Raw genomic sequence first — 111,261 nt, forward strand, 5'->3', positions numbered from 1 at the left:
GGCGGCGCTCGCCGGGGGCGGGCAGGCCGGGCAGGATCCCGGCGATCACCGTACTGCTGAGGCCCGCCGCGAGCAGGGTGCGGATGCCGTGGACGGTGCGGACGTCGTGCTCGCCGTACTCGCGGTAGCCGCTGGGGCGGCGTTCGGGGCTGAGCAGGCCCTGCTCCTCGTAGTAGCGCAGCGCACGGGTGCTCACCCCGGTCCGCCGGGCCAGTTCCCCGATCCGCACCACGGCCCCCTCGGCACCCGTTCCCACGCTTGACCCTCACGTCGACGTGAAGGTCTAGCTTAACCGCCGTGACAGACTTCCGATCTTCCGCAACCAGCCCTTCCCGCACCCCCGTTACCGTGCTCGGCCTCGGTCCGATGGGCCGCGCGCTGGCCTCCGCGCTGCTTACGGCCGGCCACCCGGTCACGGTCTGGAACCGTACCCCCGGCCGGGACACCGACCTGCTGGCCGGGGGCGCCGAAGCCGCCGCGAGCGCCGCCGGGGCTGCGACCACGAGCACCCTCACGCTCCTCTGCGTCCGCGACCACGACGCCGCCCGGGCCGTCCTCGACGCCGCCGGCGAGGCCCTGCGGGGCCGGACCGTGGTCAACACCACCTCCGTCGCCCCCGGCCGGGCCCGGGAGACCGCTGCCTGGGCCGCCGCCCAGGGCATCCGGCTGCTCAACGCCGCGATCCTCACCCCCACCCCGACCATCGGGCAGCCGGGCGGTGTGATCGTCTGCTCCGGCGAGGAGGAGCCGTTCCACGCGCACCGCCCCGCGCTGGCCGCCCTCGCCGGCACCGTCACCCACCTGGGCGCCGACCCCGGCCGGGCGGCGGCGTACGACGCGGCGCTGCTGGACTTCTTCTGGACCACCGCGCACGGCTACCTGCACGCCCTCGCCCTGGCCCGCGCCGAGGGCATCACCGCCGCCGAACTCGCCCCGTACGCCCACGGGTTGCCGCGCATCCTGCCGACCCTCATCGACGGCTGGGCCCGCCGCGCCGACGAGGGCCGCCACCCCGGCGACCACAGCAGCGTCGCCTCCGCCGCAGCCGGCCTCGCCCACGTCGCCGGCACCGCCCGCGCCCTCGGCCTGGACACCGCCGTCCTGGACGCCGCCCTCGCCGTCACCGAGCGGGCCCTCGCCGCCGGGCGCGGCCCGGAAGGCGTCTCGGCCCTGATCGAGGTGCTGGGCGCCTGACGGCCTACTGCGCCAGGTAGCCCCCGTCGACCGGGAGGACGGCGCCGGTGATGAAGGAGGCGTCGTCGGAGGCCAGGAACACGACGGCGGCGGCCACTTCGGCGGGCTCGCCGAGGCGGCCCATCGGGTGGAGCCGCTCGATCGCCGCAAGGTACTCGGAACCGCCCGGCTCGCCCCGGAGGCGGCGGACGCGCTCGGTGGTGATGGTGCCGGGGGCGACGGCGTTGACCCGGATGCCGCGGTCGGCCCACTCGACGGCAAGGTGCTTGGTGAGGCCGGAGGCGACGAACTTGGCGGGCCCGTAGACGGCCTGGCCGCGCTGGCCGGCCTCGCCGGAGATGGAGGAGACGCAGACGATCGCGCCGCCCCGGCCCCGCGGGGCCGCCATCGCCTCGATCGCGTACTTGCAGGTGAGGAACATGCCGCGGCCGTCGACGGCCATCACCTGGTCCCAGTCCTCGGCGCTCGCCTCGGTGATCTCCATCAGCGGCAGCACGCCCGCGTTGGCCACCAGGACGTCGAGGCGGCCGTGCCGGTCGACGGCGGCGGCGATCATCCGGCGGGCGTCGTCGTCGCGGGAGACGTCGCCGACCACCGTGCCGACGGCCTGCGGGAGTTGCTCCGCCAGCCTGCGCAGGCCGTCGGCGTCGATGTCGGTGGCGACGACCGACGCGCCCTCCCGGGCGAAGCGCTCGGCCACCGCGCGGCCGATGCCGCTGGCCGCGCCCGTCACCACGCACACCTTGCCGGCCAGCCGGCCACCTCCCGGGAGTCCGTCACCAGGGGATCCGTCACGCGGTTCGCCGCTCACCTCGGTCATGGCACCGGACTCTACCGACCTGCCGTCAGAAACCGTGGTGCGCAACGGTTCACCGGCCGACGGAAGTGGCGGGGACGCCACCTCCGGACGGGCCCTACCCGAGGATGCGCCGCTCGTACGCCTGGGCCACGGCGGCGGCCCGGTCGGCCGCGCCCAGCTTGGCGTAGATGTGCGTGAGGTGGGTCTTCACGGTCGCCTCGCTGATGAACAGCACCCGGGCGATCTCCCGGTTCGAGGTGCCCTTGGCCACCAGGGCCAGCACCTCGCGCTCGCGCGTCGACAGCGGTGCCTCCTCCGGCCCCTCTCCGCGCGGGCCGTCCTCCCCCTGGGCCGCCCCGCCGCGGGCCGCCGGGGTGCGCACCGCGGCGACCAGCCGGGAGGCGACCGCCGGGGAGAGCACGGTGCGCCCCTCGGCCGCGGCGCGCACCGCGGTGAACAGCTCGTCGCGCGGCGCGTCCTTCAGCAGGTAGCCGGTGGCGCCGGCCTCGATGGCGGGGAGGGTGTCGGCGTCCGTGTCGTACGTGGTGAGGACGAGGACGCGGGCCCGCGCACCCCGGTCCGTGAGGGCGGTGATGGCCTCGACCCCGCCGCCGCCCGGCATCCGCAGGTCCATCAGGACGACGTCGGGGTCGAGCGCGGCGACGCGGGCCACGGCCTCGGGGCCGCTCGACGCCTCGCCCAGTACGCGGAACCCGGGGTCGGCGGCGAACATGCCGCGCAGGCCGTCGCGCACGACGGGGTGGTCGTCGACGAGGAGCAGGGTGATCACGTCAGCGCTCATGGGGCACCAACGGTACGCGAGCCGAGACCGCCGTCCCGAAGCCGGGTTCGGACTCGACGGTGACCGTGCCGGCGATGCGCTCGGCCCGGGCCCGCATGCCGGACAGGCCGAAGCCGCCGGTGCCGGCGCGGGCGGAGGCGGTGGGCAGGGCGAGCGGGTCGAAGCCCCGGCCGTCGTCCCGCACGTCGAGGACGACCTCGTCGTCGATGAAGGAGAGGGTGAGCCCGAGACGGGTGGCCTGCGCGTGCCGGGCGGCGTTGGCGAGCGCCTCCTGGCCGATCCGCAGCAGGGTGGCGGCGATCTCGCCGTGCAGTTCCTCCACCGTGCCGGTGACGGTGAACTCGGCCTGCACCCCCGTCCGTTCGCGCCACTCGGCGACCGTCTTGCGCAGCGCCCCCGGCAGCGTGTCGTGCTCCAGCGCCGCCGGCGAGAGGTTGCGGACGGAGCGGCGGGCCTCGCCGAGGCTGTGCCGGGCGAGGTCGGCGGCGCGGTCGAGGTGGCCGCGGGCGGCGGCCGGGTCGGGGGCGGTGGCACCGGCCTGGAGCTGGGTGACGATGCCCGCCAGCCCCTGCGCGATCGTGTCGTGGATCTCGGCCGCCATCCGGGTGCGCTCGTCGGCGACCCCGGCCTCCCTGGCCTGGACGAGCAGTTGGGCGTGCAGGGCGGCGTTCTCCGCCAGCGCCTGCTGGAGCGCGGCGTTGGCCCGGGCCAGTTCCTCGATGGCGGCGGCCTGGACGCGGGCCCGTTCGGCCTCCTGGGCGGCGACCCGGCTGAGCACGACCAGCAGCACGAGGTGCACGGTGAGCAGCCCGCCGAAGACGACCATCCCCGTCGTGCCGCGCGGCGGGAACCCGCCGGACTGGGAACCCGCCAGGGTCACCGCGGTGGCGACCATGCCGGGCCAGCGCAGGCGCCGCGGAAGGAGCCGCTCCGCGTCGTAGTAGCCGGCGGTCGCGTAGGTGGCGAAGAACGGGTTCAGCCAGGTCAGCGCGAAGGCCAGCGCCCAGCGGACCGCGTAGTACACGGTGCTCCGGGCGGACGGGCCGGGGCGCTCGCGGGCCGCCGCGAGCCACCACAGTTGCAGCACGACGGCCGCGGTGGCGAGCGCCCCGACGGCCGCCCACCGGGGCCCGTCCATCCCGATCAGCCGGGAGGTGGCCGCCGAGAACAGCAGGCCCGCGCCGAGCAGGGCGAACGAGCCCCAGCGGTGGAACACCGCCCACCGCCGCTCGACGGCGGTGCCGGCCCTCGCGGCGTTCTCGGCCCCCGTCCGCGCCACGTCGATCCCGCCCCGGTCGCTGCCGGGCGCACCACCCCCGACGGCGATCCCGCCGGGCCCGCCCCTGTCGGCCGCGTCCCCGCCGGCCCCCCCGTACGCAATGGTCACCCGCCCAGTCTGCACGAGGCCGATCACCACGGGGTCACTCCCACCGGAACCAGCGGGCGGCCGCCGCCAGCAGCGCCACCACCCAGACCGCGAGCACGCCCAGGTGCCCGAAGCCCGGCCAGGACCCCGCCGACGCCTCGCCGAACGCCTCGGCGGCGGCGCCGAACGGCGTCCAGCCGACCACCCGGGCGAGCGCGTCCGGCATCGCCTGCACCGGCACCCAGGTGCCCACGCAGAACATCATCGGGAAGTAGACCGCGGTGCCGACCCCGTTGGCGATCTTCGAGGTCCGGGAGAGCGCGGAGATCACCGCGCCGAGGGCCAGCGCGCCGAGAGCGGCGAGCACCAGGGCGAGCAGGTAGCCGAGCGGCTGCCGCGGCAGCGCCACGTCGAAGACGATCCGGCCCACCGCCAGCGACAGCGCGGCCGACACCAGCGCGGCCGCGCCGTGCAGGACGATCTGCGCGCCGAGCAGCGCGGCCGGGCGGACCGGGGTGGTCGACATCCGGCGCAGGATGCCGCGCTCCCGGTAACCGGTGATCACCGGTGGCATGGCCGCCACGGCGGCTGTGAGCAGCGCGATGAGCACGGACACCTGCCCGTAGGCGTCGACCGTCCTGATGCCGCCGAGCGACTCCTTGACCTCGCGGAAGGCGGGGATCGAACCGAGGATCACGAGCAGCAGGGTGGGGAAGACCAGGATCCAGAAGACACCGGCCGGCTCCCGCAGGAAGAGCCGGGCCTCGGCGGCGAGGACCGCGGCGGCCGGCCCGCGCCGACGGGCGGTCCGGGCGGCCGACCCGGACGGCCCGGACGACCGGGATGTGGACGACGTGGACGGCGTGGACGGCGTGCGGGCGGCGGTCATGACTCGGCTCCGGTCAGGTCGATGAACGCGTCCTCCAGGGTGGCGTCGGTGACGCGCAGTTCATGGGCGGTGATGCGGTTGCGGGCGAGCAGGGTGAGGACGGCGTCGACGGTCTCGTCGGTCCCGGCCAGCGTGAGCCGGCCCTCCTCGGACACGACGGAGACGAGCCCGGGCAGCGCGGCGAGGTCGGCCTCGGCCGGCGGCGCCGAGGGCCGGAAGGAGACGACCCTGGCCCCGGCGGAGCGGCCGATCAGCCCGGCCGGGGTGTCCAGCGCGACGATCCGCCCCTGGTCCACGACGGCGATGCGGTCGCAGAGGCGCTGCGCCTCCTCCATGAAGTGGGTGACCAGCAGGACGGTGACCCCGCCCTCCCGGACCGACTCGACCAGCTCCCAGGTGGCGCGCCGGGCCTGCGGGTCGAGCCCGGTGGTCAGCTCGTCCAGGACGACCACGCGCGGCCGGCCGATCAGCGCCAGCGCGATGAACAGCCGCTGCTTCTGCCCGCCACTGAGGTCCGCGAACCGGGTGGACAGCCGGGAGGTGAGGTTCAGCCGCCCGGCCAGCGACCGCCAGTCGGCGGGGTCGGGGTAGCAGGCGGCGTACAGCTCCAGTGCCTCGCGGACGGTCAGCTTGGGCTGGAGCTCGCTCTCCTGGAGCTGGACGCCGAGGACCCGGGTGGTCGCCGCGCGGTCGGCACGCGGGTCGAGCCCGGCCACGCGCACGGTGCCGCCGTCGGGAACCCGCAGCCCGGCCACGCACTCGACCACGGTGGTCTTGCCGGCACCGTTGGGGCCGAGCAGTCCGAAGATCTCGCCCTCGGCGACGGAGAAGGAGACGCCGTCGACCACCGTGCGCCCCGCGTAGGACTTCTGAAGGCCGGTCACCTCGATGACGGGGCCCGAGGCGGGCGGCTCTGGACTGCCGGAAGGTTTCATGGGTCCAGCTTCGCGAGCGGCCGGGACGGGCGGCATCCGCCGATCCGCTCGGCCCGGGGCGCCCGTATCAACCGATCGGTTGATACGGGCGCCGGGGGGGTGCCCCTCGGCACCCCCCGGCGGCGCTCAGCCGACCGTCAGGACGATCTTGCCCCGCAGGTGTCCGCGCTCGCTCTCCTGCTGCGCCTCCGCCGCCTCCGCCAGCGGGAACACCCGGTGCAGCGGGAGCCGAAGGGTGCCCTCCTCGTGCAGTGCGAGGGCGCCGGCCAGCGCCGGACCGTGGTAGTGGACGGTCTCGGCGCCGCCGGTGAACCGCACCCCGTGCGCGGCCGCCCCCTCCCAGTCGGCGATGGTCAGCACGTGCTCGGCGCCGCCGGCCAGCTCGATCGAGAACGGCAGCACGTCGCCCTGGCCTGCCGCGTCCAGGACCTTGTCCACACCCTCCGGGGCGGCGGCCCGCACCCGCTCGGCCAGCCCGTCCCCGTACGCCACCGGGACCGCGCCCAGCTCGCGCAGGTGCGCGTGGTTGGCCTCGCTCGCGGTGCCGATCACCCGGATCCCGCGCGAGCGGGCGAACTGCAGCAGCAGCGTGCCGACGCCACCGGCCGCGCCGTGCACCAGCAGCGTCTGGCCGTTCCCGACGCCCAGCAGGTCCAGCACGCGCCAGGCCGTCTCGGCGGCGGCCGGGATCGCCGCCGCCTCCTCCCAGCCCAGCGTGGCCGGCTTGCGGACCAGCTTGCCCGCCTCCACCAGCGCGTGTTCGGCGTACCCGCCGCTGTGGACCAGGCCGAACACCTCGTCGCCGGGCCGCCACTCGGTCACGCCCTCGCCGACCTCCTCCACCACGCCCGCCACCTCGGAGCCGGTGACGTACGGGAGCGTCAGCGGGAACAGCTCGGTCAGCGCGCCGTTGCGCAGCTTGTGGTCGAGCGGGTTGACGCCCGCGGTGCGGACGGCGACCCGCACCTGGCCTGGGCCGGGGGCGGGCAGGTCGATCTCGATCGGGTGCAGGACGTCCGCGCCGCCGTACGCGGAGAAGCCGATGGCCTTGGTCATGGGTGTTCCACCGTTCCTGGTGTCTCGGGGGTTCGTCGTGGTGACGGTTCCAGCCTGGTGCGCCGGCGGGTGGCCGACGGCCCGCCGTTCGGCCGGTTCGGCCTGGCCGTTCGGCCAGGCCGGACGCCGGCGGGCCGGGCTACGCTCGACGGCATGGTGGAAGACGTGCACGACAGCGGGGAGCCGGCCGGGGCCCGGTCGTGGGAGCGGCCCGACGGCGCGCTGGCGCGGGCCGTCGAGGTGCTGCGCACACCCCGGCCGGCCCTGTTGCCACGGCTCTCCGAGATCCTCGCCGACCTCGTCCCGCACACCGTGCTCGCCCAGCTCAGCGGCGTCTGCACGTACTCCCCCACCAACGCCTACGGCGCCGCCGACCTGGCCGGGCGGATCACCACCCTGGAGCTGGCCCAGCTGGCGGAGGCGGTTCGGCCCGGCCGGCCGTGGCAGGGCGAGGCGGTCCTGGCGGGCCGCCCCCGGCCCGCCGTCGCGGTCGCCGCGGCACCGGCCGGCACCAACGGCGCACTGCTCGTCCTCGTCCGGGCGGGCGCCGGGCCGCTGCCCGGGCAGGCGCTCGCCGTCCTCCAGCAGGTGTGGGAGCTGGTCACCACCCACTCCCACCACCGCGCCACGGACGCCGCCCCCGTCCACGCGGCCGCCTCCCGCGCCTCGGCCGGCGCCCGGGCCCGGGCGATCGCCGAACTGAGCGGCGCCCATGCCTCGGCCCTCACCGCGATCCTCGCACCGCTGCGCTCGGCCGCCCTGGACGACGCCACGGCCCGCCGCAGCGCCACCGAACTCGCCGTCGACGCCCTGGTCGGCCTGCGCGCGGGCGCCGACCTCGACCGCGAGCTGAGCGAGGAGCCGGCCGCCACCGCCTTCGCCCGGCTCGCCGACGAGCTGCGCCCGCTGCTCCGTCACAGCCCCGTCCGGCTCGACCTGCTGCCGCCCGCCGCGGGCGACCGCTCCGTCCCAGCCGACACCGCGCACACCGCCCGGGCCGCCGTCCGCTCCACCGTGATCGCCATGCTGGAGCAGGACAACCTGACCCGCCTGCACGTGAGTTGGCAGTTCGTGGCGGATTCCGTCCGGGCCGTGGTCCGCGACGACGGCCCCGGCCTGCTGGCCGCCGACGCACTCACCGTCCACCGCACCACCGACCGGATCGCCGCCCTGTCCGGCCGGCTGACCGTCGACGCCGTCCCCGGCTGGGGCACCACCGTCACCGTCGACCTCCCGCTGACCATGCCCCCGGCCGTGCCCGTCGTCTCGGACCCCCTGGAAGGCCTCCAGCCGAGGGAACTGGAGGTCCTCGACCAGCTCGCCCGGGGCCGCCGCAACCGGGAGATCGCCCTGGCCCTGCACATCAGCGAGTCCACGGTGAAGTTCCATGTGGCCAACATCCTGGCCAAGTTGGGCGTCACCTCCCGCGGCGAGGCCGCCGCCCTCGCCCACCGCGCGGGCATGCCCACCTCGACGGCGCTGTACGCGGCGTCGTAGGGTCCCGCGCGGCGGGGCGGGTCCGAACGGGGCTGCGCTCCCGGTCGGCGCGTCCGGGGCACACCGGCTGGCGGCGTGGCCGACGGCGTTCCGGGTTCGACAGCGCCGACCGCCGCCTGGTACGGCAGCGGGCTCTAGTAGTAGTGCCGCAGCTCCGGCCAGAGGGCGGACCACGGCCTGGTGGTGCCGGTGCACAGCAGGACGGGGGCGTGCTGCTCCTGGTTGGGCACGCCGTGGCCGTTGTCGACGCGGGCGACCACCCGGCAGCCCGTGAAGTACTGCTCCACGCGCGGGTACCCGTCCGGATGGAGCAGCAGGACCGGGCCGTCGGAGGTGTCCGGCGGCGGGCCCCAGTCGGCGAGGCTCATGTGCCCGGAGTAGGGGGCCGGCAGTCCGTGGCGCGGGCCGTACCGGGCCAGCGCGCCCGCCTCGCCATAGTTCGAGGTGAAGATCACCGCCCGGCCCCGCCGGTCGGCCGGAATCGCGGACCAGCCGTCGGCGGCGGCCTCGGCCAGTTCGGGCCAGCCGATCTGCTCGCCCTGCTCCGGGTAGATCCCGTTCACCACCGGGACCAGGCGGGCCGGCAGCACCGGCAGGGTGATCACGACGTTCACCGCGGCCGCGAACGCCAGCCAGGCCGCGAACCGCACCCGGCCGCGGCGCGGCCGCGCCGCCACCCGCTGCGCCAGCGGCTCGCAGCCCGCCGCGGCCAGCACCAGCAGCAGCGGGAACGCGTAGTACGGCTTGCCGCCGCCGGCGATCACCGCGACGCAGATCACCGGGTAGGCGACGGCGAAGGCCCTGGCCCAGCACACTGCCGGGTCCCGGAGCAGCCGCCGGATCCCCGCCACCCAGACCGGCACCAGAACCGGGGACAGGTAGAGGATCTGCATCGGCACGAACATCAGTCGGTTGTGGGTGCCGTCCTTGTCGCTGATCCCGCCGGCCACGGTCAGCTCGGGCCAGCCGTGCGCGGCCTGCCACCACAGGTTGGGCAGCGCGACGACCAGCGCGACCGCCAGGCCGGCCACCGGCCACCAACTCCGCAGCACGCGCCGGGGCCCGACCGCGAGCACGGCGGGGACGAGGGCGGCGGCGAGCAGCAGGACGAGGTCCTTGTTGAGCAGCGCGAGGCCGGTGACCGTGCCGAGCGCCACCCACCAGCGGCCGTCGCCGGTCCGCAACCGTGCGGGAGCACTACGACCCGCACGCAGTGGAGACGCCGTGGCAGCGGCGGTTCGTGGGGCGGTTCGGCTAACGGTCCGGCGCCACCGGGCCTGGTCTAACCGCCCGCACCCGTCGCCGCGGCCAGGATGTGCTCGGGGCCGACCAGGGTGGCCCACCAGGCGGACATGTCGTCCTCGGGGTCGTCGGGCCGCGGGGTGCGCCAGCTCGTCGCGGCGTGGAGGACCGCGTGCTCGCCGGGTTGGAAGGAGGGGAGGGTCCAGGACAGGCCGCGGTGGCCGTCCAGGTATTCGACGCCCCAGGTGAGGCGGGGCGAGCGGCGGTAGACGTCGTCGAGGTCGGCGGCCCAGCGGCGGGGCATGGAGCGGCCGTCCTCCGCGCTCGTGCAGATCTGCTCCTCGTCCGGACCGGCCAGGGTGAGGACGGTGCCGGCGTTCTCCAGGGTGACGGCGGCCACGGCCTGCGCGCCGTCGTAGCCGCTCTCCACGTCCGCCGGCACGGCGCGGAAGGCCGCCGAGAGCTCGACGCAGCGCAGCACGGTGCGCGCGCACACCTGCCAGACGGCGCCCCAGCAGGCGTCGACCGGGACGGTGAAGTCGGTGGCGGACGCCTCGAACGGGCAGAGCAGCAGCTCCAGTTCGACGGAGTCGCACTCCCAGCGGTGGATCAGGGCGCCGCCGGGCAGCCGATGGACGCGGGTCGGCTGCCGCGGCACCGGCCGGCGGTCGACGACCGCGCCGAACTCCAGTACGCCCAACGGGGTGCCGATGTCGGGAGCGGCGGGCAGGAACGGCCCCGGAAGGCGGGGAACGGAGGGCAGCAGACCGGGCATGCCCGCAGCCTACGCACACCGCCGGGCAGGGACCTCGGCACCCGCCCTGCACAGGAAGTCGGACCGGCCGACTTCCTGTGCAGGGCGGCGCGGGCCGCCGGTACGGACGTCGGCGGCTCAGAGGCCCGGCAGTTCGCGCAGCGTCCGCAGGGGCGAGAAGTAGACCGGCACCCAGACGAGGGCGAGGCCCACGGCGCCCGCCCAGAGGGCGGCACGGGTGGAGAACAGCTCGCCGAGCAGGCCGGCCAGTGCCGCCCCGGCCGCGAGGGAGCCGGTGAGGACGAAGCGCATCGTGGCGTTCATCCGGCCGAGCAGCCGGTCGGGGGTGACGCTCTGGCGGTAGCTGACCTTGAGGACGTTGTCGATGCCGACCTTGAAGGTGGTGGCCAGCCAGCCGCCGGCGGCGAGCCAGAGCGCCGGGCCCCGGTCGACCAGCGCCACCGCGACACCGAGCGGTGCGACCGCCAGACCCATCGACCAGAGCACCCGCCCGGCGCCGAGGCGGCGGGCCAGGTGGCGGGCCGACAGCGAGCCGAGGAAGACACCGATCCCGCCGGCGGCGAAGAACAGGCCGATCGCGGCGTCGGGGAGCCGGAGCTCACGGACGAACAGGACGGGGAGCACGGTCTGGCAGAGCTGGATGGACAGGTTGGTGCAGCCACCCGCCAGGGCGACGGCCCGCAGCGAGGGGTGGCCGAAGACGAAGCGCAGGCCCTCCCGGATCTCCCGGGCCAGCCGCCGGCGGTCCGCCCCCACGGGCGCCGGCTGCGGCTGCGGCTCCGGCCGGCGGAGCCGCAGCAGGCAGACCGCCGACCAGAGGTAGCTGACGGCGTCGACGGCGAGCGCGAGGGGCGCGGAGACCAGTGCCACCAGGAAGCCGCCCGCACCCCGGCCCCCGACCTGGGTCGCGGCGTCGACCGTCACCAGGTACGCGTTGGCCCGGGCGAGTTGGTCCCGGCCGACCAGGTCCGGCAGGTGACTCAGCGCGGCGACCTCGAAGAAGACGGTGGCCGCACCCGTCAGCAGGGCGACGAGGCAGAGCTGCTGGATGGTGAGTGCGCCGAACGCCCAGGCGGCCGGCACCGACGCGAGCAGCACCACCCGGACGAGGTCGGCGGCCACCATCACGGGCCGCTTGCGCAGCCGGTCGACCCAGGCCCCGGCGGGCAGGCCGATCAGCACGAACGCCAGTGTGCCCAGCATCGCCAGCAGGCCGACCTGCCCCGCGGAGCTGTCCAGCGCCAGCACGGCGACCAGCGGGAGCGCGAGCTGGCCGACCGCGCTGCCGAGTCTGCTCACCCCCGTCGCGCCGAGCAGCAGTCGGAAGTCGGGATCCCGGAGAAGCGGACGGCTGGTCGCGGGCCGGTCCGCGGGCGGCCGGGTCGCGCCGGAGTGAGTCGTGTCGGAGTGAGTCGTGTCGGAGTGAGTCGTGTCGGGGCGAGTCGTGTCGGGGCGGGTCGTGGTCATGCGGCGAGCCTCGCGCCGTACCCGGACCCCGGACCATGAATTTAGGCTGAGCTAAAGGCAAGAGGCCGAGCGAGTGACGGGGATGCGCCGTGCTGGAGTTGGAGTTCACCGCCCGCGACCTGGCGCGGACCAGGTTCGCCCTGTCCCCGCTCTGGGAGGTCGTGGCGAGCGTCCGGATCCTCAGGAACCCGGACGAGCACCCTCTGTACCGGCCGTGGAGCGAGCAGGTACGCCCGCGACTGGCCGCCGCCGGGCTGGACTGGGGCCTGCTCGCCGACCTCGTCCCCGACCCGCCCCGGGCGATCCCGATCTTCATCGCTCCCCCGCCGACGACTCCGCTGTCCGACCTGACGGTTGAGCTGGCCGCACTCCGGGCGACCCCGGCGGAGCGGGTCCGCGCCGGCCTCGGCGGGAAGCGGGCGCCACGGTCCGCGCGGATCGACGCACTGCTCGCCGACCCGCACGGCGGCCTGGCGGAGCTCGCCGAAATCGTCGAGGCCTACTGGGAGATCGCGCTCGCGCCGTACTGGCCGCGGATGCGCTCGCTGCTGGAGGGCGACGTGCTCCACCGGGCCAGGCTGCTGGCCGAGGGCGGCGCCGACCGGCTGCTCAACGACCTCGACCCGGCCGTCGCGTGGGACAGCGAAACGTTGCGCATCCGGCACCGCTCCCCCGGCGGCTCCCTCCGGCTCGGCGGGCACGGCCTGCTGCTCGTGCCGTCGGTGTTCGCCTGGCCCCGCGTCTTCTCCGTCACCGCGCCCGCCTGGCAGCCCACCCTGCGGTACCCGCCGCGCGGCATCGCCACCCTGTGGGAACGGCGCACGACGGTGGCCCGGCCCCTCGCCGCGGTGCTCGGCCGGACCAGGGCGCACCTGCTCGCCGAGCTCGGCCTCCCCGCCTCCACCACCGACCTGGCCCGGCGCACCGGCATCACCCCGGGCGGCGTCTCCCAGCACCTGACCGCCCTGCGCGCCGCCGGACTGGTCGACGCCCACCGCGCCGGCCGGTACGTGCTGTACACCCGCACCGAGGCCGCCGAGGTGCTGCTCACGGCTGCGGAACGGGGCGGACGGGAGGAGTGAGGGGGAGACCCGCGCGAGCGGACCGCCGTGGACCTACAGACCGTCGTCCGAGGACCGGCCGACGCTGCGGTGCTCCTGCTTCTGGTAGCGCCGCAGCATCCTGCCCGCGCCGACGGTCAGCTGGGCCACCACACGCGCCCAGCGGGGCCCGCCGCGGTCCGCCCAGACCACGCAGACGCAACCGCCGACGACGGCCGCCAGGATGCCGACCAGGACCAGTCCCACCATGTTTCCCACCCCTGCCTCACAGTTGGTGCCGGCGATCCTCCCGACCGAAGGGCAGGGCCGGATTTCGAGCAGCATACGCACCTTCTCGCCCGACCGCCGCGCCACCACGGCGGGAGCCACCCGCGGAGCAGGAAGTCGACGGGGCCGACTTCCTGTGCGCGGTCAGGGGGCTGGAGTGGTGGGGGCTGCTATGGCCGGGGGCGGCTGCGGAAGTTTGGCGGGGTGGGTGGGGCAGACCCAGGCGGTGAGAGCAAGGAGGAGGGTGACGGGAAGGAAGGTGAGGGCGTAGACCCTGGCCGCAGAGGGGCGTTCAGGCGGCATGGGCGGCGGGGAGGTCGAGTTCGGCCCAGACGGTCTTGGCATTGGGGTGGCGGGACTCGGTACCCCAACGGTCGGCGAGGGCGTCGATCAGGACGAGGCCGCGTCCGGACTGGGAGTCGGGCGCGCAGGCAACGGGAAGAACAGGGCGCCGGTCGCCCCGGCAGTCGGACACCTCGATGCGGAGCACGTGGGGGTCGGCGGAGAGGGCGAGGGCGAGCTCGAAGCGTCGGCCCGGGACGCGGCCGTGGGTGGAGGCGTTGGCAGCGAGCTCGGCGATGATCAGCAGGGCGGAGTGGAACGGCTCCTCGGCAAGGGAGTTGATGCGCCAGGCGGTCAGTTGCTGCCGCGCGATCCGGCGGCCGATCGCGGCGCCCTTGGGGGTGGGCGTGAGAAGGGTCGCGAGACGGCGCGGGGCCGCGGTGTCTACGGGAATTTCGGACTTCATGGGCCATAGCGTGCAGGGCCGGGCGTACCCTGACCATGCATCAGGCGGACACGGGGAGTGTTTGTCCGGGTGCATACCGTGGCCCGTTCGGGCTGTTGGGCGTGACCTGAAATCAGGGGTGGTCGCAATGGGTGACGTACGGGGTGGCGGAGAAAGCGGCGAGGCCAGGCCGGAGTTGGCGGAGGACCTCGCGGAGGTGTCCGACTTCTTCCGCGCCCTCGGCAAGCAAATCAAGCTGCTGCGCGAGCGTGCGGGGATGACGCAGAAGGAGCTGGGCCACCACGTCGGCTACACCGAGGCCATGATCGGCTCGGTGGAACGGGGAAAGCGCACGCCGCAGCCGGAGCTGCTGGACGCGGCGGACAAACTCCTCAACGCCGGTGGGCTGCTGAGCATCGCGAAGGACGATGTGCAGCGGGCAAAGGCGAAGGCCCGGGTGCGGCACCCGGCGTGGTTCCGGGACTTCGCAGGGCTGGAGGCGGAGGCGGTCGAGCTCCACGAGTACAGCTCGCTGGTAATCCCTGGTCTCTTGCAGACCGAGGAACATGCGCGGGCACTGTACGGAATGCGTCAGCCTCTGCTCTCGGAGGAGGTGATCGAGATCCGGGTGGCCGCCCGAATGGCGCGCCAGGAGGTTCTGACGCGATGGCCGAGAGCGATCTTCAGCTGGGTAATCGACGAAAGCGTGCTCCACCGACCGCTTGGGGGCTGGGATGTGCATACGGGCCAGCTACGACACCTGCTGACCGTGGGACGGGCGCGTGGCATGACCCTTCAGGTAATGCCACTTGAGAGGTTCGAGCACCCAGGACTGGGTGGCCCGTTCACCTTGATCACGCCCAAAGGCCGAGCCCAGAACGGGTATGTGGAGGCCCAGCAGAGCAGCAGACTGATCACGGATCAGGAGGAAGTCCGTATCATGAGCGCGCGATACGGCACCCTCAGGGCGCAGGCGCATACTCCACAGGAGTCCCTGTCCCCGATCGAGAAGATGCTGGGAGAACGATGAGCACGAAGATGGCATGGTTCAAGAGCAGCTACAGCGGCAACGAGGGCGGCGCGTGCGTCGAGGTCGCCTGGCGCAAGAGCAGCTACAGCAGCAACGAAGGCGGCCAGTGCATCGAGATCGCCGAGGCGACCGAGGCCGTCCACGTCCGTGACTCCAAGGACAAGACCGGCCCGCAGCTCGCCTTCGAGCCGGCTGCCTGGCAGGCGTTCGTGGAGTTCGCCGCCTCCCTCTGACGCACCACCTTCCGCCTCGGCCGTCCACCACCCGGTGGGCGGCCGGCGGTGTATTGGGCCCCCGATGGGGCCACCGCCCCTGAGTTGAAGGCGTGTCGCATACTGGCCGGATGGACAGCACCTCCATCCGGGACTCCTACGACGCGGTCGCGGACGTGTACGCGCAGGGCTTCACTGCGGATCTGGCCTCCAAGCCGCTGGACCGCGCCATGCTGGCGGCCTTGGCCGAGCAGGTCCCGAAGGAGGGCCCTGTTGCCGACGTGGGATGTGGACCTGCCCAGGTGGCGTGCTTCCTGGCCGATCTCGGAGTTCCGGTCCTGGGCTTTGACGTGTCACCCGGCATGGTGGAAGTGGCCCGGGCACGGAGGCCCGGCCTGGATGCGCGGGTCGGATCGATGCTCGATCTTCCCCTGGGCGACGGAGAACTTGCCGGTGTCGTGGCGTTCTACTCGCTGATCCATCTCCAGGTCGAGGAGCGACAGCCGGCCTATGAGGAGTTCGCCCGGGTCCTGCGGCCGGGAGGCCTTGTCCTCGCCGCCTTCCACGCGGGCCAGGAGGTTCGGCGCCTGGACTCCTGGCTTGACCGTCCGGTCTCGCTCGACTTCTTCGCCCTGCGCCCCGAAGAGGTGGCCGCAGGCCTTGCTGCTGCCGGATTCGCCGTAGAGGCAACGCTGATGCGCGGGCCGTATCCGGGGGAGGCGGACACCGAGCGCGCGTATCTGCTGGCCCGCAGGCTGGGATGACCTCCGTGTTCACGGATCCGGCGCAGGCCCTGCCCCTGCCTGCCGCGTCCGCCGCCTGTCCGCGTCACCGCTAAATCAGGAGCGGCGAAGCCCTCGCCCTGCTACGGTCGCCTCGTCCGTGCTGGACCAGGATGCCGAGAGAGACGGGGAAGGTGAGATTGTGGCCGCGGTGATGACCGCTGCGCCTGTGCTGCGCAGCGCCCGGATGCCCGTCCTCATCTCCCGGGCCCTGGTCTGACCGTACTTTCCGCGTTGCGCCGGGGCCCTTCATCCAAGGGTTCACCATGTCCTCGACTTCTTCCTGGCTCACCCGTACCGAGACCCCCTCGGACGTCCCGACCGTCCAGGCCCTGACCCTCGCCGCCTTCGGCCGGGCGCACGAGGCCGACCTCCTCGCCGCGTTGCGCGCCGACGCGGGCTGGATCGGCGGCCTCTCCTTCGTCGCCACGCCGGCCGCCGACCCGACCGGCACGCCCGTCGCCCACGTCGTCCTCTCCCGGGCGTTCATCGGCGACGTCCCCGCTCTCGCCATGGGACCGGTCTCCGTGCACCCGGACCACCAGCGTTCGGGCGCGGGCTCTGCCACCGTCCTCGCCGCGCTCGATGCCGCCCGCGCGGCGGGTGAGCGCTTCGTGTTCCTGCTCGGGCACCCGACGTACTACCCGCGGTTCGGCTTCGTCCGCGCCTCCGCGCACGGCATGGAGCTCACCATGGACGTGCCCGACGAGGCGTGGATGGCGCTCAGCCTGAACGAGGGCGACCCGCTGCCGTCCGGCACCGCCCGCTGGGCGGCGGCGTTCGGCATGTAAGCGCGGAGGCAGTGGAACTGACGCAACGTCACCGATGACGGGGTCGCAGCCGCCCGGCTGCTGCCCCGTCGATGGGGCCGTCACGGCACGGGATCACGGCGTCGCCGACGGGCCGGTGCGGACGACGGCCTGGTCGCCGTGGGGGCCGAAGAGGTGCAGGATCTCCACCGCGTCCGCGCCGGCGGGGCCGAACCAGTGCGGTTCGCCGGTGTCGAACTCGGCCACCTCGCCCGGACGGAGGGTGACCTCGCGCCCGCCGAGGATGAGCCGGAGTTCACCGGCGAGCACGTAGAGCCATTCGTAGCCGGCGTGGGTCACCAGCTCCGGTTCACGGTGCCCGAGCACCTGCTTGAAGACCTGGACCCGGCCGGGGTACTGGGTCAGGGGCACCAGGACGCTGCCGCGCTTCCTGCGCTGCGGCTTCAGGTGGACGCGCGGGTCGCCCGTGGCGGGCGCCGCCACCAGCTGGTCCAGTGCGACGCGGTGGGTCCGCGCGAGCGGGATGAGCAGGTCGAGCGTCGGGCGCCGTTTGCCGGACTCCAGGCGCGACAGCGTGCTCACGGAGATCCCGCTCTCCTCCGCGAGCGCTTCGAGGGTGAGGCCGCGGTCGCGCCGCAGGGCCCGCAGCCGCGGCCCGATGCTGTCGAGGATCTCCGCGACCCCGTCGTCCGGACCGTGCGAGGCGTGCAAGGTCTGCGAGGCGTGCGAGGCGTCCGGCACGTGCGAGGCGTCCACCGGGTCCGTACGGTCCACGCGGTTCATCCGGTCCTCCGCTTCATCCGGTCCATGCGGTTCATGGGGACCATTTTGCAGTCTTCGCAAAGACCCTGGGCCGGCACCGGCCCCCGGTCCGAGCATGGGGCCGCAAGCGATGCCGAACGGAAGGTGGGCCCGTGACCACAGCAGTTCTGGCTGCTCAACCCGCATTGAGCACCCGCCGGCGGTGGACGGTCCTGGCCGTCTGCGCGCTGAGCATGTTCCTCGTGGGCCTGGACACCACGATCGTCAACGTCGGCCTGCCCGAGATCGGACGCGGCCTGGGCGTGGACACCCGCAGCCTGGAGTGGGTCGTCGACTCCTACACCGTGGTCCTGGCCAGTCTCCTGATCGCCTCCGGCGCCCTCGCGGACCGCTTCGGACGCCGTCGCGTGTTCCGCACCGGGCTGGTCGTCTTCGGCCTCTCCTCGCTCGCCTGCGCGGTGGCCCCGTCGCTGGGGTTCCTCGTCGCCGCGCGGGCCGTCCAGGGGGTCGGGGCCTCGATGCTGAGCCCGGTGGCCCTGGCGATCGTGGTGAACGCGATGCCCGACCCGCAGGAGCGGGCCCGGGCGATCGGTGTCTGGGCGTCGGTCTTCGGGCTCAGCATGGCGGCGGGCCCGGTCACCGGCGGGGCGCTGATCGCGGCGTTCGGCTGGCGATCGGTGTTCTGGATCAACGCACCGGTCGTCATCGGCGCCCTCGTCCTGGTCACGGTGTTCGTGCCGGAGTCCCGCGGGCAGCGCGCCAGGCCGCTCGACCTGCCCGGCCAGCTGCTCCTCACCGTGGCCCTGTGCGCCTCGGTCGCCGTTCTCATCGAGGGCCCGCGGATCGGCTGGACGTCGCCCCTGGCGCTGGCCGGCTACGCCCTGGTCGTGGCTGCGGCGGCCGGGTTCGCCCGGGTCGAGCTGCGCAGCAGCGATCCCTTGATGGACCTCGGGCTCTTCCGGCGGGCGCCGTTCGCCACCGCCGTCCTGGGCGCCGTGGCCGTGTTCGTCGCGCTGAACACGAGCCTGCTGCTCAACACGCTCTACCTCCAGCACGCCCGGGGCTGGACGCCGCTGGCGACCGGGGCGGCCACTCTGCCGCTGGCGCTCGGGGCCGCCCTGTGCGCGCCCTGGTCCGGCGCCCTGGTGGGGCGTCTCGGACCGCGACGTCCGCTCCTCCTTGCGGGCGGGTTCACCGCCGCCGGCGGCCTCTGCCTGGTGGATCTCGGCCGGGACACCAGCGTCCTGCTGCTCCTGCTCGCCTACCTGCTGCTCGGGATCGGCTTCGGCTTTGCCAACGCGCCGATCACCAACACCGCGGTCGCCGGCCTGCCGCCGTCCCGGGCCGGCGTGGCCGGGGCCATCACCTCGACCGCGCGCCAGGTCGGCTCGGCGGTCGGCATCGCCGTCGCCGGGGGGCTGGTGGCCGGCGTCGGCCCCGACGGACTCGCCGGTGCGTCGCGCCCCGGCTGGCTGCTCGTGACAGCCTGCGGACTGTTCCTCTTCGCGGTGGCGCGGTCCTCGGAGCCGGGCCCCCGCCCGTCCGCCGACCGGTAGCCGCCGGCCACCCCCCGGGGACCGCACCACACGGCCACATGCCACACGCCATACCGGCCTCGCCACCGGCTCGGGGAAAGCGAAAGGGGCGGAAGTCGAAACGACTTCCGCCCCTACGCGTTGGAGCGCCGGGCCCGAATTGAACGAACCCCTCCCACTGAAAGTGGGCGTGCTACCGCTGCACCACCGACGCCTGACAGTCCGGGGCTCGATCACTTTCGCGATCTCGTCCCGCTGACGTGGAAGAACTTATCAGCGGATGACCGTGAGGTGAAATCGGCCCTGCCGGCGGGGCCGCACCCGGCCCGGGACCGGCCCCGCACCTCAGGCGGCGGCGGCCTCCGCGGCGGTGCGGGCGGAGTCGGGCAGGACACGGATCTCACCGGGCAGGCCCGCCGCCGCGAGGGCGTCGGCCACGGCCTGGCTCCGGGTGGGGAGTGTGGGCGTCATACCGGCATCCTCTCCTGCCCGTTCGCCGTCGCGCGGCCGACGGCGCTCAGCACGGCCCGTACGCCGGCGGTGAGGACGGAGGAGTCCCGCCCGACGCCCCAGACCACCTCTCCCCCGACCCGCGCCTCGACGTACGCGACGGCGTCGCTGTCGGGGCCGGTGCGGACGGCGTGCTCGGTGAAGCCGAGGATGTCGACGGCGGTTCCGCCGGCGCGCAGGGCGGCGGTGACGGCGTCCAGCGGGCCGTTGCCCTCGCCCCGGTGCGGGCCGACCTCGGCCCAGTGCCGGCCGCCCTCCTCCCCGGTGCGCCACGCGACCTGCACCACGGCGTCCAGGTAGGTGGCGCGGAACAGCGCGTACAGCTCCTCGGCGGTCACCTCGCGCCCGCTGTCGTCGGCCGACTCCTGCACCACCCGGGAGAACTCGATCTGGAGGCGGCGCGGCAGGTCGAGCCCGTGCCCGGTCTGCAGCAGGTAGGCGATGCCGCCCTTGCCGGACTGGCTGTTCACCCGGATCACGGCCTCGTAGTCGCGCCCCAGGTCGGCCGGGTCGATCGGCAGGTAGGGGACGGCCCACGGCGCCTGCGCCGCCGGCACGCCCAGGTCGGCCGCCGTCTTGGCGTGGTGGGCGAACCCCTTCTTGATGGCGTCCTGGTGGGTGCCGGAGAAGGCGGTGTGGACGAGGTCGCCGACGTAGGGGTGGCGCTCGTGGACGGGGAGGCGGTTGCAGTGCTCGACGGTCCGGCGGATCTCGTCGATGTCGGAGAAGTCGATCATCGGGTCGACGCCCTGGGTGTGCAGGTTGAGGGCCAGCGTCACCAGGTCGACGTTGCCGGTCCGCTCGCCGTTGCCGAACAGGCAGCCCTCGACCCGCTGGGCGCCGGCCAGGACGGCGAGTTCGGCGCAGGCGACGCCGGTGCCGCGGTCGTTGTGCGGGTGGACGGAGAGGATCACCGCCTCGCGCCGGTCGAGGTGGCGGTGCATGTACTCGATCTGGTCGGCGTAGACGTTGGGGGTGGCGATCTCGACGGTGGCGGGCAGGTTGTGGATGACCGGGCGGTCGGGGCTCGCGTCCCAGAGCGCGGTGATGCCGTTGCAGACGTCCAGGACGAAGTCCGGCTCGGTCAGGTTGAACACCTCGGGCGAGAACTCGAAGCGCAGGCCGGGGCGGTCGCCGGCCCGCCGGGCCATGTGCCCGGCGGCGGCGGTGACCAGGGCCCGGACCTCGTCCCGGTCGCGGCCGAGGACGACGTCGCGCCAGGCCGGGGCGGTGGCGGTGTAGAGGTGGACGACGACCTTGGGCAGGCCTTCGACGGATGCGAAGGTGCGGTCGATCAGGTCCTCGCGGGCGGCGGTGAAGACGACGACGGTGACGTCCTCGGGGACGGCGCCGGGGGTGGTGGCCAGCCGGCGGACGAAGTCGAAGTCGGTGCGGCTGGCGGAGGGGTAGCCGACCTCGATCTCCTTGAAGCCCATGGCCAGGAAGAGGTCGAACATCCGCTGCTTGCGCGCCGGGTCCATCGGCTCGGCCAGCGCCTGGTTGCCGTCGCGCAGGTCGACGGGGACCCAGAGCGGGGCCTGCGCGATCCGGCGCGAGGGCCAGTCCCGCGGCTCGCCGGCGGGCAGTCGGACGCGCTCGTGGGCGGGCCGGTAGCGGTGGTGCGGCATGGCGCTGCCGCGCTGCGGGTTCCAGGCGGGCGCGGCGGCCGGGACGGGGCCGGCGGGGGTGCGGAGCGTGGGAAATCGCACGGTGAAGGTCCTTCGCGAGCGGTCGGTACCGGAGGACGAACCGGCAGCACGGCACCCCGCAGCGGGGTGCCGGTCCGGTCAGACCCCGCTGCGGCCACCAAGAAGGAGACTCCACGGCTTCATGCCGGGTACGGTAGCCGCCAACCAACTCCTCAGACAACCTGTCAGGTGAACGCGATGTCCTCGCTCGGCGACCCCCTCCGTCCCTCTCCCCTGGTCGACCAGGCCGCCCGGCGGATCGCCGAGCAGATCGCCGCCGGGCAGTGGCCGGTCGGCGGCAGACTGCCGGGCGAGGTGACGCTGGCCCGGGAGTTGGGCGTCGGCCGGTCGACGGTCCGGGAGGCACTGCGCGCGCTGGCGGGGGCCGGGATGGTGCGCAGCCGCCAGGGCGCGGGCGTCTTCGTGACGGCGGACCGGCCGGGCGGGGACTGGTCGGCACGGCTGCGCAGGGCGGAGCTGGCGCACGTGTACGAGGTCCGGACGATGGTCGAGGTGCAGGCGGCGCGGCTGGCCGCCGTCCGGCGCGGCGAGGCCGACCTGGCCGCGCTGGACCGGGCGCTGACCGCCCGCCGGGAGGCCGGCGGGGCGGCGGACGCGGTCTTCGTGGACGCCGACATCGCGCTGCACAGTGCGGTGGTGGCGGCCGCCGGCAACCCCGTGCTGTCCGACCTCTTCGCGGAGTTCGTCCCGGTCCTGAGGGAGCACCTGGTCCATCTGGTGGCCCTGCTGGAGCTGCGCAAGGGCGACCCGGGGCACGGCTACGCGGCGCACGCGGAGCTGGTGGAGGCGGTCCGCCGGGGCGATGCGGAGGGCGCCGGGCGGGTGCTGGCGGACGAACTGGAATCGACCCGGGCACGGTTGCTCGCGGGCTGAGCGGCACCGGCACACACTTCTCACACGATCCCCCCGGACACCCCCGGGGTGCCCCGCCAGCCACCCCCCATCTGCCCTGATAAGGCGTCATTGCAGGTCATCCCGTACGACAACGGCCCTTCGCCCACCAATCATGAACCCGCGAATGACATTGTGTTAAGGCTGTGTGTGCATCCGGTCCAGACAGCGAACGGATTTTCACTCCTATTACACGGTATGACTAGTATCGCCTCGTCAAAAGCCCGTGCCCGGACGGTCCGGCCCACCAGGCCGACCGCCTTCCCCTAGGAGTCAGCTCTGCGCGCGCGTGCGAATCGGCGGCCCCCGACGCCGAAGACCCCCCGCAGGCGGCCACGCCTGTCACTGCGAACGGCACTGCTCGTCCTGGCCGTCGTCCCCAGTGTCGCCCTCGCGGTCCTCTGGGCGGTCACCAGCGGCCAGACCTTCGCGGACTTCAACCGCCAGGCCGACCAGGGCCTGCTGGCCCAGAAGGCCGGGCAGCCGTCCAACATCGTCTACTACAACCTCCAGGAGGAGCGCCGGCTCAGCGCCGAGTCGCTCGCCCGGCCCGGCAGCGTCGCCGAGGCACTGCGCCGTCAGCGCCAGGCCACCGACGACGCCGTGCGCCAGTTCCAGGCCCTCTCCGGCGAGACCGCCGGCAACGCGCCCGCCGAGGTGCGCAGCGCGGTCGCCGAGGCACGGCAGGCCCTGGGCAGACTGGCCGAGCAGCGGTCCGCCGTCGACCGCGGCGCCGTCGACCAGCAGGCCGTCTTCACCTACTACACCGACCTGATCGCCGTCGACCTGCGACTGTTCACCGCACTCAGCCACGTGGACAACGGCGAGGTCACCTGGATCTCCAAGACCCTGGTGAACGCCTTCTGGGCCAAGGAGATGCTGGCCCGCGAGGACGCCGTCCTGGCCCGCGGCTGGCCGTCCGGGAAGCTTGCCACCGGCGACTTCCAGCAGGTCCAGCAGGCCATCGGCGCCCAGGACCACCTCTTCACCGTCCAGGTCGTCCCCTACCTCCCGGCCGACGAGGCCGCGGCCTGGCAGGACCTGATGACCAGCCCGGCGTGGCAGGCCAAGTCCGCCGTCGAGCAGTCGCTGACCAGACCCCTCACCGCGGACGCCGGCGGCGCCGTCAGGCTGCCGGCCGCCCAGGAGCAGTGGCGGCAGGCCGTCGACCAGCTCAACCCGCAGCTGGTGAAGGTCATCGAGACCCGGACCAGCGGCATCGTCGAGGTCGGCAAGGCCTCGTTCCTCTCGCTGCTCACCACCTTCGCGCTGACCACCGTGATCGGCCTGATCGCGGTCGTCGCCGTGATCGTCACCAGCTGGCGGCTCACCCGCTCGCTGCGCCGCCGGATCAAGGAACTGCACACCCAGGCGCAGGAGCTGGAGCGCACCCTGCCCGAGGTCGTCGAGCGCCTCGCCCAGGGCGAGCAGGTCGACGTCGAGGCCGAGACCCGGGCGGTCACCGCGGGCGACCACGGCAACGGCACCGACGAACTGGCCCGCCTCGGCCAGGCGCTCAACCTGGCCCGCGCCTCCGCACTGGCGACCTCCGTCCGGCAGGCCGAGCAGCACCGCGGCTTCGAGCGGCTGCTCCAGCGCATCGCCCGCCGCACCCAGCTGCTGATCGGCCAGCAGCTGAAGAAGCTGGACGAGCTGGAGCGCAAGCACGAGGACCCGGAGGTGCTGGAGGGCCTGTTCGACCTCGACCACCTCACCGCCCGCCTGCGCCGCTACGAGGAGAGCCTGGTCATCCTGGCCGGCGGCCAGCCGCAGCGGCGCTGGCGCAAGCCCGTCCCGCTGCTGGACGTGCTCCGCTCCGCCCAGGGCGAGGTGCAGGACTACCGGCGGATCATGCTGGACGTCGAGGGCCACCCGTGGCTCTCCGAGCGGGCCGTCGGCCCGGTCGCGCACGTGCTCGCCGAGCTGATGGAGAACGCCGCGAGCTTCTCCAAGCCGCCGACACCGGTCGAGGTGCGGGCCGCCATGGTCGGCCGCGGGCTGGCGGTCGAGATCGAGGACCGCGGGCTCGGCATGGACCCGGCCCAGTACGACGCCGCCAACGAGCTGATGAGCCGTCCGCCCCGGACGGACGTGCTGGCCCGGGCGGACGACATCCGCCTCGGCTTCTACGTGGTCTCCCGGCTGGCCGCCAACACCGGCCTGCGGATCGAGTTCCGGCCGTCGGCCTTCGGCGGGACGCGGGTCGTCGTGCTCGTCCCCGCCGAGCTGGTCATCGACGGCGACGCGGGCCTTCCGGACGCGACCCCGGCCACGCCGGTCCCGCTCACCCGGCGCCCCCGCAGGACGGTGCCCGCCGTGACGCCCGCCCCGGAGGCGGAGGACGGCGACGCGGCGCCCGGACCGGCCGGCGCCGAGCCGCCGGAGATCCTGTTGGTCCCGCCGGCCGCGGGGGCGGCGCCGGTCGAGGCGTTCGCCCACGTCGAGTACGTCCAGCCGCTGGAGCAGCCGGCGGAGTCCGCGCAGCCGGTCGAGCACGGCTCCCCGGCGGACGGCACGGCGTTCGGCACGGCGTACGCCGCCGGGTACGGCGACCGGCCCGCGTACGACACCCCGCCCGACGGGACCCCGGCGTCCGACCCGGCCGGGCCCGCCCCGGCCCCCGGGTACGACAACCCCGCCTACCCGGACATCGCGTACGCCAAGGTGACCCCCGCCGAGGCCCCGTACGCGGACGAGCAGTACCGGCCGGCCGACCACTACCGGCTCGCCGAGCGGCGGGAGCGGCGCGAGTACACGTCCTCGGTGCCGCTCAGCGAACCCGGCGGCGGGCAGCCGCCGCTGCCGCAGCGGATCCGCCAGGCCAGCCTGGCCGCCGAGCTGCGCCTCCCGCCGGCCCGGACCGGGCACACGCCCGGCCCGGACGGCCCCGCCCCGGCGGGTGACGCCTCCACCGGGCGCCAGCCCGGCGCGGCCGGCCCGTTCCAGCGCCCGGTACGGCGGTCGGGGGCGGCGATCGGCGCCTTCCAGCGGCAGTCCCGCGCGGCGCGCGGCCACGGCCGCGGTCACGACTCCGGCGAGCACCACCTCCCCGACCGGACCACGGACCGGGCGCCCGGCCTCCTCCCCGACCGGACCGCCGACCACGGAACCCACCCGGCTCCCCCCACCGGCCCCACCGAACCCGCCGGGCCCCCGACCCCCGCGCCCGCCCCCTCCCCCTGGGCACCCCCCGTCGCGGACCCCCGAACCACAAGGACGGATGAGCAGCCATGAACCGTACGATCGCCACCCACCAGGACCTGGACTGGCTGCTCGACGGACTCGTCGACTCGGTGCCCGGGACCAGGAACGCCGTCCTGCTCTCCGACGACGGCCTGGTCGTCAGCCACTCCCGCTCCATCGAGCGCGCCGACGCCGAACGCCTGGCCGCCGTCGCCACCGGCCAGCAGAGCCTGGCCCGCGGCGTCGGCCAGCTCTTCGACGGCGGCGCGGTGCACCAGGTCATCGTCGAGCTGTCCGAGGTCTGGCTGTTCATCATCGCCGCCGCCCAGGGCACCCACCTGGCCGTGGTCGCCTCCCAGGAGGTGGACGCCGAGGTGATGTCGGTGGCCATGCACACCCTGGTGCAGCAGGTCGGCCAGAAGCTGACCACCCCGGTCCGTGGCGAGTTCGACGCCTTCGCGGCCAGGAACCGGGGTTGATGCCCCGGTGACCCCGCACTGGAGCGAGCTGCCCGACGAGGACGACGGCTCGGACTCGATGGTGCGCCCGTACACCATCACCCGGGGCCGCACCGCGCCCGAGCGCGACGACCTCACCCTGATCACGGTGCTCACCACCGTCGAGGACGAGGCCCGCGCGGCCCTGGCCCGGGGCTCCCGTTCCGGCTCGCGCGGGCTCCAGCCCGAGCACCGGATGATCCTGGACCGGTGCCGGCGCCCGGCCGCCGTCGCCGAGGTGGCGGCCGGTCTGGACCTGCCGGTCTCGGTCACCAAGATCCTCCTGGGCGACCTGGTCTCCCAGGGCCTGCTGCTGGCCCGCGCCCCGCTCTCGGTGGCCCGGGCCGGCGGGGGCGCGGACCTCGGTCTGCTCACGGCCGTACGCGAAGGACTCCGGAGACTCTGAACCATGGCACCGACCGCACCCCTGCCCCCCTCCACCCCCCCCCGGCACCGCCGACAGGGCCGGCACCACCGGCGCGGCCGACGCCCCCGCCGCCGTGAAGATCCTCATCGCGGGCGGCTTCGGCGTCGGCAAGACCACGCTGGTCGGCTCGGTCAGCGAGATCGCGCCGCTGCGCACCGAGGAGTACCTCACCCGCGCCAGCGTCGGCGTGGACGACCTCACCGGCGTCGACAGCAAGGACACCACCACCGTCGCCCTGGACTTCGGCCGGATCACCGTCAGCCCCGAGCTGGTGGTCTACCTGTTCGGCACACCCGGCCAGGAACGCTTCTGGTTCATGTGGAACGACCTGGTGAACGGCGCGCTCGGCGGGATCGTCATCGCCGACACCCGCCGGCTGGAGACCAGCTTCGCCTCGATCGACTTCTTCGAGAGCCGGGGCATCCCGTTCGTGGTCGCGATCAACTGCTTCCACGGTCGGAACACGCGCACGCCGGACGAGATCCGGGCCGCCCTGGACCTCGACCCGCAGGTGCCGATGCTCCTCGGCGACGTGCGCGACCGCACCTACGGACGGGACCTCCTGCTGGCCCTCGTCGACCACCTGATGGACCTCGCCGCCGTCCCGCCGGCGCCCGTCGGCTGAGCCCCGCCCTCCCACTGCCCTGTTTGGAGAACCGTCATGACCCCACCCCTGCGCGTCCTGGTCCACGGCGGCGGGATCGGCGGCCTGACCCTGGCCACCGCCCTCGCCCGGCGGGGCCACCAGGTCGACGTCGCCGAGCTGCGCGACGAGCTGGAGGTACTCGGCGTCGGCATCATCCAGCCGTCCAACGCCCTCCACGTGATGCGCGAGATCGGCGTGCTGGACGCCTGCCTGGCCGCCGGCTTCGAGTGGGAGGTGCTGACCGTCTGCGACCCGGCGGGCGCCACCCTCGCCAGGATCCCGCAGCCCCGGATGGGCGACGCGCCCTCCAACAACGGCATCCCGCGCCCCGCCCTGGCCGGGGTGCTCTCCGCCGCCGCCACCGAGGCCGGCGCGTCGCTCCGCTTCTCCGCCACGATCACCGGACTCGACGACGACGGCGAGGGCGTGGACGTCACCCTCTCCGACGGTCACCGCGGCCGCTACGACCTGGTGGTCGGCTTCGACGGCATCGGCTCGCCGCTGCGCAGGCGGCTGTACGGCGACACGTACACGCCCGAGTACACCGGCTTCGCCAACTGGCGGGTCACGCTGCCGCGCCTGCCCGAGGTGCAGGGCGTGGTGATGTCCGCCGGCAACCTCAAGGCCAAGGCGCTGCTCACCCCGATCACCGACGAACTCATGTACCTGGGCTCGGTGTTCGCCGAGGCCGAGGGCTTCCGCCCGGACCGGGAGCACGCCCACGAGCAGCTCGCCGAGCGGCTCGCCGGCTTCGGCGGCCCGATCGCCGAGGCGCTGGCGCAGGTCACCGACCCGTCCGCGGTGGTCTACTCGCGGATCTCCCAGGTCACGGTGGAGGAACCCTGGCACGTCGGCCGGGTGGTGCTGGCCGGCGACGCCGCGCACGCCTCCACCCCGCACCTGGCCCAGGGCGCGGCGATGGCGGTCGAGGACGCGCTCGTCCTCGCCCGGTCGCTGGACGACGCCGAGGACGTCGCCACCGCGCTGGCCGCCTGGGAGGAGCGCCGCCGGCCGCGCGCGATGTGGGTGCAGGCGCTGTCCCGCGCCGTCCTCAAGCAGGAGACCGGCACCCCGACCACCCCGGAGGAGGACGAGCTGCTGAAGGTCGGCATCCCGGGCGCCGCGCATGTCCTGGTCCAGCCGTACTGACGCCGCGCCGCCGCGCCGCCGTCACCCCGACGGCCCTGTGCGGGCTTGTGCCCGCGCAGGGCCGCGGACAGACTTGACGACCGTCCGACACGTAGCGTGGCCGGCTTGAGGGGTACGGGATGTCGTCGCTGTTCCGCATGCTCGATCTGCACGAGGCCGTGGAACGGGCCCGCCGGCGGCCGGACGGACGCCTCTTCGTCTCCGACTACAACGGCGGCCACCCCTACGTCGCCGACTACCTCGGCGACCTCGCCCACACCCCGCCCTACTGCCTCGGCGACGTCACCCGCTACTCCGCGATCGACGAGGACCACGCGCTGCGCGCCAAGATCGCCCTGCTCCACGAGAGTTACGACGACGAGCCCTGCTCGCCCGGCCAGGTCGTCCCGGCCGGCGGCTCCAGCAGCCTGATCGGCACCTTCTGCACCTGGCTCAGGCTGGCCGGCCACACCCGGGTCCACTACCTCCCGCCCCTCTACTACAAGTTCGCCTACTTCTTCCGGCAGTTCGGCATCGACCCGGTCGCCGTCGCCGAGGACCACGCCCACGAGGCCGGGTTCGAGCCGGCCCTGCCCGACGAGCGGACCGTCCTGCTGCTCACCGACCCCGTCTGGTACACCGGGCGGCGTGTCCCCGCCGAGGTCCTCGAACGGATCGCCGACTGGCAACTCGCCACCGGCTCACTCGTGTTCGTGGACGGCACCTTCCAGTACCTGCGCTGGGACGGCGGCCGGCGCGAGGAGTCCGCCGTCCTGCCCCGCGGCCTCACCGTGCGGATGGTCTGCCCCACCAAGTACCTGTCCATCCACGGCTACCGCTGCGCCCACCTGCTGGTCCCCGAGCCGCTGCGCGAACCGCTCGCCGAACTCCACCTCAACCTGCACGGCGACGTCACCGTGGCCGACCGCCTCTTCGCCCACCGCGCCGCCGACCTGATGCGCGCCGAGGGCAACCACCAGCTGGTCGGCCACATCCGCGCCAACCACCAACGCCTGTCGTCCGGCACGGCATTGACCGCCCAGGCCGCCATCGAGACCGGTTACTTCCTGTTCGCCCGCCCCAGCGCCCCCGCCGACCGCCTGCTCGCCCTGGACGGCCGCTACTTCGAACTCCCCGGCCACCCCGGCTTCGTCCGCATCAACCTGCTCAACGAGGCCGCGCTGGACGGGCTGGAGGCACTCGCGATGTCGTGACGGCGCTGCCAGACCGCCGCCGAGACCCGCGCCAGCAGCCGGGCCGCCGGGTCCGCCTCGTCCTCGCCCGAGGCCAGCGGACCGGTGTAGCAGACCGCCAGCAGGTACGGCGGGCAGTCCTCGGGGCGGACCAGGCCGACGCTGTGCCGCACCCCGGGGAACCAGCCGTTCTTGAAGGCGATCCGGGTACCCGGCGGCAGCCCCGCCGCCAGGTCCACCCGGAAGGCGTTGCGCTCCAGCAGGGCCAGCAGCTCCGGCTCGTCCGCGAGGGACTGGAGGAGGCGGACCAGATCGAGGGCGCTCACCCGGTTGTGCACGCCCGCGTCGCGCGCCGCGTAGTCCTCGATCCCGCGCGGGCTGGCGCTGCGGGTCGCGCCCGCCCGCCGCCAGACGTCGGCCACCGCCTCGTGCCCGGCCCGCGCGAGGCAGAGGTTGGTCGCGAGGTTGGAGGAGTGCGTGATCATCCGCTCGGCGAGGGTGCGCAGCGGGGCCGTGCCGCCGAGCAGCGCCCAGGGCTGCGGGTCGCTGTCCCAGCCGGGGTCGTTGCCGAACTCCCCTCCCGCCACCGACGCGAACCGGTTCACCACCGGCACCTCGGCGTCGAGATCCGCCCCGCTCCGGTACAGCGCCGCGAGCACGGCCACCTTCATCGTGCTCGCCGCGTCGTGCAGTTCGTCGCCGGCCCGGACGAGGACGGGCTCGCCGCCCCAGGGCGCCACCACCACGGAAACCATGCCCGCCCACGTTCCCGGGCGGAGCTCCGGGCAAACCCCGCGCCGCCCGCCGCCCCCTGTCCGGCTCCGGCGGCCGCGACCGGCTGAGGCCGGGCCGAGGCCGGAACGGTCAGACCCGCCCCAGGCGGGAGACCGGGAGGGCGTCCGGGGCCAGTGGCCGGAGGTCGGCCGGGGCGGCGAGTGCGGCGAGGTAGTCGGCGCGGGGTGTGGGGACGGCGCCGAGGGTGCGGACGTGCGGGGTGTCCCACTGGGCGTCGAGGAGGCGGCCGCCCGCGTCGGCGAAGCGGGCGGCGAGGTCGGCGACGGCGACGCGGGCGGCGTCCGACCGGCGGTGGAACATCGAGTCGAGGCTGAGGACGGGCCCCGCGGTGACCCCGAAGACCCCTCCGATCAGCTCCTCGCCGTCCCAGACCTCGGCGCTGTGCGCCGCGCCGCGGTCGTGCAGCTGGAGCAGGGTGGCGCGTAACCCCTCGGTGAGCCAAGGCGGTTGGCGGCCCTCGGCGCAGGCGGCGAGGACCCGTGGGAAGGCCCGGTCGGCGCTGGTCCACCACGGCAGGCCGTTGCGCAGCCGCCGGGCGAGCCGGCTCCCGATGCGCACCCCGCCCGGGGCGATCACCGGGCGCGGGTCCGGGGACCACCAGGCCAGGGCGTAGGGGTCGTCGTCGACGGCGGCGGCCCCCGGGAGCAGCGCCACCGCGCCCGAGGCCACCGTCTCCTCGAACCGGGCCTCGTTGAAGGCGCTCGCGTAGTCGTCGGCGGCGGGCATCGGGAACAGCCCGCGCCGGTACGCGGCCAGCAGCACGTCCGCCGCGAGCCCGCCCCCGAACGCCACCGGCCCGTCCCCCGGCGCCCGTGCCACGTCCAGCCCGTCGAACATCCCGGCCGTCCCGTTCACCGTCGCAACACCCCCACGGGCGGGGCCAGGAATCCCTCCGCCGTCAGCTGCTCCAGGTAGTGGTCCAGCAGCCCGTCGTCGACCGCCGGAAGGTCGATCCCGCTGCCCACCAGGGCCTGTTCGGTGTTGGCGCGGTCGAAGAGCGGGAACGTCGGGCGGAAGTACATCTCGCTGATGGAGAGTTCCGTCCCCGGGCTGCGGTCGACGAAGAGGGGGACGAACGGGGTCATCGGATGGGTGGGGTGGCCGGCGGCGAAGCGGATGAGGTCCTGGACCCAGGCGGCGTAGGGGACTTCGTCCACCGGGTGGCCCCGGGCGCGCAGGCGGGCGGCGAGGTCGGCGAGGACGCCGGGGCGGGGTGAGGTGACGTGGTAGACCTCGCCGTTGGCGGGGGCGCGGGCGGCGATGTGGGCGACAGCCTGGCTGAAGCGGTCGGCCGGGACGAAGTCGAGCAGCAGCCGGACGTCGGGGCAACTTCCGCTGTCCGCCATGTACTTGATCAGCGCGCAGATCTCGGTTCCGGTGTTCATCACCCCGGTGGCGAGGTCGCCGGTGACGTCGTTGGTGCGCAGCACGGTGACCGGCAGGCCGGCCGCGGCCGCGTTGTGCAGCAGCTGTTCGGCGACCCACTTGCTCTCGACGTAGCCGACCGCGAGCTTCTCCGGGTACGCGAGCGGCATCCGCTCGGTGACCTCGGCGACGCCGGCCGGGCCGAAGCCGGCCAGGACGGCGAGGGTGGAGAGGTAGTGCACCGGGACGCCGCGGGAGTGCCCGGCCAGCCGGACGATCTCGCGGGTGCCGCCGACGTTGGCGGCGCGCAGCTGGTGGTAGGGGTAGATGAAGTTGACCTGTCCGCCGAGGTGGTGGATGGCGTCCAGGCTGTCGGCCAGTTCCTCGAACCGGTGCTGCGTCAGGCCGAGCAGGGGTTCGGTGAGGTCGCCGACCAGCGGGACGACCCGGGCGTCGGCCAGGTCGTGCCGGAGGAACCGCTGTTGCGCGGCGCGGATGCGTTCGAGGGCGTGCTCCTCGTCGGGGGCGCGGACCAGGCAGTGGATGCGGGCGCCGGTGGTGCGCAGCAGGGTGTTCAGCAGGTGGGCGCCGCAGAAGCCGGTGGCGCCGGTGAGCAGGATCTCGGCGGGTTCGGCGCGGCAGGGCGCGGGGCGCCAGGACTGCCTGACGGGGGTGCCGGGTTCGGCTTCGGCGGCCCAGTCGACGGTGGTCTCGCCGAGGCCGTTCCAGGCGGAGCGCGCCGTCCGGGTGGCGACGGCGAAGGCGCGCAGGGTGGAGTCGCGCAGCAGCGACCGGGTGAGGAAGCGGATCCGGGTGACGTCGATGCCGAACATGATCCGGGCCCGGGCGAGCATCTCCATGGCGAGCAGGGAGTTGCCGCCGAGTTCGAAGAAGTCGTCGGAGGGTCCGACCGTGTCGACGCCGAGCAGCTGGGACCAGAGCTGGGCGATGCCGGCCTCGATCGCGCTCCCGTTGCCGTCGGGGCGCGCGGCCCCGTCGGCGCGCGCGATCTCGTCCGTCCGCCCGTTCTCGTCCTTGCTCTCGGGCTCCTCCGCCTGCCCGTCGTCCCGTCCTCCGCCGGCCCGCCGCTGGAGCTGTGGCGCGGTGTGCGGCAGCCGGCGCCGGTCGATCTTGCCGTGGGAGGTGAGCGGCATGCGGTCGAGCAGCACGAACTCGGCCGGGACCATGAAGTCCGGCAGCCGTTCGGCCAGGTAGGCCCGGATCTGCGGACGCCGGGCGCCGGCGCCGGAGTCGGCGCGCCCGGTCAGCGTGTAGTAGGCGGTGAGGACGCGCGTCCCGTCGTCGCTGCCGTCGGCGGCGACGCAGGCCTGCCGGACGTCGGGGTGGGCGGCGAGCACCGATTCGACCTCGGCGGGGTCGACGCGGTAGCCGCGGACCTTCACCTGGTCGTCGAAGCGGCCGAGGATCTCCAGGTTGCCGTCGGCCCGCCAGCGCCCGGCGTCGCCGGTGCGGTACATGCGTTCCCCGGGGACGGCCGCGTACGGGTCGGGAAGGAACGTTTCCGCGGTCAGGCCGGGCTGTCGCCAGTAGCCGCGGGCCAGGCCGGGGCCGCCGAGGTAGATCTCGCCCTTCTCCCCCGGCCGCACCGGGGAGAGCCGCGCGTCCAGCACGTGCACCCGCACACCCGGCAGCGGCCGCCCGATCGGCACCGGGGCCGCCGCACCGCCGGCCGCCGGCCCGTGCGCGGCGCGCCCGTGCGCACCGCCGGCCAGCACCTCCGGCGTGACCTCGCAGAGCGTGGACGTGACCGCCGCCTCGGTCACCCCGTACGCGTTCACCAGCCGGACGCCGGGCAGCCGGGCCAGGCAGGTGCGGCAGTCGTCGGCGTGCACGGTGTCCCCGCCCACCACGACCAGCCGCAGGCCCGCGGGGGCCGGACCGCCCTCGGGGAGCAGGGCCAGCACGTGGTGCCAGTAGGCGGGCGTGAGGTCGGTGACGGTGAGCCCCAGGTCGTGCATCCGGTGCACCAGCTCGGTGGGCGCCCAGGTCCGCGCCCCGCCGAGAACGAGGGTGGCGCCGCTGACCAGGGTGGCGAGCACCTGCTCCAGCGCGGTGTCGAAGCCGAGGGCGGCCAGTTGCAGCACCCGGTCCTGCGGGGTCAGCCCGTAGGCGCGGACGACGCGGTCCAGGGTGAAGCGGAGGGAACGGTGGGTGACGGGCACACCCTTGGGCGTACCGGTGGTGCCGGAGGTGTAGATCAGGTACGCGAGGTCGTCCGGCGCGGCGGCGTCCGGCTCCGGGCCCCCCTCCCAGGTCTCCGCCCCCGCGTCCGCGTCCAGCACCGCGGCTCCCGCGAAGCGCCGCCCGCACCCCGCCACCACCACCGCGGCACGGCAGTCCTCGACGAGCTGCGTGAGCCGCCGCTCCGGGTGGGCAGGGTCCAGCGGGAGGAAGGCCCCGCCGGCCTTGAGCACGCCGAGCCAGGCCGTCACGAGGCCGGTCCCGCGCTCCAGGCAGACGGGCACCACCCGGTCCGGCCCGACGCCCCGGGCCCGCAGCGCGGCGGCCAGCCGGTCGCTGCGCCGGTCCAGTTCGCGGTAGCTCAGTTCGCCGTCCTCGGCGAGCACGGCGAGGGCGTCCGGATCGTGGGCGGCGCGCGCCCGGAAGAGCCCGTGCACGGTGTCCGCGGACCCGGCGGCGGACGGCGTACGGCCCGCGGCCATGTCTCGTCCGGCACCCCGGCCGTGCGACGGCCCGAGCCCGAGCCCGAGCCCGTCCCACCGCCACTCGCGTTCCACGTAGGCCCGGCAGGCCGCCCGGCCGTCCGGGCCGAACACCGTCCGCCAACCACTCGGGACGGTGAAGTCACCTGGCCAGATCGCATACCGACCGTCTTCGTTGCGCAACACGGCGTGACGACCGGAGTTCACTTCCGCCCGTGCGCCCTGTGCGCTGTCTGCTGCATCATCCACCGGCTTGACCTCGTGCTGTGGCGGCAGAATGCTGGGAGGTGCGACATTTCCGACTATACGCACTCACGGCTCATTTCGAACGTCCGGTCCCGACCCGACGGGCGGACGCAGCCCCTGCCCCGAAGGGCGACTCCCGGAAGACCCGTCCTCACCCGAACTCCCCCGCCCGACCGGCGGAGTGATGTCGTGGAGGAGGTAGCCTCGTTGACTCGCCGGCGACAACACCTGATGGCCTGTTACCTGGTGTGGATGGTGCTGTTCACCTGCATCTACTACATCTACCCGACGCAGCGGATCATCTGGTGGACAGGCATCGGCCTCGGCGGCGTCGCCGCCATCGTGGTCGGCGTCCGCCTCAACCGCCCCTCCCACGCGCTCTTCTGGTACCTGCTGGCACTCGCCAACCTCAGCTTCACCGCCGGCGAGGTCGTCCAGGTCATCCAGCTGGAGTTCCTGCACCTGGGAAGCCCCTTCCCCTCAGTGGCCGACGGCTTCTACCTCGCCGAGTACCTGCTGTACGCGGCCGGCGTCCTGGGCTTCATCCGCTGGCGGACGGCCCATCAGGACCGGGCCAGCCTGCTGGACGCGCTCATCCTCACCATGGGCCTCGCCCTGCTCGCCTGGATCTACCTGATCCTCCCGTACGCCCGGAACCCCGACCTCAGCTGGTTCCAGAAGGCCGTCTCGATGGCCTACCCGCTGGGCGACGTGATCGTCCTCTTCCTGCTGCTGCGCCTGCTCGTCCCACGCGGCGGGAGCAGCCGGGCACTCCAGCTGCTCACGGTCGGCACCGTCGGCCTGCTGATCTCCGACATCCTGTACGGGCTGATCCAGCTGCACGGCGACTGGCACATCGGCACCCCGGTCGACCTGGGATGGGCCGCCTTCTACACCGCCTGGGGCGCGGCCGCACTGCACCCCTCCATGGTCGAGCTGACCAGACCGGTGCCCTCGCAGGAGGCCGACCTCGGCCGCGGCCGGCTGGCCCTGCTCACCGCGGCCTCGCTGATCGCGCCGACCATCCTGATCGTCGAGTCCGTCAACGGCAACACCAACAACGCCGGGGTGATCGGCGCCTTCTCCGCCCTGCTCTTCCTGCTCGTCCTCGCCCGCCTCGCCATCGTGGTCGGCGCCCGCCGGCAGGCCCTGGGCCGGGAACGGGCGCTGCGCGAGGCCGGCGCCTCACTGACCGCGGCCGTCACCGTCGAGGAGGTCGCCGACGCCGTCCAGGCCGCCGCCTCCACCCTGATGCCGGCCGAGCCCGGCCACGTCGCGCTGCTCGCGGTCACCGAGGCCGGCGTCCTGCACGTCCGGCACGCCGAGCGCGGACCGGCCCAGCACGCCCTGGGCGAGGGCCCCGGCTCGGACGAGGTGCTCGCCCTGGCGGCCGTCCGCGAGACCCGGTTACTCCCCATCGAGGACATCGGCAGCGACCTGGCCCTCCGCTTCGACGGCATGCCCTCCGCCCTGCTCTGCCCGCTGACCCTCGCCGAACGCCCCTCCGGCGACCCGCTGATCGGCGCACTCATCGTCACCGGAACCGAACAGGAGCTGACCAGCCTCTGGAGCTCGCTGGAGATCCTCGCCGCCCAGGCCGCACTGGCCGTCGAACGCGTGATGCTGAGCCAGGAGATCAACCGCCGCAACAGCGAGGTCTACTTCCGCACCCTGGTACAGAACGCCAGCGACGTCATCCTGATCCTCAACGCCGACGACGGCGTCCGCTACGCCTCCTCCTCCGCCCAACGCGTCCTCGGCTACCCCAGCCTGGACGGCACCCTGATCACCGACCTCGTCCCGCCCGAGGACAGCCGCGCCGTCGGCAGCGCACTGGCCCGGATGCGCGGCCTGGACGGCGGCGGCGGGCGGGCGGGCGACGGCCGCGAACCGCAACGCGAACACTGGCGCCTGCTGCGCCACGACCGCACGCCGATCGAGGCCGAGGTCCGCTGCAACGACCTGCGCGGCGACCCGACGGTGGGTGGCCTGGTGCTCACCCTGCGCGACGTCACCGAACAGCGCCAGATGGAGCGCGAGCTCACCCACCGCGCCTTCCACGACTCGCTCACCGGCCTGGCCAACCGCGTCCTCTTCCAGGACCGCGTGGGCCACGCGCTCTCGCGCGGCGAGCGCAGCGGTGCCATCACCGGGGTGCTCTTCATCGACCTGGACGACTTCAAGGTGGTCAACGACACCCAGGGGCACGCGGTCGGCGACGAGCTGCTGGTCGCCGTCTCGCTCCGGGTCTCCACCGCGCTGCGCACCTCCGACACGGCGGCCCGGCTCGGCGGCGACGAGTTCGCCGTCCTGGTGGAGGACGCGTTGCGCCCGGCCGACGTCGGCGCCACGGCGGACGCGGTGCTGTCCGCCTTCGCGGAGCCGTTCAAGCTGAGCGCGGGTGCCGTCCGGGTCACGGCCAGCATCGGCGTCGCCACCACCGAGGACAGCGTGGACGCGACCGAGCTGCTCAGCCACGCCGACCTGGCCCTGTACTCGGCGAAGTCGGCCGGCAAGCGGCAGTGGTGCCACTACCAGCCCGCGCTCCAGGCCGGGCTGGTGGAGCGGCACGAACTGAACGAGAACCTGGACACCGCGATCGCCGAGTCCGCGTTCAAGCTGTACTACCAGCCGATCGTCGACCTGCAGACCGGCGAGCTGGTCGCCTTCGAGGCACTGGTCCGCTGGCCGCACGACCGGCGCGGCATGGTGCTGCCCGACGACTTCATCGCACTCGCCGAGGAGAGCGGCCAGATCGTGCCGCTCGGCGCGTGGGTCCTGGAACGGGCCGCCCAGGAGGTGGCCGGCTGGCACCGGCTCAGCGGCAGCCGGCGCAGCGCCCGCGGCCTGCCGCCCCTGCGGGTCAACGTCAACGTCTCGGCCCGGCAGTTCCGCGACGCCGGCTTCGTGGACGTGGTGCGCGGCGCCGTCCGGACCTCCGGGATCACCCCGCAGGCGCTCGTCCTGGAACTGACCGAGTCCGTGCTGATGCGCCGCGACGAACGCGTCCACACCGACATGCGCACCCTGACCGGGCTGGGCGTCGGCATCGCCATCGACGACTTCGGGACGGGCTACTCCTCCCTCTCCTACCTGCGCGAGTTCCCGATCTCCATCCTGAAGATCGACAAGTCCTTCATCGACGGCCTCGGCCTCTCCCAGCAGCAGTACGCCCTGGTCGAGGGCATCACCCGGATCGCCGACACCCTCGGTGTCCAGGTCATCGCCGAGGGCATCGAGAACACCGAGCAGCGCGACCTGCTCGCCGCCATGGGCTGCCCGCTCGGCCAGGGCTACCTCTTCGCCCGCCCCCTCACCGCCGACCAGGCCCGCACCTTCATCGAGGAGTACGCCGACCTCAGCGACGCCCGCCCCCCGGCCTGACCGGGCGGCGACGGCCCGAGGACCGCCCTAGGCCGCCGACCGGCCGTCCTCCGGTTCGCCGTCACCGGGCCGGCCGCCGTGCGGGGAGAAGACGAACGAGGAGGCGTCGCCGTCCAGGTCGATGGTCAGCGACGCGTCCAGCGCCTTCGCCAGCCGGGTGAGCAAAGGCAGGGTCGGCAGGGAGTCGCCACCCTCGATGGTGGAGATCTGCGGCTGCGTCATACCGGCCCGCCGTGCCAGCTCAGCCTGCGACAGGCCGAGCAGGGTACGGCGGTCGTGGACGGCCTGCCCCAGCGCGAACGCATGTCCCGCCTCGACGTAGGCGGCGGACTCCTCGACCTGTTCGCCCAGGAGCCTCCTGGTCCGGCGGGTCTTCCAGTGCGCGTGGTTCACGGGCTCTCCTCCTTGCTCCGGTCATAGGCATGCTCGGCCGGGCCGTGGGCCGCCTCGCACTCTCGCTGCACCTGCTGGGCGCGGTCGACCTCTGCCGTCTCGCGTTGCCGCGTCTTGCGGAACACCGTCAGCAACACGATGCGCCGACCCGGCGCCAGCCAGTAGGTGATCCGCACGGCGCTGCCATCCATGACGAAGCGCAGCTCGCGCACCTTACCGCCGAGATGCCGCGAGTAGGGCTCCGCCAGTGTCGTCGGCCGGCTTGCGAGCATGTCAACCGCACGCTCGACCTTGTCGTACCGGGCATCCGGAAGAAGCTCCAGCCATTGCCGGACCTCGGGCTCGATCTCGATCTGCCATGGGTGGCCCACAGGGGCGACTATACAGAAATCCATATACCCGGCGCGGCCCTGTGAGCCGTTCCCCGGCTACCCCGCCGGGTGCGGGTGTCCGAGGTGGGGGAAGGTCGGGAGGAGGTCGGTGTGCGGGGGGATGTGGTCGCTGATGATCTTGCCGCCGGAGACCATGGCGAGGCGGGCGGAGGTCACGTCGTCGCTGAGGGTGCGGCCGTTGGGGTAGGCGGCGGGGCGGGAGCGGTCGTAGCGCAGGACGTCGGGCAGGACGAGCTTCAGCGTCTCGGTCGCCGCCTCGGTGGTGTAGTCCCCGGTGTGCTGGAGGACGGCCGTCCAGGCCTCGCGGTACGTCGCCCAGTCGTCGGCCGGCTCGCCCGTGTTGTAGGCGTCCTTGACCTCCTCCGCGTTGAAGTACGCGGTCAGCGAGGGGTGCGCGCCCCGGTCGACGGAGATCAGCTGCCCGTCCAGGTGGAGGCTGACCCGGGCCCAGACACCGATCACCGGGTCCGGGCCCAGCTCGGCGTCCGGGACTTCGAGGGCGATGCCGAAGACGTTGGCCTCGGCCATGGCGTCCTTGCCGGTCCAGGTGAAGTTGTTGACGATCCCTTCGAGGTCGGCGAAGAAGGGGTCGCTGCGCAGGCCCACGGAGAGCTTGTAGCCACCCACCTCCACCACGTCCGGCGCGTAGCCGAAGGCGACCGGCACGTTGGCGAACAGCACGTCGCCGCCCGCCTCGTGCCTCCGGGCCGCCTCCCCGGTGGCGCGGTGGACGGTGACGGTCTGGCCGCCGGTGCCGGGGCCGGAGAAGGTGAACGAGTAGGCGACGTCCGCCCGGTCGTCACCGTCGTTGTCGATGTTGATCCGGTAGACGGCGTCCGGGTGGAACTCGGCGGCCCGGGTCGGCGCGTACGGGTTCACGTTCATGATGAGGACGGTCCGGCCCGAGGCGTCCGAGCCCGGGAAGGCGAACAGGTCGGTGAGGTCGAGCCGGGCGTCGCCGCGCGGCGAGCGGAGGTTCGGACCACTGAGGTGGTGGGACATGGCGCTGCGCTACCTCGTCTCTGTGCATCCCCCTGGTTGTCGGCTCCGTGGTACCAGTGGGACCCGTGGCACGGGGGGAAGCCACCCGTGCCGGGGGCCGCCGTCCGCCGATCGGCCGACGGCCGACTGCACCGGGCGGTCAGGGTCGCCGCGGGCGCGGACGGACGCCGCAACGTCAACGCTGTTGTCATAGCCTTCGATGCCCTAGGCTGCCCGCCATGACGGAACGCGTGGTCCCCGAACCGCAGCGGCGGCGCAGACGGCCGACCAAGCAGGGCACGGTCCTGTCCGAACAGGTCATCGTCGAGACGGCCCTGCGGCTGATCGGCCAGCACGGCGCGGCCGCGCTGACCGTCCGCCGCCTCGGCGCCGCCCTGGGGGCCGACCCGAGCGCCGTCTACCGGTACTTCCACAACACCGACGACCTGATGCTCGCCGTCGCCGACGAACTCATCGGCCGCGCCCAGCACGGCCTGCGACTCAGCGGTGACTGGCGCGCCGACCTGCGCGAGATCGGCATGCGCATCCACACCGCCTACCAGGCACACCCCCAGGCCGCCCAGCTCGCCGCCCACCGCACCACCGGGCGGGACAACGAGACGCAGGCCGTCGAGACGATCCTCGGCGTCCTGCGCTCCGCGGGCTTCCCCGACCCGGAGGCCGTCCGGATCTACCACGCCTTCGTCGACCAGGCGCTCGCCTTCGCCGCCCAGGACGCCGCCGCCCTCGCCCTGCCCGCCCCCGCCCGCGCCGCCGACCTCGCCGTCTGGCGCCTGCGCTACGCGCGCCTCGGCCCCGACACCCACCCCCACATCGCCGCCACCGCCGACCTCCTCGTCTCCGACATGGACCGCAGCGGCTACCCGTTCGCCCTCGACCTCCTCCTGGAGGCCGCCGCCACCCGCCTGGCGGCGCACCACACCGGCTGACCGCGCCGCCCCTCCCTGCCCGAGGAGAACGAAGGACGGCGCGCTGTGCGAGGCCCTCTCAGCACTGGACGGCGCGGCCCTCGGGATCGATCCGCACCTGATCCACCGCCAACGCGTCCCCGCGCCGGACGGCGGCCTGATGGGTGCCGGCCATGTCGGCCGGGACGGTGACGGCGTATACGGTCCGAAGCACCCCGCCCACTGTCACCGCCAACGCCTTTCGCACCGGGAAGTCCTGCTGTTGGCAGGAGATCCTCTCAACGGTCTCGGCGCTGGCGAGGAGCAGAATGTTCCACCCCTCCCAGGTGTCGCTCTTGGCCAGCCGGTAGCTCAGGATGACGCCGACGCCGGGCGTGGGCCTGCTCTTGATGTCCGTGGCCTTGGCACACTGGGTCAACACGCCTCCCACCTGGGGAGCCTGGGCCGCGCAGATGTCACCACTGCTCTCCGCCTGCCAGACCAGGGAAGGAGGCCAGTTCACGCCGAAGTTCGCCACGGCCGTCCGGCCGCCGGCCGGCGCCCTGCCGTCCCTCGCGGCCTGCTCCAGCACGACTCGCTTGGCCGGCTCCGGGAACTCCGGCCCCAGTGCAACCGCCTCGGCGGCCGCGGGACCGGGCGTGCCCGCCCTGCCCGCCGTCCCGCCCGGCGCGGACCCGCACGCGGCGGCACCGACCAGCAGGGCGGCAACCGCGGTGCAAGCCACTGCCCGTCGGCTTGTGCGATGGCGCATCCGTTCTCCCCTGTCTCTGTCGTGCCGCCGCGTTCGCGGCACGGCTACTTGGCCGGACCTGCGTTGTTGTTGAGGATCACCGCCGGCCTGTGATCGTAGGCCGCCGGTGCCCAGTTGTGAATGTCGTACGTCCCCCACTCGGCACTCGTCGTGCTTCCGTCCGTATGGACGAAGACGGCCATGTACCTGGTGGCCGTACCCACGGGGGACAACCCGTACGCCTGGCCGGCCTTGACCTTCACCGTCGGCAGCGTGACCGAGTCCTGCTTCGCGTCCGTGACGGCATCGGAGTTCTGCCAGGAGAGCTCACCGTTCAACGAGACGGCCACCTCGACCTCGCCGTCGGCCAGGAACGGCAGGGAGGCCGACACCGATGTCTTGACCGAGACGCTGCCCCCGATCTTCGCGGCCAGCTGTGTGGTCAGCTGCCTGGTGTGGATCGTGGTCGTGGTCCGACTCACCTCCCCGTCCTGGTCCGAGATGTTGAAGTCGTCGGAGATGTCTTTGTTCAGCCAGGTGTTCTGGGAGACCTCGTAGACCGTGACATGGTTGACGTCGTACCCACCGCTCGGCATGGACTTCTCCGCGTTCTTCGGCAGATCGGTCACCACCTTGCAGCCGGCGCAGGTCTTGGCGGTCGTCGTGGGAACCTTCTTCTTGGGCGGCCCCGGGATGAATGTGCCCTTGTAGACCGTGCCCTCCGACGGGTCGTCCGGGTCCACCGGCCCCGTGGTCGCGAAGCGGACGGGGTTGTCCGGGCCGCTGCCGGTGCCGCCGATCACGGTGCCGACGCCGCAGATGTCGGCCCGGCAGAGGCCGGACGGGTCGCTCCCGTTGACCGGGTCGTTGTCGCTGTAGGCGTAGCCGTTCCATTGCTGGGGGCTGCCGTTGACGGTGACCGGGTCGTCGCTGAGGAAGCGGCCGGTTGCCGGGTCGTAGACGCGGGCGCCGAGGGTGGTGAGGCCGGTGGTGGCGTCCTGGAGACCGCCGACGAAGCCCTTGGTGCCGGCCCAGGCGGAGGCGGACGGCTGGGGGCCGCGCGCGTTGCCGAAGGGGTCGGTGAGGCGCCGGGTAACGGTCATCGCGGCGTCGGAGCCGATCTGGACACCGTTGGTGCCGTGCGGGTCCGCCGCCTGGTAGAGCACGGTGGAGCCGCCGACGGCGTTGCTGACCCTGGTGTAGGTGAGGCCGCCGGAGGCCGGGACCGAGCGGACGCCGGCGGTGGTGTGGGCGGCCATGTCAAGGGTCACCTCGTCGGTGGGCAGGCTCAGGGTGGTCCTGCCGGGATTGCGGCGGATCAGCGGGTTGCCGTCCGCGTCGTCCAGGTAGCTGGTCGTGCCGGGCCCGCCGGTCTTCGCGTAGGACGCGAGGCGGTCCTCGCTGTTCCAGGTCAGCGTCGCCGTACCGGAGTTGTCGGAGACGGCGGTGGTGTTGCCGTTGGCGTCGTACTGGTACCCGGTGGTCCGGGTGCCGGACGGCGCGACCGTGATCGAGCTCTGCAGCGCGTGCGGGCCGCCCTTGCCATTGCCGGTGTTGGTGGTCCGGGCGGCGCCGAAGGTCTGCGTGGTGGTGACGTCCTTGGCGGTGTCGCCGGTGATGTCGTGCTGGACCAGGCCGGTGCGGTTGCCGGTGGCGTCGTGGCTGTAGGTGTTCCAGTACGGTGCCGGGCCGCCGACCGTGCGGCTGCCGGGGCCGGTGACGGCGGGGCCGTTCGCGTTGGTGCAGCCGCCGGTGGCGGGGACGGTGGTGGAACTGCCGGTGCCGTGAACGGCGCCGGAGGAGTCGGTCCAGTCGGCGGTGGTGTAGGTGGTGCCGGTGTCGGTCCAGGCGTTGGTCAGCCGGCCGAGGTGGTCGTAGGTGTAGCACTGCAGGTCCCGGTCGCGGGCGTCCTGCAGGTCGGTGGCGGAGGTGATCCGCCCGGAGGGGGTGTAGGTGTAGGTCGTCTGGTCCGCGGAGACGGTGCCGTTCTGACGGTCCAGGAAGGAGTTGACGACGCGTCCGGTGGCCCAGTCGTACTGCTGGGTGGAGACCACCTGGCTGCCGTAGTCGCCCACGGTGGTGCGGGTGACCCGGCCGAGCGCGTCGTAGTCCCGCTTCGCCACGATCTGCTGGGAGTTGTTGCTGTCGACGGTGGTCGGCAGGCCGGTGTCGGTGTACTCACAACCCCACCTGGAGCGACTACCAGATCACCCACCGCGGCACGCTCAACTCCGGCCAGGCCGTCGACCAGATCATCGCCCACAACACCAAGGACGCCGACCTCAGGAAGAAACTCTTCCTGGTCACCAACGACGGCACCGGGCGCTACGACGCCCTCACCTCCGGCAGCATCCGGCGCCCGGGCTCCTGCGAGACCACTGACACCTCGGCGCCCTGCACCGGCTACAACACCCAGGACTGGGGCAACGTCTCCCAGGTCATGGCCATCGGCACGCCCGAGGGCGAATCCCTCAAGGTCCAGGGAGACCTCACGGTCACCAACACCCGCACCTCGCTGCTCACCGTCGAGAACGGCAGGCTCTACCTGTTCGTCCACGGCGGCACCGACAACGTCGACTCGCCCGCCTACCAGATCCCGACCACGGACGGCGGCACCTGGGACCACTACGATCTCATCAACCCCGGACCCGCCAACGGCCTCACCACAGTCTCAGCGACCGAGAGCAGGAACCAGGCCACCGTCTGGGCCCGCCACCGCACCAACGGGAACGTCTACACCTACCCCGTCACCTGGAAGAACGGGGCCCCCGACTACAGCGCCCTCACCGCGCCCGGCTCGGGCACCCCGATCCTCACCGGCGCCGGCCTGACCGCCACCAGCCACCCCCGAATCGGCGCCGGGGACCTCAACAACGACGGCTACGCCGACCTCTGGGTGATCGACGGCAGCAACGCTATCGCGGTCTTCCCCGGCACGAGCAGCAACGGCACCAAGGGAAAGGTCGACGGCTTCGGCCAGTTGAGCATGGTCGGCTACGCCGATGCCGCCGCCTCCCTCCATCCCGCCCTGGTGTCCTGGCAGTGCGCCGATGCCGAGGGCGGCCCCCGCGAGGGTGCGCCGCTGACCATCTACGGCTGCTGGAACACTCCCAACCAGCGCTTCAACCTCGGCGTCGACGGCACCGTTCGCGTCGGCAGCTACTGCGTCTCCACCGCCGCCGACGGCACCTGGAACGGCGCGGCGATCGTCCTGGCCCGCTGCGAGAACAAGCCGACCCAGAAGTGGACCTTGCGTCCGGACGGCCGCCTCGTCAACCGGGGCACCGTCACCGGGGGCGACCTCGACACCGGCCGGTGCCTGGAACTGAACGCCTGGGCCACCGGCCAGGGCACTCGCCCCGACATCTGGGACTGCTCTACTGTCCAGGCCAACCAGCAGTGGGCCGTCCAGCCGGAGCGCACGCCGTGACGCCGCGCGACTGAGCCGAACCCGGAGGAACATCCCCCGGCCACGAGGGCTCGTCCGCCGCCTGCGACCAGGTGGAGGACGGGCCCTCCTCGTGGATCAGACCGCGGCTGCCGGGGCCGTGGTGCTGCCGGCGGTGCTGCCGAGGGTGTGTTCGGCCTTGGCGACGGCGGCGCGGTAGTAGACGGAGGCCAGTTGGGACGAGTCGTCGTCGCGCTGGAAGAAGCCGTAGGCCATGGCGGTGGGGCCGAATCGCTCGATGCCCAGGTAGCCGTTGAGCACGACGCCGGCGAGGTTGCCGTCGAGGCGGACGGCGGGGGCGTCGTGGCGGTCGCCGAGGGTGATGGGGGTGACCTGGAAGGTCACGGCGGAGCCGGTGCCGTCGGTGAAGGTGAGGCTGTGGCAGTTCGCGAACGCGTCGGTGACGGTGGCGAAGTCGGCGGTGAGCTTGGCGGAGTCCTCGGCCGTGAGCGACTCGGTCACCATGGGGTTGCCGTCGGGCCCGTCGAACTCGGCTTCCTGGTGCGGGTTTTGTGGCGAGGCCCCGGTGTCCTGCCGGTTCAGCAGGGCGCGCAGCGCGTCACAGCCGGCCACCGGGGAGGCGCCGTCGCTCGGTGATGCGCTCGCCTCGGACGGGATCTCGGTGAAGTCCGGGCCGAGTTCGGCGGCGGTGAGCAGGGCCGCCTTCAGCTGTTCCGACGTGGGCAGTTGCTCGGCCGGGGCCGCCTGGAGGGTGATGGACGCCGACCGGGCGGAGCCCGTGACACTGCCGGCCGCACCGAGCGTGACGGCGGTGGCCACGGCCGCGGCGGCGAGGGCGAGGAGAGGCCGCGAGTGGGACATGCGGGCCCCCGATCAGGAGTCGGACAGGGACAGGCACCCAGTGTCGCACCGGGGCCGCCGCACCGCCCGCCCGAAGCGCAGGGCCGCAGCTCAGGACGGGTCGGGGAGCTCCGCGAGGGTCCCGGTGAGCCACTCCACCCAGAACGACTCCAGACCGATCCCGGCCCGCAGGACGGCGTGCTGGAGCCGGTTCTCGCCGGCCGACCCCTCGGGCGGGAAGTCCCGCCGCTCGATCTCCTCGTAGTCGGCCAACTGGGCGCGGTGGAGCGCGAGATGGCGGTTCAGCTCGGCCTCCAGACCGGCCGTGCCGACCACCGCCGCCGCGCGCAGGCGCAGCAGCAGCGGCTCACGGACGACCTTCGGATCGTCCCCGGCGGCCGTCCACCGTTCGAGCTCGGCGCGGCCGTCGGGCAGGACCTCGTACTCCTTCTTCTGGCCGCGCACCGGTCCGGTCTGCGGGAGCGCCCGGATCTGGCCGGAGGCCTCCAAGCGGCCGAGTTCGCGGTAGATCTGCTGGTGGGTGGCGGACCAGAAGAAGCCGATCGACTTGTCGAACCGCCGGGTCAGCTCCAGCCCCGAGGAAGGCTTCTCCAGCAGGGCGGTGAGGATGGCGTGCGGCAGTGACATGGGCCGATCCTAGGGCGTGGCGCCGGAGGCCGGATCTGGCGCCGGAGGCAGGCCCTGGCACCAGAGGCAGGATCTGGCACCGGAGCGCGGCGGAAAGTAGTCCACAAAAAGGTAATCCAGTTTGGAACATTTGCATGCGCCGGAAAGTTGGACCGGTCATGACTCAGCGACCAGCGCCCCGCCCCCTCTCCGACCAGGCCCTCTCGGACCTGCTCGGCGCCCGGCAGTTCGGCACCCTCGCCTCCGTCAAGCGCAGCGGCCACCCGCACCTGACCACCATGCTGTACCGGTGGGACCCCGCCGGGCGCGTGGTGCGGTTCTCCACCACCGCCGACCGCCTCAAGGTGGGCCACCTGCGGCGCGACCCGCGGGCGGCCCTGCACGTCCAGGGACCGGACGCGTTCTCCTTCGCCGTCGCGGAGGGCGAGACGGAGGTCTCGGAGGCGACGGCCGTCCCGGGCGACGCGGTCGGGCAGGAGCTGCTGGCGATGCTCCCGGCGGAGTTCCGGCCGGCGGACCCGCGGGAGTTCCTGGCCGAGCAGGTCGCCGAACGGCGGGTGGTGGTCCGGCTGCGGGTGCAGCGGCTGTACGGAACGGCGCTGGACGTCAGCGGCTGAGGGCGGGCAGACCGGCGGCGCCGCCCTCCCTCCCGGTTGGGAGCGGGGGGCGGCGCCGGTGCGGGAAGCCCCGCAGGTCAGAGCGTGGCGGCCAGCTCGGTGCCCTGCTTGATGGCGCGCTTGGCGTCGAGTTCGGCGGCCACGTCGGCGCCACCGATCAGGTGCGGGGTGAGGCCGAGTTCGCGCAGGGCGGCGTCGAGGTCGCGACGCGGCTCCTGGCCGGTGCAGAGGACGACGGTGTCGACGGGCAGGAGCTGCCGTTCGCCGTCCACGACGAGGTGCAGGCCGGCGTCGTCGATCAGCTCGTAGCTCACGCCGGCGACCATGGTGACGCCGCGGTGCTTGAGCTCGGTGCGGTGGATCCAGCCGGTGGTCTTGCCGAGACCGGCGCCGACCTTGGTGGTCTTGCGCTGGAGCAGGTGGACGCTGCGCGGGGGCTCGGGCCGCTCGGGGCGGGTGAGGCCGCCGCGCTCGCGGTACTCGGGGTCGATGCCCCACTTGCGGTGGAAGACGGGCGGGTTGAGGCTCGCGGCGTCGCCCTGGTCGGTGAGGTACTCGGCGACGTCGAAGCCGATGCCGCCGGCGCCGAGGATGGCGACGCGCTTGCCGACGTCGGCGCCGTCACGCAGCACGTCCAGGTAGCCGACCACGCTGGGGTGGTCGACTCCCGGCAGGTCGGCGGGGATCCGCGGGGTGACGCCGGTGGCGAGGACGATCTCGTCGAAGCCCCCGGCGGCCAGCTGCTCCGCGTCCACCAGGGTACCGAGCCGCAGCTCGACGGCCAACTCGGCCAGCCGGGTGCGGTAGTAGCGCAGGGTCTCGTCGAACTCCTCCTTGCCGGGGATGCGCCGGGCGATGTTCAGCTGCCCGCCGACGGTGTCGGCCGCGTCGAACAGGGTGACGGCGTGGCCGCGTTCGGCGGCCGAGACGGCGAACGCGAGACCGGCCGGCCCGGCGCCGACGACGCCGATCCGCTTGCGCGTCCTGGTGGGGGCGAGGACGAGTTCGGTCTCGTGGCAGGCGCGCGGGTTGACCAGGCAGGAGGTGATCTGCCCGCTGAAGGTGTGGTCCAGGCAGGCCTGGTTGCAGCCGATGCAGGTGTTGATGGAGGCGGCGCGGCCCTCCTGCGCCTTGGCGACGAAGTCGGCGTCGGCGAGCAGCGGGCGGGCCAGCGAGACCAGGTCGGCGCAGCCCTCGGCGAGCACCTGCTCGGCGATCTCGGGGGTGTTGATGCGGTTGACGGCGACCAGCGGCACGCCGACCGATCCCATCACCTTCTTGGTCACCCACGCGTAGGCGCCGCGCGGCACGGAGGTGGCGATGGTGGGGATGCGGGCCTCGTGCCACCCGATGCCGGTGTTGATGATGGTGGCGCCGGCCGCCTCGACGGCCTGGGCGAGCTGCACGACCTCGGCGAGGGTGGAGCCGCCGGGAACGAGGTCGAGCATGGAGAGGCGGTAGATCAGCACGAAGTCGGGGCCGACCCGCTCGCGGACCCGGCGGACGATCTCGACCGGGAACCGCATCCGGTTCTCGTAGGAGCCGCCCCACTCGTCCTCGCGGTGGTTGGTGGCGGAGGCGGTGAACTCGTTGATCAGGTAGCCCTCGGAGCCCATGATCTCGACACCGTCGTACCCGGCCCGCTGGGCGAGGGCCGCGCAGCGGGCGAAGTCCTCGACGGTCTGCTCGACCTGCTCGGCGGTGAGCGCGTTCGGCACGAACGGGCTGATCGGGGCCTGGAGGGCGCTGGGGGCGACCAGCTCGGGGTGGTAGGCGTAGCGGCCGAAGTGCAGGATCTGCATCGCGATCCGGCCGCCGGCCGCGTGGACGGCGTCGGTGACGACGCGGTGCCGGTCGGCCTCCTCCTCGGTGACGAGCATGGCGCCACCGCCCCAGGGGCGGCCGGCCTCGTTGGGGGCGATGCCGCCGGTGACGATCAGGCCCACGCCCCCGCGGGCGCGCTCGGCGTAGAAGGCGGCCATCCGGTCGAAGCCGCCGGGCGCCTCCTCCAGCCCGACGTGCATCGACCCCATGATCACGCGGTTGGGGAGGGTCGTGAAGCCGAGGTCGAGCGGGCTCAGCAGGTGGGGGTAGGGCGGCTGGACGGCGGTGCTCATCGGCGTCTCCTGGGCAACGGGGGCGGCTGTTTGTTACCAGACGGTAGGGGATGCCTCGGCACCTATGCAACAAGTTGCATAACCGGGATCACCCCCCATCGGCGGTGAATGTCATTGACTAGCCGTCAGGTCACTGCGGAACGCGCGTATGGTCGTTGCGCGACGCGGGGTTCACAGCGGACCCCCGGAGAGGGGGCGGCAGTGCGGGGTGGCTCGATAGCCGTGGTCGGCGGAAGCATCGCGGGGTGCGCGTTCGCGCGGGCCGCCACGCGGGGCGGGGCGGAACAGGTGGTGGTCCTCGAACGCAGCCCCGGCCGGCTGGAGGACCGGGGAGTGGGCCTCTGCGTCCTCGACCCCCGGTACGACGAGCTGGTCCGGGCCGGCCACCTGGACGACGGGATCCGGCACCACCGGCTCACCCACCGCCACTGGCTCACCCGCGAGGGCGCGGGCAGCGGGGGCGGGGGCGGCACGGGCGGTCCGCGTGGGCGGCTGCTCTGGGCGCAGGAGATGCCGTTCCACTCCTACCACTGGGGCGTGCTCTGGCAGGCGCTGCGCGAGCGCACCCCGGACAGCGTGTCCTTCCGCCTCGGCGAGGCGGTCACCGCGGTGGGCGGCGGTGCGGACGGCGGGGACGCCACGGACGGCGGGCCCGGCACGGGCGGGCACGGTGACCGCGGGCGGGCCTGGATCGAGAGCGCGGGCGGCGGGCGGGAGACGTACGACCTGGTGATCGGCGCCGACGGCTACCGGTCGGTGGTCCGCGAGGCGGTCTGCCCCGAGTCCGCCTTCCCCGGCGCCCGGCCCGTCTACGCCGGGTACGTCTGCTGGCGCGGCAGCTTCGACGCCCGGCTGCTGGACGGCCTGCCCGGCGGCGCGGCGCTCTGGCCCGAGGGCGAGGTGATCACCGTCTGCTATCCGGGCGGCCAGGTGGTGCTGTACCGCATCCCGGGCCTGGAGCCCGGTTCCACCCAGGTCAACTGGGTCTTCTACGCCCCCACACCGCCCTGGCTGAGGCCGGACGGCGTGACCAGCGTCCCGGCCGGGACGCTCACCACCGGACGGTTCGAGGAGCTGGCCGCACTGGCCGAGCGGCACCTGCCGTCGTACTGGGCCGGGGTGGTCACCCTCACCCCGCGCGAGCGGACCCTCCTGCAACCGGTCTACGACCTGGCGGTCCCGCGCCGCACGACCGGCCGCCTGCTGCTGGCCGGCGACGCGGCCACCGTGGTCCGCCCGCACAACACCAGCGGCGTCGTCAAGGCGCTGCAGGACGCCTGCGCCTTCGAGGACGCCTGGCGCACGGCCGACTCCTGGGCCGAACTGCTGCCCGTGTACGACGCCGAGCGCGGTGCCGTCGGGCGGGAGACGGTCGAGGTGGGGCGGCGGCTCGGGCGGGCCCAGGTCACCGAGGCACCCGACTGGTCGGCCATGGACGAGGCCGCGATGGTCGACTGGTGGCGGCAACAGGTCGTCGGCACCGGCGGGTTCGGCGGCCACGCCATCGCGCGGCCGCCGATCCTCCGTCAGAACCCCTCAGTGGAATAGGAGTTCACCGGCCCTCGCCGGCATCGCCTCAGACGTTGACACCGTAGTCGGTGGCGATGCCGCGCAGGCCGGAGGCGTAACCCTGGCCGATGGCACGGAACTTCCACTCGACGCCGTTGCGGTAGAGCTCGCCGAAGACCATCGCGGTCTCGGTCGAGGCGTCCTCGGTGAGGTCGTACCGGGCGATCTCCTGGCCGTTGGCCTGGTTGACGATCCGGATGAACGCGTTGCGGACCTGCCCGAAGCTCTGCAGGCGGGCGTCGGCGTCGTAGATCGACACCGGGAAGACCACCTTGGCCACGTCGGCGGGCACCGTGTCCAGGTCCACCTTGATCTGCTCGTCGTCGCCGTCGCCGCCGCCGGTCAGGTTGTCGCCGCTGTGCTCGACCGAACCCTCGGGGCTGCGCAGGTTGTTGAAGAAGACGAAGTGCTGGTCCGAGACCACCTTGCCGAGCGCGTTGCAGAGCAGCGCACTGGCGTCCAGGTCGTAGTCGGCCCCGGTGGTCGTGCGCACGTCCCAGCCGAGGCCGACGATGACGGCGGTCAGGCCCGGCGCCTCCTTGGTCAGCGAGACGTTGCCACCCTTGGCCAGCGAAACTCCCACGATGCCCTCCTCGATTGCTCTCCCTGCCAAAGAATCTACAACACTGTAGAGATCACGAGAATCCACTCGCCACGATGCGGGGCGCGAGCCGGGCGGACGCGGCGCCCGGAGGCGCGGCGGCCTGGAGGCTCGGCGACCGGGAGGCGCGAGTGCCGACCGGGCGGAGGGCGGCGGGCGGCGAGCGGCGGACCCCCGCGATCGGGCGACCCCGGCCCCTCACGCCCCCAGCAGCTCGGCGACGTGCGGCGGCAGCAGGCACGCCTGCCGGGCCAGCAACTCGACGAAGGCCGCCGTCAGCGGGTCCGGCCGGGTCCGGGTGTACGCGACGAGCGGGCGCCGTACCGGCGGTTCGGGCCGTCGGACCAGGCCGTCGAAGCCCGGCGGCACGATGTTGGCGGGCACCAGGGCGGGCCCCAGCCCGGCCGCGGCGAGCAGCGGCGCGGCCGCCGTCTGCTCCGTACGCACCGCGGCCCGCGGCCGGAACCCGGCCTCCGCGCAGGCCCGGTCCAGCAGGTCGGCGAGCCCGTTGCCGGGCGCATAGTGCACCCAGTCACGCCCGGACAGGGCCGCCAGGCCTACGACCTGACGATCCTTCACTTCGTCGTCGACAGGCAGGGCGAGGACGAACTCCTCCACCCCCAGCTCCCGGATCGGCCCCTCCCAGTCGGCCGGCGGCGTGCCCACCGCGACGTCCGCCTGACCGGCCGCCATCGCCGCGTGGAGCTCGTCGTTGTGGGCGTACTCGCGCAGCCGGATCCGCACCTGCGGGTGGAGCCGGCGCCACGCGCGCAGCACCGGCGGCAGGATGCCGAGGCTGACCGAGTAGACGGTGGCCAGCTCCAGCTCCCCGCCGTCGAGCCCCGCGGCGAGGCGGGCCGCCGTCCGCAGCCGCTCGGCGTCGGCGAGCGCCGCCCGGGCGTGCGGCAGCACCGCCCGCCCCATCGGCGTCAGCCGGACGGCGCGCGGCAGCCGCTCCAGCAACGTCCCGCCGACGGCCCGCTCCAGGGCCCGCACCTGGTGCGACAGCGCCGGCTGGGTGACGTGCAGCAGCTCGGCGGCACGGGTGAAGGAGCCCGTGTCGACAACGGTCACCAGGTATTCGAGCTGTCGCAGCGTAGCCATGCAGGAAGTTTATGGGTTACCGAGAAAACAAGCCTTGGACTCATCGGCACGTGCAGGTGGAAGGTCGAAGGGAACCCAGCCCCTCCTCCGATCGGAGCCGCCGTCATGACCACCTCCTCCTCCCTCCCCACCACTCCGTCCTCCTCCCTCGCCGGCCGCCGTGTCGTCGTGGTCGGCGCCGGCTCGAACACCGGCCGCGCCCTCGCCCGCGCCGCCTCCGCGGCCGGCGCCGAACTGATCCTGGCCGGACCAGACCCCCGCAAGCTGGAGTGGACGGCGGGCGAGCTCACCGGTCCGGCCGAGGTCGTCCCGGTCGACCTCGCCGACGAGGCCTCCATCGCCGCCCTCGCCGCCGCCACCGGCGCCTTCGACCATCTGGTGTCCACCGCCGCGATGCCCGCCAACGGCCCGCTCGCCGATCTCGAACTCGCCGACGTCCAGCGGGCGTTCGCCGCCAAGGTCTACGGCCCGCTGCTGCTCGCCAAGCACCTCGCCGGCCAGGCCGTCACCGGCACCCCCGACGGCGCGTCCTTCACCTTCTTCTCCGGCGTCGCCGCCTGGCGCCCCGCCCCCGCCCGGACCGTGATGGCCACCACCAACGGCGCGCTGGCGTTCCTCGTCCAGGCCCTCGCCGTCGAGATCGCCCCCGTCCGCGTCAACGCGGTCTCCCCCGGCATCGTCGACAGCGGCTCCTGGGACCGCATGGGCACCGACAAGGACCCCTTCCTCCGCTCCGTCGCCGAGCGCAACCCCGCCCGCCGCGTCGGCACCACGGAGGACCTCGTCCGCGCCGTCCTCTTCACGATGACCAGCCCCTTCGTCACCGGCACCGTCCTCCACGTGGACGGCGGCGGCCGGCTGGCCTGAGGCGGCCGACGGCCCGCGCAGGCCCCCGGGGGACCTCCCGCAGACCGCCCGCAGGCCGCCCGCAGACCTCCCCGGGGGCGGGCAACCGCACGCCCGGCCGGGCTCCGCGGCCGGACGTAGACTGACCGGGCGGTGTCCGCACGCCGCTCCCGCTCCCCTGCGCGGAGGTCCCCGGAGGAGGTCCCCATGCGCCAGCGGCACAGCTTCCACCTCGACCGGGGCGACCACTCCGTCACGGTGAACGTCCGGTCCGGGTGGATCACCGAGACCGAGTTGCTGGTGGACGGCAGGGAGCTCGCCTTCCACCGCGTCCACGGGCACGGTGTCTACCCGCTCACCCTCGCCGCCGAGTTGGCCGAGGAGCCGCCGCTGCCGCTCGCAGTCCGGCTGGAGCGGACCGGGACACCCGAGCACCCGCTCGCCTGCGTGCTGGAGCTGCGCGGCGCCGTCCACCCGATGCCGGAGCAGACGGAGCACTGAGGGACGGAGCACCGAGAGCCCAGCCGGCGGCCGGACCCGTTGCGGCGGTCACCGCGGTGTCACGCCCGCCCGGACTCCGCGGCCGCCTCCGCCACGATCTCCTCGACGGCCGCCCGGGCCCGGGCGGCGTCCTCCGCCACCAGGGCGATCCTGGTCCGGCGGTGGAGCACGTCGTCCGCGTCCAGGGCGCCCTCGTGCGTGACCGCGTAGGCGATCTCGGCGCGGGTGACGTCGATGCCCTCCGCGACCGGTGCGGCCGTTCCCGCCGCCAGGACCTCGCGGGCCGCGCCGCCGTGACGGGCGAGCAGCGAGGCCGGCACCTCACCGTCGGGCGCCGGGCGGCTGTCACGGTGGGCGGGCGCGCCGACCAGCGGGAGGCGGGCCGTCCAGCACCTGCGGGCGGGCAGTCCGCGCAGGCGGGTGGCGGTGTCCACGGCGTCCTCGGCCATCCGCCGGTAGGTGGTGAGCTTGCCGCCGACCACGGTGATCACCCCGGACGGGGACTCCAGCACCGCGTGCTGGCGGGAGAGGTCGGCCGTGGCGCCGTCGCCGGTGTCGATCAGCGGCCGCAGCCCGGCGTACGCGCCGCGCACGTCCGCCCTGGTCAGTGCGGTCTGCAGGGCGGTGTTGACGGTGTCGATCAGGAAGGCCAGCTCGCCCTCGGTCGGCTGCGGCTCGTCCGGGATCGGGCCGGGCGCGTCCTCGTCGGTCAGGCCGATCGCGACCCGGCCGAGTTGCTGCGGCAGCGCGAAGACGAACCGGCTGGTGGAGCCGGGTACCGGGACGGTGAGCGCGGCGCTGGGCCGTCCCAGGGCGGCGGCGTCGACCACCAGGTGGGTGCCGCGGCTGGGCCTCAGCCGGATCGACGGGTCCACATCACCCGCCCAGACGCCGGTGGCGTTGACCACCGCACGGGCGGCGAGGGTGAGGGACTGCCCGGTGAGCGCGTCGGTGAGACGGGCCGAGGTGCCGGTGACGTCCTCCGCCCGCACCCGGGTCAGCACGGTGGCGCCGTACTGCGCGGCCGTGCGGGCCAGTGCCACCACCAGCCGTGCGTCGTCCACCAGTTGGCCGTCGTGCGCGACCAGCGCACCGGCGAGGCCCTCCGCCCTCACGCCGGGCACCAGTTGGCGGGCGCGGGCGGCACCGACGCGGCGCACCCGCGGCAGCAGGCCACCCGGGGTGCCGGCACTCAGCCGCAGCGCGTCGCCCGCCACGAATCCGGCGCGGACCAGCGAGGCCTGCCCCCGGCTCATCAACCCGGGCAGCAGCGGCACCAGTTGGGGCATCGGGCGGACCAGGTGCGGGGCGGTGCGGGTCATCAGCACGCCGCGCTCGACAGCGCTCTCCCGGGCCACGCCGACCCGCCCGGAGGCGAGGTAGCGCAGGCCGCCGTGGACCAGCTTGGAGCTCCACCGGCTCGTCCCGAAGGCGAGGTCGCGAGCCTCGACGAGGACCGTGCGCAGGCCGCGCGCGGCCGCGTCCAGGGCCACCCCGGCGCCGGTGACGCCACCGCCGATGACCAGCAGGTCGACGACCGGGCCGGAGGTGAGCGCGTCCAGTTCCAACTCCCGCCGCCTGGCGTCGAGTCGGGCGGTTCCGGCATAGGGACCGGCGGTGGTGGTCATCTGGTGCCTCCGTTGGTGTTCCCGCCGCTCACGGCGGGAGGTGTCCGTACGTCAGGGCGCGAGGTGTCCGTGCATCAGGGCGTGCGGTGTCCGTAGGTCAGGGCGTGCGGCGCCGTGGGTCAGGGCGCGAGGTGTCCGTTCACGGCGCGAGGTATCCGTTCAGCGCCCGGGTCAGCTCGCGCCGCCAGGCCGCCTCGGGCAGCAGTGCGGCGACCATGCGGTGCGACTGCACGGTGGACTGGGCGATCAGCAGCACCATGGCCGCCATCTCGACCGGTTCGCCGGCCCGGATCGAGCCGTGCGCCTGGCCCTGCTCGATACCCGCGCACAGCGCCTCGATCAGGCCGCGCTGGCTGGTGCCGAGCCGCTCCACGACGTACTCGAAGAGCGTGTCGGAGTCGGCCGAGCGCAGGAGCGCGCCCAGCACCGGGTGGTCACGCAGCCGGACCGCCACCTCGACCACCCCGTCGACGAGGGCCTCGCGGTCCTCTCCGACGAGCGCGACCGTCTCCTGGGTGGCCCGGATCTCGCGGGTGAGCAGCGCCCCGATCACCGCCCGGACGTCCGGCCAGCGCCGGTAGACGGTCGGGCGGCTGACCCCCGCGCGGCGGGCGATCTCGGCCAACTGGGTCCGGCGCACGCCGAGATGGACGATCAGCTCGGCGGCGGCGTCGAGGATCGCGTCGTCGGTACTGCGGGGCTCCGGGGCTCCGTCGGGGCCGGCTGGGCTCGCGTTACTACTTGACATGATGTGTGAAACTGTAACGCATGGCACCTGAGACGCAAGCGGGACCGGCCGGAGCCGCGTTGCCGCTCCCCCCGATGAAGTGGGACGCCTGGGGCGACCCGGCCCTCGCCAAGGAGCTGTCCGCCGACATCAAGGCCCTGCTCACCGCAGCCCTCGGCGTCACCGGCGACGCGACCCCCGGCCCGTCCGCCGACGAGGTCGTACTGAGCCCCTCACGGCTGGCCGAGGCCGACCTGAAGGCGCTCGCCGCCGTCGTCGGCGAGGCCCACGTGAGCGCCGCCGACGCCGACCGCCTCCCCCGGGCCGGCGGCAAGTCCACCCCCGACCTGCTCCGCCGGCGCAGCCGCGGGCCGCAGGACGCGCCCGACGCCGTCGTCCTGCCCGGCAGCGAGGACGAGATCACCGCACTGCTCGCGCTCTGCGCCGAACACCGGATCGCCGTCGTCCCGTTCGGCGGCGGCACCAGCGTGGTCGGCGGCCTCGACCCGGAGCGCGGCGCGTTCACCGCCGTGATCTCGCTCGACCTGCGCCGCTTCGACCAGCTCCTCGACCTGGACGAGACCTCCGGCGAGGCCGTCCTCGGCGCGGGCCTGACCGGCCCGGCGGCCGAGGCCCTGCTCTCCGCCCGCGGCTTCGAACTCGGCCACTACCCGCAGAGCTTCCGCTTCGCCACCATCGGCGGCTTCGCGGCCACCCGCTCCTCCGGCCAGGACTCCGCCGGGTACGGGCGCTTCGACGAGATGGTGCGCGGCCTGCGCGTCGTCACCCCGGCGGGCGTGCTCGACCTCGGCCGCGCCCCCGCCTCCGCCGCCGGCCCCGACCTGCGCGAGCTGTTCCTCGGCTCGGAGGGCACCCTGGGCGTGATCACCGCCGTCCGGGTGCGGGTGCACGCGGCACCCGCGGTGAAGGCGTACGAGGCCTGGTCCTTCCCGGACTTCGCGACCGGCGCGACCGCCCTGCGCGCGGTCGAGCAGCAGGGCACCGGCCCGACCGTCATCCGGCTCTCCGACGAGGCCGAGACGATGGTCAACCTGGCGATGACGGAGAAGATCGGCGGCGAGCCGGCCGTCACCGGCTGCCTGGCGGTCACCGTCTTCGAGGGCACCGCCGACCAGGTCGCCACCCGCCACCAGCTCACCCGCGACGTCCTGCTCGCGGCCGGCGGCACCTCGCTCGGCGAGGCGCCCGCCCGGGCCTGGGAGCACGGCCGGTTCAACGCGCCGTACCTGCGGGACTCGCTGCTCGCCGCGGGCGCGCTCTGCGAGACGCTGGAGACGGCGACGGACTGGCGCCGGCTCGCCGACCTGCGCTTCGCCGTCACCTCCGCGCTGACCTCGGCGCTCCCCGGCGCGCTCGTCCTCTGCCACATCTCGCACGTCTACCCGACCGGCGCCTCGCTCTACTTCACCGTCGTCGCCGCCCTCGGCGAGGACCCGCTCACCCAGTGGGCCGCCGCCAAGCGCGCCGCCGGTGACGCCATCGTCGCGGGCGGCGGCACCATCACCCACCACCACGCCGTCGGCGCCGACCACCGGCCCTGGATGGCCGACGAGATCGGCGAGTTGGGCGTCCGCATCCTGCGCGCGGTCAAGGCCGAACTCGACCCGGCGGGCATCCTCAACCCCGGCAAGCTGATCCCGTGAGCAGCCCTTGGGGGTCCCCCCGGCCGAAGCCGGGGGGAGCACGAGTCGCCGGAAGGCGCGCGTGGGCTCATGCCCCTGCCGAGTGCAGCGAGGTGGGCGCATGAACCAGCCGGGAGGGGCCATCCGCCGCGTCGTCCTCCTCACCAACCCCGCCGCAGCCGCCGGCCACGCCGAGCCGGCGGCCCGCCGCGCCACCGCCCGCCTGCGCGCCCTGGGCGTCGAGGTGGAGGAGCAGGCGGGCGCCTCGGCGGAGGAGTCCCTCCGGCTGGCCCGCGCCGCCGTCTCCTCCGGTTCCTGCGACGCGCTGGTGGTCGTCGGCGGGGACGGCATGATCAACCTCGGTCTCCAGGCCGCGGCCGGCAGCGACGTGCCGCTCGGCGTCGTCCCGGCCGGCACCGGCAACGACCACGCCCGCGCGTACAACCTGCCGCGCGACGCACCCGAGGCCGCGGCCGACGTCGTCGCCGCAGGGCACACCCGGTCCGTGGACCTCGGGCGCGTCACGGCTTCCGACGGATCGTCGCACTGGTTCGGCTCCGTGCTGGCCAGCGGCTTCGACTCGCTCGTCAGCGACCGCACCAACCGGCTCCGCTGGCCGCGCGGCCGGATGCGCTACAACCTGGCCATCCTGGTCGAGTTCGCCAACCTCCGGCCCCTCCCCTTCCGCGTCACCCTGGCCGACGGCACCGTCATCGAACGCGACCTGACGCTGGCCGCCGTCGGCAACACCAGCAGCTACGGCGGCGGCATGCTCATCTGCCCGTCCGCCGACCCCGCCGACGGCCTCCTCGACCTCACTCTCGTGTCCGCGATGCCCAGGCTGCGGATCGCGCGCTTCTTCCCGACCCTCTTCAAGGGGACGCACGTGGAGCGCCCGGAGGTCACCACCCACCGCACGGCGTCGCTGCGGATCGAGTCGCCGGGCATCACGGCCTACGCGGACGGCGAGTTCATGGCCGCGCTGCCGGTCGACGTCACCGTCGTCCCTGGCGCGCTCCACCTGCTCGCCCCGGCCTGACCGCAAACCGGTGAGGGCCCCGTCGGAGGATCTCCGGTGGGGCCCTCACCGGTTCACGACCGGCCAACCGGACAGCAGGTCGCCCGGCGTCACCAGGAACATGCCGGCACCGGTGGCCATGAACCCGCATCCGACGATCTTCTGGATGACCATGACGGCCCGGTCCGTCCGTTCCCTGCCGGAGACCTTGTCGCTCCGCCGCCTCAGGGCAGCAGGCGTACTCGCCCGAGCCCGTTGCCGGTGCGGAGGTTCTCTCCCCACGGTCGGCGCCCCGCACTCCCCGCCTGCGGGCGACGAACCGGCCGGACGATGCCGCACAGGACGATCCTGCACAGGAAGTCGGACCGGCCGACTTCCTGTGCAGGGCCGCTCACCGCTCCTGGGGCGAGGGGACGCGCACGGACGCCATGCCGGCGGCGGTCGCGGCCTGGACGCCCAGATCGGTGTCCTCGAACACCAGGCAGTCCCGGGGCCGGACGCCGAGGCGCTCGGCCGCGAGCAGGAAGGCCTCCGGGTCGGGCTTGGCCTTCGCGTAGTCGCCCGCGCAGACCAGCAGGTCGAAGCTGTCGAGCAGCCCGAGGGTGGTCAACGACGCCGTGACGGACTCCCGGGTGCTGCCGGACACCACCGCGCTCGGCAGCCGCCCGTGCGCGTACTCGACGTGGGCCAGGATGCCCGGGACGGCCTTGAGCTGCGGCAGCAGCTCGCCGTAGAGGTCCTCCTTCCGGCGGGCGACGGCGTCCACCGGCATCGCCAGCCCCTGCTCCTCGTTGAGCGAGGCGATGATGTCGGCGACGGTCCGCCCGCCCCAGGCATAGAAGAGGTCCTCGGGGAAGGTGCAGTGCCACTCGTCGAGCGCCTGCTTCCAGGCCCGGTAATGGAGTGGCATGGAGTCGGCGACGGTGCCGTCGCAGTCGAACAGGTAGGCCCGGAACGTGCCCGGCGGCAACGGGATGATCATCGGATCAGGGTATCTCTCGGCCGTTTCCCGGCACGCGGGCCGCCCGGTTGTCAGTAGACTCCGGTCTCGACTTCGTCCATTTCCAGGCCACTTGGGGGGCGCCATGGACGTGCACATTTCGGTGACCGGTGAGCGCACCGCCGAGGAGGCCGAGTCGCTCGCGGACTGGCTGCGGGGGGAGCCGGGGCTCGCGGGCGTCAGGCTGACCGGGGCGGTGCCGGCACCGGGCGAGCTCGGCTCGGTGTCGGACCTCGTGACCGTCGCGGTCGGGGCCGGCGGCGCCGTCTCGGTGCTCGCCGCCTCCCTGCGCACCTGGTTCGCCCAGCCCAAGCGGAGCGACATCCGGCTGAAGATCCGCCGGCCCGGCGGCGAGGCGGTCGAGATCGACGCCAAGCGGGTCCGTGGCAAGGACCTTGAGGCCGTCCTGCGCCAGGTCCTCGACCGTGGCGAGGCCGGGCAGGAGTGAGGTGCGCCTTCCGGATCCCCAGCGGTCCCGGATCGTCCTGATCGGCGCCGGAAGCTACTCCGACCAGGACCTTCCCGACCTCGACACCGTCCGGCGGACGATCACCGACCTCGCCGCGGTGTTCACCGACCCGGCGCACGGCCTCGTCCCCGAGCACCACTGCGCGGTCCTGCTGGACGACGGCGACATCCGCACCGTCGGCCGGCGGCTGCGCGCCGCCGCGCAGGAGGCCGAGGACCTCCTGCTGGTCTACTACGCCGGGCACGGCCTCGTCGCCGGACGCCGCCACGACCTCTACCTCGCCCTGCCCGACAGCGAGTTCGAGGCGCCGGAGTTCGGCTCGCTGGAGTACGACAAGCTGCGCAGCGCAGTCCTCGACAGCCGGGCCGCCGCCAAACTCATCGTCCTGGACTGCTGCTTCTCCGGCCGGGTCGTCACCGACTCGATGGCGGGCGGTGCGGGCGAGCAGCTCAACCGCCTCGACGTGGAGGGCACTTACGTCCTCACCTCCGCCCAGCGCGACCAGGTCGCCCTCTCCCTGCCCGGTGAGGACCACACCGCCTTCTCCGGACGCCTGATCCGGCTGCTCCGGGAAGGCGTGGTCGGCGGCCCCGAACTCCTCACCGTCGACGACCTTTACCGGCGGCTCTCCGCCACCATGACCGCGGAAGGCCTGCCCGTCCCGCTCAACCGCGCCACCCGGACGGCCAGCCTGATCGCCCTCGGCGCCAACCGCGCGTACGCGGCGGCGGCCGGGCCGGACCTGCGGAAGCGCGTGAGAGCCGCTGTCGAGCAGGGCAAGTCCGGTAACTGGCAAGGCGCTTCGGAGCAGCTGCGCCGCATCCTCGACGAACAGACCCGCATTCTCGGCACCGGCCACGAGGACACCCTCCGCAGCCGGCAGTGGCTCGCCCACAGCCTCGGCGGCGCCGGCGACCCGGCCGAGGCCGCGCGCCTGCTGCGCCCGCTCCTCACGGACCACACCCACCTGCTCGGCCCCGACCACAAGGACACCCTGCGCAGCCGGCAGTTCCTCGCCGTCAACCTCGGGGAGGCCGGCCACCGGGAGGAGGCCGTCGCCATCCTGCGCATCCTGCTCGCCGACCGCAGCCGTGTCCTCGGCCCCGAGGACCCGCAGACCCTGCGGACGCGGCACCTGCTCGCGCGCAACCTGGCGCTGACCGGCGCGGTGGACGAAGCAGCCGCGCTGCTGCGGCAGTTGGTGAGCGAGCGGGAACGAATCCTGGGAGCCGGGCACGAGCACACGGAACGGGCCCGGACGGATCTGGCGGGGTTGGGCCCGGAGGGGGGTGAGCGGTGACCGACTTCGAGAAGTACACCGACCGCGCGCGACGGGTGGTCCTCCTGGCCCAGGATGAGGCCCGGATGCTCAACCACAACTACCTCGGCACCGAGCACCTGCTGCTCGGCATGCTGCAGGAGGGCGAAGGGGTCGCCGCGGTGGCGCTCGCCGGTCTCGGGGTCACGCTCGAAGCGGCCCGCCAGGAGGTCGAAGTGATCATCGGCCGCGGGCAGCAGCGCCCGACCGGCGAGCTCCCCTTCACGCTGCGCGCGCAGAGGGTTCTGGGATCGCTGGCATTCTCCGAGGCCGTGAAGCTCAGCCACCAGTACGTCGGGACCGAGCACCTCCTGCTGGCCGTGATCCAGGAGGGCCAAGGCGTCGCGGTCCAGGCCCTCACGGGCCCGTTGGGCATTTCGCTCGACAGGACCCGTCAGGAGGTGCTCTACGCCCTGCTCGGGTCCGCGCCGGAGCCGTCCCTGCCGGACTCACCAACCCTGCCGCCCGCGCCGCATCAGCCGCCCCTCGCACACCGGCCGCTCCTGGGCGAACTCGCCCGCGACCTCGGCCGGGAAGCCGCCGGCCAGGAGCTCTTCCCCGTCGTCGGCCGGACGGCGGAGATCGAGCGGATCGCCCAGGTGCTCTCCCGGCGGCAGCGGAACGTCCCGCTGCTGGTCGGCGACCCCGGTGTGGGAAAGGCGAGCGTGGTCGCCGGACTGGCCCACGCCGTCGCGGCGGGCACCGCACCGGCCGTCGTCGCCGGCCGGAAGGTCTACTCGCTCGACGTCGGCGCACTGTTCACCGATCCCCAGCACCACGGCCGGTTCGCCGAGTTGATGTCCGGCCTGCTCGCCGAACTCCAGCAGGGTGACGGTGGCGGTCTCGTCCTCTTCCTCGACAACGCGTTCACCGTCCTGCACACCTCCGACGGCCGGGCGGAGGCGCTCGCCTTCTTCCGGCCGGTGCTGCGCAGCCCCGGGGTTTCGGTCATCGCGGCCTGCACCGCATCCGAGTTCCGCCGCCGGGATCCGGACCCGGGCCTCGACGAGTTCCTCCAGCCGCTGGAGATCGGCGAGCTCTCCACCGACGAGGTGCGGGAGGTCCTCGCCCACATGCGTCCCCGCCTGGAGCAGCACCACGGCGTCGCGATCACCGACGAGGCGCTCCGGGCCGCGGCCGAGCTCGCCCGCGACCACCTGCCCGGTCAGGCCCTGCCCGGCTCGGCGATCGACCTGCTCGACCAGGCGAGCGCCGTGGCAGGGACCCGGCGGGTCGTCGAGCACGCCGATCCGGTCGCCGCGGAGTACGAGCAGCGGCTCACCGAACGCCGGGGCCACCTGGACTCGGCGACGGCCTCGCAGGACCTCGTGCTCGCGGGCCACTACGCGGAGGAGATCGAACGCCTGACCGCTGCTCTCGCCGAACACCGCCGCCGCACCGCGCCGGAGGGCCCGCAGGGCCTGCACGTCACCGCCGCCGAGGTGACGGAGGCCCTCACCACGTACGCCGGCGTCCCGGACACCCCCGCTCCCCGCACCCCGGCCCGTCCCGCACGCAGCGGCCCCCACGATCCCTCGGTCTGGTCGATGAGTTGAGCGCGCGCTCGCTGCGCAGGAAGTCGGCGGGCCCGACTTCTCGCGCAGTGGGAGAAATGCCGACGCGTGCCGGGCACGGCCCCGGCCTCGATCCCGCCTTCCTCATCGGCCGGCGGCTGACCGGCGTCGTCGCGGCGTGGCACGTGTACGAGGAACGGCTCGATCCCCTGCCGGTGGAGGTCTGGCTGCTCGACGACCTGGGCGGGGCGATCCGCGTGGCGAGTGGGACGGACTGGTGCCTGGAGCTGGAGCCGTCCGCGCCGTACGAGGGCTACGACATGGGCGACTGGAGACGCTTCGAGGTCGCCGCGGCGGACGACGCGACGCCGTTCGCCCGCCACCTCGGCGAGACCGTGCTCGGCGCACGGGAGGAGTACGAGCCGCTCACCGGCCGGATCGCCGTCGAACTGGACTTCGCCTCGGGCACCGTCCGCTGCGCAAGCGAGGACGGTGTCCTGCACCTGCGAGCCGTCGAAGGCCCGGCTACCCGTTCCCCCGATGCCGGCTGACCGGGTGACCGATCACCTCCCCGGCGTCCGTCGCGCCGTCCGCCGTCCGGGTCAGGGGGACGCGCCGTGGCGGGGCCCGGCGGGGTCCGGCTCCTAGGGTGGGCCGCGTACGGAAGGCCGGGGGGCCTCAGGAGGAGGACCGGTCCCCTACCGCCGTCGCGACGCGGTGCGCCGCCCGGCAGCGCCCGAGCCCGCAGCGGCAACCGACGAGGCCGAGGCCGGGCCCGTTCCCGCCCGTCGGCCGTACTACCTGACCGCCGGTGCGGACCGCGGGATCTGGTTCACCGAGTTCTGGGGCAGTGTGATCGGCCGGCTCGACCCACTGGCCGCTCCGATGGCCGCTCCGGCGGCGGGCCTGGCGGCCCGTCCCAGCGCGCCCTCCACCGTCAGCTGACACCGACAGCTGACATCGTCGACTGACACTCTCGACTGACACCGCAGCAGCAGCGAACCCCGGGCCGAAGGGATCGGCCCGGGGTTCGCTGTTCAGGGACGGCTCAGCTCTTCGGCGAAGCCGAGGGCAGGGCGCCGCTCAGCAGCGGCCACTCACGGTGGAAGGGCGGGAGCGGGAGCTTGCCCTCGATCACCGGGGTGCCGAAGACCTTCAGGTGGGCGGTGAGCGCACCGTTCAGGTCGACGCCGCCCAGCAGTGCCCAACTGCCCTGGAGCTGCGGCGAACCACCCGGGACGTCGACGGCCAGCGAGCCGTCGGCCTGCGCCCGCAGGTAGGGGGCGACCGTCGCCTCGACGCCGACGGTGTCGTAGAGGCCGACGCTGACCTCGGCGGCGAGTGCGGCCCGGACGGCGGCCTTGCCGGAGACCCGGACGTGGACCGGGGAGACCTTGGTGTCGGCCGCGTCGGTGCCGGAGGTCCAGCCACGGCCGCCGGTGTAGTCGGCGTGGACGGCCCAGGTACCGGTGATCTCCTGCTCGGCCTCGACGTGGACCTTGCCGTCGGCGCCGATCTCCAGGTAGCAGGTCAGCCCGAGGTTGACCACGACCGGCAGGCCTGCCACCGTGACGACCGGGCTGGCCTGGAGCTTGGCGAACGGCAGGCGGATCGGTGCGGAGCCGGTGCTGCGGGCGAGATCGCCGCTGACCTTCCACTGCGCGTGGGCGCCCAGGTCGAAGCCGATGGACGCGGTGCGCGGGCTGCCGACGCCCGCGCCGTGGTAGGCGAAGTGCAGGGCGGGGTGCAGCTGGAGCGAGGCCGAGGCGGCCGCGCTCAGGCCGTCGGGCAGCGGGATCGGCGCGTTGACGTCGACCTCCAGGGTGCCGGAGGCGTCGGCCTTGGTGGTGCCGTTCTCCCGGGCGACGGTCGCCTTGAGGTCCTTGACCAGCGGCGTCACCTTGATCGCGTTCGGGTCGACGGGCACCTTGCCGTCGGCCTCGCTGCTGCCGAGCAGTTCGGAGAGGGTCGCGGGCCGCGTGGCCACGGTGACGGCTCCGCCGCCGGCCGACTTCACGGCCGTCACGGCGACCAGTGCGCCCTGCGGCGCGGCCTCGGTGGGCGGGCTGGCGAGGAGCTGGCCGGGTTTGACGGCCTCGGCGGGGGTGGCCGCGGCGGTGGGCGTGGCGGACGCGCCGGCGGACGGGCCGGTCGGCGCGGCAGCCGAGAGGACCGCCGTGCCCGCGGCCGGGTCGTACGCGGTGACCTTGAGGTTTCCGGCCTCCGGGGCGACGGCCGCGCCGTCCTTGCCGGGCGCACCGATGGCGGCCTGCTGCGCGCCCGGCTGGGCGGCCGCGACCGGCAGGGTGGCGGCTTCCGCCGGACGGCCGGCCGAAGGCGTCGCGGCCTGGCTGCCGGCACCGGCCCGGGGCGAGCCGGACGGCCGTGCGGCCGGTCCGGCCGTCTTAGCGTGGCCGGCCGGGTTGGCGGGGGTCGCCGGGGCGGACGTGGTCGCCGGGGCGGCGTTGCCGACGGCCTCCATGTCGACCGGGGCGGCCTGCTGCGTGCCCGAGGTCGGGCCGCACGCAGCGACGCCGAGCAGCAACAGCGATACGAGGGCAGGGCGGACCGCCGTGCCGAGGGGACTCTTCAACGAAGCTCTTTCGAAGTGGCGGACGCGCACACGGGCGCCCGGGACCAGTGGCTTCAGTGGCGGCCCGAACGGCCGCTCCCGCGCTATGTTACTGACGGGAAACAAGCTTGTCGAAGACATGCAAACGGTGAACGAATGGTCAAGGAACCGTCAATTCGCTTCCATGGCGGCCAAGTTGACCGACACCACCGGAACGCCCCCAGACCTTCGGCGGGTGCCCCCGGCACACCATTCCGCCGACCGGCGGGCCACCACCCCCGCCGGTCGACCGGGTCATTCCCCGCCGGGAATTGTTCCCATCACCTGCCCATCGCAGGATGAATGCTGTCCGGGCACACCGCCGACACAGCGCGAGGAGCACACCATGACCACCACCGCCACCACCCCCACTGCGCAGGACATCGCCGACCGCTACATCGCCCTCTGGATCGAGCCGGACCCGACGCTGCGCCGCAAGGCGATCGAGCTGACCTGGGCGGAGGGTGGCGTCCACCTGCTCCAGCCTCCGGTGGAAATCCGCGACCGGGCCGCCGAGTTGGGGTTCGACGACACCGTGCTGGAGGCTTCCGGGTACGACGCCATCGAGACCCGGGTCGCCCGCAGCTACCAGGAGTTCGTCGCCGCCGGGGAGTTCACCTTCCGGGCCCGCGGCAACGCGACCCGACTGCGCAACATGCTCACGTTCAGCTGGGAGATGGCGCCCGCCGCCGGCGGCGAGGCGCTCGGCGGCGGGCTGGAGGTGCTGGTGCTGGACGAGGAGGACCGGATCACGGCCGACTACATGTTCCCCGGCGCCTGAGCCCCGTCGGCCGCCGGACCGGCCACCGAACCAGCCGCCGGACCGGCCACCGGGCTCCCCTCCGCCCGCAGCGCCGCCGCCGTCGCCTCGTCCGCCGGGAGGAAGGCCTCCAGCTTCAGCTCGGCGAGCGTGATGTCGACGGCGGTCGCGAAGGTGGTGACCGTCGTCATCAGGTGCAGGTCGCCCCGCGAGGTGCGCAGGTGGAGCGGCACGGCGAAGCCGAGATGGTCCACCCCGACGGAACCGAACTCGGGCACGTACGAGGCGAGTTCAGCGTGCAGCTCGCCGAGGTGGGCCGTCCGCTCCACGATGTGGCGGGCCCAGGCGGCGAAGTTGAGGATGCGCGGGGCCAGGCCGTCGGGGTGGAGGGCGAGACGGTAGGCGTTGGTTCCGGGGCCGACCAGTTCGGGGGCGGCGCCCTCGGTGATCAGGTCGAGGGCCGCGTTGGCGGCGACCACGTCGCCCTGCCGGTCCACCACCAGGGCGGGGTAGGGCAGGTGGCCGGCGAGGATGTGGTCGATGGCGGTGCGGACGGGGGCGAGGTCGGGGCTGTCGAGCGGGCTCTCGCGGTACGCGGGGGCGTAACCGGCCGACAGCAGCAGCTCGTTGCGCTCGCGCAGCGGAAGGTCGAGCGACTCGGCGAGGCGGACGACCATGCCCCGGCCCGGCACCGAGCGGCCGGACTCGATGAAGCTGAGGTGCCGCTGGGTGGTGCCCGCGCGGGTGGCGAGGTCGAGTTGGCTGATGCGGCTGCGGGTACGGCGCTCGCGGAGCGTCTGGGGAAAGTCCACGTGCCAGTTGTAGCCGGTGCGGCGGAGTACCGGCCATTCCCCCAAGGGAATTGTGACGACATCCGCCACCGGCGACGATCTCCGGCATGGACATCGGTGTACTTCTCCCGACCGGCAAGGCCCAGTGGGGCACCACCGGCGACCCGCGCGAGCTGATCGCCTTCGCCCGGGAGGCCGAGGAGTCGGGCTACTCCTCGCTCTTCGCCAACGACTCGCTGCTCAGCCCGCGTATCGAGACCCTCACCATGCTGGCCGCGCTCGCCCCGGTCACCGAGCGGGTGACCCTCGGCACCGGCGCCCTCCTGCCGTTCCTGCGCCGGCCGGTCCAGGCCGCACAGGCACTGGCCTCGATCGATCTGCTCTCCGGCGGCCGGCTGGCCGTCGCGGTCGGGGCGGGCTTCCCGGGACGGTTCGGACGGCCGCTGTACGAGCTGTCGGAGGTGCCGTGGGCGCGCCGGTTCGCGCGGCTGGACGAGACGGTGGCGCTCTGGCGGGCGCTGTGGAACGGGGAGACCTCCTTCCACGGCGAGTTCCACGACCTCGCCGCGATCCCGGCCGCGACGGCCCCCTTCCGCCCGGGCGGCCCGCCGGTCTGGCTCGGCGGCGCGACCCCGGCCGCGCTCGCCCGCACCGGGCGGCTCTACGACGGCTGGCTGCCGTACCCGCCGGACCCTGCCGACTACCGCTCCGGACTGGCGGAGGTCCACCGGGCCGCGGCCGACGCCGGGCGCCGGGCGGCGGACATCACCCCGGCGCTCTTCATCTCGGTCCGCATCGACGAGAACGTGGCGGACGGCCGCGAGGCGATGGACGCCTACGCGCACGCCAACTACGGAATGCCACTGGCCGAGTTGGAGAAGATCCAGGCGGTGGTCACCGGCGCCCCGGAGGACGTCCTCGCCGGGCTCGCCCGCTACCGCGACGCGGGCGCGCGCCACATCGTCGCCCGGCTCGGCGCGCTCGACCTGCCGTCCCAGCGCGAGCAGCTCCGGCGGTTCGCCGCGCTGCTGCCGGAACTGACGTGACGCCACTGCCCGAACCGGTGTGACACCCCGTCAGATCCCGGGCTTCGCCTCCACCGTGCCGTCCTCGATGGCGGCCAGCAGCGCGGCGTGGTCGGTCTCCGTCTGGTCGGCGTAGTGGACGGCGAAGTCGGCGATCGCCTCCGCGAAGGTGTCGGCGCTGCCGAGGTAGCCGGCGACGGCGAGGCGGTCGCCGGAACGGGCATGGGCGCGGGCCAGGGCGCGGCCGCAGAGGTCGGCGTAGGCGCGCAGGCCCGACGCCGTCATGCCGGAGACGTCGGCCGAACCCTTCATGTCGCGCAGCTGGCGGCCGTAGAAGTGGACGCCGGCCGGGCCGGTGGTCCAGCCGAGGAAGATGTCACTGGCCGCCTGCATCAGGTGCTGGCCGGTCACGACGCGGCGGCCGCCGTGGAAGACCGGCGCCTCGGCGGGCGGGCGGCCGGCGGGCAGGTGCTCCTCCAGGACGGAGCGGTCGGCCTCCTTGAGCTGGAGGAAGAGCGGGTCCTGCTCGTCGCGGCCCTCCAGCAGGACGATGAAGCAGCGGGTGCCGACGCTGCCGACGCCGACCACCTTGCGGGCCGCGTCGACGAAGTGGAAGCGGTCGAGCAGGACGCGGCGGTCCTCGGCCAGGCTGGCCCGGTAGTCGCTGAAGATCTTGCCTACCCGGCGGAGCTCGTTCCCGGGCAGCGGCTCGATCAGCGGCGGCTCGGTGATGATCCGGCGGCGGCCGTCCTCCCCCATCTCGGTGAGCTTGCCGAAGGCGTGCATGCTGGTCCGGCGGCGGGCCTTCGCGAGGTTGGCCTCGACCAGCTTGCGGCTCTTGGCCTTGCGCACCAGCGGGAGGATGTCGTCGGTGTCGATCCGGGCGTACCAGACGTCGAGCTCGCCCAGCGCGGCCAGTTTGCGCATGGCCGTGGCGTACCCCTGGGCGGCGGTGAGCGCGGCCCGGCGGACCTGGTCCGCGTCGTGGCCGTTGCCGCGGCCGGCCACGGCCACACTGGCGGCCAGCCGTTTGACGTCCCACTCGAACGGGCCGGGGTAGGTCTCGTCGAAGTCGTTGAGGTCGAAGAGCAGTGCGCGTTCCGGTGATGCGTACACCCCGAAGTTCAACAGGTGTGCGTCACCGCAGAGTTGGACGGTGATACCGGTGTCGGGGCCGGCCGCGAGGTCGGCGGCCATGACGGCGGCCGCGCCGCGCAGGAAGGCGAAGGCGGACTCGGCCATCCTGCCGTAGCGGATCGGCAGCAGCTCGGCGACCCGGCCGACGCCCTGCCGCTCCAGCACGGCGACCGGGTCGGGGCGGTCGGCGGCGGGGATCCAGAGGCCGTGGGCGGCGCGCGAGACCCGGGCGCGGGCGGCCCGGCCGCGGCGGCGGCGTTCGGCGGGAGTGGTCATGCACGGCTCCTCGGTCTCGTACGCGGCCACGCGGCCGCCCGGCCGGCGTCGCGGGCCCGGGTGCGGCTTCCCCGGCCGGTGGGCGGGCATCTCCCTGCGACGCTAGGTCACCCGCCGGGGCCCGGCACGTCGAGGCGCGGGCAGGCCTGCGGCACGCCCACCCGCGCTCGGCCGAACAGGTGAAGCCCGGGGACCGCGGGGCCTCACTCGACGACGAAGTCCGCCATCATCGCCATGTCCTCGTGCTCCAGGTTGTGGCAGTGCAGCATGTACGCCCCCGGATAGTCCGTGAAGCGGACCAGCACCTCCACCGCCTCCGTCGGCCGCAGGTCGACGGTGTCCTTCCAGCCGGCGTCGTACGGGCCCGGCTGCCGGCGGTTGCGGGACAGCACCTGGAAGTGGTCCAGGTGGAGGTGGACGGGGTGGTGGAGGTCGGTGAAGAACCGCCAGATCTCGGTGGTGCCGAGGGCGGGACTGGCGAGGGCGCGACCGGGCACGTAGGGCCTGCCGTTGATGGTCCAGCCGTCGTTGCGGCTGCGACGGAACCCGAAGGTGCGGGTGGTCGCGGCGGCGGCGGGGTCGAGCCGTTCGAAGGCGGCGAGCCGTTCGGGCACGGCAGAGTCGTCCTGGACCGGACGGGAGGACACGTCGAACCGCATCACCTCGGCGGTCCGCTCGCTGCCGAACCGGTTCATCAGGCGGACGGACGTCCCGGGCGGGTAGCGGGAGAAGTCGACGACGAGGTCGAAGCGCTCGGCCGGGGCGATCTCGACGGCGTCGTGCGCGACCGGGGCCTCCAGCAGGCCGCCGTCGCCGCCGATCTGGACCAGCGCGTCGCCGCCGGCGGGCTGCGGGTCGAGCTCCAGGCGGTAGAGGCGGGCGTTGGAGGCGTTCAGCAGGCGCAGCCGGTAGCGCGCGCGGTCCACGTCCAGCCGGGGCCAGGGCGCGCCGTTGACCAGGAGGACGTCGCCGAGCACGCCGTTCATGTACTCGTCGGTGACGCCCGGGACGGTGAGCGCCGGGTCGATCGCCGGATAGCGGAGGGAGCCGTCCTCGGCGAAGGCACGGTCGGCGAGCATCAGCGGGAGGTCGCGGTCGCCGCGCGGCAGTGGCAGGGCGTCCTCCTCGTCGTCGTGGACGAGGTGGAACCCGGAGAGGCCCCGCCAGATGCCGGGGCCGGTGAAGCCCATCCGGTGGTCGTGGTACCAGAGCGTGGCCGCGCGCTGCCTGCCGGGATAGGTGTAGGTGCGGTCGCTGTTGGTGGTCCGGGCCAGGGTGAGGCCGGCGCCGTGCTCCATCCCCGCCATGCCCGCCATCCCCGCCATGGCGGCGTGCCCCTTCGCGTCGCCCGAGCGGCCCGACGCCGCCGGCAGGATCAGGTCGATCGGGTAGCCGTCGCTGTCCGCCGGGGTGTGCCCGCCGTGCAGGTGGACCACCGACGGGACGGGCAGCTCGTTGCGGTGGCGCACCACCGTCTCCCGGCCGGCCCGGACGGCCAGCGTCGGGCCGGGGTAGCTGCCGCCGTACGTCCACGCCTCGGTACGCAGGCCGGGCAGGATCTCCAGCCGGGCGACCTGCTGGGTGATCTCGTAGTAGTCGGTGCTGCCGTCGCTGCGCACCGGCCGCAGGACCGGCGGCAGCGGCAGCGGCACCTGGAACGCCTCCGGCAGCTCCACCGCGCTGCTCAGCAGAAGGCCCGGCTGCCCCTCGGTCAGCAGACGGGCGGCGGCCGGGACGGCGAACGCCCCCAGCGCGCCCGCGCCGACCGCGGCCGCGCCGATGCCGAGGAACCGTCGGCGGTTCACGGGGCCACCCCCACGTGCCCTCCCGGCCGGGGTAGCAGGCCGGCGTCTTCGGGGCCCTCGGGGCCGCCCGCTCCGGCGGGGGCGGGCGAGCGGGCCGGCAGCGGCTGCCGCCAGGCGCCGACCAGGGCGAACAGGGTGCCGCTGACCAGCAGCACGCCGAGCACCACGTGCAGGCCCAGCGCGCGGTTGTAGCCGAGGCCGATCTGCAGCATCACCGCGGCCGTCAGAAGCGCCGAGACGCCGAGCGGCCAGCGCGGGCCGCGGCCGGGCCACCGGACCAGCACTCCCGCCACCAGCTGACAGACCGCGACGGCGGCCAGCGCCGTCGCGCCCGCCGCGTGCATCGCCAGTGCCTCGTAGTGGCCGTTGAGGAAGCCGGCGGCCAGCACGGTCTGCAGGAGGGCCAGGACGGCCGGCGCGGTGGCGGTCGCCCGCAGCAGGATCAGCGGCCAACGGGGGGCGGGGGCCACGGGAGGACTGCTCATGGAGGGCTTCTCTCTGCTCGGCCGGGGCGGCGGGGGCGGGGCACCGGAGACGGGCCTGCGGAACGGCACGCGGAAGGGGCGGACGGAACGGCCCGGCGAAACGGGCTGAAGGAACGGGCTGTAGGAGGGACGGACGGAGGGAACAGGCGGAGGGAACGGGAAACGCCCCCGGAGGCGGCTCGGCCCCGGACGGCGCGGCGGCGAGCGTAGCTGATCCGACATCACGATCAACGCATCTGAACGGTGTTGATGCCCACGGCCACCCCACTGCGCCGTTCCGGGGCCCGTTTCTCACCCGAACGGGCGGTACGCCGTGGTCGCGCACCGCCCGTTGGTCCGTGAGCCCGCAGCGGCCCGCCGCCGCCCCGGGCGCCCGCTACTGCCTGCCGCCGCCCGCCGCCACCGGGCGGGCCCGGAGCAGTGCGCGGGCCGGCAGACCGGTCGCGCCGAGGCAGAGCAGCACGGCACCCGCGGCCAGCGGCAGGGCGGTGCCGGCCGGGACGTGCGGGGCGGCACCGGTGATGCCCCGGGTGACCGGGACCAGCGTGATCCAGGCGATCACCCCGCCGACCGCCAGGCCGGTCGCGGCGACCAGCAGCGCCTCCCAGCGCATCATGCCGCGCACCTGCCGCCGGGTCGTCCCGGCCAGGCGCAGCAGCGCCACCTCGCGGCGCCGGTCCAGCACCGTCATCGCCAGGGTGTTGGCGGCGGTGACGGCCGCGAAGCCGCCCAGCACGCCGGCCATCACGGTGTTCGCCCAGGCGTTGATCTCCTGGGCCCGGTCGACCTGCGCGGCGTACCCGGCCCGGTCGGTGACGGTGACGCCGCCGGCCCCGGCGGGCCCGGCCGTCGCCGCCAGCCCGGCGGCGACGGCGGCCCGGTCTGCGCCGGGCGCGTCCGCGACCAGCACCTGGCTGTCGTACCCGGCGGTGACGTGCGCCGCGACGGCCGCCCGCGGCAGCAGCACCTGGCCGAAGCCGAGGCCGCGTTCGTAGGTGGCGACCACCGTCGGCCGGGCCGGGGTGCCGTCGCCGAGCCAGAGCGGGGCCCGGTCGCCGACCTTGACGCCGAGGGTGTCGGCGAGCGCGGCGTCCAGGGCGACGGTGTCGGCCGAACGGCCGAGGTCGGCGAGCGAGCCGCTCCGCACTCCGAGGTCGAGGACCCGGGGCAGCTTCGCCGGGTCGCCGTTGACGCCGAGGGCGGTGGCGGTGGCCAGCACGTCGCCGGCGCGGTAGACGGCGCCGGTGCGCAGCACGCCGACGGCCGCCTCCACACCGGGCACCCCGGCCGCCTGCCCGGCGGTGGCGGCGGGCAGGCCCGGACCGGCCGGGCCGACCACGTGGTCGGCGGTGATTCCGGTGCGCACCTGCTCGCCGGTGACGTGGCGGACGGTGCTCTGCAGGAAGAGCAGGGTGCCGCAGAAGGCGGTGACCATGACGATCGGCGTGATCGCGGAGGCCAGCCGGCGGGCGTTGGCCCGGGTGTTGTCGGCGGCCAGCGAGCCGGGCGCGCCGGCGGCCGCCCGCAGCGGGGCGCCGAGCACCCCGGCGGCGGCCCGGGCCACCCAGGGGCCGAGCAGCGCGACGGCCATCAGGAAGCACATCACCACGCCGAGCGCGGTGTTGGCGGCGTTCATCCCGTCCAGGCCGGCGGCGACGGCGGCCAGCGCGACGCCCCCGGCGGTGAGGACCAGCCCGAAGACGGTCCGCACCTTGCCGGGCCGGACGGGCTCGACGGCCGCCGCCCCGAGCGCCTGCCCCGGGCGCAGCCGGGCCGGCCCGCGGGCGGCGAGGAAACCGGCGGCCAGCGCGGCGAGCGTGCAGGTGGCGACGGAGGCGAGCATCGGCAGCGGGCCGACGGAGAGCGCGACGCCCCCGGGGACGGCGCCGCGGGAGGCCATCTCGCCGAACCACCAGCGGGCCAGGGCCAGTCCGGGCAGGATGCCGAGCGCGCCGGCGACGGGCGCGACCAGCACCGCCTCGGTGGCGATGGTGCGGCGGATCTGGCGCGGGGTGGCGCCGATCGCGCGGAGCAGGGCGAACTCGCGGGCGCGCTGACCGGTGGCCAGGGCGACGGTGCTCATCACGGCGAAGACGGCGGTCATGGTGGCGATGCCGCCGAAGGAGCCGCCGAGCGCGGTCAGCATGGTGCGGCTCCCGGTGAGCGCGGGCTGTTCGACGGCGCCGCGGGCGTCGCCGGTGAACACCGTCGCACCGCCGCCGACGGCCTGGCGGACCTGGTCGGCGAGCGTCCTGCGGTCCACGCCGTCGCGGGGCTGGACGGCGATCGCGTCCACCGTGCCCGGGTGGCCGGAGAGCCGGTCGGCGACGGCGTCGGCGAACCAGGCCTGCGGGCCGCCGCCCGGCGCCGCCGCGAGGCCGGAGACCCGGTACGTGCCGGTGCCGCCGGGCGCGGCGAGCGTCACGGTGGCGCCGGGGGCGAGGTGGGCGGCGCGGGCGGTGTCGGTGTCGAGGACGACCTCGCCGGTGCCGGGGGCGCGGCCCTCGGCCGGCCGCTCGCCCGGGCCGGCGATGCCGAGCGAGGCGAAGCCGCGGCCGGTCAGGCCGGGCAGGCCGCCGGTGGCGCCCGCGGGGATGGGGAAGGCGGTGTCCGGGCGGGCCGACGCGACGCCCGGCAGGGCGGCGATCCGCCCGGCCAGCGCCGCGTCCACCCGGGCCCGCTCGGGCACGGCCTGCTTCACGGTCTCGGTCCCGTCGGCGACCTTGCGGGTGACCGAGACGTTCGGGTCGGCCGCGACCACCACCGGGGTCTGCGCGTAGCGCACCGGCGCCACGCTCGCGGTGAGCCCGGTCTGCAGCAGGGTGCCGCAGGCCGTGATGACGGCCGCGCCGAACAGCAGGGCGATGAAGGTGCCCGCGAACGACGCGGGCCGGAAGCGCACCGAGGCGCGTGCCAGTCCGTTGCTCATGCGGCCGCCCCCACCGGGCGCGCCGTCAGCCTGACCATCCGGTCCGCGACGGCCTGCGGGTCCGGGTGGTGCAGCTCGCCCGCGAGCGCGCCGTCGGCCAGGAAGAGCACGCGGTCGGTGAAGGAGGCGGCGACCGGGTCGTGGGTCACCATGACGACGGTCGCGCCCATGGTGTCGACGGCATTCCGCAGCAGGCCGAGCACCTCGTGCGCGGTCCGGGTGTCCAGCGCGCCGGTCGGCTCGTCGGCGAAGACCACGTCCGGGCCGGTGATCAGCGCACGGGCGATCGCGACGCGCTGCTGCTGACCGCCGGAGAGCTGCCCGGGCCGCCGCCCGGCGTGCTCGCCGAGGCCGACCTGGGCCAGCAACTCCCGCGCCCTGCCCCGATCCTGGCGCTCGCCGGCCAGTCGCTGCGGCAGCAGCACGTTCTGCAGCACCGTCAGCGAGGGCAGCAGGTTGAAGGACTGGAAGACGAAGCCGATCCGGCTGCGGCGCAGCTTGGTGAGCCGGTTCTCGCTCAGCCGGGTGATCTCCTCGCCGCCCAGGTACACCTCGCCGCCGTCCGGGCGGTCCAGGCCCGCCGCGCACTGCAGGAAGGTGCTCTTGCCGGAGCCGGACGGCCCCATGACCGCGGTGAAGGTGCCGCGCTCCAGCGCCAGGTCGACGCCGCGCAGGGCGTGCACCGTCTCGGCGCCGCGCCCGTAACTGCGTCGGACCGCCCGCAGTTCGATCGCGGCGTGGGCGAGGCGCCCGTACTGCTCGGTCTGCCCGGCGTGCTCGGTCGGGCGGCGGTCGCGGCGGGGTGCCATGGTGGGCCTTCCTTCGGGAATCGTCGCTGGTCATCGACGTGTTCCAGCCTAGGAAGGCCTTCCGGGAGCCACCATGGAGGCCACTGGCGGACGCGGGGTGGGGTTTTCCCCACCCCTGCGCCGCCCTTTCGGGCCAGACCACCGCGGGGCCGGGCATCCGCGGGTCGGGCATCCGCGGTCAGGCCTCCGCACGGGTCGGGCCGCTTCGGGGCCGGGCCCCTCGGGACCAGGCCGCTTCGGGGTCAGACCTCCTCGCCCTCGATCCGCTCGTACGCGGTGCGCAGGGCGGAGAGGACGGGGTGGGCCGGGTCAAAGGCGGTGCCGTCGACCGCCGCGATCGGGCGGACGCCGACGCCCGCGTTGAGCGCGAACGCGGCCTCGAAGCGGCCCAGGTCCCCGGCGGCGACGGGCCCGCGCCACTGCCGGCCCGGGTGGGCGCGGCCGAGCAGGGCGGCGGTGACGCCGGGCAGCGCCTCGCCCTCCGGCCAGACCAGCTGCCGCCCGTCGTGGAAGCCGACGTTCCAGGTCGCGCCCTCGGTGACCAGACCGTCCGGGCCGACCAGCAACGCGTCGTCGTAGCCGTCGAGTTGGGCCAACCGGCGCTGCCGGACCAGGCCGAACAGCCCGACGTGCTTCACCTCCGGCAGCTCGCGCCGGTATTCGACGGTGCGGACCCTCAGGGGCGCGGGAGCCGCCGCCGGGGCCGGGCGCGTGGTCACCAGCAGGCGGGGTGCGGCGTCGGCCCCCGGGCGCTCCAGGCCCAGCGCCGGGTCGAACACCGTGACCCGGACGATCACCGCCGACCCGTCCGCCGGCAGTACGCTGCGGATCCGTCGCCGCAGCACCTCGCGGTCCAGCGCGGCACCGAACAGCGTCCGGCCGTCCCGCACCAGGCGGTCCAGGTGCAGCGTCAGGCCGCGCACCCGCCCGGCCTCGGCGCGCAGGGTGGTGAAGTGCCCGTAGTTCAGCAGCCCCAGGGCCGCGACCTGCCCGGCATCGGCCGGCACGCCGTCGATCTCGATCTCAGCCATCCCCCGAGTCTCCCAGCCGCACCCCCGGGGCGCCGGACGCGGGGGAGCCGGCGCAGGGGGAGCCGGCGCCGCGGAGGCCCGTGTCGCGGGGGCCGCCTGCGCGGGAGCCGCCGGTACGGGCGGGCTGCTCGAAGCGCTCGATCCGGTACGCCAGCCCCTCCGGTTCGCCGGTGTCCGCCCAGCGCCAGGCCTCGGCCCACCACTGCGGGCCGCGGACCAGAGGGCGGCCGGCCAGGGCGAGATGGAGGGCCAGGGTCGAGCGGGCGAAGGCGTGGACCCAGCCGTCGCTCTGCCGGTACGCGGCCGTCTCGTCCAGCCGGAGCCAGCGGCCCTCGCGGCCGGCGGCGAGCAGCGGCACCCAGCCGTGCGGCCCGTCGGCGACCAGCAGGACCAGCCGGTCGTCCTCCTCCGCCACCCGGTAGGGCGGGAGTTGGGGCATCCGGGCGAGGCCGAGGGCGTGCTTCCAGGAGACCGCCCAGAGACCGCGGCGGAGGTAGTAGCGCACGGCGTGCTGCCAGGTCCAGTGGGCCTCCAGCCGGTATCCGGGCAGGCCTTCGGCGATGGCGGCCCGGTAGACCTCGTCCAGCGTGGCGGCGGCCAGCCCGCGGCCACGGGCGCAGCGGCGCAGGTAGACGGAGGAGACGGCCAACTGGCCCGGGCCCTTCGTCCAGTTGTCGACCGCCACCGTGCCGACGGGCCGCCCGCCGGTTTCGTCCAGCACCCAGTAGCGGCGCCGGTACAGCTCGCCGTCCGGCCACTCCCGGCCGCTCTCGCCGAGCCGTTCGCGCAGCACCCGCTCGGCGTCCGCGCCCAGCTCCTCGGGGTCGACCGGCTCCGCCAGTTCCCCTTCGGCCCGGGACGCGAGGTCCCAGAGCGCGAACCGCCGGTCGTCCCCCTCCTCCACCGCCCGCAGCCGGGGCGCCGACCCCAGCCGCTCCTGCGCCCGCTCCACCGCCGCATCCCAGGACCTCACCACGGAGTCCACGATATCGGGCCGCGGCCACCGAACGTGACTCGATCACCACCGAACGTCAGCACGAACGGGGTTGATGGTAGGGGAAACCCGACCCCGGGTCTCGACCTGGCCGTCATGACCCCGCCCGGCCGCGCCGCTGCAATGGAAGGGTGCTGATCCACCGGGCCGACAGGCGGCCCTCCGTCCGACAACTCACCGACCCCACAGGCCTGTTCCGCCGACGAGCCGGCTGGTTCGCCGGCTGGCTCGCGGCAGCCGGCTGGGCGGGCGCGTTCCCGTTCCTCTCCGGGCTCGCGCCGCACCGCGGTTGGGGCGCCGTCGCGGCGACCGGCTATCTGGCGGCGGCCGTTGCCGTGCTCGTGGTGCCCTGGCGGCGGGCCCGGCCGGTCTCGGTGGCGGTCGCGGCGGCCGGCGCCGTCGTCGTCCCGCTGCTCGGGCTGGCACTCACCGGGCGGGGACAGAGCGAGGTCACCGTGATCGAACGGTCGGCCGCTCTGCTCCTGGAACACGGCTCGCCGTACCTGGCCGAGCCGCTGACCGTCACCGACTACACCCCCTACCTGCCGGCCATGGCGCTGCTGGGTCTGCCGCGCGCCCTGCTCGGGGCGGACGGGTGGCCGGCCCGGCTGCTCGGCGACGCCCGGCTCTGGTGCGCCGCGGTGTTCCTCGGCTGTCTCTGGGCCACGGGCCGCCCGTACCGGCGCGGGATCGCCCTGCTGGCCGCCTCACCGCTGGTCGCGCTGCCGCTCTGCGTCAGCGGGGTGGACCTGCCGATGACCGGTCTCTGCTGCCTGGCCCTCGCCCTCGCCGCCCGGGGCCGCCCGGGCGGGGCCGGTCTCGCGCTCGCCCTGGCCTGTTCGCTCAAGTGGACGGCCTGGCCGGCGGTCGCGGTCGCGGCCGCGCTGCTGGCCGCCACGGCCGGCCGGCGGGCCGCGCTGCGCGGGACGGCCGTCGCGGTGGCGGGCACGGCCGCCCTGGTGCTGCCGGTGGCGATGCGCTCACCCGGTCCGCTGGTGCGGCAGGTGTTCGCCTTCCCCACCGGACGCGGCGGGCTGCCGACGCCGGCCGGCAGCCCGCTGCCGGGGCGACTGCTCGCGGACCTCGGCCCGGCCGGCTGGTACGCCGCCGTCGGCCTGCTGCTGCTCGCCGGCCTGGCCGTCGCCGGCTCACTGGCGGTGCATCCGCCACGGGACGCCGCGGGCGCAGCCGACCGGCTGGCGCTCGGGCTCTGCCTGGCCTTCCTGCTGGCACCCGCCGGACGGTTCGGCTACCTGGCCCTGCCGCTCGTGCTCGTCGTCTGGGCCCGGGTACCCGCCGGCCCCCGCCCCTCTCCCCGTACGGCGCCGGTCCCCCGGACCGCGCCGGCCCTCGGCGCCCCACCGGCCTCCCCACACTCCACCCACTCCGCGCACTCCACCGATCGCCGAACCGAGGTTGCACCGACCCCATGGCCACCACACTCGTCGTCACCAATGACTTCCCGCCCCGGCAGGGCGGCATAGAGACCTTCGTCCACGCCCTGGCCACCCGGCTGCCCGCCGGCGAGGTCGTCGTCTACACCTCGGCAGAACCCGGCGCGGCCGCGTACGACGCCGGACTCCCCTTCCCGGTGGTCCGCGACCGGTCCCGGATGCTGCTGCCCACCCCGCGGGTGACCCGCCGGGCCGCGGAGATCGCCCGCGCGAACGGCTGCGACCGGGTCTGGTTCGGTGCCGCCGCCCCGCTCGCCGCGATGGCACCCGGCCTGCGGCGTCACGCCCCGGGGATCGGGCGGACGGTCGCCACCACGCACGGCCACGAGATCTGGTGGGCGCGCACCCCCGGCGCCCGCCGGCTGTTGCGGCGGATCGGCGACAACGTGGACGTGGTCACCTACCTGGGCGAGTACACCCGGACCAGGATCGCCCCGGCGCTCGGTCCGCGGGCCCGGCTGGAGCGGCTCGTACCCGGCGTCGACGCCGACCTGTTCCGCCCGGCCGGCGACGGTGCGCGCGCCGACGGGCCGGTGGTCCTCTGCGTCGCCCGGCTGGTCCCGCGCAAGGGCCAGGACGTCCTGATCCGCGCACTCCCGCTGATCCGGCGGGCCGCGCCCGGCACCGTCCTGGTGCTGGTCGGACGCGGCCCGGACGAGCGGCGGCTGCGCGCGCTGGCCCGGCGGCACACCGAACCCGGGTCGGTGGTCTTCGCCGGCGGCCTGGAGCACGCCGCGACGGCGGCCCACTACGCGGCGGCGGACGTCTTCGCCATGCCCTGCCGCACCCGGCGGGCCGGGCTGGAGACCGAGGGGCTCGGGATCGTCTTCCTGGAGGCCGCGGCCGCCGGGCTGCCCGTGGTCGCGGGCCGCTCGGGCGGCGCACCCGACGCGGTGCTCGACGGGGTCACCGGCACGGTCGTCGACGGCCGCAGCCCCGCCGCGGTCGCCGCGGCGGTCGGGCGTCTGCTGCGGGCACCGGCCACCGAGCGGGCCCGGACGGGGGCGGCCGGACGGCGCTGGGTGCAGCAGGAGTGGTCCTGGGAGACGTCGGCACGCCGGCTTGCCGGGCTGCTGGACCCGGAACGCGCGGACGCGCACCAGCCGGATGCGGCCCACCGGGATGCGGACCAGCGGGACGCGGAACGTCCTGCACCGGACCGCGCGTCCTCCGACGCGACCTACTCGCCGCGCAGGTGAGCCAGCACGGCCAGCACCCGCCGGTTGCCCACGGCCGGGTCGAGGTCCAGCTTCATGAAGATGTTGCCGCAGTGCTTGACCACCGAGGCCTCCGTGATGCTCAGCCGCCCGCCGATGGCCTGGTTGTTCAGCCCCTCCGCCATCAGCCCGAGCACCTCCCGCTCGCGCGGGGTCAGCCGGGCCAACGGCCGCTCCGTCGACTGCTGCCGGAGCAGCACCCGGACCACGTCCGGGTCGATCACGGTCTGCCCGGCGGCCACCCGCCGCAACGCGTCCAGGAAGTCGGCGACCTCGCCGACCCGGTCCTTGAGCAGGTAGCCGAGCCCGGCCGGCTGCGCACCGGCCGCGCCGAGCAGCCGGGTCGCGTACGGGGTGGCCACGTACTGGGAGAGCACCAGGACGGGCAGCCCCGGGTGCCGGTCGCGCAGTTCGAGGGCGGCGCGCAGGCCCTCGTCGTGGAAGTCGGGCGGCATCCGGACATCGGTGACGACGACGTCCGGCCGGTCCGCGTCCACCGCGGCGGCCAGCGCCCTCGCGTCGCCGACGGCGGCGACCACCCGGTGCCCGCCGCGGGTGAGCAGTTCGACCAGCCCGGCCCGGAGCAGCACGGCGTCCTCGGCGATGACTATCCGGAGCACGGCACCTCCACGCGCAGCCTGGTCGGCCCGCCGATCGGACTGGTCACCATCAGCCTTCCTCTCAGGATCGCCACCCGGTCGGCCAGCCCCTGCAGCCCGGCCCCGGCCGCCGGATCGGCCCCGCCGCGGCCGTCGTCCGTCACCTGGACCACCAACCGGCCGCCCTCGACCCGGCCGTGGACGGTGATCGCGGCGGCCCCGCTGTGCTTGGCGGCGTTGGTGAGCGCCTCGGTGACGGTGAAGTACGCCGTCGTCTCGACCGGACCGGGCAGCCTCGCCGGCAGGTCGATGTCGACCGCGACCGGGATCGGGTGGCGCAGCGCGACCTCGGTGACGGCGGCGGCCAGCCCGTGGTCGGTGAGCACCTGCGGGTGGATGCCCCGGACCAGGCCGCGCAGCTGCTCCAGCGCCTGCCGGGCCTCGTCGCGCGCCCGCTCGACCAGCGCGGCCGCCCGGCCGTCACCGCCGTCACCCCCGCTGCTCCCGCCCAGCTCGTACGCGGCCAGGCCGAGGGTCATGCTGAGCGCGACGAGCTGCTGCTGGGCGCCGTCGTGCAGGTCGCGTTCGATGCGGCGGCGCTCGGCCTCGAAGGCGTCGACGAGGCGGGCCCGGGAGCGGGTCAGTTCGAGGACCTGCCGGCCGGGGTCCTCGTCCCGGGGGCCGAGCAGGAACCGGACCAGCCGGACCCGGCCGACGGTCAGCAACGTGCCCGCGTAGGCGCAGAGCAGCAGCCCGGCCAGGCCGACGGCGGTTGCGGGCAGGGCCTCCACCGGGCCCGGGATCGCCTGTCCGGGGATCAGCATCACCGTCTCGGGGGCCAGCGCCCAGACCACGACCGGGGCGCAGACCAGCGTCGCGGAGAAGACCAGCAGGGCGGTGAGGCCGAGGTCCGCGGCGGCCAGCGGCAGCGCGAACAAGGCGGTGTAGCCGAGCTCGCGCCAGGTGGCCCGCTCGCGCAGCCGGGTGCGGAGGCGGGCCCGGCGGCCGGCCCCGGGCAGCGGGCGGTGCGGATCGGGCACGGGCACCGGCTCGACCAGCCGCAGCCGGCGGCGTTCCAGGGCCCCGACCGGCAGGCCGCTGACGGCGACGGCCGGCAGGACCAGCAGGCCGACGCCGACCACGGACAGCGCGAGGCCCGCCGCCAACAGCACGGCCAGGACGACGAGCAGCAACAGGCCGAGCACCGCTCCGCTGAGCACGTGCGCCCAGCAGCGCCAGGGGGTGGACGACCGGAGGAAGCGCAGCGGCCTCGCGCGCAGGGCTGCCAGGACAGCGACGGGTTGCTGTCCCTCGTCCGCCCGCTTCCCACCCATCCGGCCAGCCTAACCGACCGTCTGACGGCCCTTCGGCGCAGCGGTCGGGGCGGTCGATGCGGGCGATCCGGGCGACGTGGCCATCACGGCAGGCACGGCAGGCACGGCAGGCGCAGCCGTCGCGGCTGCCGGGTCAGGCGCGGCCGGCTGCCGGGTCAGAGCGACGGCGACGATCACGGCCAGGCCGCCCAGGAGGGCGTTCCAGCCGACGGGTTCGGCGAGCAGGAGGGCGCCGAGGCCGGTCGACCAGAGCGGGGTGACGTAGGTGACGGCGGCGGCCACGACCGTGCCGGCGGTGCGGACCAGGGTGAGGTTGAGGATGTAGGCGACGCCGGTGCCGAGCGCGCCGAGGGCCAGGAGGGCGGCGGCCGGACCGGCGCCCGGCCAGCGCGGGGCGCCCGCGGCGAACGGGGCAACCAGGGCCGACTCGGCGGCGGCGCAGGCGATCTGCACGGCGGAGAGGCCGGTGGCCGAGTGCGGACGGCCGGAGAGGTGGCGGCGCAGGTAGGCGAAGCCGGCGCCGTAGCAGCAGGTCGCGGCCAGGCAGGCGAGGCCGCCGGTCACCCCGCCCGGGCCTGGGCCGCGCCACACCCCGAGGAGGGTCAGCACCCCGGCGAACCCCAGGCCGAGCCCGGCGAGGCGGCGCGGGCCCGGCCGCCGCTCCCCGGGCACCACGAGGACCGCGAAGACCAGCGTGAACAGCGGGGTGGTGGCGTTCACCACCCCGGCCAGCACCGAGCTGACCCGGGTCTCGCCGTAGGAGAAGAGGGCGAACGGCACGGCGTTGAGCAGCAGTGCGGCCACCGCCGAGTGGCCCCAGGTGGCGAGGTCGCGCGGGGCGGGCTCGCGGCGCAGCGCGAGGATCGCCCAGAGCGCCGCCGCCCCGAGGACGCAGCGCCAGCACGCCACCCACAGCGGGGGCACCCCCACGTCGACGGCCACCTTGATGAGCGCGAAGCTCGCGCCCCAGATCGCCGACAGTGCCACGAACCCCGGCCACCAGCGCCGCACCCCGACCACTCGTCCTCTCCCGCCTTCGCCCACGCGGACCTCCGCACGAACGGGCCTTCGCGCCCGTACGCCCTCGTGCCGTACGCCGTCGCGCCCGTACGCCCTCGTGCCCTGCAACCGCGTGCCGAGCGCCCTCGCGCCCGTGGACAGAGGGTGGCCCGAGGCCGGAGCATGAGTCCAACAAGTGGTGATGCCGCACGGATGAGGAAGTCTCATGGCCTCGGAGGTCAATCTCGCCCAGCTCAGGGCGCTGATCGCGGTCGCCGACGCGGGCGGGTTCGGCGCGGCCGCGTCGGAGCTCGGCATCAGCCAGTCCGCCGTCTCGCACGCGGTCGCCGCGTTGGAGCGCACCCTCGGCGCGCCCGTCCTGCACCGCACCGCCCCGGCCCGCCCGACCCCGCTGGGCGAGCAGATCCTCCCGCACGCCCGCACGGCGGTCGCCTCCGCGGCGGCCGTGCGCACCATCGCCACCCGGCACTCGGGCGGCCTCACCGGCACCGTCCGGCTGGCCGCGCCGACCACCGTCTGCCAGGGCCTGCTGCCCGGGCTCCTGCGGGACTGGCGGGCGGCGCACCCCCGCCTCACCGTCAGTGTCTTCGAGGGCGAGGACGACGAGCTGGCCGTCTGGTTGGAGGCGGGCACGGTGGACGCCGCCGTACTGGTGGACGCCGACCCGGTGCCGCCCGGGTCGGTGGCGCTCGGCGCGGACTCGATGCACGCGCTGCTGCGCCGTGACCACCCGCTCGCCGGGGAGCCGGCCGTCGACGTGGCCGACCTGGAGGACGACGACTTCCTGCTCTCCGAGGGCGGCTGTGAGCGCCACATCCGCGAGGCCTACCGCCGGGCCGGCGTCCGGTTCGCGCCCCGGCACCGGATCCGCGACCTCAACACCCTGATCGGCATGGTGCACGCCGGTGTCGGGGTCTCGGTGATGCCGGCGCTGGCGCAGCCGATGTTGCCGGCCGACTGCGTCCTCGTCCCGATCCGCCCCGCCGTCCACCGGTCCCTGACGCTCACCGGACCGGGCGGCCGCCCCTGGTCCCCCGCGGTGAACGGGCTGCTGGCGGCCGTCCGCTCGGCACGGAGCTGAGCCACCCGCCCGCCGGGCGGCCGAGCGCACCGCCCTTCCCCGCGAAGTCGCCTTGACCGTTTCGGGGTTGACGCCCTCTCAGGACAGGTCTATACCAGTGGAGGTCTTCGGCGACGCGGCGTCGCCGTCGGCCTCCCCGGGGCCCGACGCGCCTCCCCCACTGTTGGCGCGGGCGGGCCTCCCCTGCCGTTTCCCTGAGAGGTCTCCCATGGAACGTGCTCTTCCCCCACAGCAGTTGGCACAACAGACCGGACGGCAACCCGGGGCGCAGCACCGGCGCAGGCACCGGCGGGCCGTGGTCGCCGCGGCCGGCGTGCTCGGGCTGGTGGCCGGCGGGCTCGCGGCGCTCGCCGGGAGCGGGTCGGCGGTGGCCGCGGTCGACGCGGCGTCGGCCGCCACCGGGCTCGGCAGCAACTGGTACGCCTCGGCGCCCTACCTGATGCCCGAGGACAACAGCCCGCCGGACGCGGCGGCAGTGATGGACGCGACCGGGCAGAAGGCGTTCCAGCTGGCCTTCATCCTGGACAAGGGCGGGTGCTCGCCGGCCTGGGGCGGCACCTCCTCGATCGACACGGACACCGCCATGCCGGCGGTGATCCAGACCATCCGGGCCAAGGGCGGCGACGTCTCGGTCTCGGTCGGCGGCTACGGCGGCACCAAGCTGGGCCAGACCTGCGGAACCCCGGAGGCGACCGCGGCCGGCTACCAGAAGGTGGTCACCAAGTACGGGCTGAAGGCGATCGACTTCGACCTGGAGGAGCCGGAGTACGAGAACACGGCCGCGATCCGCAACGAGATCGGGGCGGCCCGGATCCTCCAGCGGGACAACCCCGGGCTGTACGTCTCGATCACCACGGCCGGGACCAACGCCGGCACCGGGTGGTTCGGGCAGCAGATGCTCAACGAGGCCAAGTCGCAGGGCTTCACGCCGGACAACTACTCGATCATGCCGTTCGACGGCGGGTTCAACGGCGCGGCGGCACAGACCAACGCCCTGGTGAGGTTCAACCAGATCCTGCAGACCACCTTCGGCTGGACCGAGGCCAACGCCTATGCGCACGAGGGCGTTTCGCTGATGAACGGCCGGACCGACGCCGCGGAGTACTTCCGGCAGGCGGACTTCCAGGCCGTGCTGGACTTCGCGCTCGCGCACAAGCTGGCCCGGTACACCTACTGGTCGGTCAACCGGGACCGGCAGTGCCCGGGGACGGTCGACCCGGGGCTCTCCGGGTCGTGCTCCAGCGTGGCGCAGAACGACTGGGACTTCACCAAGTTCACCGTGCGGTTCGCCGGGGCCACCCCGCCCACCACTCCCCCGACCACGCCGCCGCCCACCAGCTCCTCGCCCGGGGCCTGCACCGATCCGGCGTGGAGCGCCGCCACCACGTACACCGGCGGCGCCAAGGTGTCGTACGGCGGCCACAAGTACCACGCCAAGTGGTGGACGCTGAACGAGAACCCGTCCGCCGGCGGGCAGTGGGGCGTCTGGTCCGACGACGGCCCCTGCTGAGCCCGGGTGGGCCCGCCCGCCACGGCCGACGGGCCGGCGGGCGGGCCCACCGCTGCACTCCACCACCGCGCGGGCCACCACCACCACGCGGGCCACAACCACCGGGCGGACCACCCCAGCCGGACCGGGCCACGGCCGCACAACGCCCGAAGGAGGTGTTGCCGTAGCTGGCCCCGCTCGTTATTCCTGTTATGAGCTCAGACTTCCGGGCAAGCGGCAGCGCCCTCGACGAAACGATTCTGCACGATGCGGTCCTGCGCGAATCCCCGATCTTCGCCCGGCTCGCCCTGCTCTGGCTCGACGCCGGACGGATGGTGCCCGGCCGGCCCGACCAGGAGTGGCGCCACCTGACCGAACCCCCGCAGCTCTTCCGCCTCGGCCGCACCGCCGTCGCCCTGCACCCGGGGGAGGACGCATGACCTGCCCGGAGACCCCGCGCATCCCCTCCCAGCGCAGGCCCGCCGGGTCCTGCGCCGTGCCGCTGGAACTCCGGGCCGTCGTCTGCCCCGGCATCACCGTCTCGGTCGCCGCCTGCCTGCGCTACGACCCCGCGGAGCCGTACGCGGTGTACCTGGACAACCACACCGACCTGGACGAGCCGATCACCTGGATGTTCGCCCGCGACCTGCTGGCGGCGGGCATGGACGCCTGGGCCGGCACGGGCGACGTCTCCGTCCACCCGGGCACGGGCGCCACCTCGCAGACCCTCTTCATCGCACTGGGTGGCGAGAACGGCACGGTCGTCCTCCGGGCGGAGGCCGCCCCGGTCAAGGCCTTCCTCACCGCCACCGAGCGGATCGTGCCCTTCGGCGCGGAGCCCCGGCACCTCGACCTGGACGGACTCCTCCACCGGCTCCTGGAGGAGCGACCCCCGGAGCCGGACCGGTGACCGCCCGCACCCGGCCGCCGGCCGCCGCCCCGGAGGCCGCGGGGGCCTGCCGGGTCCGGCCCGCCGACCGGCCGGGGCTGCTCCCGCTCCCGCCCGGGGCGGCTCCCCGGGCGCGCCCGCTCGCGGCGGCGGCCACGTCCGCGCCGGCCTCCGTCATCGTCCGCCATCGGCCCGGCCCTGACAGCAGCGGGCGGTCGACGACGGAAACGGGCACACCATTCCTCCACGGATGTGCTCACTCCGTGAAGTTGACGCGTCCTGACCCCTTGTCAGACCAATCATTCCTACCTACCTTCGTGGATCAGGACTCCGGCCCCATCGGGCCCGGAGGTCCGCGGCGGCCGCAACCCGCGCCGCCGCAGGGCGCACGACAAGACCTGGAGGCGTCACATGCCCACAGCCGTGATCAACGAGATCCGCGACGCGGGACCGCTGGTGGTCGACGACGAGTTCATCCTGTTCGAGGACGACGACCGCAGCGACCACGACGCCACCGCGTGTCTCGCCGACCCGTGGGTGACCGCCACCACCCGCTTCGCCTGCGACCTCTGACGTGACCGAGTCCATCGCCGGCCGAAGCGGATGGTCCGATGACACCTGGTCGTACCTGAACGATCCGCGGATGCCGGCGATGGACCACGGTTGGAAGCTGCACGTCTCGGCCCGGCCCGGCGACCTGGAGGCCGTGACCGGCCTCGTCCTGCCGGTGCTGTCGCGTCACGTCTGCCACGCGAAGTGGGCCCGGAGCCCGGAGACCCTGCGCGAGATCAACTCCGGCGTGTCGAGCGCAGGTGCCGTCGGGAAGGCGATCACGGTCTACCCGGCACCCGGCGTCCTCGTCGGGCTCGCCGACGAACTCGTCGCCGTACTGCGCGGCCGGGAGGGTCCGCAGATCGTCAGCGACCGGCGGGTCGATCCGGCCGCCCCCGTCTACTACCGCTACGGGCCCTTCACGGGCGACTACCGGACCGGCCGGAGCGGGCGGCTGGAGTCGGTCATGGTGGGCCCGGACGGCCGGGCGTTCGACGGCCTGGCCGACGGTTCGTACCGCTGCCCGCCGTGGGCCGAGGATCCGTTCGAGAACCGGCCCGGGCACGACGCCGGGCCGCGCTCCTCCGCCGGGTTCGGCGGTGGACGCTACCGGGTCACCGGCGGCATCGTGCGCAAGCCGCAGGGCAACGTCTACCGCGCGGTCGACCTGGCCACCGGGCAGCCGGTGGTCGTCAAGCAGGCACGGGCCTTCGTGGCCGAGGACGAGTCCGGTGCGGACACCCGCGACCGGCTGCGCAACGAGCGCACGGTCCTGGCCGCGCTCGACGCCGTCCCCGGCGTGCCCCGCGCGCTCGACTACTTCCGGCACCGCTCGGACGAGTACCTGGTGATGACCAGCTGCGGCGGCCGGGACCTGCGGCGGGAGGTCCAGGAGAACGGCCCGTACCGGCCCGATCCGGCCCGGCCGTCGCGCACGGTGCCCGACCTGGCCGCCCAGCTCCTCCGCGTCCTGGACGGCATCCACCTCCGGGGCGTGGTCGTCCGCGATCTCAAGCCCGGCAACGTCGTGCTCGACGCCACGGGCCGGTGCCGGGTGATCGACTTCGGGATCAGTGCGCTGGACGGCGTCGGCCCGGACGGCTCGACCCCCGGCTACAGCGGCCCGGTCCGCCGCGGGACCGGCGGCACGGCCGAGCCCGCCGACGACTACTACGCCCTGGGCGCGACGCTCTGCTTCGCCGCCACCGGGATGGAGCCGGTGATCGTCGACGCCGACGACGCCGTCAACCGGGACCGCACCCTCGACTGCCTGGCCTGGGCGCTGCCCGGCGACGACCACCGGTGGATCCGGGCGGGGATCGCCGGGCTGATGAGCTTCGATCCGGCCGTGCGGACCGCCGGCGCCGACCGGCTCCGGGCCGGCGCGCCCGTCGCGGCGTCCGGGGTGCCCGCGGCGGCGGCGTCCGGGGTGTCCCGACCGTCCCGGGGCCCCGGACGGCTCCGCTTCGACGACGGCCTGGCCGAGGAGGTCGTCGAGCACACGGCCGCGTTCTGCGTCGACGAGGCCCGCAGGATCGCGGACCCCGTACTCGCCGCCCGCGCGAACATCCCGACGCCGGTGGACGTCTACGGCGGCAGCTCGGGGCTCGGCCTGGAGCTGCTGCACCACCTCCACCGGCCCGGGGTGCGGGAAACCGTGGACGCCCTGGCGCAGTGGACGACCGGCCAGTCCAGGAACCTGTCGCCGGGCTTCTACTCGGGCCGTACCGGCGTCGGGCTCTTCCTCGCCGAGGCGGGGGCGGGACCCGGAGGCCACGCGGACCATCCGGACCACCCGGACGGCCCGGACCTTCCCGCCCGCGGACCGGACGGCGGACCACCGGAGGCGGACCTGATCGAGGGCGTCGCCGGAATCGGCATCGGCCGCCTGCTCCTCGCCCGGCACGCCTTCGCCGACGGTGACAGCCGGCTCGCCGACCGGCACCTCGCCGTCGCCGCCGCGTGCGACCGGATGCTCGCATCCGGCAGGGCCCGGCTGACGCCGGCGGGCGCCGACGGGATCGGCAGCGCCGCCCTGCGCGAGGGATTCGCGCACGGCGAGGCGGGTGTCGCGTACTTCCTGGTCGAGTACGCGGGCGCGACCGGCGATCCGGCCGCCCTCCACCGGGCCCGGCGGGCCTGCGCGGACCTCGCCGCCGTCACGCCGGGCATCATCGCCGCGGCGGCCGGCCCGGGGGCGACGCGACGCTACGGCTCGTGGTGCCGGGGCCTGGCCGGGATCGGGACGGTGCTCGTCCGGGCCGCCGACCGCCTCGGCGAACCCGGGCACCTCGTCCTCGCCCAGCGGGCCGCGCGCACCTGCGCCGCGCTGGCGCCGCGCATGCCCCTGGTCAACCAGTGCTGCGGCCTGGCCGGCGTGGGCGACCTGATGGTGGACGTCGCCCGGGCGTCGGGATCCGAGGAGTTCTGGAACGCCGCCGAGACCGTCGCCGCGCTCATCCTGAGCCGCAGCGGCGGCACCCCGTCCCGTCCGGTGTTCCCGGACGCCGGACTGGCCCGGTCGAGCGCCACCTGGGCCGGCGGCTCCGCCGGCGTACTCGCCTTCTTCCGGCGACTGCACGACCGCGGCGGACAGCGGCTCGGCCTCGTCGACTGACCGCCTCCGGGCGCCGCAATGCCGCCGCCGGCGCCCCCGGGGCACGCGGACGAGGCGGCGCGGGTTCCCCGGTCATCCGATATTGCGGGGCGGCAACCTGCCCATGTGCCGCAGACTCGGACCGAGCACTTTTCCAGACCGGAGGATGGCATTCATGGTTGACCGGCCCTTGACGCTGATGGCGGTGCACGCCCACCCCGATGACGAAGCCACCGGAACAGGGGGTGTCCTCGCGCGGTACGCCGCGGAGGGCGTTCGCACGGTCCTCGTCACCTGTACCGACGGCGCCTGCGGTGACGGACCCGGGGGCGTCAAGCCGGGCGAGCCCGGGCACGATCCGGCGGCCGTCGCCGCCATGCGTCGTCAGGAACTCAAGGCGAGCTGCGAGGTGCTGAACGTCGGCCACCTGGAGCTGTTGGAGTACGCCGACTCCGGGATGATGGGCTGGCCGGCCAACGACGCCCCCGGGTCCTTCTGGCGGACCCCCGTGGAGGAGGGCGCCGCCCGTCTCGCCGAACTCATGCGGCACTACCGGCCCGACGTGGTCGTGACCTACGACGAGAACGGGTTCTACGGCCACCCCGACCACATCCAGGCGAACCGCATCACGATGGCGGCGCTGGCGATGACCGGGATGTCGCCGAAGGTGTACTGGACGACGGCGCCGCGCTCGATGATGCAACGGTTCGGGGAGGTCATGCGCGAGTTCGGCGCGGACTGGGAGGAGCCGGATCCGGCGGAGGCCGCCGCGATGCCCGAGATCGGACTCCCCGACGAGGAGATCACGACCTGGGTGGACACCACCGAGTTCGGCGGCCAGAAGTTCGATGCGCTGGCCGCGCACGCCAGCCAGGGGGAGAACATCTTCTTCCTGAAGATGGGCAAGGAGAGGTTCACCGAGCTCATGGGCGTGGAGACCTTCGTGCGCGTCGCGGACCCCACCGGCGTGGCCGTACCCGAGAACGACCTCTTCGCCGGGCTGCGCTGATCCCGGCACGGCCCGGGCCGCCGTTCGCGGGCGGCCCGGGCCGCGGACGGCGGCTGTGCAGACGGTCCAGGTGGTCGGGGTCAGCGGACGTCAGCGGACCTAGCAGGAGGTCAACGGCCCTCAGCGGACCTCAGCGGGGGATCAACGGCCCTGGAGGGACCTGACGTTGTCGCCGAAGGTCCAGCCCTTCGAGCCGTCCCAGTTGGCCGACCACGTCATGAGCCCCTTCAGCGAACCACCGAAGGCGTTCCACGACTGGCCGACCAGGCTCGGCGCCATGTAGCCGCCGCCCGCACCGGGCTGGGCCGGCAGGCCGGGCACCTGCTTGTCGTAGGGCACCTTGATCGTGGTGCCCTGGATGGTGAGGCCGTTGTTCAGGCAGGTGGTCTGCGCGGTGAAGCCCTGCACGGTACCGGCCTGGTAGGAGTCGCCGGAGCAGCCGTACATGCTGCCGTTGTAGTACTGCATGTTCAGCCACCACAGCTGCCCGTTGTCGGCGTACTTCTTGATGATCGGCAGGTAGGCGCCCCAGATCGACCCGTAGGTGACGCTTCCGCCGGTGACGTAGGCGGTCTCGGGGGCCATGGTGAGGCCGAAGCCGGCCGGCATCCGGGCGAGGACGCCGTCGATGATGCGGATCAGGTTGGCCTGGGAGGCGGACAGCGTGTTGATGTTGCCGCTCCCGGACAGGCCGGTCTCGATGTCGATGTCGATGCCGTCGAAGTTGTACTTCTTGAGGATCGGGACGACGGTCGCCACGAACTTGTCGGCGACGGTGCCGGAGCTCAGGTCGATGCCCGCGGCGGCGCCGCCGATCGACATCAGGAGCGTCGCCCCGGCCGCCTTGGCCTGGCACATCTCGGCGGGCGTCGAGACCTTGACGCCGGCGTCCATGCCGTCCTGCCACAGGACGGTGCCGTCCGAGAGGATCACCGGGAAGGCGGCGTTGATGACGTTGTAGCCGTGCGCGGCGATCCGGCTGTCCGTGATGGGGACCCAGCCCAGGCCGGGGTGGACGCCATTCGCGGCGCCGTCCCAGTTCTCCCAGTACCCCTGCAGGACCTTGCCCGGCGGCTTGGGCTTCGTGGGGCAGGTGTCCCCCGGCGGCGTCGTGGTCGGCGTCGTGGTCGTGGGCGGGGCGGTGGTCGGCGGCGTGGTCGTGGGCGGGGCGGTGGTGGGCGTGGGGGTGCTGCCGCCGGGGCCCGTGAGCGACACGTCGTCCGCGTAGTACGCGGGCTGCCCGTACCAGCCGTGCAGGTAGACGGTCACCGAGGTGGTGCTCGGCCCGGTGGTGAAGCCGACGCTGAGCCGGCCGTACGACGGGCTGCTCGGCGTCCAGGTGGACGGGGCACTGGTGATGCCCGAGCCGGTGGCGCCCAGGTAGACGTAGCTGCCCTGGACGTAGGCGCTCAGCGTGTACTGGGAGTCGGGCTGCACGCTGATGGTCTGGGCGCACTGGGCGTTGTCCTGGCCGGTCGGCGTGGCCCTGAGCGCGGAGGCGCCGGAGTGGACCGGGCTGCTCACCGCCGCGCCGGAGCCACCGGAGCAGGTCCAGTCGGAGAGCCCGTTCTCGAACCCGGGGTTGGCCACCAGGTTGGTGGTGGCGGCCCCGGCCGTGACGGAGCCGGCCACGGCGATGCCGGCACCGATGACGGCACCGATGACGGCGGTGGCGCTCACCCCGGCGAGGGATCGCTTCAGGACGGTCGGTCCGTTCTTGGCGGGGCTGGTCCGGTTCACCTGCGGCGCGCGCTCCACGGTCGCCCGGTGCGGGCGGGGAACCCGGGGCGGCTCGCTCCCGGTCCGGCCGCCTTCGAGGCGGGCGGGATCCGGACAAGGGCGGTGATGGCCCGACAGGCGCGGAGTACGCGATCTCCGACGGAACATGCTGTGCTCCCTTCCCGCCGGGCGCCATGGACATGACCGGCGTGGGCGTGGCGCCCGGCTCTGGGTGAGGTGGGGGACATGTGGGGCTGTGCCGGACCGGATCGTAGGAGGGGCGGCAGGGCCCGTCAATAGGTCTGGACCAATTGCGGGATTGCGGCTCATTCCGGCAAGGACGGTCCGCGCAAGTTCCGCGTACGGGAAGGCCGCTGACTCCTCACCACCGGCGCGGCCCCCGTGGCACCGGGCTCCGCCGTCCCGACCCCTTCGTGGCGCGGGGCCGGGACGACGAGGCCGCCCCGGCCTTCGCACCGGACGGGCGGCCTTCGCCCCGGCCTTCGCGTCAGACGGCCGGCTTCCGGACGGGGGCCGGCCCGGCGGTGAGGAGCGCCGTGATCTCGTCGGCGAGGTGCGGGCCGAGCTCGCCCCAGCCGTCCTTGTAGCCGTAGACGCCGGCCAGGGTACGGGCCTCGTAGTCGCCGTTCATGATCTCGATGTCGTCGGGCGTGATGAGTGCCGGGTGGGCGACGCCGACGGCCGCCGAGACCTTCATCAGCTCCCTGCGCAGGGTGCGCAGGTACGCAGCAGCCCGGTCGGCCTTCGAGGCCGGGTCGATGCCGCGGGCCAGCCACGGGTTCTGGGTCGCGATGCCGGTGGGGCACTTGTCGGTGTGGCACTTCTGCGCCTGGATGCAGCCGATCGACAGCATCGCCTCACGGGCCACGTTGATCATGTCGACCCCGAGGGCGAAGGCGACCGCGGCGTTCTCGGGCAGGCCGAGCTTGCCGGAGCCGATGAAGGTCAGGTCGTCGGTCAGCCCCAGCTCGGCGAAGGTGCCGTAGACCCGGGAGAAGCCCATCCGGAACGGCAGCGACACCGAGTCGGCGAAGATCCGCGGCGCCGCCCCGGTGCCGCCCTCGCCGCCGTCGACCGTCACGAAGTCGACCCCGCGGTCACCCCGCGCCATCAGCGCGGCCAGCTCCTGCCAGAAGCCCATCTCCCCCACCGCGCTCTTGACCCCGACCGGCAGGCCGGTCTCGGTGGCGATCAGCTCGACGAAGTCGAGCAGCGAGTCGACGTCGCTGAACGCGGTGTGCCGCGACGGGGAGGCACAGTCCTCGCCGACGGGGATGCCGCGGATCCCGGCGATCTCCGGGGTCACCTTCGCACCCGGCAGCATCCCGCCCAACCCCGGCTTGGCGCCCTGGGAGAGCTTGATCTCTATCGCCTTGACCGGAGCGCCGGCGACCACGTCCTTGAGCTTGTCGAGGTTGAACGTGCCGTCCTCGTTGCGGCAGCCGAAGTACGCCGTGCCGAGCTGAAGGACGAGGTCGCCGCCGTTGCGGTGGTGCGGCGAGAGGCCGCCCTCACCCGTGTTGTGCATCGTGCCCGCCAGCGCCGCCCCCTTGTTGAGCGCCGTGATGGCCGCCCCGGAGAGCGACCCGAAGCTCATCGCCGAGATGTTCACCACGCTCGCCGGCCGGAACGCCTTGGCGCGCCCGCGCGGCCCGCCCAGCACCTTGGCCGAGGGCAGCGAGGCCTGCGGGTCGTGCGCGTCGGGCAGGTGGCCGGCGAACGTCCGCTGCTTCAGGTAGGCGTGGCCCTGCACGTGCTCGACGTCGACCTCGGTTCCGAACCCGAAGTAGTTGTTCTCCTCCTTCGCCGACGCGTAGATCCACGTGCGCTGGTCACGGCTGAACGGGCGCTCCTCCTCGTTGGAGGTCACGATGTACTGCCGCAGCTCCGGCCCGATCGTCTCCAGCAGGTACCGGGCGTGCCCGATCACCGGGAAGTTCCGGAGCAGCGCGTGCCGCTTCTGGACGAGGTCACGGGCTGCCAGGAGCGCCACCGCTGTTGCGGCGGCCGCGCCGATCTTCCGGGCTTGCATGGACGTTCCTCCTCGATGCACAACCTCATCGTCGTGCGGTGAAGTCATCGTGTCGTGTGGGGCGTTGGACGGCACGGGCACATGGCTGGGCCGGCGGCGGCGTCCGTCGGAGAATGCCAAACGATGGTAAGAGTCCACACCGACGGGCATGCGGCCAGGGGTCGGTCCGGTCCGGAGCCGGCTTCGCGACGGCGGGTGACGATGGGGCGCCCGGCCGGTGCGCGGCGACGAGGCCCCCGGCGGTCGGCGGGTGGTCACCGTCGTGACGGCCGCCGACGGCACCGGGGGTCGGCCAGGCGCCGTAGGTGAGGGTGACCCGGCCCGCCAGGTCGTGCAGGTAGAGCAGGTTGAGCTCCGGGAAGGGGTGCCTGTCCGAGATCCGGGCGTATCCCGGATTCCCCATGCCGCGGCTGCCCAGGACGCGGCTGCCCAGGACGCGGGCGCCGTGGGCGCCGCCCGACCGGGCCGGCGTCCCCACTCGGGGCGCTGGTGGCGAACCGAAGCAGGAACGGTTCGCCGTCTCGGCCGCAGGGCGGCCACGGGAGCGCCTCCGGCGGGCCGCTCAGAGCCGGACGGTGAACCAGATGGTCTTGCCGCTGCCGCTGGGGCGGACCCCCCAGCCGTCGGCCAGGGCGTCGACGATGATGAGCCCCCGGCCGGACTCCTCCTCGCTGGTGGCGAGGCGGGGGTGGGGCAGCTGGGAGCTTCGGTCGCCGATCTCGACGGTGAGCTCGGTGCTGGTGCGGCGCAGCAGCAGGTCGATAGGCCCCCGGCCGTGCTGGACGGAGTTGGTGAGGATCTCGGACAGCAACAGGCAGGCGTCGTCGGTTCGCTCGGCGCAGCCCCAGGCGGTGAGCGTCTTGGTGAGGAAGGCGCGGGCCTCGCCGACGGAGGAGGGAACGGTGGGCAGGTCGGTGGTGGCGGTGGCCAGCGGGGCGGCGGGAAGCTGCAGCAGGAGGAGGGTGACGTCGTCGTTGTGGCCGTCGCTGTCGGGCAGCACGGCGGAGAGGACGTGGTCGGCGACGGCCTCCAACCCGCCGTCGCCGGTGAAGGCGCGGTCGACGGTCGCGGCCAACTCGGTGATCTGGGCCTCGATGTCGCCGCCGGGGGTCTCGACCAGGCCGTCGGTGTAGAGCAGCAGGGTGGCGCCGGGCGGTACGGCCAGACAGGCCTGCTGGTGGGGAATGCCGCCGACGCCGAGCGGGGCGCTCACCGGGGCCGGCAGCGCCCGGATGGTCTCGCCGGGGACGGCGAGGAGGACGGGCAGGTGCCCGGCCGAGCAGATCGTGACCTCGCCGGTGTCCGGGGCGATGACGAGGTAGCAGCAGGTGACCAGCTGGTCGGGCAGCTCAAGGTCGGTGACGGCCGCGTCCAGGGCCTGCATCAGCCGGCGGGGTTCCATGCCGGTCTTGGCCAGTGCGTGGGCGGCGGAGCGCAGCTGCCCCATGACGGCGGCCGCCTCCAGCCCGCGGCCCATGACGTCTCCGATCAGGACGCCGACGCGGCCGGCGCCCAGGGGGATGAGGTCGAACCAGTCGCCGCCGACCCCGGCGCCCTGGGTGGCGGGCAGGTAGCGGCTGGCGGTGGCCAGTCCCGGGATGGCGGGTGGGGTGCCCATCAGGCTGCGCTGCAGGGTGAGGGCGATGTGCCGTTGCTGTTCGTAGAGGGCGGTGAGTTCCGCCTCCGCTCGTTTTCGGTCGCTGATGTCGCGGACGATGGCGCAGGCACCGGTCACCGTGCCGTCGGCGGTCCGGGTGGGCCACAGCGTCACGTCCACGTCGATCAGCCTGCCGGTGCGGGTGACCCGCAAAGTCTCGAAGTGCTCGACCTTCTCGCCGTCTCCCAGTCGCTTCAGCAGCGCCGTGATCTCCTCCCGGTGCTCGGGCGGGGCCAGCATGGCCACATGGCGGCCGAGCGCCTCGGCGGCCGTGTAGCCGTAGAGCGAGTGGGCGGCGGCGTTCCAGTAGGTGATGCGGCCGTCGAGGGTCTTGGCGAGGATGGCGTCCTGGGAGGACTCGACCAGCGCGGCGAGCTCGTTGATGCGGGCTTCGGCGGCCTTGCGGTCGCTGACGTCGCGGACGGCGGCGGAGAAGAGCAGACCGTCCGCGGTCTCCAGCGGGCTGAGACTGATCTCGACCGGGAACTCCGTGCCGTCCTTGCGCAACCCGTGCAGCTCCAGCCCCGCCCCCATCGGACGCACCTGCCGGTTCGCCGCGTACTCGTCGCGGTGCCGGTGATGCTGACCCCGGAACCGCATCGGCACCAGCAACTCCACCGGACGCCCCAGCAGTTCCTCACGCGGATACCCGAACAACGCCTCCGTCTGCGCGTTGACCAGCGTGATCACCCCCGCATCGTCCGCGATCACCATCGCGTCCGGCGCCGCCTCCAACAACGCCCGGAAGCGGGCTTCGGCGGCCTTGCGGTCGCTGACGTCGCGCACGGCGGCGGAGAAGAGCAGACCGTCCGCGGTCTCCAGCGGGCTGAGACTGATCTCGACCGGGAACTCCGTGCCGTCCTTGCGCAACCCGTGCAGCTCCAGCCCCGCCCCCATCGGACGCACCTGCCGGTTCGCCGCGTACTCGTCGCGGTGCCGGTGATGCTGACCCCGGAACCGCATCGGCACCAGCAACTCCACCGGACGCCCCAGCAGTTCCTCACGCGGATACCCGAACAACGCCTCCGTCTGCGCGTTGACCAGCGTGATCACCCCCGCATCGTCCGCGATCACCATCGCGTCCGGCGCCGCCTCCAACAACGCCCGGAAGCGTTCCTCCATCGTCCCCGCATCCGCCGTGACACCCCGGCAGCCCGTCCCCTGGCCGGCAGTCGTGTCCTTGCCCGGTCTCCGGCCCACCTCGTCGCCCACGCCCGCTCCCTTGCCTTGCCGTACCGGTGGTGGTGCTCCACCCCAGCGCATCAGGGCTCCGGGCGCCTACCTATGTCCGCAATTGGCCGCTGACATTTGAATACTCCTAAAGGAAGATCAAAAATGACCATATGCCTCGGGCTTGGACTCACTCATCGTCGAGCGGGCCGCCCGGTCGGTGGCAGCCCGACGGGAGCGCGGGTTGAGGGCCGTCGCAGCACGCCGAGCGGCCCGGCCCCGACGAAGGCCGGGCCCGGGCCGCTTCGGCCACGCTCGACACCCGCCTCGACCGGGACGACGCCGCGGCGAGCCCCCTCAGCGCTCGGCTCACCGGTCCGAGGAGGCCGACGGTTCAGCGGTGTTCGGGTTCTCGAAGTCGAAGCGGCAGCCGGCGTCCCGCTCCGAACGCCGGTTGCCCTCGGCCGGGATGCCGCCGGAGCCCTCGTCCAGGTACGACGGTCCGGGGCCGGCCTCACCGACCCGCCCGGCATCGGCATGAGGACTCCCCCATCGTGGGTGGTTCGGGCGGGAATTCCGTGCGCGTGTCGCCCGGCTCTGACAGAGCCGCGGTCGGACACGAGGACAGGCGGATCGAATGCAGGCGAACCGCCAAAGACTCGATGACGGTCGAAAGTGACTGCGCGACCGAAAGGTGCCGGTGATCCATGTCAACCCGGGCGCGCGGTCCCGGCATGATCAGGCTCGATCCGTCACACCTGTCTCCCCGGGTGGGGGTGATCTGCGGCGCACCCCGTGAAGCGTTCCGACGCGCTGAAGGCCGCTCCCTGTCACGCGAAATTCACGGACCAGGGTCTACTCGCATAGACATCGGTGAGGCATCCTGGTGCGATGCCGGCGCCCGAAGCCCGTCCCTCGTCACCCGGGAACCGCGGACGGTCGCCGGACGGATCGGTCGGCCCTCGCGCCGGAGCACCGCCGCGTCACAGCACTGCGTACGTCCCCCTCGTCCGGGCCGGTTCCCCGGGCCCGGCGCCGGACTTCCCGTCCTCCCGCCGAGGTGCGGCAGGAAGGCGGGGGTCGAGTCGGAGGCACACCATCCTCACCACCGGGAGATGCAGATGAAGCCACGCACCGCAGCCACCGTCGCCGCCCTGACCGTGGCCGGCCTCGCCGTCTCGGCGCCCACGGCCGGCGCCAGCGGCACCAAGCTGTCGCAGTCGGCGGCCGCCGGTCAGTTCAGCAGCGCCGGAATCACGTGGAGCTCCAGCGGGGGCTGCACCACCAGGTCCAACTCCACCTGCACCTCGTTCGAGCAGATCAACTCGGGCACGGTGAACGCCATCATCACCCTCAAGCGGGCCAGTGGCTGTGCCATCAACATCACGGGCGGGACCGAGGTCGGCCACGCCTCCGGCACCTACAGCCACTACAACGGCTACAAGGTCGACATCGCCCGCAACTCCTGCATCGACGGCTACATCCAGAACAGCTTCACCTACATCGGCTACCGGGGCGACGGCTACCCGCAGTGGAAGGCCGCCTCGGGCAACCTCTACTGCAACGAGGGCAACCACTGGGACATCCTGGTCTACTGACGCCGACCTCGGATGCCGGCGCCCCGAGGGGCGCCGGCACGCCGGAAGCGCGTCAGGGCGGTAGCGGACGAGACACCGGCACGCGGCGGTTCAGCGGTGTCCGGGCACTCGTCCGGTCCTGCGGCGCCGGCGACCGGAGCATTGGCCACTGCTCCGGCCCCCGGCCCCCGGCCCGCGCCAGCCGGATCAGTACGCGCTGTCGTACGTGTAGAACTTGGTGTGGTCCAGCAGGTCGGCCGGGGTGACGTCGTTCCACGGCTTCATCGTGTCGTTCAGGGCGACCACGTTCCTGGTGCGGCGGACCGGCTGGTAGCCCTGGCCCGCATGGCGGCTCTGCCAGCCGGCCCAGAGGCGGTCGATCATGCAGTGGTGCATCCAGAACACCGGGTCGTTGGGCGACATCCCGGTGCTCATGGTGCCGCCGACCCAGACGTGCACCCGGTTGTGGACGTTGACACCCACCCAGCCCTCCAGGCTGTTGCGGAAGCCGGCGCTGGAGCTGTTGAACGGCGCGGCGTCGTACGTGGCGATCGCCAGCACGGCGTCCACGTCGGCCCTGGTCGGCAGGTTCTCTCCGGCCCGGCCCAGCTGACGGATCAGGTAGTTGCGGCTGTCGGGCCTGACGGTGAGCGTCCAGCTGCCGGAGCTCTGCGCGAACGGGCCGGTGGCCACCCGGCCGCCGGTGCCGGCGCCGTCACCGCCGAGGAAGTCCGGGCCCCAGAGGGAGGAGTCCGGGGTGCGGTCGGTGGTCCAGTCCCAGTACGGGAGCGTGACGGTGGCGTCGATCGCCTGCAGTGCCTGCTCGAAGCGCAGCAGAAAGCTGCGGTGCCAGGGCAGGAAGGACGGCGAGCGGTGGCCGGTGCGCTCGGTGGTGTCGGTGTCGCTCATGATGAAGTCGTTGTGCGTGCTGACGAACGCGTCGTACGCACCGCGGCGCTTGAGTTCCAGGACCGCGTTGACGAACGCGCGCTTCTCGGCGGGCGTCAGGGTCGCCTGGTTCTTGCGGACAGCCATGGTTCTTCCTTGAGGGTGGTCTGTGCGGGAGGCCGAAGCGGTCCGGAGTCAGGCGGCGAGCGGGGCCAAGTCGGCGCCGCTCAGGGCGTTGACGGCGGCCCGGACCAGCGCGCGCGGCGTGGTGAACGTCTGGTAGTGGTTGATGACGCTGATCCAGGTGCCGTCCGCGTTGCGCATCATGTGCAGTTCGCGGCCGTCGATCAGCACCATGTAGCCGCTCATCGCGTGGTGGCCGTCGCCGGACATCGGCATGCCCTGGATGCGGCGGCCGCGGAACACCTCGTCGAAGCTTTCGCCGCTCTCCGTGTCGGCGCCGCTGGCGGGTGCCACGGCGGGACCGGTGAGACCCAGGACGACCGTGCCCGCGGCGAGGGCCGACGCGACAACGGCGCCTTGCAGCATCCGCCGGCGGGTGATTTCGGTGGTGGTGTCTTCGGACATGGCAGTGCCCCCCAGATGGAAAACGTGAAGAACTTTCAGTGCCCCCGTAGCATGCGGACCGGTCGGCAGATTCGGCGGCGATCGGCCCGCTCGGAATCATTCCTACCAGTCGTGAGCGAACAGTCCGGATGCGTGATCGACTTGAGGGCCAAAAGTGATCATTTCAAGCCGGTCACGTGAAGGATGTTGCATCTTTTACAGAAGCCAGAGCTTCGGTTCGCAGCGAATCCTGCGCGCGAAAACCGGAGATCCTTCACCCGGGCGGCCACCACACCGCAAGGCCTGCGGCCCTGACGCACCTTTTGTGACGGTCGCTACACGAACAGGTTGACGCGATGCCACCAGGTGATCACGCCCTGCCTGACCAGCGGCTCCATGACTGACATACCCCAGGAGTCCCGCTGCCCGCCGTGTTCACCCCGCACGCCACCTCAGGGGCTCCCCGGCCTTCGGGAACGAGTCGTCGTCGACCACCCACTCCTCCGGCGCGAGGGCGGAGGTCATCCCCCGGACGATCCGCCGCAGCACCGGCGCGTGGTCCCGCGGCGACTGGCTGACGAACCGCCGCAGGGCCCGCATGTTCCCGTCCGGCAGCCGCTCGGCGATGGGCTGGATCGACGTGCGCCACCCATCCGGCATCAGTCCTTGCGGGTGGCAATCCCCCTGCCGGCGCCGGTCCTTGCGCGCCCGGGACGCGAACACCTCGGCCACGAAGGCGCCGAGGTGTTCGCGCGGCTTCTCCACCTCACCGGGATCCACCGGCCGCAGCGCGCACCGCCGCGGCAACCAAGATCAAATCAACCTGACGAAGTACTACCAGCCGAGCGCCCGCGTGAACTGCTCGCGACACACTCAAACCAGCCACGCGGTACAACTACCCATCGAACAAATCGAGTTGTCGGGCATCTGTCGCCCGCCGCCAGCAGCCTTACCGGTCGGTGCCGCCGCCATCCGGCATCGCCGGCAACGGTGACCCGAACGACGGCGTCCGTCAGTACGAAGCGCTGGTGGCGCACCGACCGAGGTCGGTGTTGCACACGACGACGTACGAAGTGATTCCGGAGTCCTGGAGCTGGAGGGTGTAGTGCTTGTCGCCCCGGACGTTGCTGTAGGCGCTGGACCAGCGGCCGTTCGACTGCTGGAGGTTTACCGTGCAGTAGTTGCCCGTAGTGGAGATCACGTAGCCCTGCACCCAGTCGTGCCCGTTGTAGTACTGAACGTTCATGCCTCCGGCACAGCCGGGGACATTGGCGGGGTAGGTGGCGTCGGCCGACGCCACCCCCGTGCTGAGACCCAGGCTGCCTGCGGCGACGGCAGTCACGGCGGCGAGGCGGACGGCGGTGCGCAACCCAATCATCGTTTCCCCCTGTGGAGTTGGCGGCTGATTCCTGCGACCTATGCTGCCATCGAACCCCCCTGAAGGCACGTCTCCCGCACGAATCCACACACGCCTGGGACGACCTGCCGCGCGCGGCGTGGCGGCAGCCGTGGCCGGAGCCCTCGCCGACCCGGCGAACCGATCCGGTGAACCCCTGCCCGGACGTGCGTCCCGTCCAGGTGGACCGCCGCGCTGCCCTGCGAGCCGGTCACCGCGCGCACCGGAGTCCAGGCCATGGCCCACTCGCCAACGCCGCCTCGACCGACGGCATCCTCGAACGCCTCCACCAGGCCACCGGTGGCCTCGCCCTGCTCTACGTCCTCTCGCCGTTCGGCGGCGCGAAGCGGCTCTCTGCACCGACTACGTCATCGGCGACACTCGCGTGCGCCTTCCGTTCCGCCACTGTCAGAAAGCCGTCTCCTGGCACCGAGCTCAGCACGCCGTCATCGTGGAAGGCGAGGTCCGTCCATGTCGGACCGGGACGCCGCCTGCTCGTCGACGACCCGGGCAAGTGTCGCCCCATCGACGGGATCCTCCTGCCCCTCCGCTGAACCAGACCCCGGCTCAGCGGTGCTCGGGGTTCTCGAAGTCGAAGCGGCAGCCGGCGTCCCACTCGGAGCGCTGGTTGCCGTGGGCGGGGATGCCGCCGGCGTCCTTGAGCATGCGGGCCAGGTGGAGCAGGTTCCACGTCATGAAGGTGGCGTTGCGGTTGGTGAAGTCGTTCTCCGGGCCGCCGGAGCCGGGGTCCAGGTAGGACGGGCCGGGGCCCGCCTCACCCACCCAGCCGGCGTCGGCCTGCGGCGGGATCACGTACCCGAGGTGCTGGAGGCTGTAGAGCACGTTCATCGCGCAGTGCTTGGCACCGTCCTCGTTCCCGGTGATCAGACAGCCGCCGACCCGGCCGTAGTAGGCGTACTGGCCCTCGGAGTTGAGGATCGACGAGCAGGCGTAGAGCCGCTCGATCACCTTCTTCATCACGGAGGAGTTGTCCCCGAGCCAGACCGGGCCGGCGAGGACGAGGACGTCGGCGGCCATCACCTGGCTGTAGAGGACCGGCCAGTCGTCCGTCTCCCAGCCGTGCTCGGTCATGTCCGGCCAGACGCCGGTGGCGATGTCGTGGTCGACCGCGCGGAGCACGTCGACCTGGACGCCCTGGCGCTGCATGATGCCGGTGCTGACGTCGATCAGGCCCTGGGTGTGGCTGCGTTCGGGTGAGCGCTTGAGCGTGCAGTTGATCACCAGGGCGCGCAGGTCGTCGTGGCGGCGGGGCGGGGCGGGCGGCGGAGCGGACATCGGCGGGGCCTTTCGACGGGTCTTGCGAACCTCGCAACGGGCCTTGCGACGGGTCACGTCGCCGGCCTTGCGGTGGGTCTCGTGGCGGAGCGGTCGCCCACCAGTCCAACCGGACCGCCCCGCCGCCGCCCGCCGGGCTGGGCCGACCGCCTGACGGGGCCGACCGACCCACTGGACGCGCCCGCTGGATGCACCCGTTGGGCGGAGTCCGTCGGGCCGGACCGTCAGGCGCCGCCGTCCGGCCGGTCGACCGGGGGCAGCACCGGGGTCACGATCAGCCGTCCCGCCAGGGCGGCCCCCGCGGTGACGGTGGCGAGGGTGGCGTCGTAGAACGGGCGCAGGTTGCGCTGGTGCCAGAGGATCTGGGTGGTGGCCCAGGCGGCGTCGCGGGCACGGGCGATGGAGAAGCTGGCGACGATGTGCTTCAGCGGTTCGGTGGCCCCGGTGGCGGCCCTGAGGACCTGCACCTCGAAGGAGGCCCGGACCTCCGCCTCGACCTGGGCCAGCAGCTCGTTCACCTTGAGGTAGTCGGCGTGCACGGGCGGCGTGTCCGGCGTGGTGCGGCGTTCGATGCAGGTCGACACCACGGCGAGCGGGAGGTCGTGGTTGATGTGCGCGTTCATCCCGGCGAAGGCGAACTGGACCGGCCAGACCACCCGGTTGTCCCTCGCCTCGAACAGCGGCTGCCAGGACGCGTTCACCGGGCTGCCGGCCTCGGCGGCGTCCACGGCGTCGAAGTAGAGGTTGGCGAAGACCACGTCCAGGCGCTCGATGAACGCCTGGTCGTGGAAGTAGCCTGCCTGGAGGCGTTCCCCCACCAGCTCGGTGACCCGCAGGTACATCCGGTTGAAGCAGGCGACGCCGTCCCGCGGGTCCAGCCGGTCCTTGATCGCCCGCATCCGCTCGACGACCTCCTCGACGCTCTGTGCGCTCCTGGTCCGCGACTGGGTCATGGTTGTCCCCTTCCGAGGCGTTGGGTGGTGCCGTTCGGTCCGACTGCCACCTATACACACCGGCCGCCACCGCCGCGCCCGCCACCGTCCCGGTCACACCGGCCCCGTTCACCCGAACCGCCCCCTCCCGGCTGTCGGCCGGGAGGGGGCGGCAGGCCTTCCGGTCCGGGCCTACCCCACCGGCCAGCCGTCCACCGTGGTGATGCTGCGGTGGTACGGCCCGTCCGGCCCGGTGCTGCGGTAGTCCTCCACCGAGCCGCCGGTGCGCACGGTGCTGTCCCCGTCGTGCCGGTGGGCGGTCGGGCGCAGGGTGTGGTCGACGGTGGACCGCCCGGTGGTCCGGGCGCCGACAGCACTGGTGTCCTCGCGGTGGTAGCCGAGTTCCATGGCCGTCCGCTGGTCGCTGTTGCCGGCCGCGTCCCGGGTGACCTTGTAGGTGACGTCCAGCGGTTCGCCCTCGTGGACGGTGGTGGTGCGGTGCGGGCCGGCGCCCCAGGTGGCGGTGGTCCGGGTCAGGTCCGTGCGGTTGTGCAGGGTGAGGTCGTTGCCGCCGTCGCGCAGCTGCTGGGCGGAGCCGAAGACGAGGTCGTCGCGGACCTCGGTGGTGACGCGCCCGTGCGAGGTCTGCACCCAGCCGCGCGCCAGGTCGTGCCGGTCCGCCGTCACGTTCCAGTCCCCGCTGCCGCCGCCGTGGTCCGTGAGGACCGTCCCGACCGCCGCCTCCGGTGCCACCCGGTACTCGGTGAGCTGCCCGGTGGTGCGGGCGGCGCCGCGGTCCACCTCGGCGAACAGGTTGACCTGCCCGCTCCAGAGGTCGTTGGCCTGGGCCTCGGCCGCGTTGACGGCGATGCCGACGGAGTGCGGGCGGCCGTCCAGCAGCAGGCCGACGTACGGGGTGAGGTCGACCCGGTACGCGGGCAGGTCGAAGGCGAAGACCCCGGGCGTGGGCCGCCAGAGCAGCGGGTCCCATCCGCCGGTGTAGATCACCGGGTAGGGCCAGACCGCGCCGGCCGTCCGCCCGTCGATGCTGAGCCGCAGCTCACGGAACGGCCCCTTCCCGCACACCCCGGTCCCCGGGTTGGCGCGGGCGAACTCGTCCGGCGCCGACGCGTACGCGAACTCCTCGCAGGCACCCCCGCCCCGTGCGTACACCTCGGCGGTCAGCCGCTCCAGGTTCTGCGGGAAGGTGAGCTCGCGGCCGGCCGTCGGCGCGGCCTGGGTGAGCCCGAACGCCCCGGTGGTCAGCACCCGGTCGGCGGTGCGGGCCGCGGGCCACCGCGCGGAGGTGGTGTAGAAGGTGAGGCTGGCCGAGATCCGGAACACCCCCGTGTACGTGGCGTCGGTGACGTTGGCCAGGTCGAAGGAGAACGGCTGCGCCCCGCCCGCGAACAGTGGCGCGTACCGGGTGACGTCCCGCTCGACCGCCCACTCGATGCCGTCCTTGGAGGGCTCGGGCGTGGACGAGAGCAGCACCTGCACCCCGCCGACCCGCACGTTGAACAGCCGGTCGAACTGCCGGCCGGCCACCTGCCCGTGCAGGTCCATCACCACCGCCGACCACGGCCCCGCACACCCCGCCGGCGGTACCACGGTGGCGTTGTACGGCGTGTCCGGCGGATTCCCGTACCCGTCCCGGAACGGCTGGTCGTGCATCACCTCCACCGTGCACGAACGCGTGTCCGGCCTGGTGAGCGGCCTGACCGCGCTGAGCGGGTCGTGGTAGTCGCTGCCGAAGTCGGCGTGCGCGGGGCCGGCGGCGGCCAGCGCCCCGGTGAGGGCGAGCAGGGCCGCCCCCAACAGGCGGCCTGCTCGGCGAAACAGCGGACGAACAGCCATCGGTGTCCCTCTCCTCGACCCGGACGGACGACCCCGGCATCCTCCCGACAGTGGCATGCCACCGTCAATACTCGTGCCCGCCGGACCCCGGCTCCGGCATGGCATTTCGGCAACGAATGCAACCTTCCGCATCCACGGTGCGTGCACGCTCTGGTAGGCATGTGGCGGTTGCGGGCGCGGGCGCGGGTCGGCGCTGCGCGGCACGCGGGAGGGGAAGCACGTGGGCACGACATCGAGGGTGGCCGTCATCGCCGCCGAACAACGGGCCGTCGACCGGGCGTACGCCTGCTATGAGGCGAAGCTCGCCGAACTCGCGGACGGGGCGTCGGCCGCTGCGGCGGCCAGCGGCAAGGACGGCATCGCCGCCCGGGCCGAGTCCCGGGCCCGGGCGGACGTCTTCCGCCTCGACGACGAGAACCTCGTCACGATGCGCGTGGACGCCCAGCCGGACGGAGCGGCCGGACCGGAGGTCTTCTACCTCGGGCGGCGGACGGTCCACGACCCCGAGACCAGCGACACCGTGGTCATCTCCTGGACCAACGCACTCGCCACCGCCTGGCGCCTGGCCACCCCCGACACCCCCGGTGAGGTGCGACTGCGGCGCCGTCTGGACTGCGACGGACGGACAGTCACGGACTACCGCGACGACATCGCGCCGTCGGCCGCCACCGGGACCGAAGTCGGCGTCCCGGCCCCCGAGGGTGCGGACCGCACCGCGAGCACCCCCCGGTCCGTCGTGGACGACCTCCTCCTCAGGGACCTCGACCGCTCCCGGCGCACCCGCATGCGCGACATCGTCGAAACCATCCAGCCCGATCAGATGGCCCTGGTGGCCGGCCCGTCCACCGATGTCCTGGTCGTCCAGGGCGGCCCCGGGACCGGGAAGTCCGCCGTCGGGCTGCACCGGGTCACCTGGCTCGTCGACAACAGGCGCTTCCGGGCCGAGGACATCCTGGTCGTCGGCCCGCACCGGCGGTTCCTCGAATACGTCGGCAGGGTCCTCCCGACCCTGGGCACGCGCAACGTCACCGCGGTCGAGCTCCCCCTGCTCTGGCCCGGCAGCGTACGGGCCCAGGACGACGCGTCCGTCCGCAGGGTCAAGTCCGACGAGCGCATGGCGGAGGTACTGCGCCGAAGGGTGGAGGGCAACTGCCGGCGGACCGCCGTCGAGGCCGCCGTGACCCCTGCCGAGGACGGCCGGGAGGAGCCGGTGCTCACCGTCGTCCTGGGCAGCGCGCCGCTGCGGGTACCGGCTTCCGAGGTCCTCCGCGCCTTCGACGACGCCCGCGACGGCACGGGGCACTACCGGGCACGCCGCGACCGCTTCCGCGACCTGCTGGTGGACCGCCTGCTGGCCGCGCTGCAGCAGGGGTTCCCCCAGCGGGCCCTCGACCAGGCCGTCCGGCGGGACGTCGAGCGCCACCGCCAGGTGTCCGCACTCGTCGAACGGGCCTGGCCGCCGCTCAGCCCCGAGGAGGCGTTGCGAAGCCTGCTGAACTCGCCCGCCAGGCTGGCCGAGTGCGCCTCCGGGGTGCTCGACGCACAGGAGCAGGAGCTGTTGCGGCGCCCGGCCGCCGAGCGCGCCGAGGACGAACCCTGGACGCTCGACGACCTGGTGTGCCTGGAGGAACTGCGCTCCCTCATCTCGGGCGAGACCCCGCAGCGCTACCCCCACATCGTCGTGGACGAGGCCCAGGACCTCACCCCCATGCAGGCCAGATCACTGCGGCGGCGCAACCCGAAGGGGTCGATGACCGTCCTCGGCGACCTCGCCCAGGCCACCGGCCCGCACGGCTACGGGGACTGGGAGAGGATCGCCCGGATCCTGGCGGGCGAGGGCGGCTGGCACCTCGAACAGCTCACCACCAGCTACCGGGTACCGGCCCAGATCATGGAGTTCGTCGCCCCCCTGGCCCGCGAGGTGGCCCCGTCCGTTCCGTTCCCCGTCGCCGTCAAGGAGGCGGACGGGGAGGCCGTTCGCATCGTGGAGACCACTCCCTGGCAGCTGCTGGCCGAGGCGGTCGGGCACGCGGCACGGCTCGCCGGATCCGACGGCCGTACCCAGCGCTCGATCGCCCTGGTCGTCCCCGACGACTCGGACTGGCTCGCGCAGGTCCAGCTGCTGGTCGGCTCCGCGGAGGAGATGACCGATGAGGTGCGGGAGGCGGTGACCGTCCTGACCGCCGGCGAGGCGAAGGGCATGGAGTTCGACCACGTTCTGGTCCTGGAGCCGGCCACGATCACCGCCCGCGGCCCCGAGGGCGCGCGCCAGCTGTACGTGGCGCTGACCCGGAGCACCCAGACGCTGACGGTCCTGCACGCCTCACCGCTGCCGGCGGTCCTGCTGCCCGCCGCCGACGCGACGCCCCCGGCCGACGCCGACGCCGACGCCGACGCCGACGCCGACGCCGACCGGCGCCCCGGCCCCGGCACCGTGGATGCCGTGCGTTCCCTGGCCGCCGACGAGATCGAGGTGAGCGCCGAAGCGGGCACCGGGTTCGCCGGTCTCACGCCCGAGCAGCCGGGTCCGGCGAGTCCGGGATTCCCCTCCCGGCTCCGGCGCTCCCTCGCCGCGGACCTGGCCAAGGGCCACGTCGAGATCTCCCCCCGCGACGCACTGCTGGTCCGCGGCACCTCGCTCACCTGGACGCTCTCACCGGACGGCCGGTCGGTCGTGTCCGTCCGCCGGCACACCCCCCTGGACGCGGAGATCCACGCCACCCTCGGCCTGCCCGAGGCGGACGAGCTCGAACCGGGTACGGGGCTGAGGGTCCGCGCCCTCGCCCACGGCGACCGGCAGCACTGGCGGGTCACCCCCGTGGCGACGGACCGGCAGCGGCGGTACGTCCTGGAGCTCCGGCAGGACGACCCGACGCCCGAACCCGGGCAGGAACTGGACGTCCGGGTCGTCCGGCGGCACTCCGACGTCTACGTCGTGGCGGCGGACGCCGCCCCGGGAACGCTGACCGACGAGGAGCCGGCGGCACTCGGCGGGCCGTCACCGGACGCCCTGCTCACGGCCGAGCTCCGGGCCCTGGCCGACCGGGACCGGACGTGCCTCAAGCACGAGGCGGTCCGTCATCAGCTCAAGAGTTCGCTTCTCTTCGCCGGCCACCGGCCGGACGACTCGCCGATCGCCGATGTCATCCGGCCCGGCGCACGGGGGCCGGTCGTCTACGAGGTCCTTCCGGCCGGCCAGACCTCGTACCACGCCGTCCGGGCCGGCGCCGTACGCCTGCGGGAGATCGCCCTGGTCATGCCCGACGCACCCGGGCGGCTCTGTGTGGTCCTGCCCGAGGCACCGGACGAGCCGTGGATCCCCGGACTCGTCCAGCGCGTCCTGGACGTCGCCGTCATGTGGCACTCCCCCACCGGATGGCAGGGCCCGGGCAGCCCCGAGTTGATGGGCGCCGCCGACGATGCCTGAACCCCGCGGGGCGCGGTCCGCGGGCGGGCCCGTCCGCACGCACCGGTAACGAAAAAAGGGTGGGGCGGCAACCGGAGAGAACCCGTTGCCGCCCCACCCTTCGTGCGGGTCCCACGGTCAGATCCTGACGGACCCGACGGACGTGACGGACGTGACGGACGTGACGGATCAGACCGCCGGGGCCGGGTACGTCGGGTACTCGACGCCGGAGACGTGCTGGACGACCCGGATGACCTGGCAGGAGTAGCCGAACTCGTTGTCGTACCACAGGTAGAGGATGGCGTTGTCGCCCTCGACCTTGGTCGCGCCGGCGTCGACGATCGAGGCGTGCCGCGAGCCGATGAAGTCGCTGGACACCGCGTCGGGGGCGGTGGTGAAGTCGATCTGGCGCCGCAGCGGCGAGGTCAGCGAGACGTCACGGAGGTACTCGAGGACCTCCTCGCGGTCGGCCTCCTGCGCGAGCTGCAGGTTGAGGATCGCGATCGAGACGTCCGGGACCGGCACGCGGATCGAGCTGCCGGTGATCTTCGCCTTCAGCTCGGGCAGGGCCTTGGCGACGGCCGAGGCGGCGCCGGTCTCGGTGATGACCATGTTCAGCGGTGCCGAACGGCCACGACGGTCCGACTTGTGGTAGTTGTCCAGCAGGTTCTGGTCGTTCGTGAACGAGTGGACGGTCTCCACGTGACCACGCAGCACGCCGTACTTGTCGTCCATCGCCTTCAGCGGCGGAACGATCGCGTTGGTGGTGCAGGACGCGCAGGACAGGATCTGCTCGTCCGGCTTGATCGTGTCGTGGTTGACGCCGTGCACGATGTTCGGGACGTCGCCCTTGCCCGGCGCGGTCAGCACGACCTTCTCGATACCCGGCCGCAGGTGCTTCGCGAGGCCCTCGCGGTCACGCCACTTGCCGGTGTTGTCGATGAGGATGGCGTCCTTGATGCCGTACGCCGTGTAGTCGACCTCGGAGGGGTCGTTGGCGTAGATCACCTTGATCGCGTTGCCGTTGGCGATGATCGTGCTGTTCGCCTCGTCAACGGTGATCGTGCCCTGGAACTGGCCGTGGATGGAGTCGCGACGCAGCAGCGAGGCACGCTTCACGATGTCCTGGTCGCCGCCCTGGCGGACGACGATGGCGCGCAGGCGCAGGCCACCGGACTTCTCGATCAGCAGCCGGGCCACCAGGCGGCCGATGCGGCCGAACCCGTAGAGGACGACGTCGCGCGAGTCACGGCGCTCGATCTTGTTGTCACCGGTCGCACCGGCCACCGCCTGCGCGGTGAACTCCTCCACCGACAGGCCGTGGTCATCGGCCCGGTAGGTCTCGGCGAGCATGCCGATGTCGATCTGCGAAGGACCGAGGTCGAGCGTGGTGAGCGCCTGAAGGAACGGCAGGGTCTCGGTGACCGAGAGCTCCTCGCCGGCGATCTGGCGAGCAAACCGGTGGGTCTTGAGGATGCTCACCACCGACTTGTTCACCAGGGAGCGGCTGTGCAACAGGACAGTGACGTCCCGCTCCCGATGCAGTCGGCCGATGACCGGGATCATCGACTCCGCGATCTCCTCGCGGTTCTTCCAGTCCGTGAACACGTCGTCGTTGACAGTCACAAGTCCATCTTTCGAGCTAGGAGGGTAATCCCATCCTAGCTTTCGGCCGCGTTGATCATTCACGCGGACCCCCTCCGACAAGGGGCTTCCCCCACCCGACGGCCCTTTTCGGCCCGGAACCGCCCCTTGTCGAGCCCGGAAAACGGGCCTGAGCGGCCGGCCTCCGGGGCGCGAACGTGAACTTCACCACCCTCGGCCCTCGACGGGTCCCGATCCGGGGCCGGCCGGCCCCGGCCCCGGTCCCGGTCCCGGTCCCGGTCCCGGTTCCGGGAAACGCAAAGAACCCCCGATCCGTGATGGATCGGGGGTTCTCTGTGAATGATTGTTCGGCGGCGTCCTACTCTCCCACAGGGTCCCCCCTGCAGTACCATCGGCGCTGTGAGGCTTAGCTTCCGGGTTCGGAA

Annotated in this window: 95 protein-coding genes, 1 tRNA gene and 2 pseudogenes (1 of these 98 cut by a window edge); 42 read left to right on the plus strand and 56 right to left on the minus strand. The window is 73.8% G+C overall.

The genetic code is table 11. The features are described 5' to 3' along the window. On the minus strand, positions 1 to 229 hold the 5' portion of the coding sequence (locus tag C2142_RS09395; protein ID WP_148642308.1) for a MerR family transcriptional regulator. Its footprint begins 191 nt before the window's first position; only the first 229 of its 420 coding nucleotides appear in the window; it begins with the start codon at positions 227 to 229; its stop codon lies beyond the left edge, outside the window. Between the two features lie 119 nt (positions 230 to 348). On the opposite strand from C2142_RS09395, the gene C2142_RS09400 reads away from it, so the two are divergent. Further along, the gene (locus tag C2142_RS09400) at positions 349 to 1,194 is read left to right on the plus strand and encodes an NAD(P)-binding domain-containing protein (RefSeq protein ID WP_277347247.1); all 846 of its coding nucleotides are present in this window, start codon (positions 349 to 351) and stop codon (positions 1,192 to 1,194) included. Positions 1,195 to 1,198: 4 nt separating this feature from the next. Here C2142_RS09400 and C2142_RS09405 read toward each other — a convergent pair whose 3' ends face one another. From C2142_RS09405 to C2142_RS09430, 6 genes are all read right to left on the minus strand, one after another. Next, on the minus strand, positions 1,199 to 2,014 hold the full coding sequence (locus C2142_RS09405; protein ID WP_148641970.1) for an SDR family NAD(P)-dependent oxidoreductase: 816 nt from the start codon (positions 2,012 to 2,014) through the stop codon (positions 1,199 to 1,201). Between the two features lie 94 nt (positions 2,015 to 2,108). Next, positions 2,109 to 2,795 (minus strand): response regulator transcription factor, encoded by a 687-nt coding sequence (locus C2142_RS09410; protein WP_148641971.1) that lies wholly within the window; start codon positions 2,793 to 2,795, stop codon positions 2,109 to 2,111. Continuing rightward, positions 2,785 to 4,011: a sensor histidine kinase gene (locus C2142_RS09415; protein WP_241003157.1), complete on the minus strand. Its 1,227-nt coding sequence runs from the start codon at positions 4,009 to 4,011 to the stop codon at positions 2,785 to 2,787. Before C2142_RS09415 ends, C2142_RS09410 begins: the two co-directional genes overlap by 11 nt. A gap of 205 nt (positions 4,012 to 4,216) precedes the next feature. Next, positions 4,217 to 5,050 carry an ABC transporter permease gene (locus C2142_RS09420; RefSeq protein ID WP_148641972.1) on the minus strand — a complete coding sequence of 278 codons (834 nt, stop codon included), beginning with the start codon at positions 5,048 to 5,050 and terminating at the stop codon, positions 4,217 to 4,219. Further along, positions 5,047 to 5,985: an ABC transporter ATP-binding protein gene (locus C2142_RS09425; protein ID WP_241002468.1), complete on the minus strand. Its 939-nt coding sequence runs from the start codon at positions 5,983 to 5,985 to the stop codon at positions 5,047 to 5,049. Before C2142_RS09425 ends, C2142_RS09420 begins: the two co-directional genes overlap by 4 nt. Before the next feature lie 126 nt (positions 5,986 to 6,111). Then, the gene (locus tag C2142_RS09430) at positions 6,112 to 7,041 is read right to left on the minus strand and encodes an NADP-dependent oxidoreductase (RefSeq protein ID WP_148641974.1); all 930 of its coding nucleotides are present in this window, start codon (positions 7,039 to 7,041) and stop codon (positions 6,112 to 6,114) included. Between the two features lie 153 nt (positions 7,042 to 7,194). Here C2142_RS09430 and C2142_RS41485 point away from each other — a divergent pair, with 153 nt between their 5' ends. Beyond that, positions 7,195 to 8,538 (plus strand): LuxR C-terminal-related transcriptional regulator, encoded by a 1,344-nt coding sequence (locus C2142_RS41485; protein ID WP_148641975.1) that lies wholly within the window; start codon positions 7,195 to 7,197, stop codon positions 8,536 to 8,538. 134 nt (positions 8,539 to 8,672) lie between these two features. Here the strand turns inward: C2142_RS41485 and C2142_RS09440 are convergent, their stop codons facing one another. The 3 genes from C2142_RS09440 to C2142_RS09445 all read right to left on the minus strand — a co-directional run bounded on the left by C2142_RS09440 (position 8,673) and on the right by C2142_RS09445 (position 12,022). Continuing rightward, positions 8,673 to 9,722 carry a glycosyltransferase family 39 protein gene (locus C2142_RS09440; RefSeq protein WP_241002469.1) on the minus strand — a complete coding sequence of 350 codons (1,050 nt, stop codon included), beginning with the start codon at positions 9,720 to 9,722 and terminating at the stop codon, positions 8,673 to 8,675. A 98-nt stretch (positions 9,723 to 9,820) separates the two neighbouring features. Further along, positions 9,821 to 10,555 (minus strand): hypothetical protein, encoded by a 735-nt coding sequence (locus tag C2142_RS39575; RefSeq protein WP_241002470.1) that lies wholly within the window; start codon positions 10,553 to 10,555, stop codon positions 9,821 to 9,823. Between the two features lie 117 nt (positions 10,556 to 10,672). Next, positions 10,673 to 12,022: an MFS transporter gene (locus tag C2142_RS09445; RefSeq protein ID WP_148641976.1), complete on the minus strand. Its 1,350-nt coding sequence runs from the start codon at positions 12,020 to 12,022 to the stop codon at positions 10,673 to 10,675. Between the two features lie 89 nt (positions 12,023 to 12,111). Between C2142_RS09445 and C2142_RS09450 the strand changes: the two genes are divergently transcribed. Beyond that, entirely contained in the window at positions 12,112 to 13,104 is a 993-nt protein-coding gene (locus tag C2142_RS09450; RefSeq protein ID WP_148641977.1) for a DUF5937 family protein, read from the plus strand. A 33-nt stretch (positions 13,105 to 13,137) separates the two neighbouring features. On the opposite strand, the gene C2142_RS09455 is transcribed toward C2142_RS09450, so the two are convergent. Then, positions 13,138 to 13,332: a hypothetical protein gene (locus tag C2142_RS09455; protein ID WP_174315601.1), complete on the minus strand. Its 195-nt coding sequence runs from the start codon at positions 13,330 to 13,332 to the stop codon at positions 13,138 to 13,140. A 310-nt stretch (positions 13,333 to 13,642) separates the two neighbouring features. After that, positions 13,643 to 14,098, minus strand: a complete 456-nt coding sequence (locus C2142_RS09460; RefSeq protein WP_148641978.1) for an ATP-binding protein — start codon at positions 14,096 to 14,098, stop codon at positions 13,643 to 13,645. Between the two features lie 196 nt (positions 14,099 to 14,294). On the opposite strand from C2142_RS09460, the gene C2142_RS09465 reads away from it, so the two are divergent. The 4 genes from C2142_RS09465 to C2142_RS09480 all read left to right on the plus strand — a co-directional run bounded on the left by C2142_RS09465 (position 14,295) and on the right by C2142_RS09480 (position 16,892). Further along, on the plus strand, positions 14,295 to 15,107 hold the full coding sequence (locus C2142_RS09465) for a helix-turn-helix transcriptional regulator (RefSeq protein WP_241002471.1): 813 nt from the start codon (positions 14,295 to 14,297) through the stop codon (positions 15,105 to 15,107). Further along, positions 15,104 to 15,340, plus strand: coding sequence for a DUF397 domain-containing protein (locus C2142_RS09470; protein WP_148641980.1), 237 nt, complete (start codon positions 15,104 to 15,106; stop codon positions 15,338 to 15,340). The genes C2142_RS09465 and C2142_RS09470 overlap by 4 nt, the downstream gene beginning before the upstream one ends. A gap of 110 nt (positions 15,341 to 15,450) precedes the next feature. After that, positions 15,451 to 16,083: a class I SAM-dependent methyltransferase gene (locus tag C2142_RS09475; RefSeq protein ID WP_148641981.1), complete on the plus strand. Its 633-nt coding sequence runs from the start codon at positions 15,451 to 15,453 to the stop codon at positions 16,081 to 16,083. 284 nt (positions 16,084 to 16,367) lie between these two features. Then, the gene (locus C2142_RS09480; RefSeq protein ID WP_148641982.1) at positions 16,368 to 16,892 is read left to right on the plus strand and encodes an N-acetyltransferase; all 525 of its coding nucleotides are present in this window, start codon (positions 16,368 to 16,370) and stop codon (positions 16,890 to 16,892) included. Between the two features lie 93 nt (positions 16,893 to 16,985). Here the strand turns inward: C2142_RS09480 and C2142_RS09485 are convergent, their stop codons facing one another. Further along, positions 16,986 to 17,654, minus strand: coding sequence for a helix-turn-helix transcriptional regulator (locus C2142_RS09485; protein WP_148641983.1), 669 nt, complete (start codon positions 17,652 to 17,654; stop codon positions 16,986 to 16,988). 131 nt (positions 17,655 to 17,785) lie between these two features. On the opposite strand from C2142_RS09485, the gene C2142_RS09490 reads away from it, so the two are divergent. Then, a complete protein-coding gene (locus C2142_RS09490; protein WP_241002472.1) occupies positions 17,786 to 19,189 on the plus strand; it encodes a DHA2 family efflux MFS transporter permease subunit in 1,404 nt (467 codons plus the stop codon). A gap of 121 nt (positions 19,190 to 19,310) precedes the next feature. On the opposite strand, the gene C2142_RS09495 is transcribed toward C2142_RS09490, so the two are convergent. The 3 genes from C2142_RS09495 to C2142_RS09500 form a co-directional block, all read right to left on the minus strand. Next, positions 19,311 to 19,382, minus strand: a tRNA-Glu gene (locus tag C2142_RS09495). Positions 19,383 to 19,513: 131 nt separating this feature from the next. After that, positions 19,514 to 19,639, minus strand: a complete 126-nt coding sequence (locus tag C2142_RS41490; RefSeq protein ID WP_277347248.1) for a hypothetical protein — start codon at positions 19,637 to 19,639, stop codon at positions 19,514 to 19,516. Next, a complete protein-coding gene (locus C2142_RS09500) occupies positions 19,636 to 21,306 on the minus strand; it encodes a 2-isopropylmalate synthase (protein ID WP_148642314.1) in 1,671 nt (556 codons plus the stop codon). Before C2142_RS09500 ends, C2142_RS41490 begins: the two co-directional genes overlap by 4 nt. A 258-nt stretch (positions 21,307 to 21,564) precedes the next feature. On the opposite strand from C2142_RS09500, the gene C2142_RS09505 reads away from it, so the two are divergent. From C2142_RS09505 to C2142_RS09535, 7 genes are all read left to right on the plus strand, one after another. Continuing rightward, a complete protein-coding gene (locus C2142_RS09505) occupies positions 21,565 to 22,260 on the plus strand; it encodes a FadR/GntR family transcriptional regulator (RefSeq protein ID WP_148642315.1) in 696 nt (231 codons plus the stop codon). A gap of 384 nt (positions 22,261 to 22,644) precedes the next feature. Next, the gene (locus C2142_RS09510; protein WP_241003158.1) at positions 22,645 to 25,512 is read left to right on the plus strand and encodes a nitrate- and nitrite sensing domain-containing protein; all 2,868 of its coding nucleotides are present in this window, start codon (positions 22,645 to 22,647) and stop codon (positions 25,510 to 25,512) included. Beyond that, entirely contained in the window at positions 25,509 to 25,940 is a 432-nt protein-coding gene (locus tag C2142_RS09515; protein ID WP_148641984.1) for a roadblock/LC7 domain-containing protein, read from the plus strand. Before C2142_RS09510 ends, C2142_RS09515 begins: the two co-directional genes overlap by 4 nt. A gap of 58 nt (positions 25,941 to 25,998) precedes the next feature. Next, positions 25,999 to 26,364, plus strand: a complete 366-nt coding sequence (locus tag C2142_RS09520) for a DUF742 domain-containing protein (protein WP_148642316.1) — start codon at positions 25,999 to 26,001, stop codon at positions 26,362 to 26,364. A gap of 94 nt (positions 26,365 to 26,458) precedes the next feature. Next, a complete protein-coding gene (locus C2142_RS09525) occupies positions 26,459 to 27,010 on the plus strand; it encodes an ATP/GTP-binding protein (RefSeq protein WP_148641985.1) in 552 nt (183 codons plus the stop codon). Between the two features lie 36 nt (positions 27,011 to 27,046). Next, positions 27,047 to 28,180, plus strand: a complete 1,134-nt coding sequence (locus tag C2142_RS09530; RefSeq protein WP_148641986.1) for an FAD-dependent monooxygenase — start codon at positions 27,047 to 27,049, stop codon at positions 28,178 to 28,180. A gap of 119 nt (positions 28,181 to 28,299) precedes the next feature. After that, positions 28,300 to 29,373: an aminotransferase class I/II-fold pyridoxal phosphate-dependent enzyme gene (locus C2142_RS09535; RefSeq protein WP_148641987.1), complete on the plus strand. Its 1,074-nt coding sequence runs from the start codon at positions 28,300 to 28,302 to the stop codon at positions 29,371 to 29,373. Here the strand turns inward: C2142_RS09535 and C2142_RS09540 are convergent. The 3 genes from C2142_RS09540 to C2142_RS09550 all read right to left on the minus strand — a co-directional run bounded on the left by C2142_RS09540 (position 29,280) and on the right by C2142_RS09550 (position 34,196). Then, the gene (locus C2142_RS09540) at positions 29,280 to 30,107 is read right to left on the minus strand and encodes a serine hydrolase (RefSeq protein ID WP_148641988.1); all 828 of its coding nucleotides are present in this window, start codon (positions 30,105 to 30,107) and stop codon (positions 29,280 to 29,282) included. The genes C2142_RS09535 and C2142_RS09540 overlap by 94 nt on opposite strands. 109 nt (positions 30,108 to 30,216) lie before the next feature. After that, positions 30,217 to 31,002, minus strand: a complete 786-nt coding sequence (locus tag C2142_RS09545) for a leucyl/phenylalanyl-tRNA--protein transferase (RefSeq protein WP_206670947.1) — start codon at positions 31,000 to 31,002, stop codon at positions 30,217 to 30,219. After that, positions 30,999 to 34,196, minus strand: coding sequence for an amino acid adenylation domain-containing protein (locus tag C2142_RS09550; RefSeq protein WP_241002473.1), 3,198 nt, complete (start codon positions 34,194 to 34,196; stop codon positions 30,999 to 31,001). The genes C2142_RS09545 and C2142_RS09550 overlap by 4 nt, the downstream gene beginning before the upstream one ends. Before the next feature lie 435 nt (positions 34,197 to 34,631). On the opposite strand from C2142_RS09550, the gene C2142_RS39580 reads away from it, so the two are divergent. Continuing rightward, on the plus strand, positions 34,632 to 37,826 hold the full coding sequence (locus C2142_RS39580; protein WP_241002474.1) for an EAL domain-containing protein: 3,195 nt from the start codon (positions 34,632 to 34,634) through the stop codon (positions 37,824 to 37,826). A gap of 27 nt (positions 37,827 to 37,853) precedes the next feature. Here the strand turns inward: C2142_RS39580 and C2142_RS09560 are convergent, their stop codons facing one another. Genes C2142_RS09560 through C2142_RS09570 form a run of 3 tightly spaced genes read right to left on the minus strand, consistent with a single transcriptional unit; the run spans position 37,854 to position 39,613 of the window. Further along, on the minus strand, positions 37,854 to 38,219 hold the full coding sequence (locus tag C2142_RS09560; protein WP_148641990.1) for a helix-turn-helix domain-containing protein: 366 nt from the start codon (positions 38,217 to 38,219) through the stop codon (positions 37,854 to 37,856). Beyond that, positions 38,216 to 38,590, minus strand: a complete 375-nt coding sequence (locus tag C2142_RS09565; RefSeq protein ID WP_148641991.1) for a type II toxin-antitoxin system RelE/ParE family toxin — start codon at positions 38,588 to 38,590, stop codon at positions 38,216 to 38,218. The genes C2142_RS09560 and C2142_RS09565 overlap by 4 nt, the downstream gene beginning before the upstream one ends. 57 nt (positions 38,591 to 38,647) lie before the next feature. After that, complete coding sequence (locus tag C2142_RS09570) at positions 38,648 to 39,613, minus strand: DUF4331 family protein (protein ID WP_148641992.1); 966 nt, start codon at positions 39,611 to 39,613, stop codon at positions 38,648 to 38,650. A gap of 218 nt (positions 39,614 to 39,831) precedes the next feature. Between C2142_RS09570 and C2142_RS09575 the strand changes: the two genes are divergently transcribed. Then, a complete protein-coding gene (locus tag C2142_RS09575; RefSeq protein ID WP_148641993.1) occupies positions 39,832 to 40,542 on the plus strand; it encodes a TetR/AcrR family transcriptional regulator in 711 nt (236 codons plus the stop codon). A 58-nt stretch (positions 40,543 to 40,600) separates the two neighbouring features. Here C2142_RS09575 and C2142_RS09580 read toward each other — a convergent pair whose 3' ends face one another. After that, the gene (locus tag C2142_RS09580; protein ID WP_153882764.1) at positions 40,601 to 41,245 is read right to left on the minus strand and encodes a hypothetical protein; all 645 of its coding nucleotides are present in this window, start codon (positions 41,243 to 41,245) and stop codon (positions 40,601 to 40,603) included. Positions 41,246 to 41,316: 71 nt separating this feature from the next. Further along, positions 41,317 to 43,374: an RHS repeat-associated core domain-containing protein gene (locus C2142_RS09585; RefSeq protein ID WP_148641994.1), complete on the minus strand. Its 2,058-nt coding sequence runs from the start codon at positions 43,372 to 43,374 to the stop codon at positions 41,317 to 41,319. A 317-nt stretch (positions 43,375 to 43,691) separates the two neighbouring features. On the opposite strand from C2142_RS09585, the gene C2142_RS09590 reads away from it, so the two are divergent. Beyond that, positions 43,692 to 44,681 (plus strand): ricin-type beta-trefoil lectin domain protein, encoded by a 990-nt coding sequence (locus C2142_RS09590; protein ID WP_148641995.1) that lies wholly within the window; start codon positions 43,692 to 43,694, stop codon positions 44,679 to 44,681. A gap of 96 nt (positions 44,682 to 44,777) precedes the next feature. Here C2142_RS09590 and C2142_RS09595 read toward each other — a convergent pair whose 3' ends face one another. Beyond that, positions 44,778 to 45,521: a hypothetical protein gene (locus C2142_RS09595; protein ID WP_148641996.1), complete on the minus strand. Its 744-nt coding sequence runs from the start codon at positions 45,519 to 45,521 to the stop codon at positions 44,778 to 44,780. 90 nt (positions 45,522 to 45,611) lie between these two features. Beyond that, entirely contained in the window at positions 45,612 to 46,148 is a 537-nt protein-coding gene (locus tag C2142_RS09600) for a PadR family transcriptional regulator (RefSeq protein WP_148641997.1), read from the minus strand. A 158-nt stretch (positions 46,149 to 46,306) separates the two neighbouring features. Between C2142_RS09600 and C2142_RS09605 the strand changes: the two genes are divergently transcribed. After that, a complete protein-coding gene (locus tag C2142_RS09605; RefSeq protein WP_148641998.1) occupies positions 46,307 to 46,765 on the plus strand; it encodes a TIGR03618 family F420-dependent PPOX class oxidoreductase in 459 nt (152 codons plus the stop codon). Between the two features lie 77 nt (positions 46,766 to 46,842). Here the strand turns inward: C2142_RS09605 and C2142_RS09610 are convergent, their stop codons facing one another. Then, positions 46,843 to 48,882 carry an NADPH-dependent 2,4-dienoyl-CoA reductase gene (locus C2142_RS09610; protein WP_148641999.1) on the minus strand — a complete coding sequence of 680 codons (2,040 nt, stop codon included), beginning with the start codon at positions 48,880 to 48,882 and terminating at the stop codon, positions 46,843 to 46,845. A 222-nt stretch (positions 48,883 to 49,104) separates the two neighbouring features. On the opposite strand from C2142_RS09610, the gene C2142_RS09615 reads away from it, so the two are divergent. Beyond that, positions 49,105 to 50,430: a monooxygenase gene (locus tag C2142_RS09615; RefSeq protein WP_241002475.1), complete on the plus strand. Its 1,326-nt coding sequence runs from the start codon at positions 49,105 to 49,107 to the stop codon at positions 50,428 to 50,430. Positions 50,431 to 50,458: 28 nt separating this feature from the next. Here the strand turns inward: C2142_RS09615 and C2142_RS09620 are convergent, their stop codons facing one another. Together C2142_RS09620 and C2142_RS09625 are read right to left on the minus strand one after the other, a co-directional pair. Further along, on the minus strand, positions 50,459 to 51,034 hold the full coding sequence (locus C2142_RS09620) for a TerD family protein (RefSeq protein ID WP_148642001.1): 576 nt from the start codon (positions 51,032 to 51,034) through the stop codon (positions 50,459 to 50,461). Positions 51,035 to 51,250: 216 nt separating this feature from the next. After that, the gene (locus C2142_RS09625; protein WP_148642002.1) at positions 51,251 to 52,156 is read right to left on the minus strand and encodes a LysR family transcriptional regulator; all 906 of its coding nucleotides are present in this window, start codon (positions 52,154 to 52,156) and stop codon (positions 51,251 to 51,253) included. A gap of 105 nt (positions 52,157 to 52,261) precedes the next feature. Between C2142_RS09625 and C2142_RS09630 the strand changes: the two genes are divergently transcribed. Continuing rightward, positions 52,262 to 53,023, plus strand: coding sequence for an SDR family oxidoreductase (locus C2142_RS09630; RefSeq protein WP_148642003.1), 762 nt, complete (start codon positions 52,262 to 52,264; stop codon positions 53,021 to 53,023). Between the two features lie 186 nt (positions 53,024 to 53,209). Continuing rightward, positions 53,210 to 53,503, plus strand: coding sequence for a hypothetical protein (locus C2142_RS09635; RefSeq protein ID WP_148642004.1), 294 nt, complete (start codon positions 53,210 to 53,212; stop codon positions 53,501 to 53,503). A gap of 59 nt (positions 53,504 to 53,562) precedes the next feature. Here C2142_RS09635 and C2142_RS09640 read toward each other — a convergent pair whose 3' ends face one another. After that, a complete protein-coding gene (locus tag C2142_RS09640; RefSeq protein WP_148642005.1) occupies positions 53,563 to 55,131 on the minus strand; it encodes a glycerol-3-phosphate dehydrogenase/oxidase in 1,569 nt (522 codons plus the stop codon). Between the two features lie 139 nt (positions 55,132 to 55,270). Beyond that, positions 55,271 to 55,879, minus strand: a complete 609-nt coding sequence (locus C2142_RS09645) for a TetR/AcrR family transcriptional regulator (protein WP_148642006.1) — start codon at positions 55,877 to 55,879, stop codon at positions 55,271 to 55,273. 74 nt (positions 55,880 to 55,953) lie between these two features. Here C2142_RS09645 and C2142_RS09650 point away from each other — a divergent pair, with 74 nt between their 5' ends. Next, positions 55,954 to 57,522, plus strand: coding sequence for an FAD-binding oxidoreductase (locus C2142_RS09650; protein ID WP_148642319.1), 1,569 nt, complete (start codon positions 55,954 to 55,956; stop codon positions 57,520 to 57,522). Positions 57,523 to 57,622: 100 nt separating this feature from the next. Beyond that, on the plus strand, positions 57,623 to 58,540 hold the full coding sequence (locus C2142_RS09655; RefSeq protein WP_148642007.1) for a diacylglycerol kinase: 918 nt from the start codon (positions 57,623 to 57,625) through the stop codon (positions 58,538 to 58,540). Positions 58,541 to 58,910: 370 nt separating this feature from the next. Here C2142_RS09655 and C2142_RS09660 read toward each other — a convergent pair whose 3' ends face one another. Then, entirely contained in the window at positions 58,911 to 59,501 is a 591-nt protein-coding gene (locus tag C2142_RS09660; RefSeq protein WP_148642008.1) for an HAD family phosphatase, read from the minus strand. A 103-nt stretch (positions 59,502 to 59,604) separates the two neighbouring features. Here C2142_RS09660 and C2142_RS09665 point away from each other — a divergent pair, with 103 nt between their 5' ends. From C2142_RS09665 to C2142_RS09685, 5 genes are all read left to right on the plus strand, one after another. Then, positions 59,605 to 59,967, plus strand: a complete 363-nt coding sequence (locus C2142_RS09665) for a hypothetical protein (RefSeq protein ID WP_148642009.1) — start codon at positions 59,605 to 59,607, stop codon at positions 59,965 to 59,967. Position 59,968: 1 nt separating this feature from the next. Beyond that, the gene (locus C2142_RS09670; protein ID WP_162002432.1) at positions 59,969 to 61,288 is read left to right on the plus strand and encodes a tetratricopeptide repeat protein; all 1,320 of its coding nucleotides are present in this window, start codon (positions 59,969 to 59,971) and stop codon (positions 61,286 to 61,288) included. Next, positions 61,285 to 62,862, plus strand: coding sequence for a Clp protease N-terminal domain-containing protein (locus tag C2142_RS09675; protein WP_148642011.1), 1,578 nt, complete (start codon positions 61,285 to 61,287; stop codon positions 62,860 to 62,862). The genes C2142_RS09670 and C2142_RS09675 overlap by 4 nt, the downstream gene beginning before the upstream one ends. Before the next feature lie 56 nt (positions 62,863 to 62,918). Continuing rightward, a complete protein-coding gene (locus C2142_RS09680) occupies positions 62,919 to 63,371 on the plus strand; it encodes a hypothetical protein (RefSeq protein ID WP_194235765.1) in 453 nt (150 codons plus the stop codon). A gap of 166 nt (positions 63,372 to 63,537) precedes the next feature. Further along, the gene (locus C2142_RS09685; RefSeq protein ID WP_148642012.1) at positions 63,538 to 63,765 is read left to right on the plus strand and encodes a hypothetical protein; all 228 of its coding nucleotides are present in this window, start codon (positions 63,538 to 63,540) and stop codon (positions 63,763 to 63,765) included. A gap of 103 nt (positions 63,766 to 63,868) precedes the next feature. Here C2142_RS09685 and C2142_RS09690 read toward each other — a convergent pair whose 3' ends face one another. Further along, entirely contained in the window at positions 63,869 to 65,413 is a 1,545-nt protein-coding gene (locus tag C2142_RS09690) for a hypothetical protein (RefSeq protein WP_148642013.1), read from the minus strand. Positions 65,414 to 65,777: 364 nt separating this feature from the next. Between C2142_RS09690 and C2142_RS09695 the strand changes: the two genes are divergently transcribed. After that, positions 65,778 to 66,212 (plus strand): hypothetical protein, encoded by a 435-nt coding sequence (locus tag C2142_RS09695; RefSeq protein ID WP_148642014.1) that lies wholly within the window; start codon positions 65,778 to 65,780, stop codon positions 66,210 to 66,212. Here the strand turns inward: C2142_RS09695 and C2142_RS09700 are convergent. After that, positions 66,191 to 67,003: a helix-turn-helix transcriptional regulator gene (locus C2142_RS09700; protein WP_148642015.1), complete on the minus strand. Its 813-nt coding sequence runs from the start codon at positions 67,001 to 67,003 to the stop codon at positions 66,191 to 66,193. The two genes, C2142_RS09695 and C2142_RS09700, sit on opposite strands and share 22 nt — an antisense overlap. Positions 67,004 to 67,089: 86 nt before the next feature. Here C2142_RS09700 and C2142_RS09705 point away from each other — a divergent pair, with 86 nt between their 5' ends. After that, positions 67,090 to 68,028: an LLM class flavin-dependent oxidoreductase gene (locus tag C2142_RS09705; protein ID WP_148642016.1), complete on the plus strand. Its 939-nt coding sequence runs from the start codon at positions 67,090 to 67,092 to the stop codon at positions 68,026 to 68,028. Positions 68,029 to 68,058: 30 nt separating this feature from the next. On the opposite strand, the gene C2142_RS09710 is transcribed toward C2142_RS09705, so the two are convergent. From C2142_RS09710 to C2142_RS09740, 7 genes are all read right to left on the minus strand, one after another. Further along, positions 68,059 to 69,420, minus strand: coding sequence for a DUF2252 domain-containing protein (locus tag C2142_RS09710; protein ID WP_148642017.1), 1,362 nt, complete (start codon positions 69,418 to 69,420; stop codon positions 68,059 to 68,061). A 203-nt stretch (positions 69,421 to 69,623) separates the two neighbouring features. Beyond that, a complete protein-coding gene (locus C2142_RS09715) occupies positions 69,624 to 71,225 on the minus strand; it encodes a multicopper oxidase family protein (protein ID WP_148642018.1) in 1,602 nt (533 codons plus the stop codon). Then, positions 71,222 to 71,710: a hypothetical protein gene (locus C2142_RS09720; RefSeq protein WP_148642019.1), complete on the minus strand. Its 489-nt coding sequence runs from the start codon at positions 71,708 to 71,710 to the stop codon at positions 71,222 to 71,224. Before C2142_RS09720 ends, C2142_RS09715 begins: the two co-directional genes overlap by 4 nt. A 376-nt stretch (positions 71,711 to 72,086) precedes the next feature. Further along, positions 72,087 to 74,639, minus strand: a complete 2,553-nt coding sequence (locus tag C2142_RS09725; RefSeq protein ID WP_148642020.1) for an ABC transporter permease — start codon at positions 74,637 to 74,639, stop codon at positions 72,087 to 72,089. Then, positions 74,636 to 75,448 carry an ABC transporter ATP-binding protein gene (locus C2142_RS09730; protein WP_148642021.1) on the minus strand — a complete coding sequence of 271 codons (813 nt, stop codon included), beginning with the start codon at positions 75,446 to 75,448 and terminating at the stop codon, positions 74,636 to 74,638. The genes C2142_RS09725 and C2142_RS09730 overlap by 4 nt, the downstream gene beginning before the upstream one ends. A gap of 242 nt (positions 75,449 to 75,690) precedes the next feature. After that, positions 75,691 to 76,479 carry an aminotransferase class IV gene (locus C2142_RS09735; protein ID WP_148642320.1) on the minus strand — a complete coding sequence of 263 codons (789 nt, stop codon included), beginning with the start codon at positions 76,477 to 76,479 and terminating at the stop codon, positions 75,691 to 75,693. Next, entirely contained in the window at positions 76,472 to 77,455 is a 984-nt protein-coding gene (locus C2142_RS09740; RefSeq protein WP_153882765.1) for a GNAT family N-acetyltransferase, read from the minus strand. The genes C2142_RS09735 and C2142_RS09740 overlap by 8 nt, the downstream gene beginning before the upstream one ends. 149 nt (positions 77,456 to 77,604) lie before the next feature. Here C2142_RS09740 and C2142_RS09745 point away from each other — a divergent pair, with 149 nt between their 5' ends. Next, complete coding sequence (locus C2142_RS09745; protein ID WP_241002476.1) at positions 77,605 to 78,957, plus strand: glycosyltransferase 87 family protein; 1,353 nt, start codon at positions 77,605 to 77,607, stop codon at positions 78,955 to 78,957. Next, positions 78,903 to 80,126, plus strand: coding sequence for a glycosyltransferase family 4 protein (locus C2142_RS09750; RefSeq protein ID WP_148642022.1), 1,224 nt, complete (start codon positions 78,903 to 78,905; stop codon positions 80,124 to 80,126). The genes C2142_RS09745 and C2142_RS09750 overlap by 55 nt, the downstream gene beginning before the upstream one ends. Here C2142_RS09750 and C2142_RS09755 read toward each other — a convergent pair. Genes C2142_RS09755 through C2142_RS09765 form a run of 3 tightly spaced genes read right to left on the minus strand, consistent with a single transcriptional unit; the run spans position 80,108 to position 83,064 of the window. Then, positions 80,108 to 80,764 (minus strand): response regulator transcription factor, encoded by a 657-nt coding sequence (locus tag C2142_RS09755; protein ID WP_148642023.1) that lies wholly within the window; start codon positions 80,762 to 80,764, stop codon positions 80,108 to 80,110. The two genes, C2142_RS09750 and C2142_RS09755, sit on opposite strands and share 19 nt — an antisense overlap. Then, the gene (locus C2142_RS09760; RefSeq protein WP_148642024.1) at positions 80,752 to 82,077 is read right to left on the minus strand and encodes a sensor histidine kinase; all 1,326 of its coding nucleotides are present in this window, start codon (positions 82,075 to 82,077) and stop codon (positions 80,752 to 80,754) included. Before C2142_RS09760 ends, C2142_RS09755 begins: the two co-directional genes overlap by 13 nt. A gap of 9 nt (positions 82,078 to 82,086) precedes the next feature. Next, on the minus strand, positions 82,087 to 83,064 hold the full coding sequence (locus C2142_RS09765; protein WP_208693219.1) for a DMT family transporter: 978 nt from the start codon (positions 83,062 to 83,064) through the stop codon (positions 82,087 to 82,089). A 238-nt stretch (positions 83,065 to 83,302) separates the two neighbouring features. On the opposite strand from C2142_RS09765, the gene C2142_RS09770 reads away from it, so the two are divergent. The 7 genes from C2142_RS09770 to C2142_RS09800 all read left to right on the plus strand — a co-directional run bounded on the left by C2142_RS09770 (position 83,303) and on the right by C2142_RS09800 (position 90,713). Continuing rightward, entirely contained in the window at positions 83,303 to 84,178 is an 876-nt protein-coding gene (locus C2142_RS09770) for a LysR family transcriptional regulator substrate-binding protein (protein WP_148642026.1), read from the plus strand. A 295-nt stretch (positions 84,179 to 84,473) separates the two neighbouring features. Then, on the plus strand, positions 84,474 to 85,688 hold the full coding sequence (locus tag C2142_RS09775) for a carbohydrate-binding protein (protein WP_241002477.1): 1,215 nt from the start codon (positions 84,474 to 84,476) through the stop codon (positions 85,686 to 85,688). Positions 85,689 to 85,879: 191 nt separating this feature from the next. Then, entirely contained in the window at positions 85,880 to 86,107 is a 228-nt protein-coding gene (locus C2142_RS09780; protein ID WP_148642027.1) for a hypothetical protein, read from the plus strand. After that, a complete protein-coding gene (locus C2142_RS09785; RefSeq protein WP_148642028.1) occupies positions 86,104 to 86,577 on the plus strand; it encodes an SsgA family sporulation/cell division regulator in 474 nt (157 codons plus the stop codon). The genes C2142_RS09780 and C2142_RS09785 overlap by 4 nt, the downstream gene beginning before the upstream one ends. 390 nt (positions 86,578 to 86,967) lie before the next feature. Further along, positions 86,968 to 87,129, plus strand: coding sequence for an SflA family class IV lanthipeptide (locus C2142_RS09790; RefSeq protein WP_174315602.1), 162 nt, complete (start codon positions 86,968 to 86,970; stop codon positions 87,127 to 87,129). A gap of 1 nt (position 87,130) precedes the next feature. Then, positions 87,131 to 89,725 (plus strand): class IV lanthionine synthetase LanL, encoded by a 2,595-nt coding sequence (lanL, locus tag C2142_RS09795; RefSeq protein WP_148642029.1) that lies wholly within the window; start codon positions 87,131 to 87,133, stop codon positions 89,723 to 89,725. Between the two features lie 154 nt (positions 89,726 to 89,879). Then, a complete protein-coding gene (locus tag C2142_RS09800) occupies positions 89,880 to 90,713 on the plus strand; it encodes a PIG-L family deacetylase (protein WP_148642030.1) in 834 nt (277 codons plus the stop codon). Positions 90,714 to 90,854: 141 nt separating this feature from the next. Here C2142_RS09800 and C2142_RS41970 read toward each other — a convergent pair. The 4 genes and pseudogenes from C2142_RS41970 to C2142_RS09815 form a co-directional block, all read right to left on the minus strand. Continuing rightward, positions 90,855 to 91,811, minus strand: a pseudogene (locus C2142_RS41970) (chitinase); the annotation flags it as partial. A gap of 159 nt (positions 91,812 to 91,970) precedes the next feature. After that, positions 91,971 to 92,762 (minus strand): annotated as a pseudogene (locus C2142_RS41975) (carbohydrate binding domain-containing protein); the annotation flags it as partial. Between the two features lie 178 nt (positions 92,763 to 92,940). Then, positions 92,941 to 94,485 (minus strand): FMN-binding glutamate synthase family protein, encoded by a 1,545-nt coding sequence (locus C2142_RS09810; RefSeq protein WP_148642032.1) that lies wholly within the window; start codon positions 94,483 to 94,485, stop codon positions 92,941 to 92,943. 562 nt (positions 94,486 to 95,047) lie between these two features. Continuing rightward, on the minus strand, positions 95,048 to 97,264 hold the full coding sequence (locus tag C2142_RS09815; protein WP_148642033.1) for a PAS domain S-box protein: 2,217 nt from the start codon (positions 97,262 to 97,264) through the stop codon (positions 95,048 to 95,050). A gap of 1,169 nt (positions 97,265 to 98,433) precedes the next feature. Here C2142_RS09815 and C2142_RS09820 point away from each other — a divergent pair. After that, complete coding sequence (locus C2142_RS09820) at positions 98,434 to 98,910, plus strand: hypothetical protein (RefSeq protein ID WP_148642035.1); 477 nt, start codon at positions 98,434 to 98,436, stop codon at positions 98,908 to 98,910. Positions 98,911 to 99,096: 186 nt separating this feature from the next. Here C2142_RS09820 and C2142_RS09825 read toward each other — a convergent pair whose 3' ends face one another. The 7 genes from C2142_RS09825 to C2142_RS09855 all read right to left on the minus strand — a co-directional run bounded on the left by C2142_RS09825 (position 99,097) and on the right by C2142_RS09855 (position 105,825). Further along, positions 99,097 to 99,924, minus strand: a complete 828-nt coding sequence (locus C2142_RS09825) for a tyrosinase family protein (protein WP_148642036.1) — start codon at positions 99,922 to 99,924, stop codon at positions 99,097 to 99,099. Positions 99,925 to 99,972: 48 nt separating this feature from the next. Further along, the gene (locus C2142_RS09830) at positions 99,973 to 100,365 is read right to left on the minus strand and encodes a tyrosinase cofactor (RefSeq protein ID WP_148642037.1); all 393 of its coding nucleotides are present in this window, start codon (positions 100,363 to 100,365) and stop codon (positions 99,973 to 99,975) included. 414 nt (positions 100,366 to 100,779) lie between these two features. Further along, entirely contained in the window at positions 100,780 to 101,124 is a 345-nt protein-coding gene (locus tag C2142_RS09835) for a transposase (protein ID WP_162002433.1), read from the minus strand. Between the two features lie 232 nt (positions 101,125 to 101,356). Then, positions 101,357 to 101,713: a hypothetical protein gene (locus C2142_RS09840; protein ID WP_148642039.1), complete on the minus strand. Its 357-nt coding sequence runs from the start codon at positions 101,711 to 101,713 to the stop codon at positions 101,357 to 101,359. 594 nt (positions 101,714 to 102,307) lie between these two features. Next, positions 102,308 to 103,036, minus strand: a complete 729-nt coding sequence (locus C2142_RS09845; protein WP_148642040.1) for a flavodoxin family protein — start codon at positions 103,034 to 103,036, stop codon at positions 102,308 to 102,310. 224 nt (positions 103,037 to 103,260) lie between these two features. Further along, positions 103,261 to 103,989 (minus strand): DUF5995 family protein, encoded by a 729-nt coding sequence (locus tag C2142_RS09850; protein ID WP_148642041.1) that lies wholly within the window; start codon positions 103,987 to 103,989, stop codon positions 103,261 to 103,263. 171 nt (positions 103,990 to 104,160) lie between these two features. Next, positions 104,161 to 105,825, minus strand: coding sequence for a peptide-N4-asparagine amidase (locus C2142_RS09855; protein ID WP_162002434.1), 1,665 nt, complete (start codon positions 105,823 to 105,825; stop codon positions 104,161 to 104,163). A gap of 220 nt (positions 105,826 to 106,045) precedes the next feature. On the opposite strand from C2142_RS09855, the gene C2142_RS09860 reads away from it, so the two are divergent. After that, positions 106,046 to 109,252, plus strand: a complete 3,207-nt coding sequence (locus C2142_RS09860; protein ID WP_241002479.1) for an AAA family ATPase — start codon at positions 106,046 to 106,048, stop codon at positions 109,250 to 109,252. Positions 109,253 to 109,420: 168 nt separating this feature from the next. Here the strand turns inward: C2142_RS09860 and C2142_RS09865 are convergent, their stop codons facing one another. After that, on the minus strand, positions 109,421 to 110,857 hold the full coding sequence (locus C2142_RS09865; RefSeq protein ID WP_148642043.1) for a glyceraldehyde-3-phosphate dehydrogenase: 1,437 nt from the start codon (positions 110,855 to 110,857) through the stop codon (positions 109,421 to 109,423). Positions 110,858 to 111,261: the final 404 nt, after the last annotated feature.

This window comes from Streptomyces sp. CB01881 (assembly GCF_002953255.1).
In the GTDB taxonomy this organism is placed as follows: domain Bacteria; phylum Actinomycetota; class Actinomycetes; order Streptomycetales; family Streptomycetaceae; genus Kitasatospora.

Coding starts and splice junctions, on each gene's coding strand:
- C2142_RS09405 (WP_148641970.1), bottom strand. CDS start 2,014: ATGACCGAGGTGAGCGGCGAACCGCGTGACGGATCCCCTGGTGACGGA.
- C2142_RS09410 (WP_148641971.1), bottom strand. CDS start 2,795: ATGAGCGCTGACGTGATCACCCTGCTCCTCGTCGACGACCACCCCGTC.
- C2142_RS09420 (WP_148641972.1), bottom strand. CDS start 5,050: ATGACCGCCGCCCGCACGCCGTCCACGCCGTCCACGTCGTCCACATCC.
- C2142_RS09425 (WP_241002468.1), bottom strand. CDS start 5,985: ATGAAACCTTCCGGCAGTCCAGAGCCGCCCGCCTCGGGCCCCGTCATC.
- C2142_RS09430 (WP_148641974.1), bottom strand. CDS start 7,041: ATGACCAAGGCCATCGGCTTCTCCGCGTACGGCGGCGCGGACGTCCTG.
- C2142_RS41485 (WP_148641975.1), top strand. CDS start 7,195: ATGGTGGAAGACGTGCACGACAGCGGGGAGCCGGCCGGGGCCCGGTCG.
- C2142_RS39575 (WP_241002470.1), bottom strand. CDS start 10,555: ATGCCCGGTCTGCTGCCCTCCGTTCCCCGCCTTCCGGGGCCGTTCCTG.
- C2142_RS09445 (WP_148641976.1), bottom strand. CDS start 12,022: ATGACCACGACCCGCCCCGACACGACTCGCCCCGACACGACTCACTCC.
- C2142_RS09455 (WP_174315601.1), bottom strand. CDS start 13,332: ATGGTGGGACTGGTCCTGGTCGGCATCCTGGCGGCCGTCGTCGGCGGT.
- C2142_RS09460 (WP_148641978.1), bottom strand. CDS start 14,098: ATGAAGTCCGAAATTCCCGTAGACACCGCGGCCCCGCGCCGTCTCGCG.
- C2142_RS09470 (WP_148641980.1), top strand. CDS start 15,104: ATGAGCACGAAGATGGCATGGTTCAAGAGCAGCTACAGCGGCAACGAG.
- C2142_RS09475 (WP_148641981.1), top strand. CDS start 15,451: ATGGACAGCACCTCCATCCGGGACTCCTACGACGCGGTCGCGGACGTG.
- C2142_RS09480 (WP_148641982.1), top strand. CDS start 16,368: ATGTCCTCGACTTCTTCCTGGCTCACCCGTACCGAGACCCCCTCGGAC.
- C2142_RS09485 (WP_148641983.1), bottom strand. CDS start 17,654: ATGAACCGCGTGGACCGTACGGACCCGGTGGACGCCTCGCACGTGCCG.
- C2142_RS41490 (WP_277347248.1), bottom strand. CDS start 19,639: ATGACGCCCACACTCCCCACCCGGAGCCAGGCCGTGGCCGACGCCCTC.
- C2142_RS09500 (WP_148642314.1), bottom strand. CDS start 21,306: ATGCCGCACCACCGCTACCGGCCCGCCCACGAGCGCGTCCGACTGCCC.
- C2142_RS09505 (WP_148642315.1), top strand. CDS start 21,565: ATGTCCTCGCTCGGCGACCCCCTCCGTCCCTCTCCCCTGGTCGACCAG.
- C2142_RS09515 (WP_148641984.1), top strand. CDS start 25,509: ATGAACCGTACGATCGCCACCCACCAGGACCTGGACTGGCTGCTCGAC.
- C2142_RS09520 (WP_148642316.1), top strand. CDS start 25,999: ATGGTGCGCCCGTACACCATCACCCGGGGCCGCACCGCGCCCGAGCGC.
- C2142_RS09530 (WP_148641986.1), top strand. CDS start 27,047: ATGACCCCACCCCTGCGCGTCCTGGTCCACGGCGGCGGGATCGGCGGC.
- C2142_RS09535 (WP_148641987.1), top strand. CDS start 28,300: ATGTCGTCGCTGTTCCGCATGCTCGATCTGCACGAGGCCGTGGAACGG.
- C2142_RS09540 (WP_148641988.1), bottom strand. CDS start 30,107: ATGGTTTCCGTGGTGGTGGCGCCCTGGGGCGGCGAGCCCGTCCTCGTC.
- C2142_RS09550 (WP_241002473.1), bottom strand. CDS start 34,196: ATGGCCGCGGGCCGTACGCCGTCCGCCGCCGGGTCCGCGGACACCGTG.
- C2142_RS09570 (WP_148641992.1), bottom strand. CDS start 39,613: ATGTCCCACCACCTCAGTGGTCCGAACCTCCGCTCGCCGCGCGGCGAC.
- C2142_RS09575 (WP_148641993.1), top strand. CDS start 39,832: ATGACGGAACGCGTGGTCCCCGAACCGCAGCGGCGGCGCAGACGGCCG.
- C2142_RS09590 (WP_148641995.1), top strand. CDS start 43,692: ATGGCCATCGGCACGCCCGAGGGCGAATCCCTCAAGGTCCAGGGAGAC.
- C2142_RS09595 (WP_148641996.1), bottom strand. CDS start 45,521: ATGTCCCACTCGCGGCCTCTCCTCGCCCTCGCCGCCGCGGCCGTGGCC.
- C2142_RS09600 (WP_148641997.1), bottom strand. CDS start 46,148: ATGTCACTGCCGCACGCCATCCTCACCGCCCTGCTGGAGAAGCCTTCC.
- C2142_RS09605 (WP_148641998.1), top strand. CDS start 46,307: ATGACTCAGCGACCAGCGCCCCGCCCCCTCTCCGACCAGGCCCTCTCG.
- C2142_RS09610 (WP_148641999.1), bottom strand. CDS start 48,882: ATGAGCACCGCCGTCCAGCCGCCCTACCCCCACCTGCTGAGCCCGCTC.
- C2142_RS09625 (WP_148642002.1), bottom strand. CDS start 52,156: ATGGCTACGCTGCGACAGCTCGAATACCTGGTGACCGTTGTCGACACG.
- C2142_RS09630 (WP_148642003.1), top strand. CDS start 52,262: ATGACCACCTCCTCCTCCCTCCCCACCACTCCGTCCTCCTCCCTCGCC.
- C2142_RS09635 (WP_148642004.1), top strand. CDS start 53,210: ATGCGCCAGCGGCACAGCTTCCACCTCGACCGGGGCGACCACTCCGTC.
- C2142_RS09640 (WP_148642005.1), bottom strand. CDS start 55,131: ATGACCACCACCGCCGGTCCCTATGCCGGAACCGCCCGACTCGACGCC.
- C2142_RS09645 (WP_148642006.1), bottom strand. CDS start 55,879: ATGTCAAGTAGTAACGCGAGCCCAGCCGGCCCCGACGGAGCCCCGGAG.
- C2142_RS09650 (WP_148642319.1), top strand. CDS start 55,954: ATGAAGTGGGACGCCTGGGGCGACCCGGCCCTCGCCAAGGAGCTGTCC.
- C2142_RS09655 (WP_148642007.1), top strand. CDS start 57,623: ATGAACCAGCCGGGAGGGGCCATCCGCCGCGTCGTCCTCCTCACCAAC.
- C2142_RS09660 (WP_148642008.1), bottom strand. CDS start 59,501: ATGATCATCCCGTTGCCGCCGGGCACGTTCCGGGCCTACCTGTTCGAC.
- C2142_RS09665 (WP_148642009.1), top strand. CDS start 59,605: ATGGACGTGCACATTTCGGTGACCGGTGAGCGCACCGCCGAGGAGGCC.
- C2142_RS09680 (WP_194235765.1), top strand. CDS start 62,919: ATGCCGACGCGTGCCGGGCACGGCCCCGGCCTCGATCCCGCCTTCCTC.
- C2142_RS09695 (WP_148642014.1), top strand. CDS start 65,778: ATGACCACCACCGCCACCACCCCCACTGCGCAGGACATCGCCGACCGC.
- C2142_RS09705 (WP_148642016.1), top strand. CDS start 67,090: ATGGACATCGGTGTACTTCTCCCGACCGGCAAGGCCCAGTGGGGCACC.
- C2142_RS09710 (WP_148642017.1), bottom strand. CDS start 69,420: ATGACCACTCCCGCCGAACGCCGCCGCCGCGGCCGGGCCGCCCGCGCC.
- C2142_RS09720 (WP_148642019.1), bottom strand. CDS start 71,710: ATGAGCAGTCCTCCCGTGGCCCCCGCCCCCCGTTGGCCGCTGATCCTG.
- C2142_RS09725 (WP_148642020.1), bottom strand. CDS start 74,639: ATGAGCAACGGACTGGCACGCGCCTCGGTGCGCTTCCGGCCCGCGTCG.
- C2142_RS09730 (WP_148642021.1), bottom strand. CDS start 75,448: ATGGCACCCCGCCGCGACCGCCGCCCGACCGAGCACGCCGGGCAGACC.
- C2142_RS09735 (WP_148642320.1), bottom strand. CDS start 76,479: ATGGCTGAGATCGAGATCGACGGCGTGCCGGCCGATGCCGGGCAGGTC.
- C2142_RS09750 (WP_148642022.1), top strand. CDS start 78,903: ATGGCCACCACACTCGTCGTCACCAATGACTTCCCGCCCCGGCAGGGC.
- C2142_RS09760 (WP_148642024.1), bottom strand. CDS start 82,077: ATGGGTGGGAAGCGGGCGGACGAGGGACAGCAACCCGTCGCTGTCCTG.
- C2142_RS09770 (WP_148642026.1), top strand. CDS start 83,303: ATGGCCTCGGAGGTCAATCTCGCCCAGCTCAGGGCGCTGATCGCGGTC.
- C2142_RS09780 (WP_148642027.1), top strand. CDS start 85,880: ATGAGCTCAGACTTCCGGGCAAGCGGCAGCGCCCTCGACGAAACGATT.
- C2142_RS09785 (WP_148642028.1), top strand. CDS start 86,104: ATGACCTGCCCGGAGACCCCGCGCATCCCCTCCCAGCGCAGGCCCGCC.
- C2142_RS09790 (WP_174315602.1), top strand. CDS start 86,968: ATGCCCACAGCCGTGATCAACGAGATCCGCGACGCGGGACCGCTGGTG.
- C2142_RS09800 (WP_148642030.1), top strand. CDS start 89,880: ATGGTTGACCGGCCCTTGACGCTGATGGCGGTGCACGCCCACCCCGAT.
- C2142_RS09810 (WP_148642032.1), bottom strand. CDS start 94,485: ATGCAAGCCCGGAAGATCGGCGCGGCCGCCGCAACAGCGGTGGCGCTC.
- C2142_RS09815 (WP_148642033.1), bottom strand. CDS start 97,264: ATGGAGGAACGCTTCCGGGCGTTGTTGGAGGCGGCGCCGGACGCGATG.
- C2142_RS09820 (WP_148642035.1), top strand. CDS start 98,434: ATGAAGCCACGCACCGCAGCCACCGTCGCCGCCCTGACCGTGGCCGGC.
- C2142_RS09825 (WP_148642036.1), bottom strand. CDS start 99,924: ATGGCTGTCCGCAAGAACCAGGCGACCCTGACGCCCGCCGAGAAGCGC.
- C2142_RS09830 (WP_148642037.1), bottom strand. CDS start 100,365: ATGTCCGAAGACACCACCACCGAAATCACCCGCCGGCGGATGCTGCAA.
- C2142_RS09845 (WP_148642040.1), bottom strand. CDS start 103,036: ATGTCCGCTCCGCCGCCCGCCCCGCCCCGCCGCCACGACGACCTGCGC.
- C2142_RS09850 (WP_148642041.1), bottom strand. CDS start 103,989: ATGACCCAGTCGCGGACCAGGAGCGCACAGAGCGTCGAGGAGGTCGTC.
- C2142_RS09855 (WP_162002434.1), bottom strand. CDS start 105,825: ATGGCTGTTCGTCCGCTGTTTCGCCGAGCAGGCCGCCTGTTGGGGGCG.